Below are 92,720 nucleotides of genomic sequence, written 5' to 3' on the forward strand. Positions count from 1 at the left end.
CTTGATGCCACCAATGGCGCGGCGCGTAAATGATTTCTCCCGCCTTTTGTCTGAAGCGGATCGGAGACGCCTTTTGCACCAGCGGTTTTTGCTCAATGTCTTTTTCATCAAAGACATTGATATTTCCTTCGTACAAATACGGAGAGTCGTCCGGATGATAGAAGATCCATTCCTTCTCCCCGAAGATGACGCCGTTCCACGCGTGCGTGTTGTTAAAATCCTGATGCAGCGGCGTGCCTGTCTGCTTAGAACCGAGAAAGAACCATTTCCAGTCCCGTCCCGTTTCTTCATCCGCTCTCAATGTGTCTTTTGTAAAATACTCGGGTGCGGAATAGACAAGGTCTAAGTCATTTTGGTTCAGCTGCGTAAAATTCCAGTCACAGTACCATTTGTCATCATTCTGATCAATGTACTCGATATAGTTGGAAAGCTTTACTTGTTTAAACGTTTTGACCCCTTCGATATCTGATTTCCGGATGGTGACCATTCTGTCTCCATAGTGTTCATCAATGTATTCAAGCGTCCACGGCCTGCATTCCCAGTGATCCATTGCCCCCGTCAAAATAAAAGGTTTCTTATCAGCATACTCGCTTACAAAAAGATCGTACGATAACTCATTGATTGTCAGTCTGTCAATGGTCATATCCATTCCCCTTTTATTCGGCAATCTGCCGTTTTTTTTGTTTGGCGTAACTGTATGGACCTGAAAAGATGGTGACGTTTTGATTCTCAAGCCAGAAAATCTTGTTGAACTTCTCCAGCAGGTTTCTGTCGTGAGAAACGCAGATGATGGTGCCTTGAAACTGCATCAGGCTGTTTTCGAGAATTTCCTGAGATTCAATATCCAAGTGGTTGGTCGGCTCATCCAGGATCAGGACATTCAGCTTTTTTTCCATTAAGATGGACAGCTTCAGCCTGATTCTTTCACCGCCCGACAGGACGGAAAGTTTTTTAAAGACCGACGACCCGTAAAATCCGTACTTGGCCAGCATATTCCGGGCCATGCCCTCTTCAGTCAGCAGATTTTCTTTAAAGAATTGCAGAATCGTCTGACTCGAATCTCCGACGTGGCTCTTTTGATCAATGTAGCCTATCTTAAGATTTTCCCCCACTTTAATGGTGCCGTCCGACAGTTCTCTTTCCCCGATGATGCAGCGGATCAGCGTTGTTTTGCCGACGCCGTTTCTGCCGACGATGCCGATTCTGTCTTTATGCTTTATGCGCAGGTTCACATTTTGATATAAAAGGGAAGATCCGTTGGTCACCTTTCCGTTTTCAATGAACACAATATCTTTTGAACCGGCGCCCGCTTCCTGAAATGCGTTTTTTAATTTTTGCTCCGTCCGGACCGGCTTATTGATCAGCTCAATCCTTTTCAGCGCCTTTTCCATATTATTCGCGCGTCTGTGCAGGCCGACAGACGGCGGATTCGAGCGGTTGGCCCAATCTCTCAGCTGGGCGATGGATTCCTTCATCTTCTGTATTTTTCTCTGCTGTTCTTCATATTTCTCAAACTGGGCGATGATGAATTCTTCCCGCTTTTTCAAGTATTCGCTGAATCCGTAAGGCCAAATCTTCACCTCGGTATCGTCAATCTCGAGCACCTTCATCGCCGTTTGATCGGCAAACGTTTTATCGTGGGTCGTAAACAGAATGGTTTTGTTCGATTTTTTAATAAACCCTTCAAGCCACTCAATCGCATGGACGTCCAAATGGTTGGTCGGCTCGTCCAGCAGTATAACGTCGTCGTTGCGGATTAAAATTTCAGCAAGGCCGGCTTTTGTCTTTTCGCCGCCGCTCAGCTTTGAAAACGGCTGATCCTTTAATTCGCTGAGGCTGAGCCCATTGCATACTTCATCAATCATCGCATGCATCTGGTAGCCGTTGTTCCGCTCAAATGTTTCCGTGTATTGACTGTACTTTTCCAATAAAGCAGTCAGCTCGTCATCACTCATCGGTTCCGAAAGCTTCAGCTCAATGGCCTTCATTTCCTTCTGGATCGCCGCGAGAGCTTCAAACGATTTTTCCAGATATTGATACAACGTCAGATCCTCATGGGGATCAGCGATCTGCTTCAGCAAACCGACCTTCGCCCCTTTGTTGATCGCAATCGTTCCTTCATCTGCCTCAAGCTCTCCGGAAAGCACCCTGAACAGCGTGCTTTTGCCGGAACCGTTCGGCCCGGCCACGAGCACTTTTTCGCCTTCATTGATGAAAAAAGAAACTTGTTTGAAAATGGTATCTCCCGCTAAATTTACCGTAAGATTATGAATATTCAGCAACTCACATCATCCCTTTGTCATTCTGGTTCAAAGCTCGACTTTATTCTGGATGGCGACGCTCGCTTTCAGTTTGTAAAAGCTGAGCATCATAAACAGCGACAATAAGATGGATAATACCCCGATTGCGGTCAGCAGCAAAGCTGAATCAAAATAGTCCGTTAAGAATCCGATAAACGGAAAGGCAATGAACATGAAGAGCGAGGTCATCAAACTGATAATGGACAGCAGCGTTGCTCTCGTTCTGGACGGAATCTCATTATTCACCACCTGACTGGATACGGGTTCTATCACATCATAGAGCGCGTTAATGACGACAAAAGCTGCAATCGTCACGTACAGACTGCCCGAAGGTATAAACAGATAGGCCGCCCCGATGATGCAGAATGTCAGCAGAAGCACGCGCCTCGGCGTGAATTTTTCCGCCGGCTTTGAAGAAAAGATGGAGCACAGCGCCTGCAAGATGGAGAGTCCCGCAAAAATAATGGATATATTGCGCACGGACAGCCCTTCCTGACTTAACAAATCTTGTCCGTACATATAAAAAACCGATGTAATCGCAAAGAAAACGGAGAGTGACAGCACCAGATATTTAAAGGCTTTGTTCAGCCTGAAGAAATCTTTGACTTCTTTTAAGATGTCACCGACCGTCTGCGTTTCGTGTTCACTGTTTTCAAATTTGATTTCCGTCAGCTGTGTAATGACCGCCATCGCAATCAGCTGAGTGACAATCCCGGCGATAAACACATACGACCATGATATTTCCTGCAAGTAGCCGCCGATGCCCATGGCAATCGCAAGACCGAGTATGACAAGTCCGTTATAATTTCCGATGGATTTGCCGTACCACTTTTCTTTCCCTTGTTCTTTCAGTGAATCAAACAAAAAGGCGTGATCCGTTCCTGATATAAACGTCAGCCCGATACCGTATATAATATGGGCGATGAAGAGGGCGATGAAGTTATGGAAGCTCAGGAACATCACCAAATAGATAATGACCATAAAATGGCCGAGCAAGAGCGATTTTTTTCTCCCGATTCTGTCCGAGATGACGCCGCTCGGCACTTCCGCCAGAAACATCGCCAAATTCAGGACCGATTGCAGGATGCCCACAAGAAACAATGAATAATTCATGCTTGTTAAATATAAAATCCAAATTCCCCGTTCGAAAAAGAAGTTTCCGAAAAAACCGGAGAAGTAAAGCAAATTTCGATTCCGCAAATGAATACCCCTTTCCAGCTATCTGCATTTAACATCATGAACAGAAAGGAGCCCGTCAGTCTTTACACTAAAACCCTCTATACATGGATCTTGCAGATACAGACTTTTCCCAAAACAAATTGGGCAATAATGAGTTGTATTCTCGAATAACCCAAAAAGTTCCTTCTTTTTTTCAGATCCTATGGCATCAATGATCGTTTTTTTCTTCTCCGGATCGCTGATGTCGCGGATGAAATATTTGATATAGCTCAGCTCATGCATGTAAGCCGGCAGGAACAAATGGAGCTCAATATCAAACCCGCTTTTATCCATATGGTAATAATCATTGAAATGACTGACGCGGGAGACGGATACGTCCGCTCCGGCCCGCCGAAACAGATCAGCCAGCCTTTCAATGATCTCTCCGTTGGGATAATAATCGGCATAAACGATTCGGACCGGTTCTTCTTTTGTCAAAAGGGGCGGATCTTTCTGCGGTGTCCTCCCGCTTTCCCATATACCGATCAGTGAATCAGTCGGTGTGATGATATGCCCCAAATCCCCGGCCAGCTTTTGTTTATCAAAATAATGCTGAATGAAAGTTCTCAGCATGTCGTCCTTTACCTTGAAGGTAAATAACATCGGCAAATGATTTTCTTTAAAATCAGCATATTGCCGATACCTCATGTTTAAATGATGAAACTGGGTGTGGCAGGTCACGTCCGTTTGATTCGTTTCGTACAGCCCGATGCTTTTTTCCAGATCATCATTCAAAATAAATTGGATGGTCTGAACCGTGCGGTGATCCGCGGGCGTCATTTTATATTGCGGATTCCGCTCAAATTCCAGCCCCTTCTCAAACGTTCGCTTGAATCGGTACGGGCCGTTTTCCGGCACATCGCCCCCGGCGGTCGCCGGAATCAGAAAGCTGCTCTGCAAAACGGATTCTATTTCATCAGACGGCTCGTCTAAGGTGACTTCAAAGCGTTTTTCGCCCGTTACGTTCACCCCGAGCTGATCGGATGAGACGAGGCCTTTTACATACGGAACGGCCTGTTTTATGTTCAGGAAACTGCCGAGATGGGGGCTTTGATTTTCTTTCGTCAGATGATAGATGATCGTTTGAACCACACCCTCGGCGTCACCTAAATAGTCCGGGTGAATGTCCACCTGACAGGTGCGGGGATCTTTGCGGATAATCCGGCAGTTATAGCCGTCCTGCAGGCTTTCATACATAATGCTGCAAATCATCTTGCTTGTGTAATCCTGCGTATCTAATGGGTTCAAGCGTATCGGGCTTGTGTCGATTTCTATTTTCAGAGGGTCGCCCGGTTTTCTCGCCGTACGATGCATCGTCTTCATAAAGCGCTTTCCTTTTGAGAAAGCTTCGTTTCTGTAATATGAAGGCCGTCAAAGTCCAGGCCGATGCGGGTATTCAGGGATTTCGGGCTTCCGCCTGCAAGGTATGTGATAATGTCATGAGACATAAACGAGGATATAATACCGTTTGTCGCTCCTAAGGAACCTTTGATCGGTTCATCGGGGTAACAGTTCAGAAGTCCGGCCGGCATGTTTTTTTCATAAGTGACGCCGGATTGATAGGATTCAGGCGTGAGCAGAGGCCCCCATTGGCCGCTGAAGCTGCCGACACCCCCGGTCATAAACGCGATATTCCGCTCCTTACAATACCGGTAAACCCATTCAGAAATGTTATGGGGTTTGTCAGCGGCATTTATGACGATATCAATTTCGTACGGATCTAACACACGCAGGTCCTGCGGCTGTGTAATTTCCTGATGGTAAAGTGCTGCGTCCGCATGGGGATTGATACCCGCAATATAATCTCTGCATTCTGAGATCTTTAATTTGCCTACAGAAGATTTATTATAGACGAATTGTCTGTTCAGGTTATGTACTGATACGGCATCGAAATCAATGAGAATAAAATGCTGCATGCCCGCCGCCAAAAGATTTTGAAGAATGATCGTTCCGACGCCCCCCAGACCCACGATCGCTGCCCTGCTGCCGTCTAATCTCTTTTGGATCAGATTGGGGTTTTGGTTGTATTTCTCAAAATGATACAGCTGCTTTTCAGTGATGCGGCCTTCACGGCCGTTTTGCCATGGCTCTATTAAAGCATCCAATTTCATTAACGCATCGAAAAACTGGTTTCCCGCTTCCTCTCCCAGAAGATCAGAAAGCTCTTGTTTTTCACAGCCGGTGATCAGCCGTTCAACCGCCTCTTTGATCTCACTCGTATGCGCAAGCTTAATCGCCTTTCGATATTGAATGATAATATGCGCCGTGTAGGTCAGCACCTGCACGCTGTCTTTAAATTTCCAGCGCTTACAGTCAGTTGACATCATGACATACCCCCTGAAAGATAATAACTCCCCAATGAGGGGAGTCACGGCTTTACTAGCAGCGATGCACCAAGCTTGCTGTTTCTGTATCAAGATCAAGTTCTTCAATCTTCATCAGTACACACCCCCTTTACCAATAACTAGATATTATCATCAATATTGGAAAAGGACAAGTTATTTTTTGAAAATTTAGAATTTATATATAAATTGTGATATTTCTTCCTGCTTCCCGGTTTATCCCGGCAGCCGGATGATGAACACGGAGCCTTTTCCCTGCTCACTTTTCACTTCAATTGTTCCGTTATGGCTGTCGATAATGGTTTTGGTAATGGCAAGACCCAGCCCCGCGCCGCCGGATTGACGGGATCGGGAGGTTTCCGCCCTGTAAAACCGGTCAAACAAATGAGGCACATGCTCCGGAGCGATTCCCGTTCCGTTATCCGCAATCATAAGCATGATTCCTCCGTCTTTCTGCAGGGAGACGGTGATGACACCCGTGTCTTCATCCGTATGCTGCACCGCATTGTAAAATAGATTGAGAATGACCTGCTTCATTTTGTCTTTGTCAAAAACGGATTCTATCTTTTGATCGACAAAGAACTCGAGCTTCCGGTTTCTCGCGAGCAGCTTCAACTGAGCCTCCATTTCCAAAATGACGTCTCCCAATGCGCCTTTTTTCATTTCAAAGCTCGGCACCCGGTCAATCTTCGCGAGAAACAGAAGATCCTCTATCAGCTTATTTGCCCTGGCGGATTCCGCGTACATGCTTTGAAGCGCTTTTTCTTTCTGCTCCGGCTTCTCCGCCGCTCCGCGCATTAAAATTTCGATAAAGCCGTGAATGGAGGTAAGCGGCGTTCTCAGCTCATGTGATGCGTCTGATACAAACTGCCGGATTCGTTCCTTCGCTTCTTTTTCCGCCTGAAAAGAGGTTTCAATCCGTTCCAGCATCTGATTGATGGAGATGCCCAATGACTCAATTTCGGCCTGCTTCCTATCGATCGGCAGCCGTTTATCGAGACTGCCGGCATTAATGTCACCCATCATACGCACAATGCGGGACAGCGGCTTGAGTGTGAGCCGGATCACCGGCAAGAAAACAAACAGTCCGATGACCAAAGCCGCAAAGGAAAGCACCGCGAAAATGCTGATCTGGCGGAAAAGCGAATCATTCAGAGGCTGGGTCAGCGTGCTCATCTGCACAACTCCCGCCTGCCTGCCGTCAACGGAAATCGCCTGAAACACGACGATGATTTCCTCACCCGCCTTATTGTGAGCCACCTGATAGTGAAGCGCCATTGTATCTGTCAGCGCATCCTGATACACTTTTTTCGGAAAAGAAGGAGCGGCCCCCGCGTGCGGGTCTTCTGATAAAACAGACATCTTGTATGATTGATTGATAAAAGCAACCGTCACCCCGGGGTAAATCAAATTCGGATGAGCCGATGTTTCGGAACGGGCAAGGGTTTTGATTGACCTCCATACGCTTTGATCCATTGAATTGATATAACTCTGAATGCTGATCGCCTGATTTTCATACATCGTCCGTGTCATAAACATGTACTGAGTGCCGCCGATGAAACATAACAGCAAGGCCAAAATCGCCAGTGACCTGAACAGGAGCTGGAATCGCAGGGTTCTGTACAGCCGTTTCATGCCAGATCCACCCTGTACCCGGCGCCCCGAACCGTGCGAATCACCTTGTGTTCTTTGTCCTTCAGCTTTTCGCGCAAAGAACGGATGTACACCTCGACGATATTGTCTTCCCCGTAAAAATCATAGCCCCATACCTGATCGAGAATCCTCGTTTTGCTGAGAACCGTTCCGTGGTGGAGCACTAAACATTTCAGCAGTTCATATTCGGTGGCGGACAGCTTCAAAGGCTGTTCATTGTAAATAATCTCTCTGCTCCGGTCATCGATTCGGAAGGGGCCGAGCACCACCTCATCGAAAAGATGCGGAAACTGGTTGCGGATTCTTGCGTAAATTCTGGCAAGCAGCTCCTCAAAGCTGAACGGTTTGATCATGTAATCATCAGCGCCTTCAATCAGCGCCTTTACGCGAAACTCTACTTCATCCTTCGCGGTCAGCATGATGATGGCGGTATTGCTTGTTTTCTTGAGCATTCTTGACAGCTCAAGCCCATCCATTCCCGGCATCATCACGTCCAAAACGGCAATATGAGGCTGAAATGTTTTCACAAGATTCATCGCCGACATCCCGTCTGCCGCGGACATCACTTCAAACCCTTCATTGACAAGCCCCATCGTTAAAAAATCAATGATGGCGGGCTCGTCGTCTACAATCAGCACCTTGATGCCTTTCAACTTATCCATGATGCAGTCTCTCCTTAGATGTATCAGCCTGTGTTTATTTTTTTCGCTTCCCCTTCTATTATTCGCTTTTATCTGAAACAAAACTGAATCTAAGCTGAAAATCCGCTGAATTCAGGAAGTTTTCAGCTTAGATTCATGTTGTTTTCAGTTTGGGTCTTTACAATAAGCCTTAGTTGGGAAGCCAACAATGAAATGTTTAAGGAGGAATATATGATGGGAATTACAAAAGTTTTATCAGGAGCTGCACTGGGGACCATACTTTCAATCAGTTCTTTAACTTCAGCGCATGCGGCTGTCATTCATAAGGATGACGCAGCGCAGACGAAAGTGGAAACGAAACAGCAGGCTTCCGTTTCTATCTCTAAAGCGAAAGAGACCGCATTGAAAAACTGCAGCTGCAAAGGCGCCGTTCAATCAGCGCAAATGAAAAAAGTCAACGGCGCTTACGTATATGTTGTCAACGTCCTTGACGTAAAAGGAAAGCAGCACACCGTCAATGTCAACAGCTCCAGCGGAAAAGTCGTGAAACACCAAATTGAAAAGAAACAGCAATTCATTTCAAAATCCGGCGCTGAAAAAATCGCCGTGAAGAATTGCAAAGGAACAGTGAAGTCTTCTGAGCTGAAGACCGAACATAACGCTATGGTTTACGTGGTTCAGGTGTCAGGACAAGACGGGAAGCTTCACACATTCCATATCAATTGTAAAAACAGCAAAATCGTCAAACATGATATAAAGAATAACCAGCAACACATGACCCGTGCAAAAGCGGAATCGTTCGCACTCAGCCATTGCAAAGGCGCTGTGAAATCCGCTCAAATGAAAAAAGAAAACGGCGTATCAGTCTATGTTGTCAGCATATTCGGCCAGGACGGCAAGCTTCATACGCTCCACATGGACGGCAAAAGCGGAAAAATCCTGAAAGAAGAAGTGCAGAAAAAACAAGTGATGATCGCTTCTAAAAAAGCGCATTCCATCGCGCTCAGCCATTGCAAAGGCGCTGTGAAATCGTCTGAAATGAAGAAAGAAAACGGCGTCTACAAGTACATCGTGAAAATCACTGCCCAAAACCATACGGAACAAACGGTGAAAGTAAACGCTCAAAACGGAGCCATCTGTAAATAACAAAAAATAAGCTCTGCCGGCAGTTTCATCTGCCGCTTCAATTCAGCAGCACCAGTCTGTTTCAATCACAAAGTTCTAAGTTCATGTCTACCTTTTCTAAATATACCCATTTTTAACTGAACGTGTTGTGACCCACGTTCAGTTCTTTTTTTATGGCTTCTGAAAAAAGGCATAAAAAAAGCGCCCTGAAAAAGGACGTTTGATATGACATGTTTCATTTTCTTAAATTCTGCATTCTAAAATAATTCTTCCTTCACATTCACCTTCAATTTCATTCAATACGATGATCACATCAGCCGTTTTCATGTGTTTCACCTCCCCGTTTTCATAATAGTATAATATTAACAAATAAATCAATAAAAAACAGCCCGGAAATCCGGGCTGTTTTTTTATTTCTGTAATCGATCCGCTTCTGTCAGTTTGACTTCCGCTGTTTTTTTCTTTCCCGAACGGTAGAACGTGATGTTCACACGGTCGCCGATCTTTTTGCGATACAGGCGCTCACGGAGATCCACAACGTCATTGACCTTATGTCCGTCGAACCCGGTAATCACGTCGAGCTTTTTCAAACCCGCTTTTCCGGCCGGTGAAAACGCGTCGACACCCATAATGACCGCCCCGGTTTTAATGCCTTTCGGAAGTTTCAGCGTCTGGCTCCAATGGTAGCTCGCAATATCCGTTAAGGATTTCATCTCAATACCGAGGAAAGGCCGTCTGACTTCTCCGTATTTTTCTAAATCCTGAATAACGGGAATGACAAGCTTTGACGGGATGGACAGGCCGATGCCTTCAACGGCGGATTCAGCGATCTTCATTGAGTTGATGCCGACCACCTTGCCCGATATATCCATCAAAGCGCCTCCGCTATTGCCGGGATTAATCGCGGCGTCGGTCTGCAGCACTTCCGCATTCCAATCCGGCTGTCCGTCGCCGTTTGAGTCAACGGGCACTGCCCTTTCCGTGCCTGAAATGATCCCCTGTGTCACTGATCCCGCAAATTCAAGCCCGAGCGGATTTCCGATCGCAATGACCGGTTCTCCGACTTTGACTTGATCAGAATTGCCGAACTGGGCGGCCGATTTGATTTTATCAGACTTCACCTTCAGCACGGCGAGATCCATCAGACGGTCGCTCCCGATCAGCTCAGCAGGCACGCGTGAGCCATCCTTCAGGCTGATCTCAATTTCAGTCGCACCTGCAATGACATGGTGATTGGTTACGATATAAGAAGTGTTTCCGTTCTTTTTGTAAATGACGCCCGATCCGCTTCCCGCTTCGCCGCCCTCTCCCCAAATATCGGTCTTTTGGATATTGAGAACACCGACTACCGAACCTGATACACGGCTGACCATATTCGTGACAGCATCGTTGACATTGACGTTGACTGTTTTCACCTGTTCGCTGCCGAGACGCTGGCTGGTGCTTTTGCTGCTTTCTCCATGGTCTCCGCCTGTCCAGTACGGCAGCAGGAAAGCCATGAGCGCGGCCCCGACGATGACGCCGATCAGACTTGATAGAAAGTACCCTCTCTTGCTGCGGCGGGGCTGTTCGGAGGCGTACTGTTCATCATCGCGATTATAATCCACCCTATTTCAAATCCTTTCAAGAGTACTCGATTTGCTTATAGTGTGGGTCAGATCGCGGATTAATAATCATGATTCATTTGGAAAAATTACACGGCGCACAGCGGCGTCGGGATTTTCGGATCGGTATCAAATAACTGAAACGTTTCCCCGGCGACAAATCCTTTCGCAGCCAATGTCTGCTGCACGGACATTCTCGCCAGTTCCTTCATATTGTTGTCCTGGCTCAGATGCGCCAAATAGATGCGCGATGTGCCGTCGCCGATGACATCAGTCATGGCGAGCGCCGCGTCTTCATTCGAGACGTGGCCGACATCGCTTAAAATCCGCCGCTTAATGCTCCAAGGGTATCTGCCCATTTGCAGCATGCCGACATCATGGTTGCTTTCAAACACAAACACATTGGCCGAACGGATAATGCCTTTCATTCTGTCGCTCACATACCCGGTGTCCGTCATCAGCGCGAGCTTTCTGCCTTGGTAGTGGAAAACATAAAACATCGGCTCGGCCGCGTCATGAGAGACGCCGAATGACTCAACATCAAGCCCGCCGAAGGATTTCACGCTTTCCATCGGGAACAAAAACTTTTGTCCGGTATCCAGCTTGCCGATCTGATTCTCCATCGCTTTCCACGTCTTTTCATTCGCGTAGACGGGAAGACCGTACTTTCTCGCAATGACGCCGAGCCCTTTAATATGGTCGCTGTGCTCGTGAGTGACAAAGATGCCGTCGACGTCGTCTATCTTGCGGCCGATTTTCTCCATCAGCCCGTCCATCGCTTTACCGCTCAGGCCGGCATCCACCAGAAAAGAGTGCTCCTCTGTCTCCAGATAAAACGCGTTTCCGGTACTCCCGCTCGCAAGCACGCTAAATTGCAAGCCCATTGTGTCTCACTCCATTATTTATTTTGATTGTTATCAATGACTGTGCTTTCCAATGCGTTCACAGTGTACGTTTGCAGTGTCTTTTTCTTCGTCCCTTTTGACTTATCTTCAATTGTAATTCTCCATACCGGCGCCAGCACCTGCGTACTTGTCAGCGGATATTGGGCAATATAGCCGAACTTAACGCTTTTAACGGCGCAATTCGCTTTTAAGTAATTTTGAGAATACAATAATTCGACCGCATCCAGCTCAGGAATCAGGCTCTCCGTCTGGATTCGCTTGAATGACTCCAGCATGGTCTGCTCGTAAGATACGACCTCGTTTTTATCGTTCAGATGCAGAATCACCTGTCCGATCGCATCCGTGGACGAGTCAAAATCCTGATAAATAAACTGGCCGTCATACATCTGGTAAAAAATGATCTGTTTTTTATCCTTGTCGACTTTCCACAGTTTATATTTTTCACCGCCGGTTACTTTAGAGCTGACGAGCGATTCCGCATCCTCCTGCGTTTTTTGCTTCGATAAACCGACCGGATCGGTAAATTTCATTTTCAGCGTCGTAACCTTGTGATCATCCGCCGGCATCTCCATTAAAGGCTTTTGATCTTTCAAAGCATCAATATCTTCGGCGGTAAATACCTTTTGGCCCGCCGTCAGCCGGTAGCCCGTCGCGGAATCAGAGGACAGGTTGCCGAAAGTGATATGATCCATCTCCATGTCTTTTTCCACATTTGAATTTTTAATCACTTCGTATTCACTGCTCGAGCGTTTTTCAAAAAACTGATAGCCGAGAAAAATATCGAGGATGAGGAAGGCAATGATGAAGATCGTTTTTGTCTTATTCCACTCCATTATCGTCCTCCTCCTTCCCCAGCAGATCTTTCGTAATCGGGACGATCTTCCCGTTGATTTTCATACTCCAGACGGGTTCCAGTTCAACGAGATCATTCGTTGATGAAGAGACCATTTGATAGGACAGGAAGATCTGGTCGATTTTATTCACGTCGTATTTATCCTGCTGCTCCAGCAGAGACACAACCTCATTGCCGTTCATCATTTTTACGTCTTTTGTTTTAATCGGATTCGGTCCGAGAACATAGTTCGGCCGCTTGTAGCTGAGAACCTCGTCATTGGCCCATTGCAGGGTCAAAACAGGTCCGGATCCGAAAGGCTTAGACGTGCTGTTGATCACGGGCATTTGGTCTTTAAACATGTAGAAACTCAGCTGCTGGTTATCACTCACATTGAAAAATTGATAATGATCCGTCCAGCTTCCCGTATCCTCTAAATATTTATAGCTTTTCTTAATCAGCTCGCCTGTTTGATAAGAAGCGCTTTGTGCCAGGTTCCGATGCTGGAATTGAATCTGCCGCTGTGTCGAATTGATTTCCAGACGGCTGATTCCGTCAGTCAGCACATTCCGATTGTAATTCGGGTCTTCTCTGACCGTGCTCGGATCATTAAAAAGCGTCTGCTTAAACAGGTTCGTCTTAATGGTTTCAGTGATAAATTCTTTTTCCTTCATATTAAACCGCGCATTCGGCATGAGAAATTCTTTGCTTTTTCCGACCGAATAGAGGTGGTATAACGGCATACTCGACTTTTTGCTGTACAGCTCATTCATCAGATTGCGGTAATTCGCCGATTCCACAGTCACTTCCAAAATCAGCTGCTTGCTGTATGAGACCATGTAAATCTTCTTATTCGTCTTATTCTCATTAAACGGAATGACAATATGGTCAAATGAGCTGTATTCCATTGACGGATTCGACCATTTAAACATCGTTTGGAAGAAATCAATCGGAATGGTGTCATTGAATTGCAGATCGAGCTTTGCCGAATTGCCGTTTCTGCCGTAAAGCCAATTTTTAAAACCGAGCTTGTCGTATTGATCGGAAATATCCTTCATCCCTTTTACTTCCCATTGCGGCAAATCCGCCCACAGGTCATTAAAGAGCGTCTCATCATTCACTTTGTAATGAGAGCCGTTTGTATGAATAAACATATCCCGGGGTTTTACCGTTTGCGACACTTTTTGGCTCGTTTTATCAATTTTATGCTTTTCCCGGACAGTCGATTTGGTTGAGGCCGTGCCTTCTGAAAAATTGGGCTGGAATGTCCAAATTCCCCATGTTAAAACAAGACTAATGACGACCAGCACTGACAGTATGACTGTTTTTATATTTTCACGCCTCATCCCAATCATCCTCTTGCTCTTCTTTATATGGAAGAGTAAATGTAATCTTCGTTCCTTTGCCTTCTACACTGTCGGCCCAAATGTCTCCGCCGTGCGCCTGAACCATCTCTTTTGCAATCGCAAGGCCGAGCCCGGTGCCGCCGAGTTTTCTCGTGCGCGCTTTATCCACTCTGTAGAAACGGTCAAAGACTTTTTCCACATCTTTTTTCGGAATGCCGATACCTTCATCTTTTACGCTGATATAAAGCAGCTCTTCTTTCTCATTCACATCGACTGAGAAAGTGACATGTCCGCCTTCCGGTGAGTATTTCAGTGCGTTAGAAATGATATTATCGAGAACCTGCGTCACTTTATCCTGATCAATCTCCACGTACAGATTTCTGTCCGGAAGCTCGCGGATAAATTCGACATGCTGTTCTTTCGTCATTTCAAAACGATCGATAATCAGTGACATAAAGCGGATCATATGAATCCACTCCCGATTAAACTGATAATCTTTGCTGTCGAATTTAGAAAGCTGAAGCAGGTCGTTCACCAATCTGATCATGCGCTCAGTCTCATTTTGGGTCACCATTAAGAAACGCGGAGCGATATCTTTGTTTTCCCACGCGCCTTCTGCAAGCGCCTCTAAATAGCTTCGCATGGTCGTCAGCGGTGTCCGCAGCTCATGAGACACGTTGGCAACGAACTCTCTGCGCTCCCGATCGAGTTTTTCCTGTTCGGTGACATCATAAAGAACCGCGATTAAACCGTCGATTTTTCCGTGCTCTCTCTGAATAACGGAAAAATTCACCCGCAGTACAGTCGTTTCATCGTCACGTTCGATCTCCAGCAGCATTGAATCCTGCTGTTCTACTAGATCCTCAAATGTAAAGTTCTCTTTTATGCCCAATAAAGACGTAATCGGCATCTCTAAAGCCGTTTCACGTGAAACATTCAGCAGCTCAAGCGCAGGGCTGTTTAAAAGAATAATAGCCCCGTTGCGATTCGTTGCAATGACACCGTCCGTCATATACGCGATAACGGAAGAAAGCTTTCTTCTCTCCCCTTCCGTCATGGCTTGGGCATCTTCAAGCTCTCTCGTCAGATGGTTGAACGTCGTTGCGAGCTGACCGATTTCATCATGCCCGTATTTCCGCACCTTTCTGGAGAAATTCCCTTTTGCCAGTTCCATCGCCTGCTTACGCATATCTGACAGCGGATGGGTAATGGTGCGGGCGAGAAAAATACCGAGAAGAGCCGTCAGAACAAGGGCTAAGCCTGTTCCTGAAGCAAGAATCGAGTTGACGGTTTTCATCTGGTTAAAGGTATCTTCCATACTGGCCACGACATAAATCGCGCCGACAACTTCCTGATTCTCTGTGACGACAGGTTTTGCTGAAATCAGCACTCTGTTTTTGCTTTTAGGATCATAATATTTTTTTGAATAGGCCTGTTTTGTTGAGAAAATCCGTTTAAAAATCGGGTCAGTCGTCTGTTTCCCCGCTATTTCCTCGCCATAAGGCCTCGAAGAACCGACGACCTCATAGCTTTTATCAACAAATGTAATCTCCCGTATTTCATTATTTTTCGTAAAATCATTCAAAATCCGTTTGACGTCATCTTTAATGACGGTGCTGTCATTGTCTCCTTTATATTCCTGCTCAATATAATAGGAAAGATTGTCAATCCGCTGATTTAACGATAATTCATAGGACTTGAGAAGAGAATTCTCCACCTGTTTCACAAAGTACACGCCGATAATCTGCATGGCGATGATAATGAGAAGCACATAGATCAGCGTGATCTTAAACTGAATCGACCGAAAAAAACCAACCTTATTCATCGCCGGTTAGTCCTGTTCAGGGTTTCTCAAGTAATAACCGACACCCCGTCTTGTGACGATCCAGTTCGGATGGCTCGGATTATCCTCGATTTTCTCACGGAGACGGCGCACTGTTACATCCACCGTTCTCACGTCACCGAAATAGTCATAGCCCCACACAGTCTGCAGCAGATGCTCACGCGTCATAACCTGTCCGATATGTTTGGCTAAGTAATGAAGCAATTCAAACTCACGATGGGTCAGCTCGATCGTTTCTTCTCTTTTTGATACGACATAAGCGTCAGGGAAGATGACGAGAGAACCGATATGAATGTCATTAGAAGCTGATTCTTCCTCAGCCGGCGCAACCGTAAGCTGGCGGCGCAGGTTCGCTTTGACGCGGGCCAGAAGCTCACGCGTGCTGAAAGGCTTCGTGACATAGTCATCCGCTCCGATTTCAAGCCCGATGACCTTGTCAATCTCCGAGTCTTTTGCCGTCAGCATAATAATCGGCATATCATATTTTTTCCGGACTTCCCGGCACACTTCAACTCCGTCTTTATTCGGAAGCATAATATCTAAAAGAATTAAATCAGGCTGAAGCTCCTCCACCATTTCCACGGCTTCGTTTCCGTCGTACGCACAATGCACGTCATAGCCTTCTTTTCTTAAATTAAACTCTAATATATCTGCAATCGGTTTTTCATCATCGACTACAAGGATTTTCTTATCCATCATCTTGATTTTCCTCCTGCCAGAATGACTTCATTTCATCTATTGATGTTTCATGATGATCACAATTCGGATCGTGAAAAACGTTCCCCGTCTATTATAACGGTTTCAGGTCAAAAGATAAAAAAATTAAAGAGAACAGCGCAAAAACGTATTGAACTGCCATCCTTTTGTCATGTTTTTTATTTTCTTTTAAAAAATAATATTTTTTTGAAACCTCACGAAAAAAAACGCCGTCTAGTGTTTGACGTCTTCTTCTGGGCCGGCTGAAAAGCCGGCTCTCCCTTTTTTATAACAAAAGAAAAAACGCACCTACTATTGCAGATGCGTTTGGGTAAGTGGCTCGGGACGGAATCGAACCGCCGACACACGGATTTTCAGTCCGTTGCTCTACCAACTGAGCTACCGAGCCAGATGTTTCTTTTCTATACTATAAAGTAAAGTAAAATGGCGGTCCGGACGGGACTCGAACCCGCGACCTCCTGCGTGACAGGCAGGCATTCTAACCAACTGAACTACCGGACCTTACAGTAATTTGTCCGGAGAGCCGTATCGTGGCGGCCCTCCGAGGACAAATAAGGAGTTAGCAATAACGCTAAAGTAAATCAATGACCCGTACGGGATTCGAACCCGTGTTACCGCCGTGAAAGGGCGGTGTCTTAACCGCTTGACCAACGGGCCATAAAAAGTGGTGAGCCATGAAGGACTCGAACCTTCGACCCTCTGATTAAAAGTCAGATGCTCTACCAACTGAGCTAATGGCTCTTGATGTGTCGGATTATGTATCATAGAGCATTCAGACAAAAGCTTTCTTGCAGTACTCTATTGAAGCTGTTCCGTAACAACGAGATTTATAATATCATAGAACATTCGAAAGTGGCAACTACTTTTTTGAAAAAAAACTATTATTTTTTTCCTACATAAAAAAACAAGCCTCCGTGACCGGAGGCTTGTTTGCTGCAAATTCTTAGTTAGCGCGGTATACACTGCGGATGACGTTCGTTTGTGAACGGTCGGGACCGACAGAGAAAATAGAAAGCGGAATACCTGTCAGCTGAGATACGCGTTCCAGATAATGGCGCGCATTTTCAGGAAGATCGCTTAATGTTTTTGCGCCTGTGATATCTTCCGTCCAGCCAGGCATTTCTTCATATACCGGTTCACACTCTGCGAGAGCTTTCAGACTTGCCGGGAATTCTTCAATCACTTCACCTTTGTAGCGGTAAGCGACACAGATTTTCAATGTTTCAATGCCAGTCAGCACATCGATTGAGTTCAGAGAAAGATCTGTGATTCCGCTGACGCGGCGAGCATGGCGGACAACAACGCTGTCAAACCAGCCGACACGGCGCGGACGGCCTGTCGTTGTGCCGTATTCGCGTCCGACTTCACGGATTTGATCCCCGGTTTCATCTTTCAGCTCAGTCGGGAAAGGACCGTCACCGACACGGGTTGTGTACGCTTTAGATACACCGACGACGTGCTGGATTTTTGTCGGGCCTACGCCTGAACCGATCGTCACCCCTCCGGCGACCGGGTTGGATGAAGTGACAAACGGGTATGTCCCTTGGTCAATATCAAGCATAACCCCTTGAGCGCCTTCAAATAAAACGCGGCGGCCTTCATCCAGCGCGTCATTTAAGACGACGGATGTATCGCATACATACTTTTTAATCTGCTGGCCGTATTCATAATACTCATCCAGAATATCTTCAATTTTGAAGCCTTCCGTTTCATACATTTTTTCAAGCAGACGGTTTTTCTCTTCAAGGTTCCGTTCAAGCTTTTCTGCAAACACGTCACGATCTAGCAGGTCTGCGATCCGGATGCCGATCCGCGCCGCTTTGTCCATATAAGCAGGTCCGATGCCTTTTTTCGTTGTGCCGATCTTGTTGGCCCCTTTGCGTTCTTCCTCTACTTCATCCAGTTTCAGATGGTATGGAAGAATGACGTGGGCTCTGTTGCTGATTCTCAAGTTATCCGTGCTCACATTGCGCTCATGAAGATACGCAAGCTCCGTTACGAGCGCTTTCGGATCAACAACCATTCCGTTCCCGATGACACACGCTTTATCTTTATAAAAAATTCCTGATGGGATTAAATGAAGCTTGTACGTGACTCCATCAAACTTGATGGTATGTCCTGCATTGTTTCCGCCTTGATAACGTGCGATCACTTCTGCATTTTCTGATAGGAAATCTGTAATTTTACCTTTTCCTTCATCGCCCCACTGCGTACCTACTACGACTACTGAAGACATATATCCGTGCACCTCCGTTAACCTTTCAAAACGATATCTCATTCAAACAAATTAAGTGTATCAGTGCCGAAACAGAAAGTCAATCGTAAATCCGAACATTTAAATCTTATCAATCTATATTTGTTCGCCTTAAACATGATTAAAAGCGTTTTCTATTTCATTTGCTATCTATTACTCCCGAAACTTTCATGCTTTAACAAGAAAAAGAACCCGTAATCAGGGTTCTTCAGACAGTCATTTATATGCCGCTTGTATTCATCAGGACGACCCGCCAGCCGTCAGGATCTTCGATGGTCACGCCTTTTTCTCCCCAGTACGGATTTTCGGGTGCTTTCTCCTCATATCCCATCTGCTTTAATTTCGTGCTGATGCGAATGACCTCCTGCTGATCAGGGATGTAAAAGACAAGCAGGCTGTCGCCGTGCGGAACGGGTGCCGGCTGAGACGAACCGGTTTCTTCGGTGAATTCTAAGTGGTATTGCGTATGGGGCAGGCCGAACATGACACCGCTGTAGCCCTCATGTCCGGAAAAGCTGCCGATCCTCTTCAGTCCGAGGCCCTCTTCATAAAACCTGATGATTTCTTTGAGCTGTCCGGTCGGCCGGGCAATCCGGATTTGTGCCGCTTGAAATTGCGGAAATTCCATTGTCATCATCATTCCTCCCTTAATGTCATTATATAAAAGCGCTTTCTTTATTTCGTCTGCCGAACGGACGGCATTCTCTCATTCTTTCGGATGAAAAAAAGCCTCAAGACATTGCTTGAGGCTTTACGCACCTGCCGGAACACCGCCGTCATCAAAGCGCCGTTCCAGGTTTACGAACTTATTGTATTCTTTCACAAAAGCCAGTGAGACGGTGCCCACCGGGCCGTTACGCTGTTTGGCGATAATGATTTCGATGATGTTTTTGTTTTCGGATTCTTTATCATAGTAATCATCACGATACAGGAAGGCGACGATGTCGGCATCCTGCTCAATACTTCCCGACTCACGGATATCTGACATCATCGGACGTTTATCCTGCCGCTGCTCAACACCCCGGGAGAGCTGAGACAGGGCGATGACCGGGACTTCAAGCTCCCGTGCCAGCGCTTTTAGCGCCCGTGAAATTTCCGATACCTCTTGCTGGCGGTTGTCGCTTGAACGGCCGCTTCCCTGAATGAGCTGCAAGTAGTCAATTAAAATCATGCCCAATCCGTTTTCCTGCTTCAGCCGGCGGCATTTTGAACGGATTTCGCTGACGCGGATGCCGGGGGTGTCATCTATAAAGATACCGCTGTTTGACAGGCTTCCCATCGCCATCGTCAGCTTGCCCCAATCTTCTTCCGTCAGATTTCCCGTTCTGAGATTTTGGGCGTTAATATTCCCTTCGGCGCAGAGCATACGCATGACAAGCTGCTCGGCACCCATCTCAAGACTGAATATCGCGACGCTCTCATCCGTTTTGGTGGCCACGTTTTGCGCAATATTTAAGGCGAACGCTGTTTTCCCCACAGACGGACGGGCCGCGACAATAATCAAATCATTCCGCTGAAACCCCGCTGTCATCCGGTCAAGCTCGATAAAACCGGTCGGAATCCCGGTAATATCGCCTTTCCGGTTGTGAAGCTGCTCAATGTTGTCGTATGTTTGCACAAGCACGTCTTTAATATTTTGGAAGGCGCCCGAATTTTTTCGCTGCGCGACCTCCATAATCGTTTTTTCCGCATCGCTTAATAAATCTTCAACTTCATCCTCGCGCGTATACCCGTCTTGAGCGATCGAGGTCGCCGTTCTGATTAAACGGCGGAGAATGGATTTTTCCTCAACGATTTTCGCGTAATATTCTATATTAGCCGCTGTCGGAACGGAATTCGCGATGTCCGTCAGGTAAGAGACGCCTCCCACCTCTTCTAACAAATCGGTATTCGCAAGCTCTGACGTTACCGTGACCAAATCAACCGGTTCACCGCGGTCTCCGAGCACGAGCATGGCATTGTAAATTTTTTGATGTGACATTCTGTAGAAATCATCCGGAATCAACACTTCAGAAGCCAGTGTTAACGCAGACGGCTGTAAAAAAACAGCACCTAACACGGCCTGCTCAGCTTCTATGTTTTGCGGCGGCAGCCGATCATTCAGAAGGTCTGTCATGCTAAGCACCGTCCTCTCCTTAAAAAATATCCAAACTCCATTTTACCATTTCTCAAGAAAAAGAATAGAAAAATATCGCTTTCCCTGTATTTGTTAAACAGCGGCTGCGTGTTTCGCCATTCTGAATGCCGGGAAACTGATAAATAAACCGAAACCAGGAGGTAAGAAGGATGAAAACATATGCAGTAACACCCAGTGTTGATGCGGACGGATGGTTTGTGAAGGTGGAAAATGTGGCGCCGACGGCTCTTTATACATCGAAGGACGCGGCGATCGAGAAAGCGGAGCAGACGGCTAAAGAGAACAGCCCGTCTAAGCTTGTCATTTATGATCAGCATAAAAACATTGAAGAAGAACGGTCCTTTTAAGAAAAGCCTTCGCCCGAGCGAGGGCTTTTCTTATTCGATGAAACGGATGTGCAGCACCGTCTGCGCCATGAGATCGGCCGTTTTTTGATACAGCTCCCATTCTTCACAGGCGGCGAATACTTTCATCATGTCCTGCAATGTCTGTTTCAGTATGATAAATTCGTCAATTGTCCGCAGTTCTGCGGCTTTTTTCTGATAATCAGCCAGCTTCAGCTGTAATAACATCAATGGCGATTGCATAAAAAACCTCCCCCATTCTGTTATAAAGCCCCGCTTTTCAAACCTCCATTCCTTTGTCATATCCTCTTACGATGTATTTCTGATTTTAGTACAATAAAGAAACGGAAGGAGTGATCACATGAAACCGCTGCAGATTTCCGCCGAAACGGCGCAAAAACTCGCAGAATCACTGAATATGCCGCTTGAGAGAATCATGCACATGCCTCAGCACATTCTGCTTGCCAAATTAGCTGAAATCCAAAAAGAGAACGATCACAAATAAAGGCTGCTCTCTCATATATATGTGCGGGAGGCGGAAGCGATGGCTTTCCGCCTCTTTTTTTCGTGAAGAAAATTTTGGTAAAACATTCTTTGAATCGTTATCGTTTATTCATAACTTTTTCATATTTATTTTTTACAATGGGGTCACAAAAGAGGTGAAACCATTGAAAACAAAACGACTGGACATCGTTCTTATCGGTATTTTATCAGCAGCAGCGGCTTTGAATATGTACGGCATTTGGCAGGATGATGCCGCCAACCAGTATTATTTGGCTGCCGTCAAAAGCATGACGCAAAGCTTTCACAACTTCTTCTACGCATCCTTTGACCCGTCCGGCTTTGTCACGGTAGACAAACCGCCTGTCGCTTTATGGATTCAAACGATTTTCGCTTTGGTCTTCGGCGTACATACATGGAGCGTGATTCTTCCTCAGGCCTTGGCGGGGCTCGGTTCCGTTCTGCTGCTGTATTTCATGATAAAGCCTTCGTTCGGCACGGGCGCGGCCAGAATCGCCGCTTTTGTCATGGCGCTGACGCCGATTGCGGCGGCCGTCAGCCGGACGAATAATCTCGACAGCATGCTCGTCTTTACACTGCTTCTCGGTTCCTGGTGTTTGATGCGCGCGGTGAAACGCGGCAAAATCATTTGGCTCTTATCCGCATTCGCACTTGTCGGTCTTGCCTTTAATATGAAAATGATGCAGGCCTACATCGTGCTTCCGGCTTTTCTGCTTTTTTATCTCATTGCATCACACACATCCATTAAGAAAAAACTGATCTCCCTTCTCGCTTCTTCAGCCGTTCTACTGGCGCTCTCCGTCTCATGGGCGGCAGCCGTTGATTCCATTTCCGCATCAAGCCGCCCCTATGTCGGCAGCAGCCAGACAAACTCCGTGCTGGAGCTGGCATTCGGATATAACGGGACAGAACGGCTGCTCGGGCAGACGACGGGCCTTTCTCACGGCAGCATGACCGGCGGAAAAAGCGTGATGCAGGAAGGGATGGGCATGCAGCCTCCGGGAACGAACAGCCCGGCAATGGGCGGCAGCGCTCCTCAAGGAAAAAACGGGCAGGTTCAAATGCCCCGGCAGCCATCCGGACAGAACGCGGCCTTACCGCAAGGAAGCGGAACTCCTCCAGCACAAAACGGCGGCTCACAAGGCCCCGGCGGCGGAAAAAGCATAAGCATGAACATGTACGGCAACGGTACCCCGGGTCCGCTCAGGCTTTTCCAATCTGAATTATCGGGGCAAATCAGCTGGCTGCTGCCTTTTGCGCTCACCGGTTTGTTCGGCGCCATCATCAGCTGGTACAGAAACCGCCGGGAAAAAGCGGAGGAAATGAAAGAAACGATGTTTTGGACAGCATGGCTTGTGCCTGCCGCCGGTTTCTTCAGCATCGCAAGCTTTTTCCATCCGTACTACTTAATCATGCTGGCGCCTCCGATCGCAGCCCTTTCCGGAATCGGCTGGCGGGCCTTATATGATTTATACAAGCATGATAAAGGCTGGACGGGCTGGCTGCTGCCTGCGGGTGTCTTTCTCACCGCCGGTTTTCAGGTCTTCATCGTAAGCGGGTATACAAACCAGATCGGCAGCGCTTGGATGTACATCCTCGGACTGTTGGGGCTCGGCACTGTCATTGCCCTCATTGTGATGAAACACAAGCCGTTCGGCAGACAACTGACCGTGATCACCATGTGTGTGTTGATGCTCACGCCGCTGTACTGGTCAGCCACGCCGATCCTTTACGGCGGAAACAGCGTCATACCCGAATCCGGCCCGCAGCTGAAAAGCTCAAACGGCGGCAATATGTTCACCTCTGAAGTGGATACAGGCCTGCTGTCTTATTTGAAAAAGCATCAGACAGGTGAGGAATATCTGTTTGCAACGCTCACCACGGTGACTGCGGCGCCTTATATCATCCATACGAATGAATCAGTCATGGCACTCGGAGGCTTTAACGGAACCGATCCGATTTTAACCGTCTCACAGCTGAAAAAACTTGTTGATGATGGAAAAGTGAAGTATTTCTTATTATCCGGAAACAGTTCAGGCAACACGAAGCTTGTCTCATGGATTAAAAAGAACGGCACAAAAATCTCAGCTGACCAATACAGCACCGGAAAAACAAGCTCAGCCCGGCAAGGAATGACAGGCGGCCCGGGCGGACAAAGTCAGCAGACTCTGTATGAGATGAAAAAATAGTTCGGAAAGAGGCTGGATAGTTAAACACCGGCCTCTTTATTTTGCTCTTGAAGCACCTGCCATGCGGCGCCGGTATCATTCAGAAAAATGATTGATAAATACTTTCTATTTTCGAAACCATCAGTTCCTGACGCAGATGCCGGCCGGCATAGGAGCGCGCTTCTTTTCCAAGCCGTTCCCTGAGAGACTGATCCGTAATCAGCATTACGAGAGCATCAGCAAGTTCGCGGCTGTTGCCGGGCTGACAGATAAGCCCTGTGTCCTCATGCCGGATCATCTCAGGGATTCCTCCGCAGTCAGTTGCGACAATGGCTTGACCTGAGAACATCGCTTCGATGATCGCTATAGGGAAATTATCATTCAATGTCGGCAGGACAAATATAGATGATTCAGCCAAGAGCGCCGGCACATCACGTCGTTTTCCGAAGAAAAACACATTTGAGAGGCCCAGTTTCCGTTTCTTTTCTTCCAGAAACCCTCTCATGTTTCCGTCTCCGATGATCCATATATCAACTCCGGATAAATGGTGCCGGATGCGGGCGAGAGCGTCCAGCATCACATCATGTCCTTTTCGCTCGGTCAGACGGGAAACGCACGCAATCACGAGCTTTTCAGCACGTTTGGACTCAGGGGCATCCTGAATATCAATGCCGGTATGAACAGTCGTCAGCTGAGCCTCCTTCGCTCCGTACTCCAGCAAGGGCTCGTGAAAGGAGTCGCTGATTGTAATGATTTTATCCGAAGCCCGAATACCCTGCCTTTCTATTTCACTGAAATATGCCTCTTCTATTGAACCCTTTTGGATTTTATGAAACTTCATCCGGCTTTTCGTAAAATGTCCGTGCGGCGTGAAAAAAAGAGGACGCTGATACGTTTGATTAAGGTATCCCAGCAAAAATACCGCAAATAAATCCTGCGCGTGAAACAGGTCATATTGTTCTAAGTCTTTCTCCTTCAAAAATCTTTGAAAGACATGTAAATAGCTGAGATTCTTCACAAACTTTTCGTTTGCGGCGCCGTATCTGCCAACAAGAAACGCTCTGATCTCGTCAGCGGCCCGCGGGATATCTTCCTGAAAAAAAGATGGCGGCATTTGGAGCGGCGAGATGACATCCGCCTGATGACCGATGCGCTCAAAACCCGTCTTAATTGATGTGATATAGCTCGCCAACCCTCCGACATTCGGGTAACGGAGAAAGGTTGCGTACAGAATACGCAATGGCTTTTTTCGTTTGGGGGAGCTTTTTCCTTCCGCACAGAACGAATACAGCATCTCTGGCTCACTTTGATGTTCGATCCCGTAAAATTGATCCATGGCGCGCAATAAGGCTAGAGGCACCAGACCGTTCGGCTTGCCGATCTCTTCTTTCACATCCGCTCCCCCTCTCTCAAACTTATAATCCTAATTCCCGTCCCCATTTTGACACTTTGTCAACATGATACGGCAGCAGTTCTCCTCCCCGATTGTCGAAGATTCTCCGCAATTGGGTATGAAGCCCTTTCTCAAGTGTTCTCTGCAAATAAGCCATTTTATAAAGCGTCATAGGAGGGGTCTGAAAATGAATGCCCCGCTTTTTCATTTCTTTCGTATACACTTTTACGCAATACGTACGAATATCTTCTGCGTGCCGGCTCCAATCTTTTCTGAAGCCAAGCAGAATTTCAACCAGCACCGTCATATCAAACCAAACCGGCGCGTATTTTGCGGATTCCCAATCGATGAATTGAATATCCCACGGTTCATGTCCGGACGCATCGTGGGTGCAGATATTCTGCATATGAAGATCACCGTGTGTGATGGCTGAGCCGTTTTGTATCAATTCAGGGAAAAAATCCGGCTCCTCCTGCTCAAGCAAGTTTGTGATTTGCCGATAATGAGGCTTCACGATATCCTTTGTGCGCTCATCTTTAAGAGCTCTATCCAAAAATTCCGCTGTCTTTTTGATCTGCTTTTTACGCCCTTTTCTCATGGTTTCCGATTCATATACCGGCAGCCACGACCGCCATTTACCATCAGAAATATTCTTGTTTTCAAAGGTGCGGCTGTGCAGTTCTGCGACAGACGGAATAATATACTTGAAATGCTTCGGGTGAAATGTAAGCTGTCCCCTGATCTGGCTGACAAACTCCATAAATATCCACGTTTCATGGTCACTTTCTTCTATAAGATAGATATCCGGCAGCAAATCCCCTAAAACAGAACGGGCTTTCCCGTATATATTAATCTCGATCTTGTTTTTTTCACGGGAAGATTTATACACCTTCAATATCAGCGGAACAGTTCCGGATTTTTTCTTTACAAACAGTTTATAAATGGAGCTTCTGTCTGTTGATTTCAGACAAGTGATGTCATCCGGATTCACCGCAGCCCTTTCACCGAACGAATACGACAGTTTTTCGTCAATTCTCAGTTTTTGAAATGCGCCATACAAAATCTCCTTTTCATACATGCCGATCTTCCTTCCGCTTCCGTTTCCAGCTGTTTTTGAGATGAGACCAAGTGTTTCTGATAAATGGCATCGGGTCATTCCAAGCAAAAAGAGCGTACTCTTTTTTTCCTTTACACCCTTTCCAAAAATCCCGGAACGTCATTTCTCCTCTTTTTCGTTTCTTCAAAAACGTTAAGAAATAACGCACCTCATAAATCCAGTTGATTCCGTCTTTTTGTTCGAGCTGGGGCTTCACATGCTGTCCGGTCAAATACAGATAGTACATGTAAACGAAATGAACGCCTGCCGGTTCTGTCAGGCTATGGCTGAGCCAAAAGCGCGGATTAATTTCGATAAACTTGTAAACATTGTCCCGGGGATCCTTTTTAAATTCCGCCATGCCTACTCCCTTCAGCTGAATCGCTTCAAAAAACGGCAGGGTCTTCTTGATTAAATCAGGAAGCCGTTTGCTGACGACGTGGGCCCCCGCGCCAAAATCAGCAGGGAATTGATGGTTCTTTTGCAGAGAGAATAGGCCCATTAATTTCATTTGGTCATCATAAAAAGTGGCGACTTTATAAAAACACTGGTTGTCTCCGGGGATGATCTCCTGCACGAGCAGTTCTCCATTTTCTCTGTAGGAGCTGAACTCCTTGCGCAATTGTGCTGCATCCTTCATTACAATTGCTTTTTTGTTTACTTTTTTTCTGTATTCATGGCCGGCCACCGGTTTTAAAATACACGGGAAATCAATATTGGCGATGGCCTCTTCCAGCTCATCCTGGTTGTTCGGAAAAAAGGTTTTCGGGCAGGGGATGTGATGCTTGACCGCTAATTCATATGCTTTGCTTTTATCTAAGACCGTTTCTAACAGAGAGTGGCTCGGGAGCAAAAATAAAAAAAAACCGGCTAATGTCTCGCGGAATTTAGATATAAATCCCGCATAATCATCAGAACCTGCGTACAGAACCGGCTTTGCTTGGAATCGCTTCCCGAAATCAGTCAGAAATGTCAGCAGTTCTTCCTCTTCTGTTAAAGGGCTGGGACATATCCCGCAATCTGCCAATCTTGATTTTCCGATACGATAAGGTCCCTCCGTGTCAAACGCGTAAACATCGATTCCTCTTCGGGCAAGACTGCGAATGATCCCAATCCCGTTTGCACTGAAATCAAGTACAACGGCTGCATGTTCATGTTTCATGATCTCCCTCCGAGCTGTTGGTATTTTGATAAATCGATTCGATATTTTTTATCATCGTCTCACTGCTTAAATATTTCTCCGCGTAGGCCTTTGCGTTTGAAGCAGCCTTCTCCCGCGCAGATTTGTTAGAGATAAAAAATGCTAAAGCCCGGGCAAGAACCTTTGCATTTCCCGGCTCGACAATAAGTCCCGTTTTGTTATGGCGGATCAGATCCGGAATACCCCCGCAATCGGTCGCGATGATAGCCGAGCCGCTGAACATCGCTTCAATAATCGAAATAGGCAGACTATCATTAATGGTCGGCAGTACGAATATGTCCGTCATATTCAAAATAGCGGGAACATCATCCCTTTTTCCTAAAAAGGAGACCATAGATAGATTCAGTTTTCGAGCCTGTTCCTCTAAGGCGCTCCTCATCTCTCCGTCGCCCGCGATCAGCACTTCAACATGTTCAAGTAGATCAGACGGAATTCGTGAAAGTGCGTCAAGCAAATGATTATGTCCTTTTCTCGGGCCTAATCTTGCAATACACGCGATGATGATCTTATTTTTCGGTATCGGGGTTTTTCTTTTCCCGCCTGTTTTTGCATCGTAATCGATTCCTGTGATCACCGTTGCCATGTCTTCCTGTTCGGCTCCGAGCTTCATGAGCGGGCTGCGGAACGTATCGCTGATAATAATCAGGCGATCTGCGTATTCAATGGCTTTCATCTCTAGTTTTTTATAATAAAACTCTTCTACCGATCCTTTTTTAAAAATGTGAAATTTTAGTCTGTTGAAAGTAAACATGCCATGCGGTGTAAAAAACAAAGGTTTTTTATAAATACGGTTGAACCTGCCCAATATATTGGCTGTAAATAAATCTTGAGCATGAAACACATCATATTTTTCCAAATGAATCTTTTGAAGCATTTGCTCGTATATAAACATCAGCCGATTATTCTTCAAAATATGATCACTGTAATCCCCGTATCTGTCACTAAAGAAATCTTTTAATTTCGGAACAACATCCGCCCGCAATTCTTTTACCTGTGCGGAAGGAAACTGATTGGGGGATATGACATCCACCTTATGACCTCTTTTTTTCAGTCCTTCACTAAGCGTTTTAATATAGTTTGATAAACCGCCCGTGTGCGGGTAGTCCCAAAACGTGGCAATCAAAATGGATAACTTCTGTTTTTTTCCGTATAATCGCGGAATATGATGTGCATGTTTCATCTGAGTCTTTACTGCCGTCTTTTTTTGCGGGTGCGCTTTGACCCCGTAATAGCGGTCAAGCGTCTGAATCATATACGGATACGGGACGGAAAATGTCTTGATCATTTCCAGATCCTCCGCACGACTTCAAAAGCTTCAGCGTATTCCACACCCGCCGTCATCCCTCTGACTCTTCCTAAATGTGTAACGCCTTCATATGAACGGGGATGAGGGTAATCCCTCATTTCTACGTCATAGTGGTGAAGCGCCGCGAGTTTGGCATCCATTGTGTCTGTGATGTTAACGAAGTAATTAGGCTTGAAGAGTTTATCAGCCGTATTCCTCTCCCACTCGCTTGAAGATAGCGTTTCGAACGTAAGCAGTTCGATAGGCTTTTGATTCGGAAGCGGTCTGGCGGCTGTTAAAACTGCTTGGAATGTTCTCTGGTGGTCCATATTGACATCGCCGTAATGATGTGTAAAGATTTTTTCAGGCTGATAGACGCGAATGAGCTGCTCTAATTCTTTGACAAGCTTATGAAGAGGGATACATTCCAGCTCTAAATTCGTATGCTCCAAAAAGATGACTTTCTCAATTCCAAGCTCTTGATTCGCGCGTTCGCCTAATTGTTTAATATGATGAGCTTCTTCTTTTCTTCCTAATGCCGTAATAATGGAAATCACTTTATATCCTTCATTGATCAGCCGTTTTATGGTGCCCGCTGATCCCAATAGTTCATCATCGGGATGAGCGCCGATAACCATAATATATTCTCCCATTTTTTCCACACTCCACCAAACAAATGTTACAAATATCATATGACGACCCCAAAAAAAGGAAACTTACATATGCGGATTTTCAGAAACTTACAATTCCCTTCGCCATTCCCGGTAGCGTGACGGATTTAATTTTTTTATGGTGTTCAAAAACTCATCCGCCAAGCCGTATTTGTCCAGTCCTTTTAATAGTTTTACGGGAACTCGGGTAACGGTCGAAAAGGCTCTTTTATGGTCGATCACTTTAAGTTCACCTTGTTCGTTGATCAGAATATGCCTGATTTCGGCATCCCATCTGGCAAAACCGATATCTTTTAATTCATCCAGCATGTTTAAAATATCAGCTGTCAGTTTGACGGACAGGGATTTTTCTTTTTTGATATGGCGCGCAAGGGAGGTGCCTTTGACGTATTCCATCACAATATAATGATCTCCGTATTCATACAGTTTCGGGATCACCGGTGAACCATATCCGAGCTGTAAAGCTTCCAATTCCTTCTTACATGTCTCTTTTTTAAAAAAATATTTTACGCATTTGTTGTGTGTTAAGCGATAGACCTCCCCATCTTTTCCGTCTCCGATCAGCGGATATTGATTCAGCGCTTTTTTATTCTCCGGATAATTAAAATATGTTTCAGAAAAAAATCGTTTCATACCGACACATCCTTCGTCATGATGTAATATAATATTCAATCCGTAACGATCGGAAATGAAACAATCTCATCATTTTCTTGCGCTGCGACGTCTGCTGACATGAAAAAAACCCGCCGGATCGGCGGGTTTTTCATTGTGTATTACGCTTCTTCTTTTACGTGAACCTTCAGCACAGCCTGAACTTCAGGGTGCAGCTTTACGGGAACGTTTGTATATCCCAGTGTGCGGATACCGTCTTGGAGCTCCAGTTTCCGTTTATCCACTTTAATCTTATGCGTTTTTTGCAGCGCTTCTGCAATCTGTTTGCTTGTGACAGATCCGAATAGACGGCCGCCTTCACCGGATTTGGCACTCAGCTCAACAGTCAGCTGTTCAAGCGTTTCTTTCAAATCTTTCGCTCTTTCAAGCTCGGCAATCGCTTCTTTTTTCTCTTTTTCTTTCTGTCCTTTCAATGCGCTGATGTTTGTCGCATTTGCTTCGACAGCGAGGCCTTTTTTAATGAGAAAGTTATGTGCATAACCGTCTGCTACGTTTTTCATTTCGCCTTTTTTTCCTTTACCTTTTACATCTTGTAAGAAAATAACCTTCATCTCTGAACGCCTCCCTCAAAATATTCATCAATGGCTTCCTTCAGCCGGACGAGCGCTTCTGAGACAGAAATGCCCGATAACTGGGTTGCCGCATTGGTTAAATGCCCTCCGCCATCCAGCGCCTCCATAATAATCTGCACATTGACCTCGCCCAGCGATCTCGCACTGATGCACACCGTATGCTCATCCCGTCTGGCTACCGCAAATGAAGCTTCCACTTCACTCATTGATAAGAGGGAATCAGCCGCCTGCGCAATCAGCACCTGGTCAAAGTACTCCTCTTCGTTCTCAGGAAGAGAAGCAATCGCGATATGTTCTTTATAAAGAGACGTATGCTGGATCAGTTTCGCCCGCTTGATATAAGAACCGACGGATTCTTTGAGAACTTTCTGCACCAGAACCGTATCTGCGCCTTTCGCTCTCAAATAAGAAGCGGCGTCGAACGTCCGCGAGCCCGTGCGAAGGGAAAAGCTCTTCGTATCCACTATTATACCAGCTAACAGGGCCGTCGCTTCAATCATATTGATTTTGAGCCGCTTCGGCTGGTATTCAAGCAGCTCTGTCACGAGTTCTGCGGTGGATGAAGCGTATGGCTCCATATAAACGAGCAGCGGGTCTTTAATAAATTCCTCGCCTCTGCGGTGGTGGTCAATCACAACGATGTGCTCGATTTTGTTCACGAGGCGCTCTTCCATCACAAGGGACGGTTTATGTGTATCAACGACGACAAGTAGCGTGTCATCATTTGAAATTTCCATCGCCTCTTCCGGCGTGATGAACCGCGACCACAGCTCTTCATATTTTTTAATTTCTTCAATCAGGCGCTGAACGCTTGATCCGATCTGGTTCGGATCAATGACGATGTAGCCTTCTTTGCCGTTGGCCTGCGCCACCTTCAATATTCCGATTGCGGCTCCGACCGCGTCCATATCAGGAAATTTGTGCCCCATGATAATGACATTGCTGCTTTCTGAGACAATCTCCTTGAGCGCGTGAGAAATCACCCGGGCGCGCACCCTTGTGCGCTTCTCCATCGGATTTGTTTTGCCGCCGTAAAATTTCACCTTGCCGTTCGGCATTTTGATCGCCACTTGGTCGCCTCCGCGGCCGAGAGCCAAATCGAGGCTGGACTGCGCCAGATCTCCAAGCTCCTTCAAGGAAGAAACCGATGCGCCGATCCCGATGCTGAGGGTCAAAGATACAGTGTGAACGGATGTTTTTTCTCGAATTTCATCCAAAATCGAAAATTTCGCGTTTTCAAGCTCCGTTAAAATGTGTTCATTTAACACCGCGATAAACCGCTCCGAAGACGTCCGTTTCAGGAAAATGCCGTACTCCTGCGCCCACGCATTTAATAATGAGGTGACCTGGCTGTTCATCGTGCTTCTCGTTTGGTCGTCCAGCCCCTGTGTGACGTCATCATAGTTATCTAAGAAGATATATGCCAGCACGGTTCTCTCATTTTCGTACTGCTTTTCAATCTGAATCTGTTCTGTCACATCAAAGAAATAAAGCAGGCGCTCATCTCTTTTAATCACTACTTTAAACTTCCGCTCATTCAAGGTGATCGTTTCCGAATCGACCTCCTGCTTGATCAGCGGCACGACGGCCTCGCATGTGTCATACAGCGAGCGTCCGACGAGCGTGCTTTCATTAAAACAGGAAGACAAAAACGGATTCGCCCACTCAATGTAATATTGATCATTAAACAGCATAATCCCGATAGGCATTTCCATTAATGCCTCTTCGCCTACTTTTTTCAATCTATACGATAACGTGGAGATATAATCGTCAATTTCTTTTCTGATCAGAGAATCCGCACGCTTAATGAAAAACAAGATCACGGCGAGCAGCACAACGCCGATGGCTCCTATCAGCCAGTTAAAGTAAATGCTGATGAGGATTATGATGATTGACAATGCAATCAATGCATAGATGGGATACCGAAACAACGGTTTTTCATAAAAACTAGGCATTTCTATCAACTCCCCACCTGTAAGTCACACTCAATTTCGCGTCACCTTATTTCTTATGTTAAAGCCTATGTCAATGATGCCTAAGAGGAGATACACGGACAAGATGAGCGGAAAAAGCACCCCCAGCACAATTGCTAATACAGGAACGGCTTTCGGCATCTCCATTTCGCGGCAATAGAAAAAAATAAACGCTAATCCTTGAATACAAATCAGCAAGCTGAGAATAAATCCCCCATTCAATGAAACCGAATACAGCATATGCCCTTTTTCTAAAGGCAGAAACCCTAATATCGTCACAATAAAATACAGAATGACAACGCTTTGCGGGAGTTTGAGCTCTCTAAAAGGCTTCATCTTCGGAAGATCAGGGGAAAATCGCCGTAAAAGCGGCCTTGCCATCGCATAACTGAGGAAAGAAAAAACGATGCCGGTCAATACGAGCACTGTCGGAAAAAGATATTGAACCGTGCTCAGCTGACTTTCCATCAGCTTGATCTGCTTCCCGAACTGGTCTCCATAACCGAGTTGCTTTGACATGGTTTCTGCTAAAGACAGCGACTCCCGAAGCTGGGACATGGTGGTATCAACCACATTCATGTTAAGGAACACGATGCTGACCACAAAAAAAACGACGCCGCACAGCACATACGCCATAGCGCCGGCAGCAACCGCATAGCCGGGCTGTTTCTTTTTAAAATAATATCCCATGGCGATTCCCGTATAGGCTGCCGTAAAAGCGCCTGTAAGCCCGGTAAACGAACCTACAATAAAGCTGACAGGAAGGCTGGCAAGCCCCATCCATACCCCGGGCTTCAGACCGTGCCGAATGGTGTAAAGAATGATCGGCAGCGGCAAAGCAAAGAGAAGAATTGCCCCCAGTAAAGGGAGGTACACGACCAAAAGGGAAATGATTGCAAAAATACTGATCAAAATGGCGCCTTCTAATAGAGCCCTTGTATTTTTCACTTACTCACCTCAAACCTTGTATCATTCGAACATACGAATAGAAAAGAGCAGCTTAGACGACTGCTCTTTTGACGCCGCAATGTCTCTTTCAAGACCTGAATTTTCCATAAACTCTCCAAAATACACGTATATATTTTAACATAAGTCGAAATCGCAAGTAAAATGAGCGCGGACAGCCGCAATGTTCCATGTGAAACATGAAAACAGACAAACGGACATCCCAGTGAAAGAATGCCCGTTGTATCAGTGATCCTGATCATCCATGAAACCAGAAGTATCTCTGTTTTTCTTTTTGGTTTTTCGTACATATAACAAGACGATAACGATAAGTAAGAGAGTGGTCGCCTGCAAAACCCCGCTGCTGAAAAGGAAGAAGTTCTTTATCATGTCCCACATATAGTTTCACCTCTATTTCGTATTTCCTTTACATTGAGTTTCCCTTTCTGGAAACTTCAAAACATCAGGAACAACATCGGGACCGGGGCATATGCTGAAAGTGAAAATGAAGGATAAAGGAGATTCTTACACCATGACTGAGCGGAGAACATTAGCATGGCATGAAACGTTAGAACTGCATGAGTTAGTAGCTTTCCAGGCAAACGGACTTGTGAAATTAAAAAGAACAGAGCGGGACGTAAGCGATGCCAGATTAAAACAGCTTTACAGATTTTCCATCCATTCGCTCGAACAAAATCTGCGTGAACTGCTTCCTTTCTTCCCTGAAGCTCCCGCTTTTCGCGAGGATGAAACAGAAGAGCGCGCTGATTCTTCCTTTTACAGCGGCGGCCTGCTCATTCTGGCCAAAACGTCTGTCCGCAATTACGCCGGAGCCATTACAGAGACGGCCACACCTCAATTAAGACATGTTTTCGTCAAGCACTTAAACGCGTCCATCAAGTGGCACCAAATGGTCTTTGAGTATATGGAAGAACGCGGTCAATATCCGGCTTACAACCTGAGCGAATTGCTGAAGAATGACGTGCGCAACGCCAGAAAGGCCATCGCGATGAAATAAAAAAAAGCAGCAAGGAATTTAATCCTTTGCTGCTTCTTATTTTTGAGCGGACTGATCTTGAGGAGACGTTTTTTCCCGGTATGCCTCGAGAAACTCCCGGTTGGCATCTCCCCATTTCTTCATTTGCAAAACGATCGGTTCCAGCGACCTGCCGAATTCGGTAAGAGAATACTCCACCTTTGGAGGCACCTGCTGATATACCTCGCGATGCACGATGCCGTCCGCCTCGAGCTCGCGAAGCTGAAGCGTAAGCATACGCTGCGTAATGCTGGGACAAATGCGCCGAAACTCATTAAACCGCTTTTTTCCGCCGATCATATGATAAAACAAAATACCCTTCCACTTTCCGCCGATAACGGAAAGCGTCAGTTCAACCGGACAACCTTCTTTATTCGGATATATGTTCATTTTTCATCCTCCATAGTACCTTTTTTGATACTATATGCTGATTAGCATCTGACTTACCCAGTATTTTACTCGCAACCCTCCCCAACTCTCAACAAAAATGCTTCTTTTTCACATCAATTTTTAAGGTTTTGAAGATTACACCCTCCTCAAGACGTGTTAAACTATAAAAAGATTGTTTACACTACAAAAAAGGACAAGGAGTTATTATGGAAAAAATTCTTATTTTCGGACATCAAAACCCAGACACAGATACCATTTGCTCTGCCATTGCCTACGCTGATCTAAAAAATAAACTCGGCTTCAATGCTGAGCCCGTCCGCCTCGGACAAGTCAACGGCGAAACACAATACGCGCTTGATTATTTCAAGCAGGAAAGCCCGCGTTTGGTGGAAACAGCCGCAAACGAAGTAAACGGCGTCATCCTTGTTGACCACAATGAACGCCAGCAAAGCATCAAGGATATCGAAGACGTTCAGGTTCTTGAAGTTATCGACCACCACCGTATCGCCAACTTCGAAACAGCGGAACCTCTTTACTACCGTGCTGAGCCGGTCGGCTGTACGGCTACGATTTTAAACAAAATGTACAAAGAAAATAACGTGAAAATCGAGAAAGAAATTGCGGGCCTCATGCTGTCAGCAATCATTTCCGACTCTCTGTTATTTAAATCTCCGACTTGCACGGAGCAAGATATCGCAGCGGCAAAAGAGCTTGCTGAAATTGCCGGCGTAGATGCGGAAGAGTACGGCTTAAACATGCTGAAAGCGGGCGCCGACTTAAGCAAAAAAACGGTGGAAGAACTGATTTCTCTTGATGCGAAAGAGTTCACGCTCGGCAGCAAAAAAGTCGAAATCGCCCAAGTCAACACAGTTGATATTGAAGATGTGAAAAAGCGGCAGCCGGAATTAGAAGCGGCCCTTTCAAAAGTAATTGCTGAGAAGAACCTTGACCTGTTCCTTCTCGTGATTACGGATATTCTGGAAAACGATTCCCTTGCGCTTGCCATCGGTGATCAAGCGTCAAAAGTGGAAAAAGCATTCAACGTGACTTTAGAAAACAACACGGCTCTTTTAAAAGGCGTCGTATCCAGAAAGAAACAAGTCGTTCCTGTTTTAACAGACGCGATTGCAGAATAACCAAAACACCCCGGAAACCCGCCGGGGTGTTTTTTTATTGCTCATTCATCAGACGGCCGTTTCGTAAGCGCTTTCTCCGAAAATCATTTTGACGGGATTTGATATACAATATATAATATATCACATGAAAGGCGTTCGTTTTCCTAATTATTGTAAGTCGATATCACAACATCAGAATCGGGGGGGGTCTATCCTGGAAAAACACGCTGCTCATTCTTATTCACGAACAACAGGCATTTGGCTTGTGCTGACAGGAGCTATCTTATGGGGGGTCTCGGGAACGGTTGCCCAGTATCTGTTCCAGCACCGCCATTTTAATACAGAATGGCTGACTTCGGTGCGCCTTCTGGTGTCAGGGGCGCTTCTGCTCGGCATCGCGTACCGCAAAGAAAAAGGACGGATATGGGCTGTTTGGAAAGACAAACGGGACAGAATTCCCCTTCTTTTATTCGGGGTTTTCGGAATGTTAGGCGTTCAATACACCTACTTCGCGGCAATTGAGTACGGCAACGCGGCCGCTGCTACCGTTCTTCAGTATTTAGGGCCAGCGATCATTACATGCTTTTTAGCGATTCGCGCAAAGAGAATTCCTTCAGCAAAAGAGCTTCTCGCCGTCTTATTGGCGGTTGCCGGCACATTCATTTTGGTCACGCACGGGAATGTCGGAAGCCTGTCCATATCCGGTCTGGCTGTCTTTTGGGGCATCAGTTCGGCGTTTGCACTGGCGTTTTACACCCTTCAGCCGCATCGTCTGCTGAAGAAATGGGGATCGGCCATTATTGTCGGATGGGGCATGCTGATCGGCGGAGCCGCCCTCAGCTTGATCCGCCCGCCCTGGAAATTTGAAGGCGAGTGGTCCTTGCCGGCATATGCCGCGATTGTGTTTATCATCATTTTCGGGACGCTCATCGCTTTTTATTGCTACTTGGAAAGCCTGAAATATCTGAGTGCCTCTGAAACCAGCCTGCTCGCCTGTGCGGAGCCGCTGTCGGCAGCTTTTTTAGCTGTTATCTGGCTGCATGTTCCCTTCGGAATATCAGAATGGCTGGGTACTTTGCTGATTTTAGCCACCATCGCTTTATTATCTATCAAGAAAAAATAACCTCTCTTTTTTAGAGAGGTTTTTTCCCAGGCTCAGAGCACACCTTAGTCTCAATTACCCATAAATTAAAAGGTCTTTTTTCATTTTACTATCATCCAAAAGAGGAAAATAGACCAGTTGTCAATAGAATCAGACTCTAATAGAATGATGTCGACAAGTAAATCATGCAGGATTGTTACTGATAAAGCAGGCAAGACCTAAAATGTGTTAAGGGCAAAGTGTATTCTTTGGCGTCACCCCTTACATATTTTAGGTCTTTTTTCTGTAACAAACCTGCCATCCATGGATGCAGGAGGATCGAATCGGCAGATCGCAAAAAAAGGTACATACAAAAGGAGACATGAACATGAACATCAAAAAATTTGCAAAACAAGCCACAGTTCTAACTTTTACGACTGCACTTCTGGCAGGGGGAGCGACTCAAGCCTTCGCGAAAGAAAATACCCAAAAACCTTACAAAGAAACGTACGGCGTCTCTCATATCACACGCCATGATATGCTGCAGATCCCTAAACAGCAGCAAAGTGAAAAATACCAAGTGCCTCAATTCGACCAATCAACCATTAAAAATATCGAGTCCGCAAAAGGACTGGATGTGTGGGACAGCTGGCCGCTCCAAAACGCTGACGGAACAGTAGCTGAATACAACGGCTATCACGTCGTGTTTGCTTTAGCGGGAAGCCCGAAAGACGCTGATGACACATCCATCTACATGTTTTATCAAAAAGTCGGCGACAACTCGATCGACAGCTGGAAAAACGCGGGCCGTGTCTTTAAAGACAGCGATAAGTTCGACGCCAACGATGAAATCCTGAAAGAACAGACACAAGAATGGTCCGGTTCTGCAACCTTTACATCTGACGGAAAAATCCGTTTATTCTACACTGACTTTTCCGGTACACATTACGGTAAACAAAGCCTGACAACGGCGCAGGTAAATGTGTCAAAATCTGATGACACGCTCAAGATCAACGGAGTGGAAGATCATAAAACGATTTTTGACGGCGACGGAAAAACATATCAAAACGTTCAGCAGTTTATCGATGAAGGGAACTATACATCCGGCGACAACCACACGCTGAGAGACCCTCACTACGTTGAAGACAAAGGCCATAAATACCTTGTATTCGAAGCCAACACGGGAACAGATAACGGATACCAAGGCGAAGAATCTTTATTTAACAAAGCGTACTACGGCGGCAGCACAAACTTCTTCCGTAAAGAAAGTCAGAAGCTTCAGCAAAGTGCTAAAAAACGCGATGCTGAATTAGCGAACGGCGCCCTCGGTATCGTAGAGTTAAACGATGACTACACATTGAAAAAAGTCATGAAGCCGCTGATCACTTCAAACACGGTAACTGATGAAATCGAGCGCGCGAATGTTTTCAAAATGAACGGCAAATGGTACCTGTTCACTGATTCACGCGGTTCAAAAATGACGATCGACGGTATTAACTCAAACGATATTTACATGCTTGGTTATGTATCAAACTCTTTAACAGGTCCTTACAAGCCGCTGAACAAAACTGGTCTTGTACTGCAAATGGGTCTTGATCCTAACGATGTGACGTTCACTTACTCTCACTTCGCAGTGCCGCAAGCCAAAGGCAACAATGTCGTGATCACAAGCTACATGACAAACAGAGGCTTCTTTGAGGATAAAAAGGCAACATTTGCGCCAAGCTTCTTATTGAACATCAAAAACAAGAAAACATCCGTTGTCAAAAACAGTATCCTTGAACAAGGACAGCTTACGGTTAACAACTAATAACAACAAAAAGAAAATGCCGATACTTCATTGGCATTTTCTTTTATTTCTCAACAAGATGGTGAATTCAATCATGGTACGAAAATGGCCCATTGTAATATTGATCTTTTTGGGTGCGTTCCTGTTTGTCGGCTTACTGCCGAACAAAACCCACAATTCCTCTGACACAAACACGGAGCATAAGAAGGATTACCGGGCGGCGTATCATTTTACGACCCCGGACAAATGGAAAAACGACCCTCAAAAGCCCATTTTTTTCGAGGGGAAATATCATTACTACTATCTTTATAATCGGGATTACCCGAACGGCAACGGCACAGAATGGCGGCACGCCGTATCAGAGGACTTGGTGCACTGGACGGACGAAGGCACGGCTATTCCGAAATACACCAACGAAAACGGCGATATATGGTCCGGTTCTGTCGTCATTGATAAACACAACACGGCGGGCTTCGGCAAAAACGCGCTGGTCGCCGTCACAACGCAGCCGACAGCCAAAACAAAAGCCCAGGAACAATATTTATGGTACAGCACGGATAAAGGAAAAACGTTTACTTCCTATAGTGATCAGCCCGTGATGAAAAATCCGGGAACTAAGGATTTCCGGGACCCGAAAGTGATCTGGGATGAACAGGATGACAAATGGGTGATGGCCATGGCCGAAGGCGAAAAAATCGGTTTTTATGAATCACCCGATTTGAAAAATTGGACTTACACGGGCGGTTTTATCACTCAGCAGATCGGTCTCGTCGAATGCCCCGACCTTTATATGATGCGTGGAGATGACGGAACAGCCAAGTGGGTTCTAGGCGTAAGCGCAAACGGCAAACCCGCAGGCAAACCGAATACGTACGCGTATTGGACCGGAAACTTTGACGGGAAGGAATTTACCGCCGATCAAGAAGAACCACAATGGCTCGATTACGGCTTTGACTGGTACGGCGGCGTCACATTTGAGGACGGTAAAAGCGAAGATCCGCTGACAAAACGCTATGCGCTGGCATGGATGAACAATTGGGATTATCCGAATGAAACACCGACACTAAAAAACGGCTTTAACGGCACGGATTCTATCGTCCGTGAAATCCGCCTTCAGCAGCAGGACGGCGGCACATACAGCCTTGTGTCAGAGCCGGTTGAAGCATTGAACCAATTAACCTCTTCAACTGACAGCATAGAACACAAACAGGTGAACGGTTCAGAGACACTGCCGATCAAAGGTGATACATATCAGCTTGATATGGATATCGCTTGGTCAGATATCAAAAATGCAGGCGTCAGACTCAGAGAATCGGCAGACCAAAGCCGGCATATTGATGTCGGTATTTCAGCAGAAGGCGGCTACGCCTATGTGAACAGATCGTTTACAGGCCAGCCTGATAAAACCGGCGCATACGCCGAAAGCAAAGCCCCATTTGACGGAAACAAAGGGCGCGTCCATCTGAAAATTCTCGTAGACAAAACAAGTATTGAAGTATTTGCAGACGACGGAAAAACCGTTCTGACAAATGAAGTGTTCCCAAAACACGAAGATCAGGGAATCACGCTCTTTTCTGAAGGCGGCTCCGCTGACTTTCAGCATATTGAGATGAAGCATCTCGGTTCGATTCATTCTTAGACGTCCCTCTTCATTTCTAACCAGCGCCCGGACTGTGGTAAAATGCAAATATGTATACTACGATTCATGAGGTGTTCCATTGGATAATCAAAACAAAGAACCTGTGCTGAAAAGAACCATCATGCGGGACGAAGTGTATCGCACACTCAGAAACTGGATCATAACGGGCAAGCTCAAACCGGAAACAAAGTTAAAGGACAAGGATTTGTCGGAAACATTGGGAATCAGCCGCACCCCGATACGGGAAGCCTTATTGCGGCTGGAAGATGACGGCTTGGTGATAACAAAAGCGAACAGATGGACGCTTGTCGCTCCGATTGAGTTAAAAGAAGCGGAAAACTTGTATTCCATCGTCTGGACGCTTGAAAAACTCGCATTGCAGCAAGCTCTCCCGCATGTGGACGATGCCGTGATTCAGGAATTGAAACAGCTGAATGAAAATCTTCTTCAAATGATGAAAGACGGCGATAAACTGGCCACCCTGGAAGCGGACAATGCATTTCACCATCGCATCATTCTGCTTGCGGACAACGCCGAACTTCACAAATTGCTAGTAAGCCTGAAAGTCAAAATTCAGAGAATGGAAATCCGCTATTTCAGTGAAAACGGCGCTTTAAACAGATCATATAATGAACATTCTGATATCATTCACGCATTAGAACAGCAAGATGCCGCCGCTGCTTTTACAGCGCTTGAAGCGAATTGGAAAAACAGTTTAGAACGGCTGCAGAACATGGCATAGCAAACGAAAAAGCCAAATCACTCATATGATTTGGCTTTTTTACTGATATCACAAGACAGCCGCGTTGGCTGTCTTGTTTACTTTTTGTTTATATATAAATAAATACCGTAATCCGTAGGCACAGAAGCATACCCCATCTGTCTGAGCATGGCTGTTATATTCCCGCGATGATACGTTCCGTGGTTCACAACATGGAGGATCATATCGGCCGCTGCGGTTTTCATGATGTCACCTGACGGATGCTCTATTTCAAGGGGGAGACTGATATTTTCTTCCTTTTGCAAAAATAATTGATACCGGTCTGATAATTCCGAGAACATATCTTCCAGCTCTTCTATCTCTTTAGACAAGATGTCCTCTTTTTGCTGTTCAGCTGATTTCAGCGTATCCTCCAGACGCTCTCCGGAGAACACATCAAACCACCCCTTATCCGACAGATACACATGAGTCAATACACCGGCTATCGACGGAAAGACACTTTGAATCTCCTTACGATACACATCCTCCGGAAGCTCTTTAAGCCGGGTGAATATTTGCTGATTTGCCCAAAGATGATAATCATACAATTTCAGTGCCAGATGTCCCACATTACCCTCTCCTCTCTCGATATAGAACGTACGTTCCTAATTATACTACACTACATGCGGCTTTGTACCATCTTCTTCATTCGCAGCTGAGAAAATCCGATAAAAGCCGAAATTAATAAGAGGAGGCCTGCGCCAATATAAATAAACCGCACGCCGAATACATCCGAGATAACCCCCGTTCCGATAATGGAAAACATAAAAATGAACTGAACTAAAGCTGATCTCGCCGCTAATATATTGACCCTTGTCTTTTCGGTCGTGATGTTTTGAAGTAATGTTTCCTGCGTGAGATCTCGTAATACACAAGCCGGCCCCATACACAGCACCAGAAAAAGGGCCGTAACGGCGCTTGTGATCAACCCATAAATAAACGTGAACATTCCATATGCCAAAGCTCCCGTCAACATAAGCGGAATGAGATGATGCTGAAACTTACCGGATAGCTTATAGATGATCAGTCCGCCGATCATCGTCCCTGCATAATAGACTCCGTTGACATACCCCCACCAAGCCTCTCCTTTATGAAGGACGTCATGCACATAAGTTAAGGACACAGACCCGATCCATATCATGCCTGCCCACGATTCGATCACATCCATCACAATGAGAACCCTGAGCTGTTTTTGCTGAAATAAATACACCCAGCCGCTTGCCGCATCTGCAAAAAGGGAACGTTCCCTGACTGCTGCCGGCGCACACATGCGTACTTGAAGAAACAGAATGATGCCCAAAAGCGAAGAAACCAATAACATGACAGTGACGATCATTGTATCGCTCTCTCCCAAGAACGCTATGATGACGCCGCCGAGAGACCACCCCGCAAACTGAACGGTTTGATCCGCCGCAGATAATAAACCGTTCGCTTTCGCCCTTCGATCAGGAGGAATGATTTCCCCAATCAGCGCGCTTTTTATCGGAGCAAACCATCCGTTGCAAAAAGAAATGCCTCCGATCAGACAAAACAGCAGAAAAAAGAATGCGGATGAACCGGTTTGGATGACAAAAAACAAACAGACTAACAGTGTGATCTGTATCAATTGAGAACTGATTAACAAAGACCGAAGCGTGAACCGGCCGGTGACCAGCGGCAAAACGGCGCTGCCCAATACGCGACATACAATGCTGACGAACGTCATAAGAGAGGCCATCGCCGTCGAACCGGTTTTTGTAAACAAAAACAAGATGACAGCCATCGTATAAAGTGAGAACCCCAAGTTGATAGCGGTCTGGCTGTATAAAATAGCATAATACGCTCTCTTCATATTCATCCTCAGCAACCTCACTCCCCAAAGCCGAAGCGCGCAGGCATCGGCTTATTTTTTCGTTTACTTTCTCTCCTTAGTGGGAGGCTTTCGTATGTCAGGCTCTCACCTTTAATTTGATCTTTCTGCCTTCCGAAAAAGTAATCATGCTTAGGACAATGTAACAGCCTATCCACTGTATCCATGTTAAGCGCTCGCCCAAGAAAAAAGCGCCAAAGATGATTGTGATGATCGGGCCCATCATTGAAATCAAAGACCCTCTTACTGCCCCAATCCGTTTGATACCTTCCAGCATAAATAAAAAAGGAACGACTGTTGTAAATACAGCAATGATTAAAAAAAGGAAATATACGGGTGGCTGAAACGACCATAGCTCTGTCTGATAGCCAAAACCCTTTCTTGCGATTAAAAAAAGCACCATGGCAATGCTTGCTAAGGACATCCCATATGCATTCATACGGATACTCCCTACTTTGCGAACAAGCTGACCGGATAAGACCAAATAAAGTCCGTAAACCGCGGACGACAGAAGAACGAGAAAAGCGCCAAATATATTAGCACTCAATTCGTGCAGGTTCCAGCCGCCAATGGAAAAAAAGATTCCTATGCTGACCACAACGACAGAAATGATGTCTGCAGCGGTGATTTTCTCCATTTTTCCGAAAAAAGAGATAATCATGACAAAAATCGGATAACTCATAACGAGCATCCTTTCTACAATAGCTGAAACATAATGCAGCCCGATAAAGTCCAACAGCGGTGATAGAAAAAAAACGAGCAGACCCGTGATCCCTGCTCTGACTATATCAGCCTTTGCCGGTTTTTCAGATAATTTTGCACGATACATAAGAAAAATGATGCAAAAAAGAGGGGTTGCAATCATTTGTCTGAAAAATAGCGTTGACTCCGGGGTGGCTCCGAATGTGTAAGCCCACTTAATAAAGATCGATTTTGAGGCAAAACACAGCCTACCAACAATCATAAACAACATTCCGGCGAGAAACGGATGGTTTAGTTTTGGCGGAGTATTCACTTAGACTTTGCTCATAGATTTACACCTTTCCTTAGTGCGAATATTATTTATTTCGATTCTGTGAGCAGTTTCCCTTTTTGTTTTATATACTAAAATGTATTTCTATCACCCGAAAAAAAGCCGATGCGCGCAGGCATCGGCTTTCAAATTAATCTATCATCTTAAGAACAAGCGACCGGAATCACCCATTTATCAGGAATGATTTTCAAAACAGAATAAAAAAAGAGGGCTCCCATTCCGGAAGCCCTCACTCCGTCTGCTACGCCGCTAAAAGAAAAATAAGCGCTAAAACAGCCGGAAGTCCTTGTTTTACGATAATTGATTTGTTTGAAGTAAAGCCTCCGAAAATGGCCGCGATGACCACACAGATGACGAAAAACAGTTGAATCATATGGCCCATCGGATCAGCTCCGAGGATCAGCCCCCAAATGAGACCGGCAGCCAGAAATCCATTATACAGACCTTGATTTGCAAACATGACCGCTACATTCCGGTCACCTTCTAAATGCTTCGGCAATTTGAAGGACCGCTTAGCTGCCTTCGAATTGATAAAAAACATTTCAAGTATCATGATAAATATATGTTCTAAAGCTACAATTCCGACGAAAACAGCCGCAATTATGTCCACTGTCCCTCTCCTCTCAGCTTTACCTCAACCTTATTTCCATTGTGCGATTGTTTCGATAGGAAGACGGTAGGAAGCATATCCTTCGTCTGCCGCTTTTCCGATTGATAACAGCATGACCGGTACATAACGCTCTTTATCCATTCCGAAAACCTCGGCGATCTTTTCTTTATCGTAGCCGCCGATCGGGTTTGTGTCATAGCCGTGCGCGCGTGCCGTAAGCATCAGCTGCATGGAAACGAGGCCTCCGTCGATCAGAATCGTTTCACGGTTCACTTGCTCCGGAAGTTTTTCAAAGTGCGCCGTCAACGCAGCGATTTGTCTGTCTTTTACTTCCTGCGGCATGTAGCCCAGTTCGACCGCTTTCGAATAGATTTCTTCTAAATAGTCATCATTGTTCATATCTGCGAAAACCGCGATCACCGCAGATGATGTGCTGACTTGTGTTTGGTTAAAGCTGGCAAGCGGCGCGAGTTTTTCTTTTCCTTCAGGGCTGTCAATGACGAGAAAACGCCACGGCTGCGCGTTGACTGAAGACGGTGCTGTCGTTGCTTCTTCCAGAATTTGAGTCATTTCTTCTTTGCTGATTTTAACAGCCGGATCGTAATTCCGAATGGAACGGCGGCCTTTCATAATGTCCATAAAGTCGTTTGTTTTCAGTTCTGTTTTCATGTGTAATACACTCCTATGCTTTCATATTTTCTATATTATTCTGCATCTGCGACAATACGTTTTTTAACATACTGCGTTCTTCCTCGCTGACACCGGCAAGCATTTCCTTTATGAAACGCTCCTTCTCCTTTTTGGAAGCCTCAATTCTCTCCCGCCCCTGATCAGTAAGCCGGACAAGTATAATTCGGTTGTCCTCGGGCTTCCGCCTTCTTGTGACCATTTCTTTGGCTTCAAGCTGTTTCAAGTGTCTTGTCACGGCTGCGCCATCAATATTCACCTTTTTCTGAAGATCGCTTTGGCTGATCTCGTCGACGTAAAAAAGCACGGCGAGAAGCTCAAGGCGGGATTGGCTGATTCCGGTGCACGCTTCAAACTTCGTGCCGATCACTTTGTGCAGTGATTGGAGCTGATATAAAATCTCGCCTTCCTCTGAACAACATGCTGTCAAAACCCATCCCCACTTTCTTTTGCGCAATTAATTGACTAGTCAATATTTGATATATCAATAATATACAGCCGCCATTCTTTTTTTGCAAGTTTTTTCTCCTTTTTTAAAAAAAGCTGCCGGTTAACGGCAGCTCTCTACTTAATGATTATGGACTTTTCTGAAATTACTGCCTTTTACTTCTGCGACATCATATACCGTCACAAAGGCTTGTTTATCAATGTCATTAATAATTTCTTTCAGTTTGGTTTCTTCCAAACGGTTGATGACACATGTGATTTCTTGGAATTTTTCATGAGAAAAACCGCCGTATGCTTCTTTATAAGTAGCGCTCCGGCCCAATTCTTCACGAATGGTCTCTACCATTAATGCAGGCTCATTGGTGATAATCTGAAATGTTTTAGAACCGCTTAAGCCTTCCTCAACCACATGAATCACCTTAGATGCAATGTAGTAAGCAATGACCGAAAGCAATGCGCCTTGCAGCCCAAATACAAAAGAAACAAAAATAAACACAAACATGTTTAAAAATAAAATGAGGTCGCTCGTGCCAAACGGCAATTTCCGTGACAGAAGCACAGCCAGCATATCAATTCCATCTAATGCGCCGCCGTTGCGCAATGCCAATCCCATTCCAAAGCCGAGAATAATCCCGCCGACAACGGTGATTAACAGGGTGTCTCCCTCGATGATAGCCGGTGTGTGGTGGAAAAAACTCGTGCCCGCGGCAAGTGAGACAATACCGATAATTGATAGAAACGCAAAACCTTTCCCGATTTGCTTATATCCTAACCAGACAAACGGTATATTGATCACCGCAATTAAGATCCCAAGAGGCAAATGAAACAGCTGTGAACCGACAATGCTGAGTCCGGTTACACCGCCGTCAGATACACTATTCGGAATCAATACGGTTTCCAGTCCATACGCGGCAATAATTCCGCCGATGATGACCATGATGGCCCGTACGATTGATTTCACTCTGAATTTCTTACGTCTTTGTTTTTCGATTGTACTCATATCATTCCCCGCTTCAATTATTTTTTCTTATTTAAATATACCATAATTGATACTTTTCGTTAAAAATAAGCCTATCGGCTATGTTGAAGCAGGAACCGAGGAAGGAGATTTCACAGATAACGTATCCATTTATGACTTTAATCATTCACCAAAAGGAATTAATAACCATCAATAATCTCTTTTATTCCCCTTCTTCACATATTCCCAATCATGTTCTATATTTTTTCTCACCCGCTGAAGAAGGCTGAAAATGGTTTCTTTTTCCTCAGATGTAAAGCCGGACAGGGCTACCTCCCCAGAATGCTCTCCTTCTCTTTGCAATAACGGATAAACCTTTCTCCCTTTTTCAGTCGGGAACAGTTTTTTTATTTTTTTATTTTGATCATCAGGACGCTTTTCAATAAACCCTTGTATTTCCAATTTTTTGATTGCTCTCGCCGCTGTTGTTCGGTCTACTTTAATCATTTCCGCCACTTTTTCCTGTATCACTCCCGGGTTTTCACATATACGCACAAGATAGAGATACTGCCCTTTTGTTAAGTCTAATTCCTTAAATTCAATATTGCTGATGGAATCCAGTGCCCGTGCGATCATACCGATTTCCCGCAAAATATCAGTCATATCTTTTCAAACCCTTCATGTTTTTGTTGCATTTGCAATATAATTGTTTTATCGTTACTTCTATAAGAACACAAGCAAGCCGTGCAGTCCAGACTAACATGTGAAAAGGATTGGTTGATCATGCAGATAAAAAGGATAACAACGGAAATTGATTTACAAGCAGCGCTTGAGATTAGAAAAGCAGTATTCATTGAGGAACAGCAAGTACCTGAATCCGATGAATTTGATCAGTTCGATACACTTGAGGAACAGTGCGGGCATGTCTTGGTTTATCATGAAAATCAGCCTGCCGGCACAGGACGCGTCCGCATCGTAAACCATACAGGCAAGCTCGAACGAATCTGCATCCTGAAGCCTTACCGCAAATATGGGTTGGGCAAAGTCATCATAAGCGAATTAGAAAACATGGTAAAAGAAAAAGGCATCACCCAATGTAAACTGCATGGACAAACACATGCGGAAGGCTTTTATCACAAACTGGGCTATCAGACAGATTCACCGGAATTTATGGAAGACGGCATCCCGCATGTCTTGATGACAAAAGAGCTGTGAGCTGTCACTGAATGAGCAGCCAAACGGCTGTATGAATTATTTACCGAAAGCCTTGTATAAAGGCTTTTTTTCTTAGCCTGAACGCCTTAAAAAAATCAAACCCAGGATAAAACTACCAATTTATAGTGTTTTCATTTCTTAAATAGTCCGATCAAAAGCTTTTAATCTATTAAAAATTAACAGTTAAAGAGATTATAAAAAGGGAATGAAATCCTGAATTATGCAAGAAAGGCTGATTCTCTCTAATATGGACTGCTGACGCGTTACATTCTTTCTATCTTCACATATCTTTAATACTAAGTACGTTATAAATAGATTCCAGGAGGAGATATGAAGTGGAAGAAACGAGTATGGAGCCATCACGGCTCTGCAAAGAATTTGCTAGAATTCTCAATTCAACGCCAAGTGTCGTAAATGGCGTATGTACGGCGACAAGATTTCGAAGCAACATTCATCCGGTGGTACTCGGAAGAAGAGCCGAGGCATTTCCTTTTATTCCTCAGGCCTTTTCATTTGAAAGCATGGATCGGGAAGGCAGAGCTTTATGTTTAGGTGAGACTGTTTTACTGCAAGAAGAAGTGAACCCGTTAATGAGTGAGCTGCGCAAATTCGGTATCATCGTAACTGCCGTTCATAACCATTGGCTGTTTGATAAACCGCGTCTGATGTTTATGCATTTTGAATCAATTGATAAACCTCTCAATTTTGCAAGAAAAGTGAGAGAGGCCCTGAGAGTTCTAACTACTAAAACTGTGCGTGCGGTACCAAAAACTGACGGGGAAATGATTGAACGGCATGGTCTTTGTGACGAATTCAACGATATTCTAGGCGGAACCATGCATACGTTTGAAAATGGAATTTGTACAGTAATGAGATCCCGAACGAATATAAAACCAGTAGTACTGGGACGGCCCGGAAGATCATTTTTGCTCATTCCGCAAATGTTTTCATTTGAATCAATGACAAAAGACGGCCGTGCTCTTTGCAGCGGAGAAACTGTAATTCTGCAAAAAGAAATCAATCCATTTATCAGCATCCTTCGGAAACATGATCTGACTGTAACGTCACTTCACAATCACTGGCTGTTTGATAAACCGAGACTGATGTATATTCATTTCGAATCGATTGATAAACCTGTCAACTTCGCCTTAAAAGTGAGAGATGCTTTAAGAGTGCTTACTGATAAAGAGGTCAAAGCTTAGCATGTTTTGAAGTATCAAAAAGCGATTAAAATAATCGCTTTTACATATGATCAACCGAAAACAAAAAAGATTTACTCTTCAAAAACCAAGCCTATGTGCCTCTAGGAAAGACATAACCATACAGATTGAAGTTTGAATAAAACAAGGAGAGCAGAGGTTAGCCTTTTTTTTATATTTGGCATCTTAACTTAAGAAAAGCCGCTTTGTCGGCGGCTTTTTTATCCTGAATCCTTTAATGTGAGAATGTTAAAAAGCAGCGGAATAGTTTTTGTCTTGCAGAATCCGAAGAAGTTGATGGGGTTCTTTTACAAAGTATGTCGGTGAAGCTGCAGATAAGTGTGTAAGATTCCCCTCTCCCCATAATGCGCCCGCACTTTTCATATCAGCAGCATGAGCTGCCTCAATATCTGTCATTTGATCTCCAATATATAAACAATCGCTTATATCTGCATGTAAGTGATTTATCGCTGTTAGTAATGGCTTAGGACTCGGTTTGTACTCATCACAATCTTCAGCCGTGAGAACGACTTTAAAAAACCCATCTAATTTATTATTGATTAACTCGCCATAAGCAAATTTTTTCAATTGTGAGGTCACAATCCCCAAACCATATCCTCTTTCACTTAAACTTTCCAGCAAAGAGATAACACCCGGATACGGTCTGATTTGATGGATTTTATTTTCGAAATACTGCAATATCGAGGAACGTATTTGCTCTGCCTCGTTTGGAAATCTTCTCAAAAAAACCGCAATAGGCTTACCGACAAGAGACTCTCTCTCTTCATTCGTTAATTTTCTCTTTAATACTGTTTCAATTCCATGATTATAAGCCTCTTTTGCCAACCATTCACTATTTACCAAGGTTCCATCTAAATCGAATAAAATTGTATGCATTTTTATTTTCTCTGACTTTCAAATTTATTAAGATAACTCTCTAAAGCATTTTTAGTAGTTAACGTTAAGGGATCAGGCAAATTTTGAAGAGAAAACCAGCCAACATCAATTATTGCATTTAACTCGCAGTTTCTTACAGTCCCAGTTTGAATACTGCATTGATACGTCGGACATACCCAATGAGTCTCCTCATCATGTAAAATATGGTTTGTGACACAAAGTAAAGAATCAACCTGAATAGTGACCCCTACTTCCTCTTTTATTTCACGGATAACTGTATCTTCTGCCTTTTCCATCCACTCAACTTTACCGCCGGGTATACTCCAATGATTAGCTTCGGGGTCCTTCTTTCGTAAAACTAATAGTAATTCCTGTTCCTCATTCAGAATAAATGCTCCGACTCCCACTCTTGGGTGCTCTGTTTTTTCCACTGTTAGTCCTCCTTTTAGACAGTAGATGTCAGCTCCTTATCGCAAGGTTTTTTACCATTAAGAATATCTCTTGCAATAACGATTCCAGTAGTCGCTGCTTGAATAATTCCGCGTGCCCATCCAATGGCATCTCCGGCAACATAGAATCCAGGTACATTGGTACGAAGACCCTCTTCTGCTTGAACACGATCCCAGCATAGTTCCCATACCGGAGCGTGCAGTAAGGTATCACCATTAATAAGGTCTTCAGATAATAAAGACAAATGATTTAAAAATTCCTCCACTGCTTCTGTTACATATTGAGGAAGAACCCAATGCAGATTTGTTGGCGCTGCATCCGGCAGAGTAGATTTAATGCTATTCTGCTTCAATTTTTCTTCAATTGTTGGTATTCTGGCAACGAAATCTTCATAACGCTGGAATTGGTCAAACGGTATACTTAATTTTCCGGATACATATATAATCAACTTGAAAGAACGTTAGAAATAGTCGAAGAAAAAGCTGCAGCTGTAAACATACAATCTAAATGGACATTGATGGAGTATACGTCGACAATATAACAATTAAATTAATTCAATTCGGTTCCTCTTTCCCTAAAGAAAAACTTGTGCCTAAAAATCAGTCACATCATCCATCTTCAGCCTCCAAACATTATCAAGCCTTGATGAGGCAAGCAAACACGGAGTATCATAGTTAGACACAACAAAAAAGATCTCATTATCCAAAGTCAGATTGAGTATTTTAGTTGTATAAAATAAAGGAGGAAATAGATTGACTTTACATCATTTTATTGGGGCTGACAAAGAACTTCCTATTGGTGAGTATGGCAGGAATCCTACACTTAAGCCCATTTCCGAACTAGAAATAAAAGGAATTGATGTCAACAAACGCTCTCAATTTAAAAAAAATCGAAAGAACAGCGAAAATTCACTTGTAAAGGTTTATGACACAGAAGAAGATGCATACGGAATTGATATTGTTCATTTAGATCCTGGATATGAAGCAGTCAGAAACAAATTCACACATCCTTATATATATGAATTACAAGGGTACTTACACGCCAACAATACACCTGGCCAACGTAAATCTATTAAATCACTTTTTCTTTTCATTGAAAAACACTTGTCAAAAGGTGAATCAGTTGAAATATATTCCTGCTTAGATGGATATGAAGATGAAGATAAAGATGACAGTATGGATGTAGTTATCAATTTAAATACTTTACAATTTGGAAAACATATAAAGTTTAAAGATATAAATCACCTTAGTCATATATTCTATTTGGAAGATAAACAATATGTATTAGTCAAGAAATAAACAAGAAAAATCCCAATTGAATAATGTTAGTTTAATAAGTAAGGAAACCATTCTATACGGTTTCCTTACTTATATATATTATTATTCACTAAAAACCATGCAACTCTTTTATAAAAAGTTGAATGGTTTTAATCCCATTTTTCAAAATGCACTTTTAATCCTGGTATACTCAATATTCTTTGTATTTCTTTATCATCTTCAGTATCGATATAACTTTCTTCTTCATGAGAGCATGTTACCAACCACTCCTTTCCATCTTTGAAAAAAGACAAGTCTTCTGGTAAATGTGGCTGCTCCCAAGCATATAAAGAATTTGCGGATTCTTTCAGAATGTTTTTTGCGTTTTCATCTGTATAATAGTAATAAACTTTTGCTTTTTGATTGTCTCCTAGAATAGTACTGGCCCATTCTGATTGCTCTTTCATTACTTTCAACGAACTTTCAAGTTTTTTTAACAGAGGATCGAATGATTTTAAAGATCCCATATCTTTTCTTAAAACTAAATGAAATTCGTCGCAAATTTCGAAAGCCAAATCAATTAACTCTGAATACAGCTGATCCTTTGGGTTGTGATCAATAATTAACATAGTTACCTCCTTCTCCTATCTTTTAATTACTTTAAAGTTAGATGTTTATAAATTAATCTATATTATCTTGCTGCACCATAGAAAGCATGAGCTTTCATACGGACACCTTTTCCATGTTTATACCTAGAGATCGAGTGATAATGATAATGTTTACCTTTACCCTTTTTATCTATCTCCGGACCAACTATTTTTTTAATCGGACTTGCGGCTTTAGCAATAGATTTGGCATTGTTCTTCGACGTAGACCAAGTGTCATCACCCCTTTTAAGGCGTGCAATTGCAGCAGGTCTTTTCAAACCATTACCGATAAATAATCCTTTAGACTTTCTTACTGCCATATAATGAGAATAGGTTCTTTTACGCTTCTTAAACTCAGAATAGGCAACATAAGTCACTCCTGAAATAGTCACAGCTAATCCAATTGAAATTAAATGCGCTAAAAGTGCCTCTCCAATAACTATTCCTATAGGTATAAACCAAACAAAAGAAGCTGTTACCTCATCTGAATTAATCTCATATTTTTTATTTGTTTCCGTATCAGTAAAAGTTGCTTCTATCTTCTCATTTGTAGCATTTTCAATATTAACTTTATATTCTTTACCTTTTTCACCAGTCTTCTGCGAAATTTCATCGGTTATTAATGAAAGTTTCATATTTTCTTTATCTAAAGTCATTAAACCTTTAACTCCGCCTTTTTCCGCTGTGATTACTAATTTCTCTTCATCGTTTGTTACAATTTGGTAATCCTTATTGTTTAAAGCCTCAGCTTTTGATTCATTATGTAAAATAAAAGTGAAAGTTAATACTAGGCTTAAAATAACTGCAATACTCTTTTTAAAACATTTCATTCAAATTAACCCCTTTACTTAAAAGATAAAAAACCTTTTCCATAAATTTCATCTCTTCCTTTCTTTCCAAGATCGATGGACAATTTGGACAATACATGGTTAACCTGATTATAAATATCCTCTTTTGAATTAATTCCGAATTTATCTCTATTTTGTAAAATTAATGATATTACACCGGTAACATGTGCAGCTGCTAAAGATGTACCACTTTCAGTTTTATATCCATTATTGAGGGATAGTATCGGTATATCTACACCAGGTGCAGAAAAGTCAATCTTTCCTTTAGGTGAAAAGTTAGCTATTTTATTATTTCTATCTACAGCATTAATAGAGAGAACTTTTTCATAAGCTGCTGGATAATCAACATCTCCACCATAATTGTTACCTGCGGCCGCAACGATTATGATCCCACTGTTTACTGCTTTATCAATTGCACCTCTTAACAACGGTTTATCTTTGGATAATCCAAAACTCAAATTTATTACCTGAATATTATTATCAATACACCACTCTATAGCTTTAACAAGGTTATCTAATGAACCTTTTCCTTTTGAATTTAGTACTTTAACTGAATATATTTCAGTGTCTGGAGCAATTCCAACTAATCCAAAACTATTATCTTTAGCTGCTATAATGCCTGCAATAGCAGTTCCATGCCCCACATCATCATCTGAGGTTAAAGTCATGTTTATTGGATTAAATTCTCCTTTAACTTTCCCTTTTAAATCTTTATGCTCTTTATCAATACCACTGTCTAATATAGCAACTTTCACTTTCTGTTTCTCTCTTGAAGTCCATATTGAAGCAGCATTGATTTTTTTCACCCCCCACGGTACTTCTTGTACACGGTTATGATTAATTTTTTCTGTTCCATTTCTCTCTATATGCTTAAAAATGAATAAAAAGCACGCAAAAAAACCTAATGTAAAGATTAATATAAATAATAAAATATGAGGTTTTTTAATTGCTAACACCACTTTTTGAAGATTTGAAAATATTCTCATCCTTGGCCAAGAATAACAAAACTATTATATCAATCTACAATTAAAAATCAAAGTTTTTTTAGGAAATATTTCATTGATACATTGCAGTTATAAAGTAGTGTATTTCTTAGTCACTATAAAGAAAATTGACCTTCAAATACATATTTAAAACAAATCTCAATAACTGGCATATTAACTTAAATAATTTTGAAGACTTCTGCTAGTGACGGTTTTAAAGATAATCTTTCTCTTACGGTTCTTTGAATATCAAGTTCTCCTCATTATTTTTAAACCAGTACCCCAACCGTAGTCAGCGAACAATTCGCCATTTAACTTAATCGAATTTGATCACCGGAGTTTTCTCTTTTTATCTCGAAAACTTCCCAGGATCATGAAAGCAGGTGAGCCCATGCCAATTAACAACAAACCCAATAGATTAATCGATGAGATGTCTCCATTTACTCCAACACGCCCACACCCCCGTAAACTGGCACCCGTGGGGAGAAGAAGCATTTGAAAAAGCGAAACGCGAAAACAAGCCGATTCTTGTCATTGATAGCATGTCTCTTTCTATTAAAGTAATCATTATATATTTATCTGCTTGCCAATTCCTTAATCATCAAACCCAATTCATAAATTCCCTTTTGAAGGTCTTCAAGAGATGCATAAGCATATGATAAGCGAATATAGTTCCCTTTTTCTTGAGCATAGATACTGCCGAGATTGAGAAGTATCCCTTTTGTCAAAGCTTTTGTATAAAGTAATTTCATAGATAGTGAAGGCAATATTTTTACCCAGACAAAGAATCCTCCCTTCGGCATATTCCATGTAGCGACATTCTTCAAATTGGTTTCTAAGAGACTCATGACCAATTGTCTTCTCACCTTTAATTGACTTCTCACCTGTTCTAGATGCTGCTGGTATTCACCGGATGTAAACCACTCTGCCGCTACTCTCTGGGATAACGAACTGGAGCCGTAATCTGTTTGCATTTTTATGTCGGATAAACGTTCAATCACTGGTTCCGGCCCGACGATCCATCCAATCCTCAAACCCGGACTTAATGTTTTCGATAAACTGCCTATGTAAAGCACATGCCCATTTTTATCTATTGTTTTAATAGGATCTGGAGGAATTTCATCGATCCATAACTCACGATAAATATCATCTTCAATAATGGGAAGCTGTGCATTCTCACTTGCCGCAAGGATTTCTTCTCGCCTCTTTTTTGACATTAAAATACCTGTCGGATTATGAAAACAAGGATTTGTATATAAAATAGCCCTTCCCCGTTCCCCCCTTGCCATGTGGATATGTTCCGGCAAAAGTCCATCATTATCCATAGGAACTCCAGTCAGCTTCATACCGGCTGATTGAAATACGTGTAATGAATAAAGATAGGAAGGCTGGTCAAGATAAACGGTCGATCCCCTTTGCAAAAGCCCCATTGATATCAGCTGCAAGGCTTGCAGCGCTCCAGAAACAATAAGAATGGAAGAAGATGAAGCTTGAATACCGATTGTTCTTAAATAGCCGCTTAATGCCTCTCTCAAAGGCAAATATCCTTTTGGTTCCTCATACCCGAATGCCTCTATGTTTTGAGATACCTTTCCCATCATCTTTTTCATAGCAGCTAAAGGAAAAATCTCATGTGAAAGTTCTCCTTTACTGAGCTGTATAAGATCGGAATTTGATTCTGATTTATTGATCTCTTGAACGATTTTTTGGCTTGGCTGCTGGATTCCGGAGGTTACATACTGATCCCAATCGGGGGCGGAATTCTTAGCCAAAAGTGTCCATGTATTGTTCGTAACAACTGTCCCTTTGCCCATTCTGCCTTCGATTAATCCATCCGCCGTCAATTCCTCTAAAGCTGTAATGACTGTGCTCCTGTTCACCTCAAAGTGTTTGGCAAGCGTGCGCTGGCTTGGAATCTTACTTCCAATCGGCCATTCTCCATTTCCTATTTTCTCTTTTATAAATTGAATGATTTGTATGTACTTAGGAAGCTTTTTCATCTTTTTTTCTTCTGGAGCGCTCATAAAAAGTATCCTCCTTAAAGTGGTTGGGTCAAAATCTATTTAACTGGTTGAAGTCATATCATCAAATCTTTATTAATATAGAAACACATTAAATAACTGGTTGGTTTTTGTAAAGAGGAGTGAGAAAGATGCGAAAGAAAACAGTTCGAATCGGTATATCTTACAGTCTGATGATTGGGTTGTGGGCCTCAGCTTTCCCGGGAATTCGCGCGGGTTTGGAGAGTTACACGCCGGAACACCTCGCTTTGTTTCGCTTGTTGATTGGGTCAATGGCACTGGTCGTTTTTGCTGTTTTGACTCATATGCGTTTACCTGACATGAAGGATATCCCTGCTATTTTATCTTTAGGATTTTTAGGTTTTGCACTATATCACATTTTGCTGAATATCGGAGAAAAAACAGTCAGCGCAGGGGTAGCAAGCTTACTCGTGACCATGACACCTATTTTTTCTGCAATGTTATCTCGTCTGTTTTTTGGTGAACAGTTTGGGCTTTATAAATGGATTGGCTCTATCATAAGTTTATTAGGTGTGTTGATCATTACATTTGGGGCAGGAAACTATACACATTCAGTGAACGGCATTTTGTTAATCCTGCTGGCAGCTTTTTCGGAGAGTATTTATTTCGTTTTTCAAGCCCGCTATATAAAAAAATATGGATTTATTCCATTCGTTACATTCACTATTTGGGGCGGGACAATGCCTATGCTTGTATTTCTGCCTGGCTTAGGGGAAGAGTTTTTGAACGCTTCAATGAACTCAACATTGTCTATCGTTTACTTAGGTTTATTACCAACGGTTGTGCCTTACTTTGCACTTGCATATGTAACTTCACTCGTCGGTGTTTCAGAAGCAGCCATTTCACTTTATTTAACACCAGCCGTAGCCTTGGCCATTTCTTGGGTGTGGTTAGGTGAAGTACCTGCGTTTATTGCACTGACAGGCGGGATGGTTACAGTCGCCGGGGTGTGTTTCACTTATCTAACAGTAAATAAAATGATAAAGATTTTAAATCCTTATTTCTTATCTAAAAAGCAATAAGGCGGATGAAGTTTAACCCTGAAAATAGAGTCATAAGCCGTTCTCCTTTTTAATGACTTGGGTTTGGTTCACAAAGTTGAGTGTATGAATTTTTTTAGAGGATTGTGGTATGTTAAACGTACAAATAATAAGAGAAAGCAGGTGAGCCCATGCCAAACAATAGTAAACCCAACAGTCTAATCACGGAGAAGTCCCCCTATCTGCTCCAACACGCCCATAATCCCGTAAACTGGCACCCTTGGGGAGAAGAAGCCTTTGAAAAAGCGAAACGCGAAAACAAGCCGGTTCTTGTCAGCATCGGCTATTCGACTTGTCACTGGTGCCATGTAATGGCCCACGAATCTTTTGAGGACGAAGAGATCGCCGGTATGTTAAACGATAAATTCATAGCCATCAAGGTTGATCGTGAAGAGCGGCCTGATGTGGATTCCGTGTATATGAGAATCTGCCAGCTGATGACGGGGCAGGGCGGGTGGCCGCTGAACGTGTTCGTCACACCAGATCAAAAGCCGTTTTATGCGGGGACGTATTTTCCGAAGACAAGCAAATATAACCGTCCGGGTTTTATTGATGTGCTTGAACATCTGTCCGAAACGTTTGCGAATGACCGGCAGCATGTCGAGGATATCGCCGAAAACGCCGCCGCTCATCTTGAAGTCAAGATTCACCCGGCCGAGGGCATGCTTGGCGAACAGGCGGTTCATGACACGTATCGCCAGCTGGCCGGCGGGTTTGATACGGTGTACGGCGGGTTCGGCCAGGCTCCGAAATTTCCGATGCCGCATATGCTCATGTTTCTGCTTCGCTACTACAGCTATACGGGCAAGGAACAGGCTTTGGCCGGCGTAACCAAGACACTCGACGGCATGGCGAACGGCGGGATTTTTGACCACATCGGGTTCGGATTCGCCCGCTACTCGACTGATAATGAATGGCTCGTGCCGCATTTTGAGAAAATGCTGTATGACAACGCCCTTCTCCTGCCCGCATATACAGAAGCCTACCAAGTCACGGGCAATGAGCGCTACAAACAGATTGCGATGCAGATCGTAACGTTTATTCAGCGGGAAATGATGCATGAAGACGGCAGCTTTTTCTCAGCTTTAGACGCCGATACTGAAGGCCGTGAGGGGAAATATTACATATGGTCCAAAAAAGAAATCATGAATCTTCTCGGTGATGAACTCGGCCCGCTTTACTGCAAGGTGTATAACATCACAGATCAAGGCAATTTTGAAGGCGAAAACATCCCGCACCTCATTTTCACGCGGCGTGAGGCCATCCTCGAAGAGACCGGCCTCACCGGAAATGAGCTGGCCGAACGCCTTGAAGAGGCAAGAACAAAATTGCTGGAGGCGCGTGAAAACAGAAGCTATCCGCATACAGATGACAAAGTGCTGACCTCATGGAACGCGCTCATGATTGCCGGGCTGGCAAAGGCCGCAAAGGTATTTCACGAGCCTGACTTTCTCAGCATGGCGGAAACAGCGATCCGCTTTCTCGAACGGCACCTCATGCCGGACGGGCGCGTCATGGTCCGCTATCGCGAGGGCGAAGTGAAAAACAAAGGGTTTATCGATGATTACGCTTTTCTCATCTGGGCTTACCTTGAACTGTATGAAGCGGGTTTTCATCCGTCTTATCTGCAGAAAGCGAAAACGTTATGTACAAGCATGCTGGAGCTGTTCTGGGATGAACGGCACGGAGGCTTCTTCTTTACGGGGAATGATGCCGAAACCCTTCTTGTCAGGGAAAAAGAGGTTTATGACGGGGCCGTGCCTTCCGGAAACAGCGCGGCTGCCGTACAGCTGCTTCGTCTCGGCCGCCTGACGGGTGACATATCACTGATTGAAAAAGCCGAAGCGATGTTTTCCGTGTTCAAACGGGAAATAGAGGCCTATCCGAGCAGCAACGCTTTCTTCATGCAAAGCGTACTGGCACATACAATGCCCCAAAAAGAAATCGTTGTTTTCGGAAGCAAAGATGACCCGGACAGAAAACGTTTCATTGAGGCGCTTCAGGAGCATTTCACTCCCGCCTATACGATTCTCGCCGCAGAACATCCGGATGAGCTTAAAGGCATTTCTGACTTTGCCGCGGGTTATCAAATGATCGACGGAAAGACAACGGTCTACATTTGCGAGAATTTCGCCTGCCGGAGGCCGACGACGGATATTGATGAAGCGATGAACACCTTACAAATCAGCAGCAGAGCCTAGGCGGCCTGCTGCTTTTCTTTTTTCACAAAACGGAACGCGAGCCATGCGAAGATAATATTGATCACCAGAGTCGATATGCAATCATATATTTCATAGCCGCCGGCTGCTGTTGTAAATATCGATGGAATGCCGCCGTACACCGAATGATCCTCTGTGAGAAAGATAAATAAAAACATATTATTGGCAGCGTGACCGCCAAGGGACATCTCCAGACTGCCCGTTTTAATCGTGATAAAGGTCCAGATCATGCCGATGGTGACATATCCGATTCCCGCCCAGAGAGCTCCATTTTCCATCTCCGGATTTCCGAAATGAAGTGCGCCGAATAATCCGCCGATAATGACTGTCAGAACCACCGCGTTTGCCGTCAATTTTCCGGCGAACTGAAGCAGAAAACCGCGAAAGAGAAATTCCTCCGCAGAGGTTTGAATCGGCACCAACAAGACGGCCGCCGCTAACAGCAGCAGAAAACGTGAAGCATGGAATTCCTGAAGCATGAAACGATCCGGATGAATTGTAAAATCAATCAGCCCCGCGACAAACATCAGCACAACATATGTGCCGAATCCAAAGAAAATTCTCTTCCAGTTCAGCGACTGATTCGGTGAGATGATGGATAAAAACCGCCGTTTCATAATGAAACGAACCGCTATCCAAATGCCCGGAATCGCTATGAAATAGACGATATGCTGTAAATAAATATCCGCCAGCGGGTCACTTAATGCCCCCTCATCCCAATTTATCGTCAGTGAAGGATTGAAAGCGGACGTGAGAAACATATAAAACACGGTCAGTATGCTTCCGAAAAAGAACAAACCCACAATGACCAACAGAGAAAGGAGATATCTCGATACACTATTTCTTCCCTCTGCTGGCCGTACAAACGTATTCATATTTATGCATCAACTTCCTTTCCTTCAACATTTTACAATATAAACAGAAACAGATATAGGAAATGTTATATATTTTAAGAAGAAAGCGCTATGCCGTTTCCTTTGGCTCTGGTTATTTACACTCTGTTTTTGCCAAAAAAAGACCTTTATAATGTATTCGTCAGATAAATTTACAGTATTTTCTGATTACAATTGCAAAGTCAGGGGGTTTTTTATGAAACATCAGACATTCTCAAATGTAGCGAACCGATTAGACCGTCTCCCCATTTCGCGTGTGCACTATCAAGTATTAACCGCTCTCGGAATCATCTATTTTTTCGATCTCGCTGATCTGTTTACGCTCAGCAACGTGGCTCCGGCGCTGATTGAGCATTGGGGCGTGAAGCTGTCCACCATTGCCGACATTACGGCCGCATCCTTCCTGGGCATGTTTTTAGGCGCGTCCATCGGCGGAAGGCTGTCCGATCGGATCGGCAGGAAAAAAGCGCTGAATTGTTTTGTCCTTGTCTTTTCGATCTCATCTTTTCTGAATGCGCTGGCATGGGACATTCCGTCCTTAATGATTTTCCGCTTCTTGACCGGGCTCGGCGTCGCGGCCGCCATGATTGTGACGAACAGCTATTTGGCGGAATTTTTTCCATCCTCCGTACGAGGAAAATACATCTCCCTTTGCGCCATGATCGGACTGATCGGCGTTCCCGTCACAAACGTTGTTTCCGCTTTTGTCATTCCTTTAGGCTCATGGGGGTGGCGGCTCGTATTCGTATGGGGGGCGGCCGGTCTCATTTATTTCTTTTTTATCCGCCGGCTTGAGGAATCGCCGCGCTGGCACGAAAATCGGGGCGCATATGATCAGGCAAACACCATTATGAACCGTCTTGAAGCACGTATAGAGAAAGAAAAAGGCCCGCTTCCCGCGCCAAAAGAGGCGGCTGAAGTACATACAGTGAAGCACGCAGGCTACTTAGGGCTGTTTCAGGGCAGGAATTTAAAGATCACCATCATCCTGTCAGCGGTATGGATTCTTGAAACCTTTGGCTTTTACGGCTTTGCTTCATGGGTGCCCAGCCTGCTGAAAAGCAACGGCATCACCATGGAAAAAACGCTGTGGTACAATGTGCTTCACTCTGTCGGCGCGCCGCTTGGCGCATTGCTCGGTTCCATGATATCCGAGACGTTCCAAAGGAAATGGATTCTGGCCGCAAGCGCTTTTCTGACTGCCATTGCCGGACTGTTATACGGCATGACGTTTATTCCCATCATGATTATTGTGTTTGGATTTGTCGTCAACGTCACGGAACGGATTTTCACCTCAAACTTATACGCATATACATCGGAGCCGTATCCTACGGAATATCGCTCGGCCGGGAGCGGGCTGGCGTACGGGCTCGGTCGTTTTTCCAATATATTCGGCTCCCTGCTCGTCGGATTTATTGCCGTTAAGCTCGGCTACATCAGCGTCTTTTTGTTCATCGGCGGCTGCTGGCTTTTATGTTCCGTTTTGTTAATCCTCTTCGGCCCGAAAACAAATGCACAGCAAATTTAATCAATAAAACAGTGCGGGTTCCCCCGCACTGTTACACTGTGATTTCTATCAAATTGCCTTCCCAATCCTCTATCACACTCTCATAATATCCGTCACCCGTCACGCGCGGGCCGCTTACGACCTGAAATCCATCGTTTTTAAACGTCTCCGTCAATTCATTCACCCGCTCCTTGCTGCCTGTAGAAAATGCGAGATGCGCCCATCCGGTCATATTCTGTGACGGCGCTTCATCAATGCCGCCTTTTTTCATAAGTTCCAGCCTGCATCCGGAGTCAAATGTCAGAAAATACGATTTGAAATCTTTTTTCTCATTATGATAAAGGTCATTGGCCTTGGCGCCGAAGTATGTCTCATAAAACTCTTTCATCCGTTCTAAATCTTTCACCCATATCGCTGCATGTTCAATTCGCATATGTCCGCCTCCCTTTTTTTCTCAATCTAGTTATAAAGCATGAAACCCATTTCAGCTCAAGAATTTTTCCGCTGAAATTGATGCATAATTTGTTTTTTAGCCGTTTCTTCGTGAAAAAACAGCAAAAATGCTTCCTTTCCGACCCGTTCCAAATGAAGTTCCAGGGATGGAATATTCAATGCCCGGCTGACGCTCAGATTTCCCTCGCCGATGATCTCCGCGTCCCATTTCTGTTCTTTCGCAAACTGGTACAAGCCGGCAGCCACATCATCACTGTGCGCATAGATGGCCGTCGGCACCTTGTCGAAACCCCGGAAGTGCTCACCCGCCCGCTTTCCGTCGTCCATATCATGGCATCCGACCAGAATGCGGGTTTCATCAAGAGAGCCGAAAACCGCCTTATATGCGGTTACCTTGTCGGCCGTACTCGGGCTTTTTTCCGCTTCCCGCACACATGTAAAAGCAACGTCTTGATGCCCGCGGTTCTTCAAATACAAAAAGCTTTCTCTGTATGCTGCCTGCCTGTCATTATAAGCGCAGGGAATCTCTTGATGCTGTGTATATTCACAAGCGACAATGGGACCGTATTCCAGGTAAGGTACGGCGGTTTCCCATTCATTCGCACGGGACGTGACAATCAGTCCGTCAATCTTTTTCATTTTCAGCAGTTCGAAATATGTCAACTCTATAGCGGGGTCATAGTTGGTGGGGAGAAGGGTTGTCACGTAATCATGGGCAAACGCTTCCTTCGTGATACCGTTTACAATTTTGTCAAAGCAGGGATGGTCGCTGTACGGCAAAATCACGCCGATTGTATTGGTCTTTCCGCGAATCAGATCAATGGCGGTTCGATTAGGGGTATAATCCAGCTCCTTCATCACTTGATTCACAAGACGCCTTTTCTCCTCAGATACGTACGGGTGTCGGTTTAACACGCGTGATACGGTGGCCACCGACACATTCGCCAGTTTCGCAATCTCTTTTATATTTGCCATGTGCTCCTCCATTTTCAGTGATAAAAAAGCAGCAAGAGTGGATTTCTCTTACTGCTATCTCATCATAAATCCACTGTCATTTCAACAGGGCAATGGTCAGAACCCATGATATCGGCACAAATGGCCGCTTCGCTGATCCGCGGCTTCAGTCTGTCTGAAACAATGACGTAATCAAGCCGCCAGCCGATGTTTTTCTCACGTGCGTTCGTCCTGTAAGACCACCAGGAATAGGCACCTTCCCGATCAGGATATAAATAGCGGAATGAGTCGGTAAATCCGGCGTTCAGCAGGGCGCTGAACGCTTCCCGCTCCTGATCCGAGAAACCGGCGTTCTTCCGGTTGGCTTTCGGATTTTTTAAGTCTATCTCCCTGTGTGCGACATTCAGATCGCCGCATAATATCACGGGCTTCTTCCGGTCAAGCTTCTGCAGATAATCCTTAAAATCGGCTTCCCATTGAAGACGGTAATCAATTCGCTCTAATCCGCGTTTGGCATTTGGCGTGTAACAGTTGACGACAAACACGTTTTCAAATTCAAGCGTGATCACCCGTCCTTCTTGATCATGGTCGTCAATCCCCAGTCCATAGAACATGTGCAGCGGCTTTTCTTTCGAAAAAACAGCCGTGCCTGAGTAGCCTTTTTTCACCGCATAGTTCCAATAGGCGTGATATCCTTCAGGCTGTAATGATACTTGTCCGTCCTGTACTTTTGTTTCTTGCAGACATAGAATATCCGCTGCCGTTTCCTGAACGTAAGTATTGATATCTATCTTTTTCATCACGGCACGCAAGCCGTTTACATTCCAAGAAATCAGTTTCATGTGTTCCCTCCTGTCCGGCTCAGCCGGTATTCCAGTGTTTCAATGTTTCCGCCCTCTAATGCCAGCAGCTGCTTTTTCATTTCTAAACCGCCTCTGAATCCGGTCAGTTTCCCGTTTTTCCCGATAACGCGATGGCACGGAACCGTAATCAATACCGGATTTTTTCCAATCGCGGCGCCCACGGCTCTTACGGCTGCCGGTTTCTGAATCATTTCTGCTATATCCGAATAGGAGTATGTCTCGCCGTACGGTATGTCCATAAGCGCTTTCCATACAGCAAGCTGAAATTCTGTCCCGTAAAGATCCACCGGCACTGAAAAAGCTGATCTGCCATTGTCGATGTACTCGGACAGCTCTGCCGTGTAAGACGCCAGCTTTTTATCATCACGTGCCAATCGGTATTGCGGTATTGCTTTTTTTGCCCACTGCTCAAGCTCTTCAAAGCTTCCATGATTTGACCCTATAAAGCAAAGCCCCTTAGATGTGGCGGCTGTATACAGGCTCCAATCATTCCGTGTGAAGAGTGTCCAATAGATCATAGGCTCTTTACTCATATTGAACCTCCCTGTCCCATTTTGGCCGTTTTTCTGTATTCTGTGGGCGAACTCCCGGTTCCCTTTTTAAAAAGGGTCGCGAAATGCGCTGTGTTTGGAATTCCGACAGTCAGAGCGATCTCCATGACTGTCATATCAGTATGCTTTAAAAGGTGTTCCGCCTTCGACAATCTTATTTTCTGTATATACGCAATAGGGGACATTCCCCTGATTTTTTTAAATGTCCGCTGTAAATGATAGGGGCTGCCGTGACACATTTCGGCCAGTACACTCAGAGTCAGAGATTCGTGATAATGGCGTTCAATGTATTCAATGATTTGAGCAATCCATTCTTCATCAGGAAGACGAAGACCGTTCGGCCGGCACCTTTTACAGGGACGAAAATGTCTCTCGAGCGCTGCATCAGCCGTATCAAACACCAGCACGTTTTCTTTATTCGGAACTCTCGATTTACAAGAAGGCCGGCAGAAAATCCCCGTCGTTTTTACTGCATAATAAAATACTCCGTCATAAGAAGCATCATTGCGTATGATTGCGCTCCACTTTTCATCAGTCAGGATATTTCTGTCTGTCTCCATCTCAGCCACCCCCTGTTTTTCAGTATAAACAAATTCATTGCATAAGTACGCGTTTTTGAATAGAGGAGCAAGATAACAAAGATATAGGTGTCAGGAGCACTTCCATGTTTCATGTGAAACATTTCGGCAGGATGGAGGGGTACTGATATAAAAAAAGAGCAGGAGCCCGCAGGCTCTTGCTCTTTTCTTTCGGCTTACTCGCCAGTTACGTATGGAAGTAAAGCCATTTGACGTGCGCGTTTGATCGCGATAGTCAATTTACGTTGGTATTTCGCGTTTGTTCCAGTTACACGGCGAGGTAAGATTTTACCACGCTCAGAAACAAACTTTCTAAGAAGATCTACATCTTTGTAATCGATGTGCGTAATGCCGTTAGAAGTGAAGTAACAAACCTTACGGCGTTTCGCACGACCGCCTCTGCGTCCTCCTGCCATTGTCATTTCCCACCTTTCTCGTTATGAATATAGCGATAATCTATTAGAACGGAAGATCATCATCCGAGATGTCAATCGGCTTGCCGTCGTTGGCAAATGGATCATCATTAAAGCTGTTCCCTTGATTTCGTCTCTGGTTGTTCTGATTTCCGCCGAACGGATTATCATTTTGGCCTCCGCCAAAGTATTGGCCTCCGCCGCTGTTTCCTTCGTTGTATCCGCCTGATCCAGAACCGCCGCTGTTTTTAGGCTCAAGAAATTGAACACTTTCAGCTTGGACTTCTGTCACGAAGACACGCTGTCCCTGCTGATTTTCATAATTTCTTGTCTGGAGTCGGCCGTCTACGCCGGCAAGGCTTCCTTTTTTAAGAAAGTTTGCAACGTTTTCGGCTTGTCTTCTCCAAGTGACACAATTAATGAAATCGGCTTCACGTTCTCCGGACTGGTTCGTGAATGTACGATTCACAGCAAGAGTAAACGTGGCGACAGCCGCACCGCTTGGCGTATAACGAAGCTCTGGGTCTTTTGTCAGTCTTCCGACTAATACAACTCGGTTAAGCATATGAAAGACCACCTTTTAACATTATATATTTCAAATTGCTTATTCTTCTTCTTTAACAACGATGTGGCGAATGATATCGTCACTGATCTTAGCTAAACGGTCGAATTCAGCAACCGCTGCAGCTTCAGACTGAACGTTTAAGATTTGGTAGAAACCGTCACGGAAATCATTGATTTCGTAAGCAAGACGACGTTTACCCCAATCTTTTGTTCCAGTGATCTCCGCTCCGTTAGAAGTCAATACGTTGTTGAAACGCTCGATAACTGCCTTCTTTGACTCTTCGTCAATGTTCGGACGGATAATGTACATAACTTCGTACTTTTTCATCTGTTTGCACCTCCTTTTGGTCTAAGCGGCCCTATAATGGGCAAGGAGCAATAATTCTATTACTCACAAGTTTATATTATACCAAAGCTCTTGTCCCTTTACAACTGTGTCCTATACATTAAATCGGAAATGAATGACATCTCCGTCTTGGACTACATATTCCTTACCTTCCAGACGCACTTTTCCGGCTTCTTTCGCTCCGGACATTCCGCCGCCTGCCAAAAGGTCTTCATAAGCAACCGTTTCAGCGCGGATAAAGCCGCGTTCAAAGTCAGTGTGGATGATACCCGCACACTCAGGAGCTTTCATGCCTTTTCTGAATGTCCATGCGCGCACTTCCTGTTCGCCCGCCGTAAAGTATGTCGCAAGGCCGAGAAGAGAGTATGACGCTTTAATCAGCTGATCAAGACCTGATTCTTCGATGCCGAGCTCCTCAAGGAACATTTGCTTTTCTTCGCCTTCCAATTCAGCAATTTCGGACTCAATTTTCGCGCAGACGACGATAACCTCGGCGTTTTCACCCGCGGCGTACTCCCGGATTTTCGCAACATATTCATTATCTGAAGGATCAGCCACTTCATCCTCGCTTACATTTGCCACATAAAGCACGGGTTTTGACGTAAGCAAATGAAGCTGCTTCACAAGCTTTTGCTGTTCTTCCGTAAATTCAACGGAACGGGCAGGCTTTTCTTGTTCGAAAGCTTCTTTTAATTTAGACAGAATGTCAAATTCAAAAACCGCTTCTTTGTCTTTTTGCTTCGCAAGCTTGCTTACACGCGTGATGCGTTTTTCGACTGTCTCCATGTCGGCAAGAATCAATTCAAGGTTGATCGTTTCAATATCGTCAATCGGATCGACTTTCCCTGACACGTGCGTAATATTGTCATCAGCGAATGCCCGTACAACGTGACAGATCGCATCTACCTGACGGATATGAGAAAGAAACTTATTTCCGAGTCCTTCACCTTTAGATGCCCCTTTTACGATCCCCGCGATATCAGTGAATTCAAACGCAGTCGGCACCGTTTTTTTCGGGTTCACCAATTCAGTCAGCTTTTGCAGACGTTCATCCGGCACTTCCACGATTCCCACGTTCGGATCAATTGTACAGAACGGGTAGTTGGCTGATTCGGCACCAGCCTGGGTAATTGCATTAAATAACGTCGATTTTCCGACATTCGGCAAACCGACAATTCCAGCAGTTAAAGCCATTCTTTCATCTCCTCTATATCAAACCATCATCGTATAAACGTATTGTAAACCTAGAGCAATTATAAGGAGGTTCATAGGAAAAGACAAGCTGAGAAAAAAGCATTTCCAGCCCTCTCTCTCCTTAGATTATCCTTTTTTAACCGCTACCAGACAGTCAAAAAGCGTACTTCCCATTCCATTATCGGAATTTGAATCCTTTGTGAGCATGTTGACGGAGCCTCCGAATGCCGCCCACATGCCTTCATCTATATTCACCGTCTTCGGGTGAGCCTGCTTCATGATTTTCACCCTGCCGCGCAGACGGCCGCGGTCATTGTATACCTCTGCCGTATCTCCGTCTTGAAGTGAAAGCTCCTCGGCGATATCCGGCGACAGATCCACCTGAATCTGCTGAAGCTTTTCAATAAACGGCACGTGCTGTGAATGATTGGAGCGCTGCGGGTGAATGGACAGCAGCGTATACGGGTATTTCCCGGCAAGCCCGGCGTCATGATAAACAGACTCTTCCGGCACCTCCAATTGAGGGAGGCCGCTGTATCCTTTCTCTTCTGCCAGTGACGAGACGAATTCAAATTTTCCGCTCGGGGTTAAAAATTGAAAATCACTCCACGGAACCTGTTTGACCGGAAGCGGCATATGTCCTTTTTCCTTTAATTGCTCAAGGGTGATTCCTTCTTTCTCCAAAGAAGAGAGCCCCATTTTTAAGAAATCTCCCGTACTGTAATCAAACAGCTCCCCGAATCCGAGACGCTTTGCGAGTTCCGTCCAGATCCAGCGGTCTGATTTTGCCTCTCCCTGCGGTTCCGCAAGCTTCTTACCATATTGAACATAGTGATGATACATGCTGGAATAATAAATATCTTCCTCTTCGAAAACAACGGCCGTCGGCAGCACATAGTCACAGAGCTTCGCCGTATCGGTCATGACCGAATCAATGGCCACTGTGACCGGTGTTTTTTCAAACGCTTCCTCCACTTTTTTTGTATTCGGCACCTGTGTCAGCGGATTGCCGCACGTCACGATGATCATCTCAATCGGCGGATCGGCTGCATTCAGCGCCTCTTCAGCTTGAGTCATCATCGAAAACGTTCTCGAACTTTTCTTCAGATCAGGACGGGTGAGCTCGGCCTTTGCAAAGCTTTCACCGACTTGCACATTTCCGAAGTTTGCGCCGCCGCCTTTGATACCGACATTTCCGCTCGCCGCAGCTAAAGCGTCAATCCACCGTATCGTCCCGCCCCCGTTTTTATATCTCTGCATCCCAAGACCCATAAAAGTGGAGGCGGGACCGTCAGCATATAAATCAGCAAGATATTCAAGCACTTCTAAAGACGTTTCTGTTTTCTCAATGATCTCCTCAAAAGAAATCGTCTTCAGAAGCTTTTCTATTTCTTCAAAACCGACCGAATGCCTTTGAATGAAATCGGAATCGGTTCTGCCGGTTTGGCATAATATTTTTAAAACACCCGCCGCAAGCCAGCCATCCATGCCGGGTTTGACGGATATATACCGATCGGCAAGCTTTGCAGTCGGGTTAAAAATAGGATCAATGACCGTCAGTGTCGCTCCTTTTTTCTTCACCTGCTGCAGATGATGATAGAGGTGCATATTCGTCCGGGACACGTTTCTGCCCCATACGATCACATGCTTGCTGTGATAAATATCAAGCGGTCCATGCCCGTAAGAACGCCCGAAATCCCAGCGCTGCGCTTCAATGCCGGAACCCCAGCAAATGCTGCCCGCAATCTCCGTTACACCGCCGTATCCATTGAAAAAACGCTGGTCGAGCGCCTTCAAAAGACCGTTATTGGCGTAATCATGACTGTGCAGCACTGCGGCAGTGCCCAACGTCTCCTTAATCACCGCCATTTTTTCCGCGATTTCATCTAACGCCTGCTCCCAGGAAATGCGGACAAATTCGCCGTCTTTCTTTTTTAAAGGAAAACGAAGCCGTTCCGGCGCATTCGTTTTCGTCTCCAGCATTCTGCCCCGGCCGCAAATTTTTCCTTCCGTAATGGGATGATTCGGGTCTCCGTCTACTTTCGTCACCTTTCCATCCTCAACTGTCACCAAAAAGCCGCAGCTGTCCCAGCAATTCAGCGGGCACGCTGACTGATGCACTTTGCTCATCGGGCCTCTTCCTCTCCTCTATATGAAAAAGCATGAGCGCCAGCCCTTATGATGTAGGCTCCTCATGCTTGACGAGTACTTTTTTCAGCTTTCTCTCAAAATCTCTTCTCGGAATCATGACACTGTGGGAACAACCCGTGCATTTGATCCGAATATCCATTCCCATCCGAATGATTTTCCACCTGTTTTCACCGCAAGGATGCGGTTTCTTCATTTCAACAATATCATTCAGGCCAAAGTCTTTATCCGCCAAGACCCTTCACCTCTCTCCATAGACTGCTTTATTTATTGTACAAAAAAAGACAGGATAAGAGCAACGGCCGCACTCAAAATGAGCATTATACTTTTTTCCATCTCCCTAAAATAGGGTAAAGAAGAAGACATACCAGCAAATAAAGACTCAAAAGCCCGTAAATGGGATATAAAATGGCGATCAAATCTGAAAAACCGATTGTCGTAAAAGGCACCATCACAGCTAAAAGAAGAGCTACGAGCGTCCATCTCGGCAATTTCACAAATGCAAGCATGCGGCTGGAAAGCCCGAACAGACCGGTCACGGTTGTCGTATAGATGGCTAAAAAAAGCACGGCGGCCATACAAAGAAATAACGGATAAGGAGCGCCTTCAAGGACGGCGAAAAGAGGCATCTCATATTGTGTAAGACTGCCTGAAAGCTGCACAAGCGTTTCATTGTAAACAAATGAAATCACACCGAAAATCAGCCCGCTTGCAACGCTTGCGATTTTCGCTTCTCCCAGTCCTTTCATATCTTTCCCGATTGAAGAAAGAACAGCGACAACAGAAAGGATGTTTAAGGACGTGAAGGTAATGCTTGCCGGCCAATTATACTGGCGGGTCAAATCTATCGTCCACGTGTAATGATGGGTTGTCTGAAAAAAGACCAATGCATATAACAGCCCCGCTACAAGAATCGGTATCAAAATACTATTCAGAGATAATATTCCTTTTATATCCCAAAAGAATAAACCGACGGTCACAATGCAAAGAAGAAAAATACCGATCCAAAACGGCAGCTTGTACATTTGCAGCGTCACACCGCCGCCGGCAATCATAACCATCGTCATTGAAAACAAATAAAACATAATAAGCACATCATAGACTTTAGCAAGAGCCGGCCCCATCAGATGCTCAAGCACAGGTAAAAAGTGCGTTGATTGAACCCGATAGCTGATCTTCAACACAATATAAGCCGAAATCGTAAACATGACTGTAAACAATACAATAGCCAGTCCGCTTTCGACACCGAAAAACTGCCATATTTCCTGCCCGCTTGCATACCCAGCCCCAATCTGGCTGCTTAATATGAGCAGCATCCACTTCATCCCGGCTCTCCACACCCTCATCACCTCATAAAATTTCTGATAATCTCCGCATATTGCTACTATATTGAGTGACAGCGGCAATCATTCATACAAATGGGACAAATATGGTATGATAAAGACGATTGACTATTCAGAAAATTTTATTTATATAAGGAGCTCAAATCATGTACTTCAAGCGTTTAACCGCAAATGATACCAAGCCTTACACCGATATCAGGCTCAAAGCTTAAAAGATCACCCGGACGCGAGGCTTGAATCCGGTAATGCCATCGTGCTTGGCGCCTTTGAAAAAGACAGACTGATAGGAATCCTCAAGATCTCCAAGCATTCGCTGTTTAAACTAAGACACATTGCGGTTATCGGTTCTATGTATATTTCCCCCAAACATCGAAGGTCAGGCGCGGAAGCAAAAAAGATGAAAGACACAGAACAGCTCCATCTCTCTGTTACTTCAACAAATGAACCCGCAAAAAAACTCTACGCTCAGTTAGGATTTATCCTCTTTTCTGCAGAAAAAAGAGCGCTGAAATTAGATCATCAGCAATATGTAATGTAGATCAAATGGTCTTATTTCTTTCATGAACTTAAAGAATAACTGCTCTGAGTTCTTTTTTCTATCCCGCTCTTTTCAAACAACCGGCATGCTGATCATGACATAAGCATAAAAAAAGGCAGCGCTGGATATACTGTAAACAACCATACAACACCAAAAACAACAATGTAATACTCGTATGACATGACAAGGAAGTGAACCTTATGAATCGAAAAGGCGGGCTTTTTTCTCAAGAACGGGCAAAACAATATGTATCTCATACGGATTCTTCTGCTGCGAATCAAATACAAGCGATCCTTACTTCATCTTTACGTAAAGCAGCCGGCAGACCGTTAGTCACCGTGTGTATCGGTACAGATCGGTCGACCGGAGATTCATTAGGTCCGCTCGTAGGAACAAAGTTAGAAAAAATGAATTTAGGCAGATTGTACGTTTACGGCACGCTGTCAGATCCTGTTCACGCCGTCAATATGAAAGACAAGCTGAAAGATATTCAACATCTACATAAAAATCCGTTTATTATAGCGGTTGATGCTTGTTTAGGCCGCGTCAAAAGCGTAGGCTCATTTCAAATCGGCGATGGACCGCTGAAGCCCGGAGCAGGTGTTCAAAAAGACCTTCCTGAAATCGGTGACGTCCATATCAACGGAATCGTCAATGTCAGCGGGTTTATGGAGTATTTTGTCCTGCAGAATACGAGGCTTCATCTTGTTATGAGCATGGCAAATGTTTTAGCAGAGGGGTTACAGCTGACAGATAAATCAGAAGGCCGGCAGGAACGGCTCAGTCCGTTTCATAAGCTGACAAGACGTATATAAAAAACCATCTTTTTAAAAAAAGATGGTTTTTACGCTTCTCTTTCAGACAATAGTTCTAGGATACGTTCAAGATCTTCATTTGAGAAAAACTCAATCTCAATCTTCCCTTTTTTCTTTTGTCTCTTAATATTTACTGTTGTTCCGAAGTAATTTTGCAAATACGATTCCCGCTCTTTTAACACAACATCTTGAACAGGTTCTTTTTTCTTTGTTTCACGTGGAACATTGTTGTTTAACTGCTGAATCAGCTGCTCAAGCTGACGGACGTTCAGCTGTTCTTCAACCACTTTCTTCACAAGCGGTTCAAGCTTGTTTTTATTTTTCAAACCAAGCAAGGTTCTGCCGTGTCCCATGGATAACGTACCTTCTGCAATGAGGTTCTGGATGCTTTCCGGCAGCGTCAGCAGTCTTAAATGGTTGGCAATATGAGGCCTGCTTTTCCCGAGCCGTTTAGCGAGCTGTTCCTGGGTTAAATCCAAATGCTTCAGCAGTGAGTCATATGCCAGAGCTTCTTCAAGCGGTGATAAGTCTTCACGCTGAAGGTTTTCCAAAAGAGCGATTTCCCGCATCAGCGATTCAGATAAATCCCGCACGATAGCCGGCACTGTCTCTTTACCGGCAAGTTTTGCGGCGCGGTAACGGCGTTCGCCGGCTACAATATCATAGCCCTTCAATGATTTTCTCACGATAATGGGCTGAAGAATGCCATGCTGAATGATGGATTCCTTCAGTTCAGCTAATGACTCATCGTCAAATTGTTTTCTTGGCTGATAAGGATTGGGGCGCAAATCACTGATTTTAATCTCTTCCACTGTCTCTTCAGACAAATCAACCTGATTAAACAACGCGTTAATCCCTTTTCCGAGCCCGCCTTTAGCCATTCGCTGCCACTTCCTTTGCTAAATCTAAATATACTTCCGCACCTCTCGAACGCGGATCGTATAATATGATCGGCTTGCCGTGACTCGGCGCCTCACTTAAACGGACATTGCGAGGGATAATGGTTTGATACACTTTATCTCTAAAGTATTTCTTTACCTCCTCTATCACTTGAATGCCGAGATTCGTTCTGGCATCAAGCATCGTCAGAAGCACTCCTTCTATCATTAAGTCGGTATTTAAATGTTTTTGCACAAGCCGAACTGTATTTAATAATTGACTCAATCCTTCAAGAGCGTAGTATTCGCACTGAACCGGGATAACGACTGAATCTGAAGCGGTAAGCGCATTAATCGTTAATAACCCGAGAGACGGAGGACAATCAATAATCATGTAATCGTAATTTTGTTTCACTGATTCTAATGCTCTTTTCAGCCTGACCTCCCGTGAGATCGTCGGAACCAATTCGATTTCCGCTCCCGCAAGCTGGATCGTGGCCGGAATGACATCTAAGTTCTCTACTGAAGTCGGTTTAATAATATCTGTAACATCTGCATCATCTACTAAAATGTCGTACACACAATGATCCACATCGGCTTTTTCAATCCCTAATCCGCTCGTTGCATTGCCCTGCGGATCAATATCAACAAGAAGAACCCTTTTACCTATGTAAGCCAAGCAAGCCCCCAGATTAACAGAAGTCGTCGTCTTCCCGACTCCGCCTTTTTGGTTCGTAATTGCTATGATTTTTCCCACGATGTCACCTACCTTCACATGAACATGTACTGTCTTGTTTCTATCTTATCAAAAAAAGAGTAAAGCGTTTTATTTTTTTCATAATTTGTTTATCAGCAAGTGAAAAAAATGTAAACGAAAAAGACACTTTCTAATATAAGTTCTCCGATAATGTGACTTTTTTGACTGTAAAAAGACAATTCACGACACAAAAAGATAAAATTTTACATATATAATGTATAGTGCACAATAAATCTATCATTATCTCAAAATAGTTTTTTGATTAAAATAAAAACTCCCCTGCTGATCAGGAGAGTTTTTATTTAGGTATCCGAATGGTAAGCTGGATGTACTCTTCGAATTCTTCTTCTTCAGTATTCAGTCTGACGCCGCTGTCTTCTACCATGGACAGTGACTGACGAATCGTATTCATCGCAATTCTTGTATCCCTGCTGAACGCTTTGCGTCTCGGCTTTGGTTTCTGCTTATTCTGTTCAAGCATTTTCACCACTCTGTCTTCCGTCTGCTTGACGTTTAAGCTTTTCTCAATGATTTCCGCAAGCAATGTGACCTGAAGCTCCGGCTGTTTGAGCGGAATCAGTGCTCTTGCATGACGTTCCGTAATTTTTTTCTCCATAATCGCATCCTGGACCGGTTCCGGGAGCTTTAACAATCGGAGCTTGTTCGCAATCGTTGACTGGCCTTTTCCTAAGCGCTGCGCCAAGGCTTCCTGTGTTAAATCATGAAGTTCTAACAGCCTTGCGTACGCATGAGCTTCCTCAATGGAGGACAATTCTTCCCTTTGCAGGTTTTCAATCAAAGCGACAGATGCTGTTTCCGTATCAGAAAAATCTTTAATAATTGCGGGAATCTTCTCCCATTCAAGCGTCTGTACCGCTCTCCAGCGCCTTTCACCCGCAATGAGCTCATATTGTCCTTCATCTTCTGTATGTCTGACAACAATCGGCTGAATGATGCCGTGTGTATGGATAGTCATTGCTAACTCTTTGATTTTTTCATCTGAGAAAATGGTGCGTGGCTGAAAACGGTTGGGAACGATAGCATGTACCGGTATTTCGAGTATCTCTTCTTTGTTTGTATCATGCTCAGCTATCTCCGGTTCCTCTTCCTTCTCACCAAACCCGAAGAAACGAGAGAATGAATGCTTCATGTACCTACACCACCTTTAAAAACTGCCATTTTTATAATTCTATTTTCTCATGGTTTTTCCTGCTGTATCTTCATCAATTTTGCAGAAAATATGATGGAATTGTCACATCAGGCTGTCTAAATTACCCTTCAATTGGCGATTTATTTGGAGTACCCGGTTTTCTCGGATATTTTTTCGGAGTGCTTTTCGTCTTGCGAATGATCATAATGTTCCGTTCACTTTCTTCAACAGGAAGTGTAAAGGAATGAACTTGTTCAAGCTCTCCTCCCAATACTTTAATCGCCTTTTGCCCCGCTTTCAGCTCTTCATCAGCGGCTGCTGCTTTCAGTGCGGCAAATACGCCGTTTTTCTTGGCCAGCGGCAGACAAAGCTCACTCAGGACCGACAGACGCGCCACCGCACGGGCCGTCACGAGATCGAAGCTTTCCCGTACGTCTTTCCGCTGTCCGAATGTCTCCGCTCTGTCATGGACAAATGTCGTATGCTCTAATTGTAAAGCATCAGAGAGAGTTTCCAAAAACGTAATCCGCTTATTCAGTGAATCGACGATGGTGACATGCAGATGCGGGAAGCAGATTTTGATGGGCAGGCTTGGAAAACCGGCGCCGGCGCCGACATCACAAAGAGTGGTGACCTTTTCAAAATCAATATAAAATGCCGCCGTTATCGAATCATAAAAATGCTTGAGATAAACTTCCTTTTTCTCAGTGATGGATGTCAGATTCATTTTTTCGTTCCATTCCACGAGCATCCGGTAATACAACTCGAATTGCTCCAGCTGGCGGTCAGAAAGGGAAATCCCTTTCTCCGCTAAACTGGATGTAAATTCCTCTATATTCATGCCGTCATCCTTTCTATTCAGCTACCTTGGCAATACGGCCCTGCTCCAGGTATACCAGCAGGATTGAAATGTCTGCCGGATTGACGCCGGAAATACGGGACGCTTGAGCAACTGATAAAGGACGCACTTCTTTCAGCTTTTGACGGGCTTCAGTAGCAATTCCTTTAATGGCGTCATAATCAATCCGATCAGGGATTTTTTTGTTTTCCATTTTCTTCAGCTTTTCCACTTGCTGCAAGGATTTTTCGATATATCCTTCATATTTCACCTGAATTTCCACTTGTTCCGCCACATCTTGCGGAACCGGAGAATCTGCAGGTGCAAGTTTTGTCACTGTTTCATAGTTCATTTCCGGACGTTTCATTAAATCTGTGCCGCGCACTCCGTCTTTCAGCTCGCTTCCGCCGAGTGAACGGATATATTCCTGATTCTCAGGAGACGGCTTGATAATAACAGACCAGAGACGTTTTTTCTCTGCCTCGATCGCCGCTTTTTTCTTCTCAAACGCTTCATAGCGCTCATCAGAAATTAAGCCGATATCGTGGCCGATTTCCGTCAGACGAAGATCGGCGTTGTCGTGACGGAGCAGCAGTCTGTATTCCGCCCGTGAAGTCAGCAGACGGTACGGTTCATTGGTTCCTTTCGTTACCAAATCATCAATCAATACACCGATATAAGCATCGGAACGGCTGAGGATCACTTCTTCTTTTCCAAGCGCTTTGCGGCCTGCGTTGATCCCTGCCATAATTCCTTGCCCGGCTGCTTCCTCATAACCTGATGTACCGTTAATTTGACCGGCTGTGTACAGGTTAGGGATTTTTTTCGTCTCCAGTGTAGGCCAGAGCTGCGTCGGTACAATCGCGTCATACTCAATCGCGTATCCGGCTCTCATCATCTGCACCTTTTCCAGTCCCGGAATGGTCGCCAGCATCCGCTGCTGCACGTCCTCAGGAAGACTCGTGGATAAACCTTGAACGTATACTTCCTGCGTATTTCTGCCTTCCGGCTCAAGGAAAATCTGATGACGCGGTTTATCATTAAACCGAACGACTTTATCTTCAATCGAAGGACAGTATCTCGGTCCCGTTCCTTTAATCATACCGGAATACATTGGCGAACGATGCAGGTTGCTGTCGATGATCTCATGAGTCTCAGGACTCGTGTAAGTCAGCCAGCAAGGCAGCTGATCGGTAATGTATTCAACCGTTTCATATGAGAAAGCGCGCGGAACCGGGTCCCCCGGCTGGATTTCTGTTTTGCTGTAATCAATGGAATCGCTTGAGACACGAGGAGGCGTGCCCGTTTTAAAACGGACGAGATCAAAACCGAGCTCCTCTAAGTGCTCAGAAAGTTTAATAGACGGCTGCTGGTTATTCGGACCGCTTGAGTAAGACAAATCACCGAGAATGATCCGTCCTCTTAAATACGTTCCGGTTGTCAGCACGACCGTTTTTGCCTTATATTCAGCACCGGTTTGCGTAATGACACCGCGGCACTCTCCGTCTTCAATGATTAAACGCTCGGCAATCCCTTGAAGAAGTGTCAAATTCGGTGTTTTTTCCAGCGTATGCTTCATTTCGTGCTGATATTGGAATTTATCCGCCTGCGCACGCAGCGCCCGTACGGCCGGACCTTTTCCTGTATTCAGCATTCTCATTTGAATATGAGTTTTATCTATATTTCTAGCCATTTCTCCGCCGAGCGCGTCAATTTCGCGGACGACAATCCCTTTCGCGGGGCCGCCGACAGACGGATTACATGGCATAAACGCAACCATATCAAGATTAATCGTCAAAACAAGCGTTTTGGCTCCCTGGCGCGCGGATGCGAGGGCAGCCTCAACACCGGCATGCCCGGCGCCGATGACAATCACGTCGTATTGGCCTGCTTCATACCCCATGGTTTTTTCCTCCCTTTTATTTACCTAAACAAAATTGTGAAAAGAGCTGATCAATTAAGCTTTCGTGGACGGCATCACCGATGATTTCGCCCAGCAGCTCCCAGCACCTTGTCAAATCAATTTGGACCATATCAATCGGAACATCCTGTTCAATTCCGTTCAGCGCATCATCAATCGCTTGCTTTGCCTGATGCAGAATCGAGATATGACGGGTGTTGCTGACATAGGTGAGATCTCCGCTTTCGATCGCTCCTGTATAAAATAGCGACTGAATCGCTTCCTCTAAATCTTGAATGCCTTCTTCTTTCAGCAATGAGGTCGTGACGACAGGCCGGCCTTTCGCCAGTTCCTTGACGCGCTCAGCGTCAATCTTAGCCTCAAGGTCCGTCTTATTCATAATGACAATGACGTCCATTCCCTCAACCGCTTCAAACAATTTCACATCTTCTTCAGAAAGCTCTTCGCTGTGGTTAAGCACAAGCAAAATGAGATCCGCTTCCTTCAGAACCTGCCGTGACCGTTCCACACCGATTCTTTCGACGATATCTTCTGTCTCACGGATTCCGGCGGTATCGACAAGCCGAAGCGGCACGCCTCGCACGTTGACATATTCCTCAATCACATCACGCGTCGTTCCCGGAATATCGGTTACGATCGCCTTCGTTTCATGGACAAGGCTGTTAAGCAGAGAGGATTTTCCGACGTTCGGACGGCCGATGATCACGGTAGACAGTCCCTCACGCAAAATTTTCCCCTGCTCAGACGTACGGAGCAGCGCCTCGATTTCTTTCTTCACGCCGCTTGCCTTCTCCACTAAAAGCTGATGCGTCATTTCTTCGACGTCATCATATTCCGGATAATCTATATTAACCTCAACATGGGCAAGTGTTTCTAACAGCTCATCACGCAGACGGCGGACAAGCGCGGAAAGCCGTCCTTCCATCTGGTTCATGGCGACATTCATGGCACGGTCCGTTTTGGCCCTGATCAGATCCATCACCGCTTCCGCCTGTGATAGGTCAATCCGTCCGTTTAAAAATGCGCGCTTCGTAAACTCACCGGGTTCTGCCAGTCTCGCACCTTCTCTTAAAGCAAGCTGGAGCACCTGATTAACCGTCACAATACCCCCGTGACAGTTGATTTCAATGACATCTTCCCTTGTGAATGTTCTGGGCGCTCTTAAAACAGACACCATGACTTCCTCAATAATCCGTCCCGTCGTGCTGTCCGCGATATGCCCGTAATGAATGGTATGCGATTCTGCCGAACTGAGCGTTTTGCCTTTCGGACCCTTGTACATTTTGTCGGCGATCTTTACGGCTTCCGGGCCGCTCAGCCGAACGATCGCGATCGCGCCTTCACCCATCGGAGTTGAAATCGCTGCAATTGTATCCATGCTGTTCACCTCTCTTTATCTCTGTTTCCATCTATATAAAAAATTTTATTTACGCCAAAATTAAAAGATAACATAGTTTGGTTTGAAGTGGAAGATACGTTATCCACAAAGGCAGAAATTCATCCCTTATTACTTTAACTTATCCACATGTGAATAACAATTAATTTTATTTCCTAAAACCTTTTTTATCAACAGCATAGACCGAAAAAGAAAAAACTTAAACGCTAAAAATGCGATTCTGCTTAGGAATAGAGCCATTTTTACCAATAAAAAAACCGAAGTTCCGATTTTACCCGGACTTCGGTTTTCTGCTATCTTTATGGGAAATAACGAGATGGCGGTACCGGCCTTCACCGGTAGAAAACGTTTTGATATTTGGATGCTTTGACAGCGCGTCATGGATGATTTTTCTTTCACCTGACGGCATCGGTTCTAAATGCACATCTTTTTTCGTTTTCGACACTTGCTTGGCCAGCCTGTTTGCCAGCTGATCCAGAATTTCTCTTCTTTTCCGCCGGTAATTCTCAGCGTCGACAACGGCTTGGCGATACTGGCCGGAGCCGCGGTTCAAAACAAGCTGCGTCAATGTTTCCAGGGCATTGAGTGTTTGTCCTCTTTTGCCAATAAGCAGCGCCGCTTTTTCACCTTTAATGTGAAAACAGACTGTTTTCTTGTTTTCTTCCGTCACAATCTCAGAAGGCCCGGCAATGGAATGGATGATTTCTTCCAAATACGCTTTCGCTTCCTGAACAGGATTTCTTTTCTCTTCCAGTTCTACGATCGCATTCTTTTTTCCGAAAATACCCAAAAACCCTTTATATTCTTCTTGCACCACCGTTATTTCTACTTGATCTTTCGTCAGTTGAAGTTCCTGAAGGCCTGATTGAACTGCTTCTTCGACATTCCGTCCCGCAGCAGTCACCTTCTTCACTTTTTCTTTCCTCCCGCTTTCTGCGTTTCCGGATCGTGTTTAATGTCAGGTCCTTTAATAAGGAATGTCTGAGCAATCATAAACAGGTTTCCGACTACCCAATACAGAGAAAGCGCGCTCGGGAAGTTGATCGCAAATACGATGATCATAATCGGCATAATCCATACCATCATTGCCATTTGAGGATTCTGAGTCGGATTTCCGGCCATCATCAGCTTCTGCTGGACAAAAGTGGCCACACCGGCAACGATAGGAAGAATATAGTAAGGATCCTTCTCTCCTAGGTCAAACCATAAAAAGCTGTGCTGTGAAATGGCTTGCGTACGCATAATGGCGTGGTAGAATCCGATCAAAATCGGCATTTGAATCAGGATCGGGAAACATCCCGCCAGCGGGTTTACCCCGTGCTTTGAAAACAGGGCCATCGTTTCCTGCTGAAGCTTCTGCTGCGTTTTTTGATCTTTAGAGCTGTATTTTTCTCTGAGCTTCTGCATTTCAGGCTGCAGCGCCTGCATCGCTTTTGAGCTTCGAAGCTGCTTGATCATCAGCGGCAGAATCAGCAGACGAATTAAAATCGTAACGATGATGATCGATAAACCATAGTTATCGCCCGTCAGTTTCGCTACGTACGTAATGACTTCTGACAATGGATACACAACATATTTGTCCCAGAAATGCGGACTATTCGCCGTAATCGGCTCTTTCACACTCGAGCACCCGGCCAGCAGCACGAGCATACCGACCATACTCAGTAGTAACCATATTCTCCTTTTCAAGAACGTTTCCTCCTATACCAATCTTTATAAACCTTGTATGTATTTTAGCATCTTTCAGTTTCAAATGGCGTTCATTTTTCGCCAAATAAAAGGAAGCGCTTTTAAAAACGTGAAGAAAACAAAATATGAGCTATTTTGACGAAGATTTCTTATATAATGAGGTTTTTCTGAATAAGTGCTGCAGACTCTTTTTCGTTTCTTCAAAACTGAGGTCGCCGGCGGGTTTTCTTGCGATAATAATAAAATCTTTCGGCTTGAGCAGCTCTTTTTCCTCCTGAACAGCCTGCCTTATTAACCGCTTCACCCGATTGCGCACGACGGCATTGCCGATTTTTTTACTGACAGAAAGCCCTACCCGGAGCTCTTCCTGTTTCGGCTGATCAAGCGTATACAGCACGAACTGGCGGTTTGCCATAGACGTTCCGCGTTTAAACACTTTTTGAAAATCTTCATTTTTCTTTAACCGATTTCGCTTCTTCACTTTAATTCACTCCGATATTCACTCGCAGAAACTTTTATTTCTATCTAAAAAAAACGGGCCGCCGGAATACTGAAGAAATTTCTCCAGTACCGGGCGACGCATGACATCTCACTCTCTTAATGTGAAAAAAGACCACTGACATTATTCAGTGGCCTAAGCTGATAATACTTTTCTGCCTTTGCGGCGACGGCGTGCTAATACTAGACGACCGTTTTTTGAACTCATACGGCTTCTGAAGCCATGAACTTTACTGCGTTTACGGTTATTCGGTTGGAATGTTCTTTTCATTTATGACACCTCCCTCGAGGAATAGCTGTTAAAGACAGTCTTACTTATTATATTTGTGCTGCCTATTCATTGTCAACTTCAGCAGTGCTTTTATTTCTTACAACCATAATAGGATAACATACCTTAATCAGTTTAGAAACCTTATTTTTCATATTCCTTTTTTTAACGAAAAAAAAAAACCGCGCTCCCTCGAAAAAACGACATGTGGATAATTTTTCGGTCTTTTTTTAATATCCACAATCGTTATCGACAACATTTTCACATTGCTAACCCCTGTGGACAAAGATTTTTCAACAAGTTGTCAGGTTTGTGGATAAGATTACGAGAACCATTGCAAGTCCTCGCTTAATTTGATATTATATTTGTGTTTTAACTCTTAATTACTTATCCAGTCCATTCTCCTTATCCACAATTTGTGGATAAGTTGTGGATTGTTTTCACACAGCTTGTGTAGATTGTTGTCCACAACTTGTGGAATTTGTCGAAAAGCTATTTTTCTACTATACTATATGTTTTCAACATTTCGTGTGTACGAATGGTCAGAGCCATATGCTCTTTTTTTGTGTTCTATAACAGGGAAAGGGCGCTGATTTTTAAAGAAAAGGAGGGCTGTGCCGGATAATGGAGAATATATTGGATCTTTGGAATCAAGCTCTAGCTCAAATTGAGAAAAAGCTAAGCAAACCGAGTTTCGAAACTTGGATGAAGTCGACGAAAGCCCATTCGCTGCAAGGAGATACCTTAACCATCACCGCTCCTAATGAATTTGCCAGAGACTGGCTGGAGTCCAGGTACTTACATCTCATTGCAGACACCATATATGAATTAACCGGGGAAGAATTGAGCGTCAAATTTGTCATTCCTCAAAATCAGGACGAAGAAGACTTTTTACCGAAACCGCAAGTGAAAAAAGCGGCAAAAGAGGAACCGTCTGATTTTCCCCAAAGCATGCTCAACCCGAAATATACATTCGACACATTCGTCATCGGATCGGGAAACCGATTCGCCCATGCAGCATCACTGGCTGTGGCGGAAGCACCCGCTAAAGCGTACAACCCTTTATTTATATACGGGGGAGTCGGCTTAGGAAAAACCCACTTAATGCACGCGATCGGCCATTATGTCATTGATCATAATCCTTCAGCCAAAGTGGTGTACCTGTCTTCTGAAAAATTCACAAATGAATTCATCAACTCAATCCGCGATAATAAAGCCGTTGATTTCCGCAACCGCTACCGGAACGTTGATGTACTTTTGATAGATGATATTCAATTTTTAGCCGGAAAAGAACAAACACAGGAAGAGTTTTTCCATACATTCAACACGCTTCATGAAGAAAGCAAACAAATCGTGATTTCCAGCGACAGACCGCCGAAAGAGATCCCGACCCTTGAAGACCGCCTGCGTTCGCGGTTCGAATGGGGATTGATTACGGATATCACACCGCCGGATCTGGAAACGCGGATTGCCATCCTGAGAAAGAAAGCGAAGGCGGAAGGCCTTGATATTCCGAACGAGGTCATGCTTTACATCGCAAATCAGATTGACAGCAACATCCGCGAACTGGAAGGGGCATTAATCCGGGTTGTCGCCTATTCATCCTTAATCAATAAAGACATTAACGCAGACCTGGCTGCAGAAGCATTGAAAGATATTATTCCGTCTTCAAAGCCGAAGGTCATTACGATAAAAGAGATTCAGCGGATCGTCGGACAGCAGTTCAACATTAAGCTTGAAGATTTCAAAGCGAAAAAGCGCACGAAATCCGTGGCGTTCCCAAGACAAATTGCGATGTATCTTTCAAGAGAAATGACGGATTCTTCTTTGCCTAAAATCGGGGAAGAATTTGGCGGCAGAGACCATACAACCGTCATTCACGCCCACGAAAAGATTTCAAAACTGCTGATTGATGACGAGCAGCTTCAGCAGCAGGTGAAAGAAATAAAAGAACTGCTTAAATAATAGTGCCCTCGGATGAATCGGGGAAAGTGTGAATAACTTTTTCATAGCCATACACAGTCTGTCCACATGTGGATAGGCTGTGTTTCCTGTCTTTTTCACAACTTATCCACAAATCCACAGGCCCTACTATTACTACTGCTATTTTTAAAATATATTAATTATATTATCCGTTAGGAGGATAAACATGAAATTTACGATTCAAAAAGATCGTTTAGTCGAAAGTGTACAAGACGTTCTAAAAGCCGTTTCATCCAGAACCACAATTCCCATTCTCACCGGTATTAAGATCGTCGCCTCAGATGAAGGAGTATCTTTCACAGGAAGTGACTCTGATATTTCAATCGAGTCATTCATTCCGAAAGAAGAAGATGATAAAGAAATCGTGACGATCGATCAGCCGGGAAGTATCGTGCTGCAAGCGCGTTTCTTCAGCGAAATCGTTAAAAAACTGCCGATGGCGACTGTTGAAATCGAAGTTCAAAATCAATATTTAACGATTATCCGTTCCGGAAAAGCCGAATTTAATTTAAACGGCCTTGATGCAGATGAATATCCGCATCTACCGCAAATCGAAGAGCATCACGCCATTCAGATTCCGACGGATCTTTTGAAAAACCTGATCCGCCAAACCGTGTTCGCTGTGTCCGCCTCAGAAACACGCCCTATCTTGACAGGTGTAAACTGGAAAGTCGAAAACGGTGAATTATTATGCACTGCCACGGATAGCCACCGACTCGCTTTAAGAAAGGCGAAGCTTGATATTCCGGAAGACAGCTCTTATAACGTGGTCATTCCCGGGAAAAGCTTAACCGAGCTGAGCAAAATTCTTGATGACAACCAAGAACTGGTTGATATCGTGATTACAGAAACCCAAGTGCTGTTCAAAGCGAAAAACGTATTGTTCTTCTCAAGATTGCTTGACGGAAACTATCCGGACACGACCAGCTTAATTCCGCAGGAAAGCAAAACGGAAATCGTCGTGAACACGAAGGAATTTTTACAGGCGATAGACCGTGCTTCTTTATTGGCGAGAGAAGGCCGCAACAACGTTGTAAAGCTTTCTGCCAAACCGGCGGATTCGCTTGAAATTTCATCAAATTCTCCGGAAATCGGAAAAGTGGTCGAAGCTGTGCTGGCTGACCAGATTGACGGCGAGGAATTAAATATTTCATTCAGTCCAAAATATATGATGGACGCACTGAAAGTACTTGAAGGAGCGGACATCCGTATCAGCTTTACGGGAGCGATGAGACCGTTTCTTATCCGTACGCCGAATGATGAAACCATCGTTCAGCTCATCCTTCCGGTCAGAACGTATTAATCAAACAGAATGTGCTGCCGGCTTAGTTCGGCAGCTTTTCTATTCATCAGCCGCTCCCTCAAGTTTTCCCTTTCCTTATTTCAGGATTTTTTAGTACAATTAGATATTAGTGATATTTGAAAGAGGTCGATATTATGGCAAATCCGATTTCGATTGATACAGAAATGATTACGCTTGGCCAGTTTTTAAAATTAGCCGATGTAATTCAGTCCGGCGGCATGGCGAAATGGTTTCTGAGCGAGCATGAGGTGACTGTCAACAATGAACCTGACAATCGCCGCGGCAGAAAGCTTTACGTTGGAGACGTGGTCGCGATTGAAGGATTTGGTTCATTTCAAGTCGTCAATTAAAGCGGGTGACAGCGGTTGTATATCCAAAATTTAGAATTAACATCCTACCGTAATTATGAGCGCGCTGAGCTTCAATTCGAAAACAAGGTGAATGTGATCATCGGGGAAAATGCCCAAGGCAAAACCAATCTGATGGAAGCCATCTATGTCCTTTCGATGGCAAAATCACACCGCACCTCAAATGACAAAGAACTTATACGGTGGGACGAAGACTATGCTAAAATAGAAGGAAGAGTGATGAAGCGCAACGGGGACATCCCGATGCAGCTTGTCATCTCCAAAAAAGGTAAAAAGGGCAAGGTCAATCATATAGAGCAGCAAAAACTCAGTCAGTATGTCGGAGCGCTGAACACCATTATGTTTGCCCCTGAGGATTTAAATCTCGTCAAAGGAAGCCCTCAGGTGAGGAGGAGATTTCTCGATATGGAGATCGGGCAGGTTTCTGCCGTTTATCTGTATGATTTATCTCTTTATCAAAAAATCCTTTCACAGCGGAATCATTTTCTGAAACAGCTGCAAAGCCGGAAACAGACTGACCGGACCATGCTTGACGTTCTCACTGATCAGCTGATTGAAGCAGCCGCAAAAGTTGTCGCCAAACGTCTGCAGTTTACGGCGCAGCTTGAAAAATGGGCGCAGCCGATCCATTCCGGCATTTCCCGGGGACTTGAAGAACTGACGCTTAAGTATCACACGGCGCTTGATGTATCAGATCCCAAAAATTTGTCGAAAATAGGTAACAGCTACCAGGAGTCTTTTTCGAAATTAAAAGAAAAAGAAATAGAACGAGGCGTCACATTATTCGGACCGCATCGGGATGATGTCCTTTTTTATGTGAACGGACGCGATGTGCAGACGTACGGTTCGCAGGGACAGCAGCGTACGACGGCTTTGTCTTTGAAGCTGGCCGAAATAGATTTGATTCATGAAGAAATCGGAGAATACCCCATTTTACTTTTGGATGATGTACTAAGCGAGCTGGATGATTACCGACAGTCCCATTTGCTTCATACGATCCAAGGCCGTGTGCAGACATTTGTCACCACGACAAGCGTGGATGGCATTGACCACGATACCTTACATCAAGCAGGAATGTTCCGTGTGGAAAACGGTACGTTAGTGAAGTGAAGAAATGAGGTGAGCGATTGTATATTCATTTAGGTGACGACTTTGTCGTTTCAACACGCGATATCGTCGGCATTTTTGACTGCAAGGTCAATGTATCGCCGATTGTTGAAGAATTTCTGGACAGACAGAAAGAAAAAGTAGTGCCGTCCGTAAACGGCACGCCAAAGTCTATCGTAGTCACGACTGAGAATATATATTACTCTCCCTTATCTTCCGGCACACTGAAGAAACGTGCGCAATTTATGTTAGAAATAGATTCTTAGCGGATCTTTACAATGAATATATCGTTTAAGAAAAGTGTAGGTGAATGTGCATGGCTATGGAACAGCAGCAAAATAGTTATGATGAGAATCAGATACAGGTATTAGAAGGTTTGGAAGCTGTTCGAAAGAGACCGGGGATGTACATCGGATCAACTAACAGCAAAGGCCTTCACCACTTGGTGTGGGAAATCGTCGACAACAGTATTGACGAGGCCCTGGCCGGTTATTGTACAGATATTAATATCGAGATTGAAAAAGATAACAGCATTACCGTTAAGGACAACGGGCGCGGAATTCCGGTCGGTATCCAGGAGAAGATGGGCCGCCCTGCGGTTGAAGTCATCATGACCGTTCTCCACGCCGGCGGTAAATTTGACGGAAGCGGATATAAAGTATCCGGCGGTCTTCACGGTGTAGGGGCGTCCGTCGTAAACGCCTTGTCGACCACTCTTGACGTTACGGTTCATCGTGACGGAAAAATCCACTATCAGGCGTACGAGCGCGGTGTGCCTGTGGCCGATCTTGAAGTGATCGGTGATACTGATAAGACCGGAACGATTACGCACTTCGTTCCGGATCCGGAAATCTTCAAAGAAACAACTGTATACGACTATGATCTGCTTTCAAACCGTGTCCGGGAATTGGCCTTCCTGACAAAAGGCGTAAACATCACGATTGAAGACAAACGTGAAGGACAAGAACGGAAAAACGAGTACCACTACGAAGGCGGAATCAAAAGCTATGTTGAGTACTTAAACCGTTCCAAAGAAGTCGTTCATGAAGAGCCGATTTATATCGAAGGCGAGAAAGACGGCATAACGGTTGAAGTTGCATTGCAATACAACGACAGCTATACAAGCAATATTTATTCTTTCACAAATAATATCAACACATACGAAGGCGGGACGCACGAGGCCGGATTTAAAACTGGTCTGACCCGTGTCATAAACGACTATGCAAGAAGAAAAGGGATTTTCAAAGAAAATGATCCGAATTTAAGCGGGGATGATGTGAGAGAAGGGCTGACTGCCATTATTTCAATTAAGCACCCTGATCCGCAATTCGAAGGGCAGACGAAAACCAAGCTCGGCAACTCTGAAGCGAGAACGATCACTGACACGCTGTTTTCTTCTGCGCTGGAAACATTCCTTCTTGAAAATCCGGACTCAGCCCGCAAAATCGTTGAAAAAGGTTTAATGGCCGCAAGAGCGCGGATGGCAGCGAAAAAAGCGCGGGAATTGACCCGGCGCAAAAGTGCGCTTGAGATTTCCAATCTGCCGGGCAAACTGGCGGACTGTTCTTCTAAAGATCCGAGCATTTCCGAGCTGTATATCGTAGAGGGTGACTCTGCGGGCGGATCAGCGAAACAGGGACGGGACCGTCATTTCCAAGCCATTCTGCCGCTGCGCGGTAAGATTCTGAACGTTGAGAAAGCCAGACTTGATAAGATTCTCTCAAACAATGAGGTCAGATCAATGATCACGGCCCTCGGAACAGGAATCGGCGAAGATTTTAATCTTGAAAAAGCGCGTTATCATAAAGTGGTCATCATGACGGATGCCGATGTTGACGGCGCCCACATCAGAACGCTTTTATTAACGTTCTTCTACAGATACATGCGGGAAATCATCGAAAACGGCTATGTCTACATTGCCCAGCCGCCGCTTTATAAAGTGCAGCAGGGAAAACGGGTGGAATACGCTTATAACGATAAGCAGCTTGATGAGCTGTTAAAAGAGCTTCCGCAATCACCTAAGCCCGGCCTCCAGCGTTATAAAGGTCTTGGAGAAATGAACGCGACTCAGCTTTGGGAAACGACAATGGACCCTGCGACCAGAACGCTTCTGCAAGTCAATCTTGAAGATGCAATGGACGCTGACGAGACTTTTGAAATGCTGATGGGTGACAAAGTAGAACCGCGGAGAAACTTCATAGAAGCAAACGCCAGATACGTGAAAAATCTTGATATTTAACCAAGAAAGCCTTATTTTCGTTAAGAAATAAGGCTTTTTTCTCAAAGCGGCTTCTAAAGCCTCTGAAAACCCGCAAAACCCGTATATTCTACTAAATTAATGTGTATAAACACAAGTTTATTGATATAATGGAGAATAGTGAAATCGTATTGAAGATCATAATGGACAATCTACTCCCACATTATTTCATGTGATACTTCAGGGAGGTTTTTTTAATGAGTGAACAAAACACACCACAAGTACGTGAAGTCAATATCAGTCAGGAAATGCGGACATCCTTTCTGGACTATGCAATGAGCGTTATCGTATCCCGGGCGCTTCCGGATGTGCGTGACGGTCTGAAGCCGGTTCACAGACGGATTTTGTACGCAATGAATGATTTAGGCATGACCAGTGACAAACCATATAAAAAATCTGCCCGTATCGTCGGTGAAGTTATCGGTAAGTACCACCCGCACGGTGACTCAGCGGTTTACGAATCAATGGTCAGAATGGCGCAGGATTTTAACTACCGCTACATGCTTGTTGACGGACACGGCAACTTCGGTTCGGTTGACGGCGACTCAGCGGCCGCGATGCGTTACACAGAAGCGAGAATGTCAAAAATCGCAATGGAAATTCTGCGTGACATTACGAAAGACACGATTGACTATCAAGATAACTATGACGGTTCAGAAAGAGAGCCTGCCGTCATGCCTTCGAGATTTCCGAATCTGCTCGTAAACGGGGCTGCCGGTATTGCGGTCGGAATGGCGACAAACATTCCTCCCCATCAGCTTGGAGAAGTCATTGAAGGCGTGCTTGCCGTAAGTGAGAATCCTGAGATTACAAACCAGGAGCTGATGGAATACATCCCGGGCCCGGATTTTCCGACTGCTGGTCAGATTTTGGGCCGGAGCGGCATCCGCAAGGCATATGAATCCGGACGGGGATCAATCACAATCCGGGCTAAGGCTGAAATCGAAGAGACATCATCAGGAAAAGAAAGAATTATTGTTACGGAACTTCCTTATCAGGTGAACAAAGCGAGATTAATTGAAAAAATCGCAGATCTTGTCCGGGACAAAAAAATCGAAGGAATTACCGACCTGCGAGACGAATCCGACCGTAACGGAATGAGAATCGTCATTGAGATCCGCCGTGACGCCAATGCTCACGTCATTTTGAATAACCTGTACAAACAAACGGCCCTGCAGACGTCTTTCGGAATCAACCTGCTGGCGCTCGTTGACGGACAGCCGAAGGTGCTGAGCCTGAAACAATGTCTGGAGCATTATCTTGATCACCAAAAGGTTGTGATCCGGCGCAGAACGGCTTACGAACTCCGCAAAGCGGAAGCGAGAGCTCACATTCTGGAAGGTTTAAGAATCGCTCTCGATCATTTAGATGCCGTTATTTCTCTTATCCGCAGTTCCCAGACGGCTGAAATTGCGAGAACGGGTTTGATCGAACAATTCTCACTGACTGAAAAACAAGCGCAAGCCATTCTGGATATGCGCCTTCAGCGATTAACCGGTCTGGAGCGCGAAAAGATTGAAGAGGAATATCAATCACTTGTTGCGCTTATCGCCGAGCTGAAAGATATTTTAGCCAATGAAGAAAGAGTTCTTGAGATCATCCGTGAAGAGCTCAATGAAATCAAAGAGCGTTTCAATGATGAGAGACGCACTGAAATCGTGACGTCCGGTCTTGAAACAATTGAAGATGAAGATCTTATCGAGAGAGAAAATATCGTCATCACACTGACCCATAACGGCTATGTTAAACGTCTCCCGGCGTCCACATACCGCAGCCAAAAACGGGGCGGAAAAGGCGTACAGGGAATGGGAACGAATGAAGATGACTTTGTGGAACACTTAATTTCCACATCAACGCACGATACGATCCTGTTCTTCTCTAATAAAGGGAAAGTATACCGTTCTAAAGGATATGAAATCCCTGAATACGGCCGTACGGCAAAAGGCATTCCGATTATTAACCTTCTGGAGGTTGAAAAAGGCGAATGGATTAATGCTATTATTCCGGTCAGCACGTTTGATGAGGAGCAATACCTATTCTTTACGACCAAACAAGGGGTGTCGAAACGTACGGCACTGTCCCAGTTTGCGAATATACGGAATAACGGGCTGATCGCCCTGGGTCTCCGGGAAGACGATGAACTGATGGCCGTCCGCCTGACTGACGGCAAGAAACAAATCATCATCGGAACGAAGAACGGTTTGCTGATCCGTTTCCCTGAAGAAGATGTAAGACAAATGGGACGAACAGCTGCAGGTGTTAAAGGCATCACGCTGACAGACGATGATGTTGTGGTAGGCATGGAGATTCTTGAAGAAGACTCCCACGTCCTCATAGTGACAGAAAACGGCTACGGCAAACGCACACCGGCTTCAGAATACAGAGTTCAAAGCCGGGGCGGAAAAGGCCTTAAAACATGTAAAATCACTGACAGCAACGGTCCGTTAGTAACCGTGAAAGCAACAAAAGGCGAAGAGGACTTAATGATTATTACGGCAAGCGGCGTGTTAATCAGAATGGATATTAATGATATCTCCACTACGGGACGCGTAACACAAGGCGTCCGTCTGATCCGCATGTCTGATCAAGAGCATGTAGCCACTGTGGCGCTTGTGGAAAAGAATGAAGAAGAGACTGAAGAAACGGAAGAAGTATAAACGAAAAAGCGCAGCTGTAACAGGCTGCGCTTTTACTATATAAAGAAATGAAAAAAAGCTTTGACACATAGTGATGATGCTGATATAATTCTTTTTGTTGTCTTTTTAATAGAAAGGCAAGCCTAGCGAAAATATTTTTTAAAAAAGTATTGACCTAGCAAACTGAAAATGTTATGATTAAGAGGTCGCTTCGAGAGGAGCAACAAAGTTCTTTGAAAACTAAACAAGACAAAACGTACCTGTTAATTCAAAGTTTTAAATAAATCGCACAGCGATGTGCGTAGTCAGTCAAACACTTTATCGGAGAGTTTGATCCTGGCTCAGGACGAACGCTGGCGGCGTGCCTAATACATGCAAGTCGAGCGGACAGATGGGAGCTTGCTCCCTGATGTTAGCGGCGGACGGGTGAGTAACACGTGGGTAACCTGCCTGTAAGACTGGGATAACTCCGGGAAACCGGGGCTAATACCGGATGGTTGTTTGAACCGCATGGTTCAGACATAAAAGGTGGCTTCGGCTACCACTTACAGATGGACCCGCG

General features: G+C 44.7%; 91 protein-coding genes, 4 tRNA genes, 1 rRNA gene and 1 pseudogene (1 of these 97 only partly in view). 27 read left to right on the forward strand and 70 right to left on the reverse strand.

The genetic code is table 11. The annotated features are described in order from the left end of the window. From AR442_RS17615 to AR442_RS17645, 7 genes are all read right to left on the reverse strand, one after another. Window positions 1–643, reverse strand: the 5' portion of a protein-coding gene (locus AR442_RS17615) for a cupin-like domain-containing protein (protein WP_007407887.1). 77 nt of this gene lie to the left of the window's left edge; 643 of the gene's 720 nt are visible here — the first part of the coding sequence; it begins with the start codon at window positions 641–643; its stop codon lies beyond the left edge, outside the window. Window positions 644–656: 13 nt separating this feature from the next. Next, on the reverse strand, window positions 657–2,282 hold the full coding sequence (locus AR442_RS17620) for an ABC-F family ATP-binding cassette domain-containing protein (RefSeq protein ID WP_007614956.1): 1,626 nt from the start codon (window positions 2,280–2,282) through the stop codon (window positions 657–659). Window positions 2,283–2,309: 27 nt separating this feature from the next. Then, window positions 2,310–3,500, reverse strand: coding sequence for an MFS transporter (locus AR442_RS17625; protein WP_012118887.1), 1,191 nt, complete (start codon window positions 3,498–3,500; stop codon window positions 2,310–2,312). Window positions 3,501–3,518: 18 nt separating this feature from the next. After that, a complete protein-coding gene (locus AR442_RS17630; RefSeq protein WP_014419334.1) occupies window positions 3,519–4,841 on the reverse strand; it encodes a periplasmic substrate-binding domain-containing protein in 1,323 nt (440 codons plus the stop codon). Further along, a complete protein-coding gene (locus AR442_RS17635) occupies window positions 4,838–5,845 on the reverse strand; it encodes a ThiF family adenylyltransferase (protein WP_017418501.1) in 1,008 nt (335 codons plus the stop codon). The genes AR442_RS17630 and AR442_RS17635 overlap by 4 nt, the downstream gene beginning before the upstream one ends. Window positions 5,846–6,076: 231 nt before the next feature. After that, entirely contained in the window at window positions 6,077–7,495 is a 1,419-nt protein-coding gene (locus tag AR442_RS17640; protein WP_021494634.1) for a sensor histidine kinase, read from the reverse strand. After that, on the reverse strand, window positions 7,492–8,175 hold the full coding sequence (locus AR442_RS17645; protein ID WP_053285280.1) for a response regulator transcription factor: 684 nt from the start codon (window positions 8,173–8,175) through the stop codon (window positions 7,492–7,494). The genes AR442_RS17640 and AR442_RS17645 overlap by 4 nt, the downstream gene beginning before the upstream one ends. Before the next feature lie 213 nt (window positions 8,176–8,388). Here AR442_RS17645 and AR442_RS17650 point away from each other — a divergent pair, with 213 nt between their 5' ends. Beyond that, window positions 8,389–9,300, forward strand: coding sequence for a PepSY domain-containing protein (locus AR442_RS17650; protein WP_017418499.1), 912 nt, complete (start codon window positions 8,389–8,391; stop codon window positions 9,298–9,300). Between the two features lie 389 nt (window positions 9,301–9,689). Here AR442_RS17650 and AR442_RS17655 read toward each other — a convergent pair whose 3' ends face one another. The 13 genes from AR442_RS17655 to dnaB all read right to left on the reverse strand — a co-directional run bounded on the left by AR442_RS17655 (window position 9,690) and on the right by dnaB (window position 20,896). After that, window positions 9,690–10,886, reverse strand: a complete 1,197-nt coding sequence (locus AR442_RS17655) for a S1C family serine protease (RefSeq protein WP_053285279.1) — start codon at window positions 10,884–10,886, stop codon at window positions 9,690–9,692. Between the two features lie 86 nt (window positions 10,887–10,972). Next, window positions 10,973–11,767 carry an MBL fold metallo-hydrolase gene (locus tag AR442_RS17660; protein ID WP_007407895.1) on the reverse strand — a complete coding sequence of 265 codons (795 nt, stop codon included), beginning with the start codon at window positions 11,765–11,767 and terminating at the stop codon, window positions 10,973–10,975. A 14-nt stretch (window positions 11,768–11,781) separates the two neighbouring features. Further along, entirely contained in the window at window positions 11,782–12,621 is an 840-nt protein-coding gene (locus AR442_RS17665) for a two-component system regulatory protein YycI (RefSeq protein WP_014419340.1), read from the reverse strand. Further along, on the reverse strand, window positions 12,608–13,966 hold the full coding sequence (yycH, locus tag AR442_RS17670) for a two-component system activity regulator YycH (RefSeq protein WP_014419341.1): 1,359 nt from the start codon (window positions 13,964–13,966) through the stop codon (window positions 12,608–12,610). The genes AR442_RS17665 and yycH overlap by 14 nt, the downstream gene beginning before the upstream one ends. Continuing rightward, complete coding sequence (walK, locus tag AR442_RS17675) at window positions 13,956–15,791, reverse strand: cell wall metabolism sensor histidine kinase WalK (protein ID WP_004393106.1); 1,836 nt, start codon at window positions 15,789–15,791, stop codon at window positions 13,956–13,958. The genes yycH and walK overlap by 11 nt, the downstream gene beginning before the upstream one ends. Window positions 15,792–15,797: 6 nt before the next feature. Further along, on the reverse strand, window positions 15,798–16,505 hold the full coding sequence (walR, locus tag AR442_RS17680; RefSeq protein WP_004393104.1) for a cell wall metabolism DNA-binding response regulator WalR: 708 nt from the start codon (window positions 16,503–16,505) through the stop codon (window positions 15,798–15,800). Between the two features lie 336 nt (window positions 16,506–16,841). Further along, window positions 16,842–16,914 (reverse strand) — tRNA-Phe (locus AR442_RS17690). 36 nt (window positions 16,915–16,950) lie between these two features. Beyond that, a tRNA-Asp gene (locus AR442_RS17695) sits at window positions 16,951–17,027 on the reverse strand. A gap of 84 nt (window positions 17,028–17,111) precedes the next feature. After that, window positions 17,112–17,183, reverse strand: a tRNA-Glu gene (locus AR442_RS17700). An 8-nt stretch (window positions 17,184–17,191) separates the two neighbouring features. Continuing rightward, window positions 17,192–17,267: transfer RNA gene (locus tag AR442_RS17705), tRNA-Lys, on the reverse strand. A gap of 202 nt (window positions 17,268–17,469) precedes the next feature. Continuing rightward, complete coding sequence (gene purA / locus AR442_RS17710; protein WP_014419343.1) at window positions 17,470–18,762, reverse strand: adenylosuccinate synthase; 1,293 nt, start codon at window positions 18,760–18,762, stop codon at window positions 17,470–17,472. A gap of 238 nt (window positions 18,763–19,000) precedes the next feature. Beyond that, window positions 19,001–19,414, reverse strand: coding sequence for a VOC family protein (locus tag AR442_RS17715; RefSeq protein ID WP_021494628.1), 414 nt, complete (start codon window positions 19,412–19,414; stop codon window positions 19,001–19,003). Window positions 19,415–19,531: 117 nt separating this feature from the next. Then, window positions 19,532–20,896, reverse strand: coding sequence for a replicative DNA helicase (gene dnaB, locus AR442_RS17720; protein ID WP_004393100.1), 1,365 nt, complete (start codon window positions 20,894–20,896; stop codon window positions 19,532–19,534). A 170-nt stretch (window positions 20,897–21,066) separates the two neighbouring features. Between dnaB and AR442_RS17725 the strand changes: the two genes are divergently transcribed. Next, the gene (locus tag AR442_RS17725; protein ID WP_007407900.1) at window positions 21,067–21,264 is read left to right on the forward strand and encodes a DUF2188 domain-containing protein; all 198 of its coding nucleotides are present in this window, start codon (window positions 21,067–21,069) and stop codon (window positions 21,262–21,264) included. Between the two features lie 30 nt (window positions 21,265–21,294). On the opposite strand, the gene AR442_RS17730 is transcribed toward AR442_RS17725, so the two are convergent. Next, window positions 21,295–21,504, reverse strand: coding sequence for a hypothetical protein (locus AR442_RS17730; protein WP_015418617.1), 210 nt, complete (start codon window positions 21,502–21,504; stop codon window positions 21,295–21,297). A 118-nt stretch (window positions 21,505–21,622) separates the two neighbouring features. Here AR442_RS17730 and AR442_RS20165 point away from each other — a divergent pair, with 118 nt between their 5' ends. Then, window positions 21,623–21,766 carry a YycC family protein gene (locus tag AR442_RS20165; RefSeq protein WP_014306172.1) on the forward strand — a complete coding sequence of 48 codons (144 nt, stop codon included), beginning with the start codon at window positions 21,623–21,625 and terminating at the stop codon, window positions 21,764–21,766. A gap of 163 nt (window positions 21,767–21,929) precedes the next feature. Further along, window positions 21,930–23,972: an ArnT family glycosyltransferase gene (locus AR442_RS17735; protein ID WP_053285278.1), complete on the forward strand. Its 2,043-nt coding sequence runs from the start codon at window positions 21,930–21,932 to the stop codon at window positions 23,970–23,972. Between the two features lie 79 nt (window positions 23,973–24,051). On the opposite strand, the gene AR442_RS17740 is transcribed toward AR442_RS17735, so the two are convergent. The 10 genes from AR442_RS17740 to AR442_RS20390 form a co-directional block, all read right to left on the reverse strand. Next, window positions 24,052–25,344, reverse strand: coding sequence for a glycosyltransferase family 4 protein (locus AR442_RS17740; RefSeq protein WP_014419348.1), 1,293 nt, complete (start codon window positions 25,342–25,344; stop codon window positions 24,052–24,054). Window positions 25,345–25,366: 22 nt separating this feature from the next. After that, a complete protein-coding gene (locus AR442_RS17745; RefSeq protein ID WP_014419349.1) occupies window positions 25,367–26,422 on the reverse strand; it encodes a phosphotransferase in 1,056 nt (351 codons plus the stop codon). Beyond that, complete coding sequence (locus tag AR442_RS17750; protein WP_032863864.1) at window positions 26,415–27,602, reverse strand: carboxylate--amine ligase; 1,188 nt, start codon at window positions 27,600–27,602, stop codon at window positions 26,415–26,417. Before AR442_RS17750 ends, AR442_RS17745 begins: the two co-directional genes overlap by 8 nt. Next, window positions 27,592–28,926: a glycosyltransferase family 4 protein gene (locus AR442_RS17755; RefSeq protein ID WP_014419352.1), complete on the reverse strand. Its 1,335-nt coding sequence runs from the start codon at window positions 28,924–28,926 to the stop codon at window positions 27,592–27,594. The genes AR442_RS17750 and AR442_RS17755 overlap by 11 nt, the downstream gene beginning before the upstream one ends. Beyond that, window positions 28,923–29,579, reverse strand: a complete 657-nt coding sequence (locus AR442_RS17760) for a PIG-L deacetylase family protein (protein ID WP_017418490.1) — start codon at window positions 29,577–29,579, stop codon at window positions 28,923–28,925. The genes AR442_RS17755 and AR442_RS17760 overlap by 4 nt, the downstream gene beginning before the upstream one ends. An 87-nt stretch (window positions 29,580–29,666) precedes the next feature. Further along, window positions 29,667–30,230, reverse strand: coding sequence for a protein kinase family protein (locus AR442_RS17765; protein ID WP_053285277.1), 564 nt, complete (start codon window positions 30,228–30,230; stop codon window positions 29,667–29,669). A gap of 140 nt (window positions 30,231–30,370) precedes the next feature. Further along, window positions 30,371–30,820: a 50S ribosomal protein L9 gene (gene rplI, locus AR442_RS17770; protein WP_004393063.1), complete on the reverse strand. Its 450-nt coding sequence runs from the start codon at window positions 30,818–30,820 to the stop codon at window positions 30,371–30,373. Then, complete coding sequence (locus AR442_RS17775; protein WP_007407911.1) at window positions 30,817–32,796, reverse strand: DHH family phosphoesterase; 1,980 nt, start codon at window positions 32,794–32,796, stop codon at window positions 30,817–30,819. Before AR442_RS17775 ends, rplI begins: the two co-directional genes overlap by 4 nt. A gap of 30 nt (window positions 32,797–32,826) precedes the next feature. Beyond that, window positions 32,827–33,762 (reverse strand): YybS family protein, encoded by a 936-nt coding sequence (locus AR442_RS17780; RefSeq protein WP_053285276.1) that lies wholly within the window; start codon window positions 33,760–33,762, stop codon window positions 32,827–32,829. 243 nt (window positions 33,763–34,005) lie between these two features. Then, window positions 34,006–34,158, reverse strand: coding sequence for a hypothetical protein (locus tag AR442_RS20390; RefSeq protein ID WP_004393059.1), 153 nt, complete (start codon window positions 34,156–34,158; stop codon window positions 34,006–34,008). A gap of 133 nt (window positions 34,159–34,291) precedes the next feature. Between AR442_RS20390 and AR442_RS17785 the strand changes: the two genes are divergently transcribed. Next, window positions 34,292–34,777, forward strand: coding sequence for a spore coat protein (locus AR442_RS17785; protein WP_025650095.1), 486 nt, complete (start codon window positions 34,292–34,294; stop codon window positions 34,775–34,777). Window positions 34,778–34,813: 36 nt separating this feature from the next. Here AR442_RS17785 and AR442_RS17790 read toward each other — a convergent pair whose 3' ends face one another. After that, complete coding sequence (locus AR442_RS17790) at window positions 34,814–35,185, reverse strand: winged helix-turn-helix transcriptional regulator (RefSeq protein WP_007615010.1); 372 nt, start codon at window positions 35,183–35,185, stop codon at window positions 34,814–34,816. Window positions 35,186–35,391: 206 nt separating this feature from the next. On the opposite strand from AR442_RS17790, the gene AR442_RS17795 reads away from it, so the two are divergent. The 5 genes from AR442_RS17795 to AR442_RS17815 all read left to right on the forward strand — a co-directional run bounded on the left by AR442_RS17795 (window position 35,392) and on the right by AR442_RS17815 (window position 41,551). Next, a complete protein-coding gene (locus tag AR442_RS17795; RefSeq protein ID WP_004393053.1) occupies window positions 35,392–36,321 on the forward strand; it encodes a manganese-dependent inorganic pyrophosphatase in 930 nt (309 codons plus the stop codon). 190 nt (window positions 36,322–36,511) lie between these two features. Then, a complete protein-coding gene (locus AR442_RS17800; RefSeq protein WP_278103941.1) occupies window positions 36,512–37,423 on the forward strand; it encodes a DMT family transporter in 912 nt (303 codons plus the stop codon). Window positions 37,424–37,769: 346 nt separating this feature from the next. Next, window positions 37,770–39,191: a glycoside hydrolase family 68 protein gene (locus tag AR442_RS17805; protein ID WP_014419358.1), complete on the forward strand. Its 1,422-nt coding sequence runs from the start codon at window positions 37,770–37,772 to the stop codon at window positions 39,189–39,191. A gap of 73 nt (window positions 39,192–39,264) precedes the next feature. Further along, on the forward strand, window positions 39,265–40,809 hold the full coding sequence (locus tag AR442_RS17810) for a glycoside hydrolase family 32 protein (protein WP_014419359.1): 1,545 nt from the start codon (window positions 39,265–39,267) through the stop codon (window positions 40,807–40,809). A gap of 79 nt (window positions 40,810–40,888) precedes the next feature. Beyond that, window positions 40,889–41,551 (forward strand): GntR family transcriptional regulator, encoded by a 663-nt coding sequence (locus AR442_RS17815; protein WP_014419360.1) that lies wholly within the window; start codon window positions 40,889–40,891, stop codon window positions 41,549–41,551. A gap of 77 nt (window positions 41,552–41,628) precedes the next feature. Here the strand turns inward: AR442_RS17815 and AR442_RS17820 are convergent, their stop codons facing one another. From AR442_RS17820 to AR442_RS17855, 8 genes are all read right to left on the reverse strand, one after another. Next, on the reverse strand, window positions 41,629–42,138 hold the full coding sequence (locus AR442_RS17820; protein ID WP_014419361.1) for a DinB family protein: 510 nt from the start codon (window positions 42,136–42,138) through the stop codon (window positions 41,629–41,631). A 50-nt stretch (window positions 42,139–42,188) separates the two neighbouring features. Beyond that, complete coding sequence (locus AR442_RS17825) at window positions 42,189–43,406, reverse strand: MFS transporter (protein WP_053285275.1); 1,218 nt, start codon at window positions 43,404–43,406, stop codon at window positions 42,189–42,191. A gap of 91 nt (window positions 43,407–43,497) precedes the next feature. Then, window positions 43,498–44,391, reverse strand: coding sequence for a DMT family transporter (locus AR442_RS17830; RefSeq protein WP_053285368.1), 894 nt, complete (start codon window positions 44,389–44,391; stop codon window positions 43,498–43,500). Between the two features lie 301 nt (window positions 44,392–44,692). Further along, window positions 44,693–45,061, reverse strand: coding sequence for a DUF1304 domain-containing protein (locus AR442_RS17835; protein WP_014419364.1), 369 nt, complete (start codon window positions 45,059–45,061; stop codon window positions 44,693–44,695). Window positions 45,062–45,091: 30 nt separating this feature from the next. Continuing rightward, on the reverse strand, window positions 45,092–45,730 hold the full coding sequence (locus tag AR442_RS17840) for a nitroreductase family protein (RefSeq protein WP_014419365.1): 639 nt from the start codon (window positions 45,728–45,730) through the stop codon (window positions 45,092–45,094). Window positions 45,731–45,743: 13 nt separating this feature from the next. Next, entirely contained in the window at window positions 45,744–46,205 is a 462-nt protein-coding gene (locus tag AR442_RS17845; protein ID WP_014722085.1) for a MarR family winged helix-turn-helix transcriptional regulator, read from the reverse strand. Between the two features lie 111 nt (window positions 46,206–46,316). Continuing rightward, window positions 46,317–47,195 carry a YitT family protein gene (locus tag AR442_RS17850; protein ID WP_012118921.1) on the reverse strand — a complete coding sequence of 293 codons (879 nt, stop codon included), beginning with the start codon at window positions 47,193–47,195 and terminating at the stop codon, window positions 46,317–46,319. Window positions 47,196–47,363: 168 nt separating this feature from the next. Further along, the gene (locus AR442_RS17855; RefSeq protein WP_014419366.1) at window positions 47,364–47,816 is read right to left on the reverse strand and encodes a MarR family winged helix-turn-helix transcriptional regulator; all 453 of its coding nucleotides are present in this window, start codon (window positions 47,814–47,816) and stop codon (window positions 47,364–47,366) included. 120 nt (window positions 47,817–47,936) lie between these two features. Between AR442_RS17855 and AR442_RS17860 the strand changes: the two genes are divergently transcribed. Beyond that, entirely contained in the window at window positions 47,937–48,368 is a 432-nt protein-coding gene (locus AR442_RS17860) for a GNAT family N-acetyltransferase (RefSeq protein ID WP_014419367.1), read from the forward strand. A 335-nt stretch (window positions 48,369–48,703) separates the two neighbouring features. Beyond that, window positions 48,704–49,570 carry a DUF1259 domain-containing protein gene (locus AR442_RS17865; protein ID WP_014419368.1) on the forward strand — a complete coding sequence of 289 codons (867 nt, stop codon included), beginning with the start codon at window positions 48,704–48,706 and terminating at the stop codon, window positions 49,568–49,570. A 246-nt stretch (window positions 49,571–49,816) separates the two neighbouring features. Here AR442_RS17865 and AR442_RS17870 read toward each other — a convergent pair whose 3' ends face one another. The 3 genes from AR442_RS17870 to AR442_RS17880 are packed head-to-tail and all read right to left on the reverse strand — an operon-like array spanning window position 49,817 to window position 51,362. Continuing rightward, window positions 49,817–50,464, reverse strand: a complete 648-nt coding sequence (locus AR442_RS17870) for an HAD family hydrolase (RefSeq protein ID WP_014419369.1) — start codon at window positions 50,462–50,464, stop codon at window positions 49,817–49,819. A 2-nt stretch (window positions 50,465–50,466) separates the two neighbouring features. Next, the gene (locus AR442_RS17875) at window positions 50,467–50,895 is read right to left on the reverse strand and encodes an NUDIX domain-containing protein (RefSeq protein WP_014419370.1); all 429 of its coding nucleotides are present in this window, start codon (window positions 50,893–50,895) and stop codon (window positions 50,467–50,469) included. A 14-nt stretch (window positions 50,896–50,909) separates the two neighbouring features. Then, a complete protein-coding gene (locus tag AR442_RS17880) occupies window positions 50,910–51,362 on the reverse strand; it encodes a hypothetical protein (RefSeq protein ID WP_014419371.1) in 453 nt (150 codons plus the stop codon). A gap of 304 nt (window positions 51,363–51,666) precedes the next feature. Between AR442_RS17880 and AR442_RS17885 the strand changes: the two genes are divergently transcribed. Continuing rightward, window positions 51,667–52,212, forward strand: a complete 546-nt coding sequence (locus AR442_RS17885; protein ID WP_014419372.1) for a hypothetical protein — start codon at window positions 51,667–51,669, stop codon at window positions 52,210–52,212. Between the two features lie 128 nt (window positions 52,213–52,340). Here AR442_RS17885 and AR442_RS17890 read toward each other — a convergent pair whose 3' ends face one another. From AR442_RS17890 to AR442_RS17900, 3 genes are all read right to left on the reverse strand, one after another. After that, window positions 52,341–52,799 (reverse strand): hypothetical protein, encoded by a 459-nt coding sequence (locus AR442_RS17890; RefSeq protein ID WP_014419373.1) that lies wholly within the window; start codon window positions 52,797–52,799, stop codon window positions 52,341–52,343. A 62-nt stretch (window positions 52,800–52,861) separates the two neighbouring features. Next, the gene (locus tag AR442_RS17895) at window positions 52,862–53,647 is read right to left on the reverse strand and encodes an SAR2788 family putative toxin (protein WP_014419374.1); all 786 of its coding nucleotides are present in this window, start codon (window positions 53,645–53,647) and stop codon (window positions 52,862–52,864) included. A 14-nt stretch (window positions 53,648–53,661) separates the two neighbouring features. Beyond that, window positions 53,662–54,651, reverse strand: coding sequence for a S8 family peptidase (locus tag AR442_RS17900; protein WP_014419375.1), 990 nt, complete (start codon window positions 54,649–54,651; stop codon window positions 53,662–53,664). A gap of 388 nt (window positions 54,652–55,039) precedes the next feature. Here AR442_RS17900 and AR442_RS20915 point away from each other — a divergent pair. Then, a pseudogene (locus AR442_RS20915) lies at window positions 55,040–55,181 on the forward strand (DUF255 domain-containing protein); the annotation flags it as partial. 42 nt (window positions 55,182–55,223) lie between these two features. Here the strand turns inward: AR442_RS20915 and pdxR are convergent. Beyond that, the gene (gene pdxR, locus AR442_RS17905; protein WP_014419376.1) at window positions 55,224–56,672 is read right to left on the reverse strand and encodes a MocR-like pyridoxine biosynthesis transcription factor PdxR; all 1,449 of its coding nucleotides are present in this window, start codon (window positions 56,670–56,672) and stop codon (window positions 55,224–55,226) included. 128 nt (window positions 56,673–56,800) lie between these two features. On the opposite strand from pdxR, the gene AR442_RS17910 reads away from it, so the two are divergent. Together AR442_RS17910 and AR442_RS17915 are read left to right on the forward strand one after the other, a co-directional pair. After that, window positions 56,801–57,712 (forward strand): DMT family transporter, encoded by a 912-nt coding sequence (locus tag AR442_RS17910; protein ID WP_014419377.1) that lies wholly within the window; start codon window positions 56,801–56,803, stop codon window positions 57,710–57,712. A 149-nt stretch (window positions 57,713–57,861) separates the two neighbouring features. After that, a complete protein-coding gene (locus AR442_RS17915; RefSeq protein ID WP_014419378.1) occupies window positions 57,862–59,931 on the forward strand; it encodes a thioredoxin domain-containing protein in 2,070 nt (689 codons plus the stop codon). Here AR442_RS17915 and AR442_RS17920 read toward each other — a convergent pair. Further along, window positions 59,928–60,824 carry a CPBP family intramembrane glutamic endopeptidase gene (locus AR442_RS17920; RefSeq protein WP_032863868.1) on the reverse strand — a complete coding sequence of 299 codons (897 nt, stop codon included), beginning with the start codon at window positions 60,822–60,824 and terminating at the stop codon, window positions 59,928–59,930. The genes AR442_RS17915 and AR442_RS17920 overlap by 4 nt on opposite strands. A gap of 214 nt (window positions 60,825–61,038) precedes the next feature. On the opposite strand from AR442_RS17920, the gene AR442_RS17925 reads away from it, so the two are divergent. After that, the gene (locus tag AR442_RS17925) at window positions 61,039–62,370 is read left to right on the forward strand and encodes an MFS transporter (RefSeq protein ID WP_014419380.1); all 1,332 of its coding nucleotides are present in this window, start codon (window positions 61,039–61,041) and stop codon (window positions 62,368–62,370) included. A 31-nt stretch (window positions 62,371–62,401) separates the two neighbouring features. Here the strand turns inward: AR442_RS17925 and AR442_RS17930 are convergent, their stop codons facing one another. The 12 genes from AR442_RS17930 to AR442_RS17985 form a co-directional block, all read right to left on the reverse strand. Continuing rightward, entirely contained in the window at window positions 62,402–62,782 is a 381-nt protein-coding gene (locus AR442_RS17930; RefSeq protein ID WP_014419381.1) for a VOC family protein, read from the reverse strand. Between the two features lie 56 nt (window positions 62,783–62,838). Further along, complete coding sequence (locus AR442_RS17935) at window positions 62,839–63,777, reverse strand: LacI family DNA-binding transcriptional regulator (protein ID WP_014419382.1); 939 nt, start codon at window positions 63,775–63,777, stop codon at window positions 62,839–62,841. 62 nt (window positions 63,778–63,839) lie between these two features. Next, window positions 63,840–64,598: an exodeoxyribonuclease III gene (xth, locus tag AR442_RS17940; RefSeq protein ID WP_053285274.1), complete on the reverse strand. Its 759-nt coding sequence runs from the start codon at window positions 64,596–64,598 to the stop codon at window positions 63,840–63,842. Further along, window positions 64,595–65,152: a methylated-DNA--[protein]-cysteine S-methyltransferase gene (locus tag AR442_RS17945; RefSeq protein WP_053285273.1), complete on the reverse strand. Its 558-nt coding sequence runs from the start codon at window positions 65,150–65,152 to the stop codon at window positions 64,595–64,597. Before AR442_RS17945 ends, xth begins: the two co-directional genes overlap by 4 nt. Continuing rightward, window positions 65,149–65,730: a bifunctional transcriptional activator/DNA repair enzyme AdaA gene (locus tag AR442_RS17950; protein ID WP_017418438.1), complete on the reverse strand. Its 582-nt coding sequence runs from the start codon at window positions 65,728–65,730 to the stop codon at window positions 65,149–65,151. The genes AR442_RS17945 and AR442_RS17950 overlap by 4 nt, the downstream gene beginning before the upstream one ends. Window positions 65,731–65,924: 194 nt before the next feature. Beyond that, the gene (gene rpsR / locus AR442_RS17955) at window positions 65,925–66,164 is read right to left on the reverse strand and encodes a 30S ribosomal protein S18 (RefSeq protein ID WP_004392983.1); all 240 of its coding nucleotides are present in this window, start codon (window positions 66,162–66,164) and stop codon (window positions 65,925–65,927) included. Between the two features lie 43 nt (window positions 66,165–66,207). Then, window positions 66,208–66,726 carry a single-stranded DNA-binding protein SsbA gene (ssbA, locus tag AR442_RS17960; RefSeq protein ID WP_004392979.1) on the reverse strand — a complete coding sequence of 173 codons (519 nt, stop codon included), beginning with the start codon at window positions 66,724–66,726 and terminating at the stop codon, window positions 66,208–66,210. Window positions 66,727–66,765: 39 nt separating this feature from the next. Further along, window positions 66,766–67,053: a 30S ribosomal protein S6 gene (gene rpsF / locus AR442_RS17965; RefSeq protein WP_004392977.1), complete on the reverse strand. Its 288-nt coding sequence runs from the start codon at window positions 67,051–67,053 to the stop codon at window positions 66,766–66,768. Window positions 67,054–67,164: 111 nt separating this feature from the next. Beyond that, window positions 67,165–68,265 (reverse strand): redox-regulated ATPase YchF, encoded by a 1,101-nt coding sequence (gene ychF / locus AR442_RS17970; protein ID WP_004392975.1) that lies wholly within the window; start codon window positions 68,263–68,265, stop codon window positions 67,165–67,167. A 126-nt stretch (window positions 68,266–68,391) separates the two neighbouring features. Continuing rightward, entirely contained in the window at window positions 68,392–70,395 is a 2,004-nt protein-coding gene (locus tag AR442_RS17975) for a molybdopterin-dependent oxidoreductase (protein WP_053285272.1), read from the reverse strand. Window positions 70,396–70,441: 46 nt separating this feature from the next. Next, window positions 70,442–70,648, reverse strand: a complete 207-nt coding sequence (locus AR442_RS17980) for a DUF951 domain-containing protein (RefSeq protein WP_004392973.1) — start codon at window positions 70,646–70,648, stop codon at window positions 70,442–70,444. Window positions 70,649–70,733: 85 nt separating this feature from the next. Further along, complete coding sequence (locus AR442_RS17985) at window positions 70,734–71,759, reverse strand: YkvI family membrane protein (RefSeq protein ID WP_099721928.1); 1,026 nt, start codon at window positions 71,757–71,759, stop codon at window positions 70,734–70,736. Between the two features lie 250 nt (window positions 71,760–72,009). Between AR442_RS17985 and AR442_RS17990 the strand changes: the two genes are divergently transcribed. Together AR442_RS17990 and yyaC are read left to right on the forward strand one after the other, a co-directional pair. Further along, on the forward strand, window positions 72,010–72,294 hold the full coding sequence (locus AR442_RS17990; RefSeq protein ID WP_235549102.1) for a GNAT family N-acetyltransferase: 285 nt from the start codon (window positions 72,010–72,012) through the stop codon (window positions 72,292–72,294). Window positions 72,295–72,494: 200 nt separating this feature from the next. Next, window positions 72,495–73,109, forward strand: coding sequence for a spore protease YyaC (gene yyaC / locus AR442_RS17995; RefSeq protein ID WP_053285271.1), 615 nt, complete (start codon window positions 72,495–72,497; stop codon window positions 73,107–73,109). Between the two features lie 29 nt (window positions 73,110–73,138). Here yyaC and AR442_RS18000 read toward each other — a convergent pair whose 3' ends face one another. From AR442_RS18000 to rpmH, 10 genes are all read right to left on the reverse strand, one after another. After that, window positions 73,139–73,990, reverse strand: coding sequence for a ParB/RepB/Spo0J family partition protein (locus AR442_RS18000; RefSeq protein WP_004392966.1), 852 nt, complete (start codon window positions 73,988–73,990; stop codon window positions 73,139–73,141). Next, the gene (gene soj, locus AR442_RS18005; RefSeq protein WP_007409899.1) at window positions 73,983–74,744 is read right to left on the reverse strand and encodes a sporulation initiation inhibitor protein Soj; all 762 of its coding nucleotides are present in this window, start codon (window positions 74,742–74,744) and stop codon (window positions 73,983–73,985) included. The genes AR442_RS18000 and soj overlap by 8 nt, the downstream gene beginning before the upstream one ends. Window positions 74,745–75,042: 298 nt before the next feature. Continuing rightward, complete coding sequence (noc, locus tag AR442_RS18010) at window positions 75,043–75,894, reverse strand: nucleoid occlusion protein (protein WP_007615083.1); 852 nt, start codon at window positions 75,892–75,894, stop codon at window positions 75,043–75,045. A 121-nt stretch (window positions 75,895–76,015) separates the two neighbouring features. Further along, a complete protein-coding gene (rsmG, locus tag AR442_RS18015) occupies window positions 76,016–76,735 on the reverse strand; it encodes a 16S rRNA (guanine(527)-N(7))-methyltransferase RsmG (protein WP_007409901.1) in 720 nt (239 codons plus the stop codon). A 13-nt stretch (window positions 76,736–76,748) separates the two neighbouring features. Next, entirely contained in the window at window positions 76,749–78,635 is a 1,887-nt protein-coding gene (gene mnmG, locus AR442_RS18020) for a tRNA uridine-5-carboxymethylaminomethyl(34) synthesis enzyme MnmG (RefSeq protein ID WP_007615086.1), read from the reverse strand. A gap of 16 nt (window positions 78,636–78,651) precedes the next feature. Further along, window positions 78,652–80,031 carry a tRNA uridine-5-carboxymethylaminomethyl(34) synthesis GTPase MnmE gene (mnmE, locus tag AR442_RS18025; protein ID WP_007409903.1) on the reverse strand — a complete coding sequence of 460 codons (1,380 nt, stop codon included), beginning with the start codon at window positions 80,029–80,031 and terminating at the stop codon, window positions 78,652–78,654. 289 nt (window positions 80,032–80,320) lie between these two features. Continuing rightward, a complete protein-coding gene (jag, locus tag AR442_RS18030) occupies window positions 80,321–80,962 on the reverse strand; it encodes an RNA-binding cell elongation regulator Jag/EloR (RefSeq protein WP_017418434.1) in 642 nt (213 codons plus the stop codon). Continuing rightward, window positions 80,959–81,708, reverse strand: a complete 750-nt coding sequence (gene spoIIIJ, locus AR442_RS18035; protein ID WP_007409906.1) for a YidC family membrane integrase SpoIIIJ — start codon at window positions 81,706–81,708, stop codon at window positions 80,959–80,961. The genes jag and spoIIIJ overlap by 4 nt, the downstream gene beginning before the upstream one ends. A 160-nt stretch (window positions 81,709–81,868) precedes the next feature. Further along, complete coding sequence (gene rnpA / locus AR442_RS18040; RefSeq protein ID WP_004392944.1) at window positions 81,869–82,219, reverse strand: ribonuclease P protein component; 351 nt, start codon at window positions 82,217–82,219, stop codon at window positions 81,869–81,871. 153 nt (window positions 82,220–82,372) lie between these two features. Then, entirely contained in the window at window positions 82,373–82,507 is a 135-nt protein-coding gene (rpmH, locus tag AR442_RS20175) for a 50S ribosomal protein L34 (RefSeq protein WP_003178075.1), read from the reverse strand. A gap of 621 nt (window positions 82,508–83,128) precedes the next feature. Between rpmH and dnaA the strand changes: the two genes are divergently transcribed. The 8 genes from dnaA to AR442_RS18080 form a co-directional block, all read left to right on the forward strand. Beyond that, window positions 83,129–84,469, forward strand: coding sequence for a chromosomal replication initiator protein DnaA (dnaA, locus tag AR442_RS18045; RefSeq protein WP_004392913.1), 1,341 nt, complete (start codon window positions 83,129–83,131; stop codon window positions 84,467–84,469). A gap of 184 nt (window positions 84,470–84,653) precedes the next feature. Next, window positions 84,654–85,790 (forward strand): DNA polymerase III subunit beta, encoded by a 1,137-nt coding sequence (gene dnaN, locus AR442_RS18050; protein WP_014416704.1) that lies wholly within the window; start codon window positions 84,654–84,656, stop codon window positions 85,788–85,790. A gap of 134 nt (window positions 85,791–85,924) precedes the next feature. Further along, complete coding sequence (rlbA, locus tag AR442_RS18055) at window positions 85,925–86,140, forward strand: ribosome maturation protein RlbA (protein WP_004392910.1); 216 nt, start codon at window positions 85,925–85,927, stop codon at window positions 86,138–86,140. A 15-nt stretch (window positions 86,141–86,155) separates the two neighbouring features. Next, on the forward strand, window positions 86,156–87,268 hold the full coding sequence (gene recF / locus AR442_RS18060; RefSeq protein ID WP_053285270.1) for a DNA replication/repair protein RecF: 1,113 nt from the start codon (window positions 86,156–86,158) through the stop codon (window positions 87,266–87,268). A 17-nt stretch (window positions 87,269–87,285) separates the two neighbouring features. Next, window positions 87,286–87,531, forward strand: a complete 246-nt coding sequence (gene remB, locus AR442_RS18065) for an extracellular matrix regulator RemB (protein WP_004392908.1) — start codon at window positions 87,286–87,288, stop codon at window positions 87,529–87,531. Window positions 87,532–87,587: 56 nt separating this feature from the next. Then, window positions 87,588–89,504: a DNA topoisomerase (ATP-hydrolyzing) subunit B gene (gene gyrB / locus AR442_RS18070; protein WP_014720600.1), complete on the forward strand. Its 1,917-nt coding sequence runs from the start codon at window positions 87,588–87,590 to the stop codon at window positions 89,502–89,504. 215 nt (window positions 89,505–89,719) lie between these two features. Beyond that, the gene (gene gyrA, locus AR442_RS18075; protein ID WP_053285269.1) at window positions 89,720–92,179 is read left to right on the forward strand and encodes a DNA gyrase subunit A; all 2,460 of its coding nucleotides are present in this window, start codon (window positions 89,720–89,722) and stop codon (window positions 92,177–92,179) included. A 297-nt stretch (window positions 92,180–92,476) separates the two neighbouring features. Next, window positions 92,477–92,720 (forward strand): 16S ribosomal RNA (locus AR442_RS18080); the annotation flags it as partial.

Source organism: Bacillus velezensis (genome assembly GCF_001461825.1).
GTDB lineage: Bacteria > Bacillota > Bacilli > Bacillales > Bacillaceae > Bacillus > Bacillus velezensis.

Excerpts from the sequence above, each read along its gene's own strand:
- AR442_RS17630 (WP_014419334.1), bottom strand. The coding sequence starts at position 4,841 with ATGAAGACGATGCATCGTACGGCGAGAAAACCGGGCGACCCTCTGAAA.
- AR442_RS17635 (WP_017418501.1), bottom strand. The coding sequence starts at position 5,845 with ATGATGTCAACTGACTGTAAGCGCTGGAAATTTAAAGACAGCGTGCAG.
- AR442_RS17640 (WP_021494634.1), bottom strand. The coding sequence starts at position 7,495 with ATGAAACGGCTGTACAGAACCCTGCGATTCCAGCTCCTGTTCAGGTCA.
- AR442_RS17645 (WP_053285280.1), bottom strand. The coding sequence starts at position 8,175 with ATGGATAAGTTGAAAGGCATCAAGGTGCTGATTGTAGACGACGAGCCC.
- AR442_RS17650 (WP_017418499.1), top strand. The coding sequence starts at position 8,389 with ATGGGAATTACAAAAGTTTTATCAGGAGCTGCACTGGGGACCATACTT.
- AR442_RS17660 (WP_007407895.1), bottom strand. The coding sequence starts at position 11,767 with ATGGGCTTGCAATTTAGCGTGCTTGCGAGCGGGAGTACCGGAAACGCG.
- AR442_RS17665 (WP_014419340.1), bottom strand. The coding sequence starts at position 12,621 with ATGGAGTGGAATAAGACAAAAACGATCTTCATCATTGCCTTCCTCATC.
- yycH (WP_014419341.1), bottom strand. The coding sequence starts at position 13,966 with ATGAGGCGTGAAAATATAAAAACAGTCATACTGTCAGTGCTGGTCGTC.
- walK (WP_004393106.1), bottom strand. The coding sequence starts at position 15,791 with ATGAATAAGGTTGGTTTTTTTCGGTCGATTCAGTTTAAGATCACGCTG.
- walR (WP_004393104.1), bottom strand. The coding sequence starts at position 16,505 with ATGGATAAGAAAATCCTTGTAGTCGATGATGAAAAACCGATTGCAGAT.
- purA (WP_014419343.1), bottom strand. The coding sequence starts at position 18,762 with ATGTCTTCAGTAGTCGTAGTAGGTACGCAGTGGGGCGATGAAGGAAAA.
- AR442_RS17715 (WP_021494628.1), bottom strand. The coding sequence starts at position 19,414 with ATGACAATGGAATTTCCGCAATTTCAAGCGGCACAAATCCGGATTGCC.
- dnaB (WP_004393100.1), bottom strand. The coding sequence starts at position 20,896 with ATGACAGACCTTCTGAATGATCGGCTGCCGCCGCAAAACATAGAAGCT.
- AR442_RS17725 (WP_007407900.1), top strand. The coding sequence starts at position 21,067 with ATGAAAACATATGCAGTAACACCCAGTGTTGATGCGGACGGATGGTTT.
- AR442_RS17730 (WP_015418617.1), bottom strand. The coding sequence starts at position 21,504 with ATGCAATCGCCATTGATGTTATTACAGCTGAAGCTGGCTGATTATCAG.
- AR442_RS20165 (WP_014306172.1), top strand. The coding sequence starts at position 21,623 with ATGAAACCGCTGCAGATTTCCGCCGAAACGGCGCAAAAACTCGCAGAA.
- AR442_RS17745 (WP_014419349.1), bottom strand. The coding sequence starts at position 26,422 with ATGTATGAAAAGGAGATTTTGTATGGCGCATTTCAAAAACTGAGAATT.
- AR442_RS17750 (WP_032863864.1), bottom strand. The coding sequence starts at position 27,602 with ATGAAACATGAACATGCAGCCGTTGTACTTGATTTCAGTGCAAACGGG.
- AR442_RS17755 (WP_014419352.1), bottom strand. The coding sequence starts at position 28,926 with ATGATCAAGACATTTTCCGTCCCGTATCCGTATATGATTCAGACGCTT.
- AR442_RS17760 (WP_017418490.1), bottom strand. The coding sequence starts at position 29,579 with ATGGGAGAATATATTATGGTTATCGGCGCTCATCCCGATGATGAACTA.
- AR442_RS17765 (WP_053285277.1), bottom strand. The coding sequence starts at position 30,230 with ATGAAACGATTTTTTTCTGAAACATATTTTAATTATCCGGAGAATAAA.
- rplI (WP_004393063.1), bottom strand. The coding sequence starts at position 30,820 with ATGAAGGTTATTTTCTTACAAGATGTAAAAGGTAAAGGAAAAAAAGGC.
- AR442_RS17775 (WP_007407911.1), bottom strand. The coding sequence starts at position 32,796 with ATGCCTAGTTTTTATGAAAAACCGTTGTTTCGGTATCCCATCTATGCA.
- AR442_RS20390 (WP_004393059.1), bottom strand. The coding sequence starts at position 34,158 with ATGTGGGACATGATAAAGAACTTCTTCCTTTTCAGCAGCGGGGTTTTG.
- AR442_RS17785 (WP_025650095.1), top strand. The coding sequence starts at position 34,292 with ATGACTGAGCGGAGAACATTAGCATGGCATGAAACGTTAGAACTGCAT.
- AR442_RS17790 (WP_007615010.1), bottom strand. The coding sequence starts at position 35,185 with ATGAACATATATCCGAATAAAGAAGGTTGTCCGGTTGAACTGACGCTT.
- AR442_RS17795 (WP_004393053.1), top strand. The coding sequence starts at position 35,392 with ATGGAAAAAATTCTTATTTTCGGACATCAAAACCCAGACACAGATACC.
- AR442_RS17805 (WP_014419358.1), top strand. The coding sequence starts at position 37,770 with ATGAACATCAAAAAATTTGCAAAACAAGCCACAGTTCTAACTTTTACG.
- AR442_RS17810 (WP_014419359.1), top strand. The coding sequence starts at position 39,265 with ATGGTACGAAAATGGCCCATTGTAATATTGATCTTTTTGGGTGCGTTC.
- AR442_RS17825 (WP_053285275.1), bottom strand. The coding sequence starts at position 43,406 with ATGAATATGAAGAGAGCGTATTATGCTATTTTATACAGCCAGACCGCT.
- AR442_RS17830 (WP_053285368.1), bottom strand. The coding sequence starts at position 44,391 with ATGTTGTTTATGATTGTTGGTAGGCTGTGTTTTGCCTCAAAATCGATC.
- AR442_RS17840 (WP_014419365.1), bottom strand. The coding sequence starts at position 45,730 with ATGAAAACAGAACTGAAAACAAACGACTTTATGGACATTATGAAAGGC.
- AR442_RS17850 (WP_012118921.1), bottom strand. The coding sequence starts at position 47,195 with ATGAGTACAATCGAAAAACAAAGACGTAAGAAATTCAGAGTGAAATCA.
- AR442_RS17855 (WP_014419366.1), bottom strand. The coding sequence starts at position 47,816 with ATGACTGATATTTTGCGGGAAATCGGTATGATCGCACGGGCACTGGAT.
- AR442_RS17860 (WP_014419367.1), top strand. The coding sequence starts at position 47,937 with ATGCAGATAAAAAGGATAACAACGGAAATTGATTTACAAGCAGCGCTT.
- AR442_RS17870 (WP_014419369.1), bottom strand. The coding sequence starts at position 50,464 with ATGCATACAATTTTATTCGATTTAGATGGAACCTTGGTAAATAGTGAA.
- AR442_RS17890 (WP_014419373.1), bottom strand. The coding sequence starts at position 52,799 with ATGTTAATTATTGATCACAACCCAAAGGATCAGCTGTATTCAGAGTTA.
- AR442_RS17895 (WP_014419374.1), bottom strand. The coding sequence starts at position 53,647 with ATGAAATGTTTTAAAAAGAGTATTGCAGTTATTTTAAGCCTAGTATTA.
- AR442_RS17900 (WP_014419375.1), bottom strand. The coding sequence starts at position 54,651 with ATGAGAATATTTTCAAATCTTCAAAAAGTGGTGTTAGCAATTAAAAAA.
- pdxR (WP_014419376.1), bottom strand. The coding sequence starts at position 56,672 with ATGAGCGCTCCAGAAGAAAAAAAGATGAAAAAGCTTCCTAAGTACATA.
- AR442_RS17910 (WP_014419377.1), top strand. The coding sequence starts at position 56,801 with ATGCGAAAGAAAACAGTTCGAATCGGTATATCTTACAGTCTGATGATT.
- AR442_RS17915 (WP_014419378.1), top strand. The coding sequence starts at position 57,862 with ATGCCAAACAATAGTAAACCCAACAGTCTAATCACGGAGAAGTCCCCC.
- AR442_RS17920 (WP_032863868.1), bottom strand. The coding sequence starts at position 60,824 with ATGAATACGTTTGTACGGCCAGCAGAGGGAAGAAATAGTGTATCGAGA.
- AR442_RS17925 (WP_014419380.1), top strand. The coding sequence starts at position 61,039 with ATGAAACATCAGACATTCTCAAATGTAGCGAACCGATTAGACCGTCTC.
- AR442_RS17930 (WP_014419381.1), bottom strand. The coding sequence starts at position 62,782 with ATGCGAATTGAACATGCAGCGATATGGGTGAAAGATTTAGAACGGATG.
- AR442_RS17935 (WP_014419382.1), bottom strand. The coding sequence starts at position 63,777 with ATGGCAAATATAAAAGAGATTGCGAAACTGGCGAATGTGTCGGTGGCC.
- xth (WP_053285274.1), bottom strand. The coding sequence starts at position 64,598 with ATGAAACTGATTTCTTGGAATGTAAACGGCTTGCGTGCCGTGATGAAA.
- AR442_RS17945 (WP_053285273.1), bottom strand. The coding sequence starts at position 65,152 with ATGAGTAAAGAGCCTATGATCTATTGGACACTCTTCACACGGAATGAT.
- AR442_RS17950 (WP_017418438.1), bottom strand. The coding sequence starts at position 65,730 with ATGGAGACAGACAGAAATATCCTGACTGATGAAAAGTGGAGCGCAATC.
- rpsR (WP_004392983.1), bottom strand. The coding sequence starts at position 66,164 with ATGGCAGGAGGACGCAGAGGCGGTCGTGCGAAACGCCGTAAGGTTTGT.
- ssbA (WP_004392979.1), bottom strand. The coding sequence starts at position 66,726 with ATGCTTAACCGAGTTGTATTAGTCGGAAGACTGACAAAAGACCCAGAG.
- rpsF (WP_004392977.1), bottom strand. The coding sequence starts at position 67,053 with ATGAAAAAGTACGAAGTTATGTACATTATCCGTCCGAACATTGACGAA.
- ychF (WP_004392975.1), bottom strand. The coding sequence starts at position 68,265 with ATGGCTTTAACTGCTGGAATTGTCGGTTTGCCGAATGTCGGAAAATCG.
- AR442_RS17975 (WP_053285272.1), bottom strand. The coding sequence starts at position 70,395 with ATGAGCAAAGTGCATCAGTCAGCGTGCCCGCTGAATTGCTGGGACAGC.
- AR442_RS17985 (WP_099721928.1), bottom strand. The coding sequence starts at position 71,759 with ATGAGGGTGTGGAGAGCCGGGATGAAGTGGATGCTGCTCATATTAAGC.
- yyaC (WP_053285271.1), top strand. The coding sequence starts at position 72,495 with ATGAATCGAAAAGGCGGGCTTTTTTCTCAAGAACGGGCAAAACAATAT.
- AR442_RS18000 (WP_004392966.1), bottom strand. The coding sequence starts at position 73,990 with ATGGCTAAAGGCGGGCTCGGAAAAGGGATTAACGCGTTGTTTAATCAG.
- noc (WP_007615083.1), bottom strand. The coding sequence starts at position 75,894 with ATGAAGCATTCATTCTCTCGTTTCTTCGGGTTTGGTGAGAAGGAAGAG.
- rsmG (WP_007409901.1), bottom strand. The coding sequence starts at position 76,735 with ATGAATATAGAGGAATTTACATCCAGTTTAGCGGAGAAAGGGATTTCC.
- mnmG (WP_007615086.1), bottom strand. The coding sequence starts at position 78,635 with ATGGGGTATGAAGCAGGCCAATACGACGTGATTGTCATCGGCGCCGGG.
- mnmE (WP_007409903.1), bottom strand. The coding sequence starts at position 80,031 with ATGGATACAATTGCAGCGATTTCAACTCCGATGGGTGAAGGCGCGATC.
- spoIIIJ (WP_007409906.1), bottom strand. The coding sequence starts at position 81,708 with ATGGTCGGTATGCTCGTGCTGCTGGCCGGGTGCTCGAGTGTGAAAGAG.
- rpmH (WP_003178075.1), bottom strand. The coding sequence starts at position 82,507 with ATGAAAAGAACATTCCAACCGAATAACCGTAAACGCAGTAAAGTTCAT.
- dnaA (WP_004392913.1), top strand. The coding sequence starts at position 83,129 with ATGGAGAATATATTGGATCTTTGGAATCAAGCTCTAGCTCAAATTGAG.
- dnaN (WP_014416704.1), top strand. The coding sequence starts at position 84,654 with ATGAAATTTACGATTCAAAAAGATCGTTTAGTCGAAAGTGTACAAGAC.
- rlbA (WP_004392910.1), top strand. The coding sequence starts at position 85,925 with ATGGCAAATCCGATTTCGATTGATACAGAAATGATTACGCTTGGCCAG.
- gyrB (WP_014720600.1), top strand. The coding sequence starts at position 87,588 with ATGGAACAGCAGCAAAATAGTTATGATGAGAATCAGATACAGGTATTA.
- gyrA (WP_053285269.1), top strand. The coding sequence starts at position 89,720 with ATGAGTGAACAAAACACACCACAAGTACGTGAAGTCAATATCAGTCAG.